The sequence below is a fragment of the Paenibacillus sp. FSL R5-0766 genome (assembly GCF_037971845.1).
In the GTDB taxonomy this organism is placed as follows: domain Bacteria; phylum Bacillota; class Bacilli; order Paenibacillales; family Paenibacillaceae; genus Paenibacillus.
The window spans coordinates 288,357-403,699 of the sequence record NZ_CP150227.1 but is presented as its reverse complement, the minus strand read 5'-3'; the positions used below and the strand labels follow the sequence as shown (position 1 = coordinate 403,699).

Annotated in this window: 84 protein-coding genes, 34 tRNA genes, 6 rRNA genes and 1 riboswitch (2 of these 125 cut by a window edge); of the genes, 28 read left to right on the top strand and 96 right to left on the bottom strand. The window is 47.9% G+C overall.

All coding sequences use genetic code 11. The annotated features are described in order from the left end of the window. The 5 genes from MKY66_RS01915 to MKY66_RS01895 all read right to left on the bottom strand — a co-directional run. On the bottom strand, nucleotides 1-1,333 hold the 5' portion of the coding sequence (locus MKY66_RS01915) for a glycosyl hydrolase (RefSeq protein ID WP_076216563.1). The gene continues 620 nt to the left of window position 1, outside the view; only the first 1,333 of its 1,953 coding nucleotides appear in the window; its start codon is at nucleotides 1,331-1,333; its stop codon lies off the left edge, out of view. Next, nucleotides 1,326-3,227 carry a heparinase II/III family protein gene (locus MKY66_RS01910; protein WP_339806747.1) on the bottom strand — a complete coding sequence of 634 codons (1,902 nt, stop codon included), beginning with the start codon at nucleotides 3,225-3,227 and terminating at the stop codon, nucleotides 1,326-1,328. Before MKY66_RS01910 ends, MKY66_RS01915 begins: the two co-directional genes overlap by 8 nt. A gap of 393 nt (nucleotides 3,228-3,620) precedes the next feature. Next, nucleotides 3,621-4,277, bottom strand: a complete 657-nt coding sequence (locus MKY66_RS01905) for an SGNH/GDSL hydrolase family protein (RefSeq protein ID WP_076216567.1) — start codon at nucleotides 4,275-4,277, stop codon at nucleotides 3,621-3,623. Nucleotides 4,278-4,410: 133 nt separating this feature from the next. After that, nucleotides 4,411-4,740: an AzlD domain-containing protein gene (locus MKY66_RS01900; RefSeq protein WP_047840428.1), complete on the bottom strand. Its 330-nt coding sequence runs from the start codon at nucleotides 4,738-4,740 to the stop codon at nucleotides 4,411-4,413. Next, nucleotides 4,731-5,435, bottom strand: coding sequence for an AzlC family ABC transporter permease (locus tag MKY66_RS01895; protein WP_076216614.1), 705 nt, complete (start codon nucleotides 5,433-5,435; stop codon nucleotides 4,731-4,733). The genes MKY66_RS01900 and MKY66_RS01895 overlap by 10 nt, the downstream gene beginning before the upstream one ends. A gap of 446 nt (nucleotides 5,436-5,881) precedes the next feature. Between MKY66_RS01895 and MKY66_RS01890 the strand changes: the two genes are divergently transcribed. Continuing rightward, nucleotides 5,882-7,882, top strand: coding sequence for a methyl-accepting chemotaxis protein (locus MKY66_RS01890; RefSeq protein ID WP_076216569.1), 2,001 nt, complete (start codon nucleotides 5,882-5,884; stop codon nucleotides 7,880-7,882). A gap of 108 nt (nucleotides 7,883-7,990) precedes the next feature. Here the strand turns inward: MKY66_RS01890 and MKY66_RS01885 are convergent, their stop codons facing one another. Together MKY66_RS01885 and MKY66_RS01880 are read right to left on the bottom strand one after the other, a co-directional pair. Continuing rightward, nucleotides 7,991-9,187, bottom strand: a complete 1,197-nt coding sequence (locus MKY66_RS01885; protein ID WP_076216571.1) for a DUF2087 domain-containing protein — start codon at nucleotides 9,185-9,187, stop codon at nucleotides 7,991-7,993. Between the two features lie 277 nt (nucleotides 9,188-9,464). Beyond that, the gene (locus MKY66_RS01880) at nucleotides 9,465-11,438 is read right to left on the bottom strand and encodes a methyl-accepting chemotaxis protein (RefSeq protein ID WP_076216573.1); all 1,974 of its coding nucleotides are present in this window, start codon (nucleotides 11,436-11,438) and stop codon (nucleotides 9,465-9,467) included. Nucleotides 11,439-11,706: 268 nt separating this feature from the next. Here MKY66_RS01880 and MKY66_RS01875 point away from each other — a divergent pair, with 268 nt between their 5' ends. Beyond that, nucleotides 11,707-13,107, top strand: coding sequence for a serine hydrolase (locus MKY66_RS01875; RefSeq protein WP_076216575.1), 1,401 nt, complete (start codon nucleotides 11,707-11,709; stop codon nucleotides 13,105-13,107). Between the two features lie 168 nt (nucleotides 13,108-13,275). Here MKY66_RS01875 and nagZ read toward each other — a convergent pair whose 3' ends face one another. The 7 genes from nagZ to MKY66_RS01840 all read right to left on the bottom strand — a co-directional run bounded on the left by nagZ (nucleotide 13,276) and on the right by MKY66_RS01840 (nucleotide 21,459). Next, nucleotides 13,276-14,994 (bottom strand): beta-N-acetylhexosaminidase, encoded by a 1,719-nt coding sequence (gene nagZ, locus MKY66_RS01870; RefSeq protein ID WP_076216577.1) that lies wholly within the window; start codon nucleotides 14,992-14,994, stop codon nucleotides 13,276-13,278. 31 nt (nucleotides 14,995-15,025) lie between these two features. Further along, a complete protein-coding gene (locus MKY66_RS01865) occupies nucleotides 15,026-16,222 on the bottom strand; it encodes a DUF1343 domain-containing protein (RefSeq protein WP_076216579.1) in 1,197 nt (398 codons plus the stop codon). Then, nucleotides 16,222-16,932, bottom strand: coding sequence for a hypothetical protein (locus MKY66_RS01860; RefSeq protein ID WP_076216581.1), 711 nt, complete (start codon nucleotides 16,930-16,932; stop codon nucleotides 16,222-16,224). Before MKY66_RS01860 ends, MKY66_RS01865 begins: the two co-directional genes overlap by 1 nt. 48 nt (nucleotides 16,933-16,980) lie before the next feature. Then, nucleotides 16,981-18,090: a sn-glycerol-3-phosphate ABC transporter ATP-binding protein UgpC gene (gene ugpC, locus MKY66_RS01855; protein WP_047840436.1), complete on the bottom strand. Its 1,110-nt coding sequence runs from the start codon at nucleotides 18,088-18,090 to the stop codon at nucleotides 16,981-16,983. Nucleotides 18,091-18,229: 139 nt separating this feature from the next. Further along, a complete protein-coding gene (locus MKY66_RS01850; RefSeq protein WP_017691096.1) occupies nucleotides 18,230-19,063 on the bottom strand; it encodes a carbohydrate ABC transporter permease in 834 nt (277 codons plus the stop codon). Nucleotides 19,064-19,127: 64 nt separating this feature from the next. Beyond that, complete coding sequence (locus MKY66_RS01845; RefSeq protein ID WP_076216583.1) at nucleotides 19,128-20,051, bottom strand: sugar ABC transporter permease; 924 nt, start codon at nucleotides 20,049-20,051, stop codon at nucleotides 19,128-19,130. A 55-nt stretch (nucleotides 20,052-20,106) separates the two neighbouring features. Continuing rightward, nucleotides 20,107-21,459 (bottom strand): extracellular solute-binding protein, encoded by a 1,353-nt coding sequence (locus MKY66_RS01840; protein ID WP_076216585.1) that lies wholly within the window; start codon nucleotides 21,457-21,459, stop codon nucleotides 20,107-20,109. A 356-nt stretch (nucleotides 21,460-21,815) separates the two neighbouring features. Here MKY66_RS01840 and MKY66_RS01835 point away from each other — a divergent pair, with 356 nt between their 5' ends. Both MKY66_RS01835 and murQ read left to right on the top strand, forming a co-directional pair. Then, on the top strand, nucleotides 21,816-22,778 hold the full coding sequence (locus tag MKY66_RS01835; protein WP_076216587.1) for a BadF/BadG/BcrA/BcrD ATPase family protein: 963 nt from the start codon (nucleotides 21,816-21,818) through the stop codon (nucleotides 22,776-22,778). 22 nt (nucleotides 22,779-22,800) lie between these two features. Beyond that, nucleotides 22,801-23,706 (top strand): N-acetylmuramic acid 6-phosphate etherase, encoded by a 906-nt coding sequence (gene murQ / locus MKY66_RS01830; protein ID WP_076216589.1) that lies wholly within the window; start codon nucleotides 22,801-22,803, stop codon nucleotides 23,704-23,706. A 155-nt stretch (nucleotides 23,707-23,861) separates the two neighbouring features. Here murQ and MKY66_RS01825 read toward each other — a convergent pair whose 3' ends face one another. Continuing rightward, nucleotides 23,862-24,701, bottom strand: coding sequence for a MurR/RpiR family transcriptional regulator (locus tag MKY66_RS01825; RefSeq protein ID WP_036616797.1), 840 nt, complete (start codon nucleotides 24,699-24,701; stop codon nucleotides 23,862-23,864). Nucleotides 24,702-24,826: 125 nt separating this feature from the next. Next, entirely contained in the window at nucleotides 24,827-26,056 is a 1,230-nt protein-coding gene (locus MKY66_RS01820; protein WP_076216591.1) for an anhydro-N-acetylmuramic acid kinase, read from the bottom strand. A gap of 283 nt (nucleotides 26,057-26,339) precedes the next feature. Between MKY66_RS01820 and MKY66_RS01815 the strand changes: the two genes are divergently transcribed. Both MKY66_RS01815 and MKY66_RS01810 read left to right on the top strand, forming a co-directional pair. Next, a complete protein-coding gene (locus tag MKY66_RS01815; protein WP_076216593.1) occupies nucleotides 26,340-27,752 on the top strand; it encodes an N-acetylmuramoyl-L-alanine amidase family protein in 1,413 nt (470 codons plus the stop codon). Between the two features lie 34 nt (nucleotides 27,753-27,786). Beyond that, entirely contained in the window at nucleotides 27,787-28,347 is a 561-nt protein-coding gene (locus MKY66_RS01810; RefSeq protein ID WP_076216594.1) for a GerMN domain-containing protein, read from the top strand. A gap of 76 nt (nucleotides 28,348-28,423) precedes the next feature. On the opposite strand, the gene MKY66_RS01805 is transcribed toward MKY66_RS01810, so the two are convergent. From MKY66_RS01805 to MKY66_RS01790, 4 genes are all read right to left on the bottom strand, one after another. Continuing rightward, nucleotides 28,424-30,013 (bottom strand): MBL fold metallo-hydrolase, encoded by a 1,590-nt coding sequence (locus MKY66_RS01805; protein ID WP_256704354.1) that lies wholly within the window; start codon nucleotides 30,011-30,013, stop codon nucleotides 28,424-28,426. Continuing rightward, entirely contained in the window at nucleotides 30,010-31,608 is a 1,599-nt protein-coding gene (locus MKY66_RS01800; protein ID WP_256704357.1) for an iron ABC transporter permease, read from the bottom strand. Before MKY66_RS01800 ends, MKY66_RS01805 begins: the two co-directional genes overlap by 4 nt. 160 nt (nucleotides 31,609-31,768) lie before the next feature. Beyond that, entirely contained in the window at nucleotides 31,769-32,842 is a 1,074-nt protein-coding gene (locus MKY66_RS01795) for an ABC transporter substrate-binding protein (protein WP_076216598.1), read from the bottom strand. A gap of 70 nt (nucleotides 32,843-32,912) precedes the next feature. Then, the gene (locus MKY66_RS01790; RefSeq protein WP_076216616.1) at nucleotides 32,913-33,929 is read right to left on the bottom strand and encodes an ABC transporter ATP-binding protein; all 1,017 of its coding nucleotides are present in this window, start codon (nucleotides 33,927-33,929) and stop codon (nucleotides 32,913-32,915) included. 393 nt (nucleotides 33,930-34,322) lie between these two features. Between MKY66_RS01790 and MKY66_RS01785 the strand changes: the two genes are divergently transcribed. Beyond that, complete coding sequence (locus tag MKY66_RS01785; RefSeq protein ID WP_076216600.1) at nucleotides 34,323-35,231, top strand: LysR family transcriptional regulator; 909 nt, start codon at nucleotides 34,323-34,325, stop codon at nucleotides 35,229-35,231. A 147-nt stretch (nucleotides 35,232-35,378) separates the two neighbouring features. After that, the gene (locus MKY66_RS01780) at nucleotides 35,379-36,239 is read left to right on the top strand and encodes a hypothetical protein (protein ID WP_076216602.1); all 861 of its coding nucleotides are present in this window, start codon (nucleotides 35,379-35,381) and stop codon (nucleotides 36,237-36,239) included. A gap of 234 nt (nucleotides 36,240-36,473) precedes the next feature. Here the strand turns inward: MKY66_RS01780 and MKY66_RS01775 are convergent. The 24 genes from MKY66_RS01775 to MKY66_RS01660 all read right to left on the bottom strand — a co-directional run bounded on the left by MKY66_RS01775 (nucleotide 36,474) and on the right by MKY66_RS01660 (nucleotide 47,543). Further along, nucleotides 36,474-36,544 (bottom strand) — tRNA-Gly (locus MKY66_RS01775). A gap of 12 nt (nucleotides 36,545-36,556) precedes the next feature. Next, nucleotides 36,557-36,630 (bottom strand) — tRNA-Pro (locus MKY66_RS01770). Nucleotides 36,631-36,646: 16 nt separating this feature from the next. Continuing rightward, nucleotides 36,647-36,723, bottom strand: a tRNA-Arg gene (locus MKY66_RS01765). Nucleotides 36,724-36,729: 6 nt separating this feature from the next. Further along, nucleotides 36,730-36,804: transfer RNA gene (locus MKY66_RS01760), tRNA-Gly, on the bottom strand. Between the two features lie 8 nt (nucleotides 36,805-36,812). After that, nucleotides 36,813-36,900: transfer RNA gene (locus MKY66_RS01755), tRNA-Leu, on the bottom strand. A gap of 9 nt (nucleotides 36,901-36,909) precedes the next feature. After that, nucleotides 36,910-36,985 (bottom strand) — tRNA-Lys (locus MKY66_RS01750). A gap of 9 nt (nucleotides 36,986-36,994) precedes the next feature. Beyond that, nucleotides 36,995-37,069 (bottom strand) — tRNA-Gln (locus MKY66_RS01745). Between the two features lie 11 nt (nucleotides 37,070-37,080). Beyond that, nucleotides 37,081-37,156 (bottom strand) — tRNA-His (locus MKY66_RS01740). A gap of 97 nt (nucleotides 37,157-37,253) precedes the next feature. Further along, a tRNA-Thr gene (locus MKY66_RS01735) sits at nucleotides 37,254-37,329 on the bottom strand. Nucleotides 37,330-37,351: 22 nt separating this feature from the next. Further along, nucleotides 37,352-37,429: transfer RNA gene (locus tag MKY66_RS01730), tRNA-Asp, on the bottom strand. A 25-nt stretch (nucleotides 37,430-37,454) separates the two neighbouring features. Next, nucleotides 37,455-37,528, bottom strand: a tRNA-Met gene (locus MKY66_RS01725). Between the two features lie 17 nt (nucleotides 37,529-37,545). Continuing rightward, nucleotides 37,546-37,621: transfer RNA gene (locus MKY66_RS01720), tRNA-Val, on the bottom strand. Nucleotides 37,622-37,627: 6 nt separating this feature from the next. Next, nucleotides 37,628-37,699: transfer RNA gene (locus tag MKY66_RS01715), tRNA-Glu, on the bottom strand. Between the two features lie 17 nt (nucleotides 37,700-37,716). Continuing rightward, a tRNA-Ser gene (locus tag MKY66_RS01710) sits at nucleotides 37,717-37,808 on the bottom strand. Between the two features lie 3 nt (nucleotides 37,809-37,811). Continuing rightward, nucleotides 37,812-37,887: transfer RNA gene (locus tag MKY66_RS01705), tRNA-Asn, on the bottom strand. 1 nt (nucleotide 37,888) lies between these two features. Continuing rightward, a tRNA-Ala gene (locus MKY66_RS01700) sits at nucleotides 37,889-37,964 on the bottom strand. A gap of 34 nt (nucleotides 37,965-37,998) precedes the next feature. Next, nucleotides 37,999-38,072: transfer RNA gene (locus tag MKY66_RS01695), tRNA-Ile, on the bottom strand. Between the two features lie 59 nt (nucleotides 38,073-38,131). Further along, nucleotides 38,132-38,248 (bottom strand): 5S ribosomal RNA (gene rrf, locus MKY66_RS01690). Nucleotides 38,249-38,329: 81 nt separating this feature from the next. Further along, nucleotides 38,330-41,255, bottom strand: a 23S ribosomal RNA gene (locus MKY66_RS01685). A 306-nt stretch (nucleotides 41,256-41,561) separates the two neighbouring features. Then, a 16S ribosomal RNA gene (locus MKY66_RS01680) occupies nucleotides 41,562-43,114 on the bottom strand. Together the 16S, 23S and 5S rRNA genes with 17 tRNA genes alongside form the textbook arrangement of a ribosomal RNA operon. Before the next feature lie 613 nt (nucleotides 43,115-43,727). Further along, entirely contained in the window at nucleotides 43,728-44,690 is a 963-nt protein-coding gene (gene rocF / locus MKY66_RS01675) for an arginase (RefSeq protein ID WP_076217212.1), read from the bottom strand. Then, complete coding sequence (locus tag MKY66_RS01670; protein WP_076217211.1) at nucleotides 44,680-45,900, bottom strand: ornithine--oxo-acid transaminase; 1,221 nt, start codon at nucleotides 45,898-45,900, stop codon at nucleotides 44,680-44,682. The genes rocF and MKY66_RS01670 overlap by 11 nt, the downstream gene beginning before the upstream one ends. A gap of 141 nt (nucleotides 45,901-46,041) precedes the next feature. Beyond that, on the bottom strand, nucleotides 46,042-46,698 hold the full coding sequence (locus tag MKY66_RS01665; RefSeq protein WP_076217210.1) for an amino acid ABC transporter permease: 657 nt from the start codon (nucleotides 46,696-46,698) through the stop codon (nucleotides 46,042-46,044). A gap of 23 nt (nucleotides 46,699-46,721) precedes the next feature. Continuing rightward, the gene (locus tag MKY66_RS01660) at nucleotides 46,722-47,543 is read right to left on the bottom strand and encodes a transporter substrate-binding domain-containing protein (RefSeq protein ID WP_076217209.1); all 822 of its coding nucleotides are present in this window, start codon (nucleotides 47,541-47,543) and stop codon (nucleotides 46,722-46,724) included. Between the two features lie 321 nt (nucleotides 47,544-47,864). Between MKY66_RS01660 and MKY66_RS01655 the strand changes: the two genes are divergently transcribed. Further along, nucleotides 47,865-48,509 (top strand): GntR family transcriptional regulator, encoded by a 645-nt coding sequence (locus MKY66_RS01655; RefSeq protein ID WP_036671927.1) that lies wholly within the window; start codon nucleotides 47,865-47,867, stop codon nucleotides 48,507-48,509. Nucleotides 48,510-48,567: 58 nt separating this feature from the next. On the opposite strand, the gene MKY66_RS01650 is transcribed toward MKY66_RS01655, so the two are convergent. Then, nucleotides 48,568-49,302: a class I SAM-dependent methyltransferase gene (locus MKY66_RS01650; RefSeq protein WP_076217208.1), complete on the bottom strand. Its 735-nt coding sequence runs from the start codon at nucleotides 49,300-49,302 to the stop codon at nucleotides 48,568-48,570. Nucleotides 49,303-49,466: 164 nt separating this feature from the next. Between MKY66_RS01650 and MKY66_RS01645 the strand changes: the two genes are divergently transcribed. Then, nucleotides 49,467-49,805 (top strand): hypothetical protein, encoded by a 339-nt coding sequence (locus tag MKY66_RS01645; protein WP_076217207.1) that lies wholly within the window; start codon nucleotides 49,467-49,469, stop codon nucleotides 49,803-49,805. Nucleotides 49,806-50,050: 245 nt separating this feature from the next. Here the strand turns inward: MKY66_RS01645 and MKY66_RS01640 are convergent, their stop codons facing one another. From MKY66_RS01640 to MKY66_RS01625, 4 genes are all read right to left on the bottom strand, one after another. Then, nucleotides 50,051-50,278 carry a cold-shock protein gene (locus MKY66_RS01640; protein ID WP_017691121.1) on the bottom strand — a complete coding sequence of 76 codons (228 nt, stop codon included), beginning with the start codon at nucleotides 50,276-50,278 and terminating at the stop codon, nucleotides 50,051-50,053. A gap of 188 nt (nucleotides 50,279-50,466) precedes the next feature. Next, nucleotides 50,467-50,667, bottom strand: coding sequence for a cold-shock protein (locus MKY66_RS01635; RefSeq protein WP_024633772.1), 201 nt, complete (start codon nucleotides 50,665-50,667; stop codon nucleotides 50,467-50,469). 394 nt (nucleotides 50,668-51,061) lie between these two features. Beyond that, the gene (locus MKY66_RS01630; protein ID WP_036607962.1) at nucleotides 51,062-51,298 is read right to left on the bottom strand and encodes a hypothetical protein; all 237 of its coding nucleotides are present in this window, start codon (nucleotides 51,296-51,298) and stop codon (nucleotides 51,062-51,064) included. Nucleotides 51,299-51,448: 150 nt separating this feature from the next. Then, the gene (locus tag MKY66_RS01625) at nucleotides 51,449-52,237 is read right to left on the bottom strand and encodes a CPBP family intramembrane glutamic endopeptidase (RefSeq protein ID WP_076217206.1); all 789 of its coding nucleotides are present in this window, start codon (nucleotides 52,235-52,237) and stop codon (nucleotides 51,449-51,451) included. Between the two features lie 305 nt (nucleotides 52,238-52,542). On the opposite strand from MKY66_RS01625, the gene MKY66_RS01620 reads away from it, so the two are divergent. After that, nucleotides 52,543-53,214: a phosphatase PAP2 family protein gene (locus MKY66_RS01620; protein WP_076217205.1), complete on the top strand. Its 672-nt coding sequence runs from the start codon at nucleotides 52,543-52,545 to the stop codon at nucleotides 53,212-53,214. A 134-nt stretch (nucleotides 53,215-53,348) separates the two neighbouring features. On the opposite strand, the gene MKY66_RS01615 is transcribed toward MKY66_RS01620, so the two are convergent. Beyond that, on the bottom strand, nucleotides 53,349-54,128 hold the full coding sequence (locus tag MKY66_RS01615) for an AraC family transcriptional regulator (protein ID WP_076217204.1): 780 nt from the start codon (nucleotides 54,126-54,128) through the stop codon (nucleotides 53,349-53,351). Nucleotides 54,129-54,240: 112 nt separating this feature from the next. Here MKY66_RS01615 and pyk point away from each other — a divergent pair, with 112 nt between their 5' ends. Beyond that, nucleotides 54,241-55,656 (top strand): pyruvate kinase, encoded by a 1,416-nt coding sequence (pyk, locus tag MKY66_RS01610; RefSeq protein ID WP_036607968.1) that lies wholly within the window; start codon nucleotides 54,241-54,243, stop codon nucleotides 55,654-55,656. Nucleotides 55,657-55,795: 139 nt separating this feature from the next. On the opposite strand, the gene MKY66_RS01605 is transcribed toward pyk, so the two are convergent. Together MKY66_RS01605 and MKY66_RS01600 are read right to left on the bottom strand one after the other, a co-directional pair. Beyond that, a complete protein-coding gene (locus tag MKY66_RS01605; protein WP_076217203.1) occupies nucleotides 55,796-57,325 on the bottom strand; it encodes a PAS domain-containing protein in 1,530 nt (509 codons plus the stop codon). Between the two features lie 176 nt (nucleotides 57,326-57,501). Continuing rightward, nucleotides 57,502-57,951, bottom strand: coding sequence for an SRPBCC family protein (locus MKY66_RS01600; protein WP_076217202.1), 450 nt, complete (start codon nucleotides 57,949-57,951; stop codon nucleotides 57,502-57,504). A gap of 257 nt (nucleotides 57,952-58,208) precedes the next feature. Between MKY66_RS01600 and MKY66_RS01595 the strand changes: the two genes are divergently transcribed. Beyond that, nucleotides 58,209-58,946 (top strand): WecB/TagA/CpsF family glycosyltransferase, encoded by a 738-nt coding sequence (locus MKY66_RS01595; RefSeq protein ID WP_076217201.1) that lies wholly within the window; start codon nucleotides 58,209-58,211, stop codon nucleotides 58,944-58,946. Nucleotides 58,947-58,974: 28 nt separating this feature from the next. Next, nucleotides 58,975-59,814, top strand: coding sequence for a helix-turn-helix transcriptional regulator (locus MKY66_RS01590; RefSeq protein WP_076217200.1), 840 nt, complete (start codon nucleotides 58,975-58,977; stop codon nucleotides 59,812-59,814). A 13-nt stretch (nucleotides 59,815-59,827) separates the two neighbouring features. Here the strand turns inward: MKY66_RS01590 and MKY66_RS01585 are convergent, their stop codons facing one another. Next, nucleotides 59,828-60,361, bottom strand: a complete 534-nt coding sequence (locus MKY66_RS01585) for an MOSC domain-containing protein (protein ID WP_076217199.1) — start codon at nucleotides 60,359-60,361, stop codon at nucleotides 59,828-59,830. A 265-nt stretch (nucleotides 60,362-60,626) separates the two neighbouring features. Between MKY66_RS01585 and MKY66_RS01580 the strand changes: the two genes are divergently transcribed. The 3 genes from MKY66_RS01580 (at nucleotide 60,627) to MKY66_RS01570 (ending at nucleotide 62,522) form a co-directional block, all read left to right on the top strand. Next, nucleotides 60,627-60,983, top strand: coding sequence for a DUF1304 domain-containing protein (locus MKY66_RS01580; RefSeq protein WP_036608019.1), 357 nt, complete (start codon nucleotides 60,627-60,629; stop codon nucleotides 60,981-60,983). 78 nt (nucleotides 60,984-61,061) lie between these two features. Further along, nucleotides 61,062-61,901, top strand: coding sequence for a DUF4261 domain-containing protein (locus tag MKY66_RS01575; RefSeq protein ID WP_083657446.1), 840 nt, complete (start codon nucleotides 61,062-61,064; stop codon nucleotides 61,899-61,901). Nucleotides 61,902-62,162: 261 nt separating this feature from the next. Next, complete coding sequence (locus MKY66_RS01570; protein WP_076217197.1) at nucleotides 62,163-62,522, top strand: hypothetical protein; 360 nt, start codon at nucleotides 62,163-62,165, stop codon at nucleotides 62,520-62,522. A gap of 148 nt (nucleotides 62,523-62,670) precedes the next feature. Here MKY66_RS01570 and MKY66_RS01565 read toward each other — a convergent pair whose 3' ends face one another. The 36 genes from MKY66_RS01565 to MKY66_RS01390 all read right to left on the bottom strand — a co-directional run bounded on the left by MKY66_RS01565 (nucleotide 62,671) and on the right by MKY66_RS01390 (nucleotide 90,209). Then, complete coding sequence (locus tag MKY66_RS01565) at nucleotides 62,671-63,180, bottom strand: GNAT family N-acetyltransferase (protein ID WP_083657445.1); 510 nt, start codon at nucleotides 63,178-63,180, stop codon at nucleotides 62,671-62,673. Continuing rightward, entirely contained in the window at nucleotides 63,177-63,704 is a 528-nt protein-coding gene (locus MKY66_RS01560; RefSeq protein ID WP_076217196.1) for a hypothetical protein, read from the bottom strand. Before MKY66_RS01560 ends, MKY66_RS01565 begins: the two co-directional genes overlap by 4 nt. A 328-nt stretch (nucleotides 63,705-64,032) precedes the next feature. Continuing rightward, nucleotides 64,033-65,040: a LacI family DNA-binding transcriptional regulator gene (locus MKY66_RS01555; protein ID WP_076217195.1), complete on the bottom strand. Its 1,008-nt coding sequence runs from the start codon at nucleotides 65,038-65,040 to the stop codon at nucleotides 64,033-64,035. Nucleotides 65,041-65,168: 128 nt separating this feature from the next. Further along, complete coding sequence (gene iolB, locus MKY66_RS01550; RefSeq protein ID WP_074093115.1) at nucleotides 65,169-65,975, bottom strand: 5-deoxy-glucuronate isomerase; 807 nt, start codon at nucleotides 65,973-65,975, stop codon at nucleotides 65,169-65,171. 109 nt (nucleotides 65,976-66,084) lie between these two features. Then, complete coding sequence (gene iolG, locus MKY66_RS01545) at nucleotides 66,085-67,137, bottom strand: inositol 2-dehydrogenase (RefSeq protein ID WP_076217194.1); 1,053 nt, start codon at nucleotides 67,135-67,137, stop codon at nucleotides 66,085-66,087. Nucleotides 67,138-67,205: 68 nt separating this feature from the next. After that, the gene (locus MKY66_RS01540) at nucleotides 67,206-68,681 is read right to left on the bottom strand and encodes a CoA-acylating methylmalonate-semialdehyde dehydrogenase (RefSeq protein WP_256704413.1); all 1,476 of its coding nucleotides are present in this window, start codon (nucleotides 68,679-68,681) and stop codon (nucleotides 67,206-67,208) included. A 100-nt stretch (nucleotides 68,682-68,781) separates the two neighbouring features. Continuing rightward, nucleotides 68,782-69,792, bottom strand: a complete 1,011-nt coding sequence (iolC, locus tag MKY66_RS01535; protein WP_047841171.1) for a 5-dehydro-2-deoxygluconokinase — start codon at nucleotides 69,790-69,792, stop codon at nucleotides 68,782-68,784. A gap of 199 nt (nucleotides 69,793-69,991) precedes the next feature. Beyond that, nucleotides 69,992-70,894 carry a myo-inosose-2 dehydratase gene (gene iolE / locus MKY66_RS01530; RefSeq protein WP_076217193.1) on the bottom strand — a complete coding sequence of 301 codons (903 nt, stop codon included), beginning with the start codon at nucleotides 70,892-70,894 and terminating at the stop codon, nucleotides 69,992-69,994. A 53-nt stretch (nucleotides 70,895-70,947) separates the two neighbouring features. Next, entirely contained in the window at nucleotides 70,948-72,813 is a 1,866-nt protein-coding gene (gene iolD, locus MKY66_RS01525; protein WP_076217192.1) for a 3D-(3,5/4)-trihydroxycyclohexane-1,2-dione acylhydrolase (decyclizing), read from the bottom strand. Nucleotides 72,814-73,204: 391 nt separating this feature from the next. Then, nucleotides 73,205-73,275, bottom strand: a tRNA-Gly gene (locus MKY66_RS01520). Nucleotides 73,276-73,287: 12 nt separating this feature from the next. Next, nucleotides 73,288-73,361: transfer RNA gene (locus MKY66_RS01515), tRNA-Pro, on the bottom strand. 7 nt (nucleotides 73,362-73,368) lie between these two features. Then, nucleotides 73,369-73,447: transfer RNA gene (locus tag MKY66_RS01510), tRNA-Leu, on the bottom strand. Between the two features lie 17 nt (nucleotides 73,448-73,464). Further along, a tRNA-Arg gene (locus MKY66_RS01505) sits at nucleotides 73,465-73,541 on the bottom strand. 7 nt (nucleotides 73,542-73,548) lie between these two features. After that, nucleotides 73,549-73,623, bottom strand: a tRNA-Gly gene (locus MKY66_RS01500). 10 nt (nucleotides 73,624-73,633) lie between these two features. Further along, nucleotides 73,634-73,714 (bottom strand) — tRNA-Leu (locus MKY66_RS01495). A 6-nt stretch (nucleotides 73,715-73,720) separates the two neighbouring features. Further along, nucleotides 73,721-73,796, bottom strand: a tRNA-Lys gene (locus MKY66_RS01490). Nucleotides 73,797-73,806: 10 nt separating this feature from the next. After that, nucleotides 73,807-73,892, bottom strand: a tRNA-Tyr gene (locus MKY66_RS01485). A gap of 9 nt (nucleotides 73,893-73,901) precedes the next feature. Further along, nucleotides 73,902-73,977 (bottom strand) — tRNA-Thr (locus MKY66_RS01480). Nucleotides 73,978-73,997: 20 nt separating this feature from the next. After that, a tRNA-Phe gene (locus MKY66_RS01475) sits at nucleotides 73,998-74,073 on the bottom strand. A 16-nt stretch (nucleotides 74,074-74,089) separates the two neighbouring features. Beyond that, a tRNA-Asp gene (locus MKY66_RS01470) sits at nucleotides 74,090-74,167 on the bottom strand. 27 nt (nucleotides 74,168-74,194) lie between these two features. Then, nucleotides 74,195-74,268: transfer RNA gene (locus MKY66_RS01465), tRNA-Met, on the bottom strand. Nucleotides 74,269-74,285: 17 nt separating this feature from the next. Beyond that, a tRNA-Val gene (locus MKY66_RS01460) sits at nucleotides 74,286-74,361 on the bottom strand. 6 nt (nucleotides 74,362-74,367) lie between these two features. Continuing rightward, nucleotides 74,368-74,439, bottom strand: a tRNA-Glu gene (locus MKY66_RS01455). 4 nt (nucleotides 74,440-74,443) lie between these two features. Beyond that, a tRNA-Asn gene (locus MKY66_RS01450) sits at nucleotides 74,444-74,519 on the bottom strand. A gap of 1 nt (nucleotide 74,520) precedes the next feature. After that, nucleotides 74,521-74,596, bottom strand: a tRNA-Ala gene (locus MKY66_RS01445). A 35-nt stretch (nucleotides 74,597-74,631) separates the two neighbouring features. Beyond that, nucleotides 74,632-74,705 (bottom strand) — tRNA-Ile (locus MKY66_RS01440). Nucleotides 74,706-74,743: 38 nt separating this feature from the next. Continuing rightward, nucleotides 74,744-74,860: ribosomal RNA gene (gene rrf, locus MKY66_RS01435) — 5S ribosomal RNA — on the bottom strand. Nucleotides 74,861-74,935: 75 nt separating this feature from the next. Next, nucleotides 74,936-77,863, bottom strand: a 23S ribosomal RNA gene (locus MKY66_RS01430). 310 nt (nucleotides 77,864-78,173) lie between these two features. After that, nucleotides 78,174-79,726, bottom strand: a 16S ribosomal RNA gene (locus tag MKY66_RS01425). A 628-nt stretch (nucleotides 79,727-80,354) separates the two neighbouring features. Further along, nucleotides 80,355-80,900: a GNAT family N-acetyltransferase gene (locus MKY66_RS01420; protein WP_076210315.1), complete on the bottom strand. Its 546-nt coding sequence runs from the start codon at nucleotides 80,898-80,900 to the stop codon at nucleotides 80,355-80,357. A gap of 51 nt (nucleotides 80,901-80,951) precedes the next feature. After that, nucleotides 80,952-82,556 carry a response regulator gene (locus MKY66_RS01415; protein ID WP_076210313.1) on the bottom strand — a complete coding sequence of 535 codons (1,605 nt, stop codon included), beginning with the start codon at nucleotides 82,554-82,556 and terminating at the stop codon, nucleotides 80,952-80,954. Beyond that, nucleotides 82,553-84,421: a histidine kinase gene (locus tag MKY66_RS01410; protein WP_076210311.1), complete on the bottom strand. Its 1,869-nt coding sequence runs from the start codon at nucleotides 84,419-84,421 to the stop codon at nucleotides 82,553-82,555. The genes MKY66_RS01415 and MKY66_RS01410 overlap by 4 nt, the downstream gene beginning before the upstream one ends. A gap of 28 nt (nucleotides 84,422-84,449) precedes the next feature. Then, entirely contained in the window at nucleotides 84,450-85,298 is an 849-nt protein-coding gene (locus tag MKY66_RS01405; protein WP_076210309.1) for a carbohydrate ABC transporter permease, read from the bottom strand. Continuing rightward, nucleotides 85,295-86,245: a sugar ABC transporter permease gene (locus MKY66_RS01400; protein WP_036616398.1), complete on the bottom strand. Its 951-nt coding sequence runs from the start codon at nucleotides 86,243-86,245 to the stop codon at nucleotides 85,295-85,297. The genes MKY66_RS01405 and MKY66_RS01400 overlap by 4 nt, the downstream gene beginning before the upstream one ends. 47 nt (nucleotides 86,246-86,292) lie before the next feature. Continuing rightward, nucleotides 86,293-87,633, bottom strand: coding sequence for an ABC transporter substrate-binding protein (locus MKY66_RS01395; RefSeq protein ID WP_076210307.1), 1,341 nt, complete (start codon nucleotides 87,631-87,633; stop codon nucleotides 86,293-86,295). A gap of 332 nt (nucleotides 87,634-87,965) precedes the next feature. Beyond that, the gene (locus MKY66_RS01390; protein ID WP_076210305.1) at nucleotides 87,966-90,209 is read right to left on the bottom strand and encodes a glycoside hydrolase family 88 protein; all 2,244 of its coding nucleotides are present in this window, start codon (nucleotides 90,207-90,209) and stop codon (nucleotides 87,966-87,968) included. A 563-nt stretch (nucleotides 90,210-90,772) separates the two neighbouring features. Here MKY66_RS01390 and MKY66_RS01385 point away from each other — a divergent pair. After that, entirely contained in the window at nucleotides 90,773-91,600 is an 828-nt protein-coding gene (locus tag MKY66_RS01385; protein ID WP_083657004.1) for a methyl-accepting chemotaxis protein, read from the top strand. A 171-nt stretch (nucleotides 91,601-91,771) separates the two neighbouring features. On the opposite strand, the gene MKY66_RS01380 is transcribed toward MKY66_RS01385, so the two are convergent. Continuing rightward, a complete protein-coding gene (locus MKY66_RS01380) occupies nucleotides 91,772-92,590 on the bottom strand; it encodes an endonuclease/exonuclease/phosphatase family protein (RefSeq protein WP_076210303.1) in 819 nt (272 codons plus the stop codon). A 280-nt stretch (nucleotides 92,591-92,870) separates the two neighbouring features. Between MKY66_RS01380 and MKY66_RS01375 the strand changes: the two genes are divergently transcribed. Both MKY66_RS01375 and MKY66_RS01370 read left to right on the top strand, forming a co-directional pair. Further along, nucleotides 92,871-94,649: a hypothetical protein gene (locus MKY66_RS01375; protein ID WP_076210301.1), complete on the top strand. Its 1,779-nt coding sequence runs from the start codon at nucleotides 92,871-92,873 to the stop codon at nucleotides 94,647-94,649. A 5-nt stretch (nucleotides 94,650-94,654) separates the two neighbouring features. Continuing rightward, entirely contained in the window at nucleotides 94,655-97,675 is a 3,021-nt protein-coding gene (locus tag MKY66_RS01370; protein ID WP_143760303.1) for a DEAD/DEAH box helicase, read from the top strand. Between the two features lie 112 nt (nucleotides 97,676-97,787). Here MKY66_RS01370 and MKY66_RS01365 read toward each other — a convergent pair whose 3' ends face one another. Next, nucleotides 97,788-98,252, bottom strand: a complete 465-nt coding sequence (locus MKY66_RS01365) for a hypothetical protein (RefSeq protein ID WP_076210297.1) — start codon at nucleotides 98,250-98,252, stop codon at nucleotides 97,788-97,790. A 382-nt stretch (nucleotides 98,253-98,634) separates the two neighbouring features. Here MKY66_RS01365 and MKY66_RS01360 point away from each other — a divergent pair, with 382 nt between their 5' ends. Next, nucleotides 98,635-99,318 carry a type 1 glutamine amidotransferase domain-containing protein gene (locus tag MKY66_RS01360; protein ID WP_076210294.1) on the top strand — a complete coding sequence of 228 codons (684 nt, stop codon included), beginning with the start codon at nucleotides 98,635-98,637 and terminating at the stop codon, nucleotides 99,316-99,318. Nucleotides 99,319-99,421: 103 nt separating this feature from the next. Here MKY66_RS01360 and MKY66_RS01355 read toward each other — a convergent pair whose 3' ends face one another. The 4 genes from MKY66_RS01355 to MKY66_RS01340 all read right to left on the bottom strand — a co-directional run bounded on the left by MKY66_RS01355 (nucleotide 99,422) and on the right by MKY66_RS01340 (nucleotide 104,807). Further along, the gene (locus MKY66_RS01355) at nucleotides 99,422-100,381 is read right to left on the bottom strand and encodes a 2-keto-3-deoxygluconate permease (RefSeq protein WP_076210291.1); all 960 of its coding nucleotides are present in this window, start codon (nucleotides 100,379-100,381) and stop codon (nucleotides 99,422-99,424) included. Between the two features lie 6 nt (nucleotides 100,382-100,387). Further along, complete coding sequence (locus tag MKY66_RS01350; protein ID WP_076210289.1) at nucleotides 100,388-101,845, bottom strand: family 1 glycosylhydrolase; 1,458 nt, start codon at nucleotides 101,843-101,845, stop codon at nucleotides 100,388-100,390. A 48-nt stretch (nucleotides 101,846-101,893) separates the two neighbouring features. Further along, nucleotides 101,894-103,822, bottom strand: a complete 1,929-nt coding sequence (locus MKY66_RS01345) for a beta-glucoside-specific PTS transporter subunit IIABC (protein ID WP_076210287.1) — start codon at nucleotides 103,820-103,822, stop codon at nucleotides 101,894-101,896. Nucleotides 103,823-103,961: 139 nt separating this feature from the next. Further along, on the bottom strand, nucleotides 103,962-104,807 hold the full coding sequence (locus MKY66_RS01340) for a PRD domain-containing protein (protein WP_235200849.1): 846 nt from the start codon (nucleotides 104,805-104,807) through the stop codon (nucleotides 103,962-103,964). Nucleotides 104,808-105,137: 330 nt separating this feature from the next. Between MKY66_RS01340 and MKY66_RS01335 the strand changes: the two genes are divergently transcribed. The 7 genes from MKY66_RS01335 (at nucleotide 105,138) to MKY66_RS01305 (ending at nucleotide 113,665) form a co-directional block, all read left to right on the top strand. Further along, nucleotides 105,138-105,674 (top strand): sigma-70 family RNA polymerase sigma factor, encoded by a 537-nt coding sequence (locus MKY66_RS01335; RefSeq protein WP_076210285.1) that lies wholly within the window; start codon nucleotides 105,138-105,140, stop codon nucleotides 105,672-105,674. After that, nucleotides 105,658-106,782: a DUF4179 domain-containing protein gene (locus MKY66_RS01330; RefSeq protein ID WP_076210283.1), complete on the top strand. Its 1,125-nt coding sequence runs from the start codon at nucleotides 105,658-105,660 to the stop codon at nucleotides 106,780-106,782. The genes MKY66_RS01335 and MKY66_RS01330 overlap by 17 nt, the downstream gene beginning before the upstream one ends. A 33-nt stretch (nucleotides 106,783-106,815) precedes the next feature. Then, the gene (locus MKY66_RS01325; RefSeq protein WP_076210281.1) at nucleotides 106,816-107,397 is read left to right on the top strand and encodes a VanZ family protein; all 582 of its coding nucleotides are present in this window, start codon (nucleotides 106,816-106,818) and stop codon (nucleotides 107,395-107,397) included. Between the two features lie 201 nt (nucleotides 107,398-107,598). Then, complete coding sequence (udk, locus tag MKY66_RS01320) at nucleotides 107,599-108,231, top strand: uridine kinase (protein WP_036616377.1); 633 nt, start codon at nucleotides 107,599-107,601, stop codon at nucleotides 108,229-108,231. A 112-nt stretch (nucleotides 108,232-108,343) separates the two neighbouring features. Further along, a complete protein-coding gene (csaA, locus tag MKY66_RS01315; RefSeq protein ID WP_076210279.1) occupies nucleotides 108,344-108,673 on the top strand; it encodes a chaperone CsaA in 330 nt (109 codons plus the stop codon). 334 nt (nucleotides 108,674-109,007) lie between these two features. Beyond that, complete coding sequence (locus MKY66_RS01310) at nucleotides 109,008-110,279, top strand: S-layer homology domain-containing protein (protein WP_076210277.1); 1,272 nt, start codon at nucleotides 109,008-109,010, stop codon at nucleotides 110,277-110,279. A gap of 443 nt (nucleotides 110,280-110,722) precedes the next feature. After that, nucleotides 110,723-113,665, top strand: coding sequence for a DUF5704 domain-containing protein (locus tag MKY66_RS01305; RefSeq protein WP_339806716.1), 2,943 nt, complete (start codon nucleotides 110,723-110,725; stop codon nucleotides 113,663-113,665). A gap of 708 nt (nucleotides 113,666-114,373) precedes the next feature. After that, a riboswitch (cobalamin riboswitch) is annotated at nucleotides 114,374-114,566 on the bottom strand. 77 nt (nucleotides 114,567-114,643) lie between these two features. Here the strand turns inward: MKY66_RS01305 and MKY66_RS01300 are convergent. Next, nucleotides 114,644-115,343, bottom strand: partial view of an AraC family transcriptional regulator gene (locus MKY66_RS01300; RefSeq protein WP_076210275.1) — the 3' portion only. Its footprint extends 128 nt past the window's final position; only the last 700 of its 828 coding nucleotides appear in the window; its start codon lies off the right edge, out of view; it ends in the stop codon at nucleotides 114,644-114,646.

The window sequence follows — 115,343 nt, the reverse complement described above, 5'->3', positions numbered from 1 at the left end:
CGGCCTGCACATGGCTGGCGGCGGACGGACCAATCAGACCAGGTAACCCCGTCTGCTGAATCCGTACCAAACCAGGGATCGTATACGGGTCATTCATCGCCGTGTGTAATACCAGTTGCTGATCAGGTACGGAGGCAATCACGGTTTCGAACCACCCATCCGTCTGCAAAACCCTGCTGCCCACCTCGGAAGGAAGGTACACTTCGCCCACATCGTCTCCCGGATCACTGAGACAAGCGTGGGCCAGCGCTGCTGCCGTCCACAGGTTGTAACAGGTATGGTTGGTATAGATTTCATACCCGTGCCGATCTTCTGGCTTGTATTCATTGCGCACAATTTTCAAGCGTCCATCATCCATCTTCCAGCGCTCAACAGCAGCAAAACACCGATTGGCCGCACGTGCAAAAGCACCCGCCATCACCGGATCTCCCACCTCCAGAGCCTGCGTTGCATGTGTAGAACATACATAAGCCGCCGCCGCTTCATTCCACTGATGCTGGGAGCTGCGACCACGCGGCGGAATCTCACCTAGCGGCGAGAGTGTCAGTAACGAGCTGAAGGCACCATGGCGCAACTGCTCACGTAACGTATCGGCAGTGGTTCCCTCGTAACCAGCTTCAAGCATCACCCCAAGGTGATAACGGGTGGCAATATCATAGGAAAATGGACAATTTGGACGGTCCAGCGGTCCATCCTGATACAACCCAAGTGCCGTAAACCGGGGTAGATGATAGGCTTCCAGATAACGATCCATCCACGTTGTATCCTCACTTGCCAGCTGTTCACGCCACCGCAGGTATTCGCCAGAGATCATGATGGCGTTCCAGTTAATCATGCGATTGGGATTGTTCATCTTGCTCATCGTAAATACATAATCTTGTTCAGGATCGATCGTCTTGAGCGCCTCAGCCCAAATCTTCGCTTGTTCAGGCAGGTGTGACTTTAACACCATGTAAGCTCTCATCATGAGCACTGGATAAAAATCAGGATGATTGTCAGGTACGCTACCTTTCACCACGGCATCAATGCTCTGTGACAGAGCTGCCGCTGCGGAATCAAGCAGACCTGTACGCCCCGAGTCAACCAGAACTGCTGCAGCCATCGCATAGGCCGGTGTAGAATAATATCTTTCCACACCCGAGAACGGGTCGATAATTGCACCCTGGCTGTCCTGATATGGTGTGTAAGCGCGAACAACACTTTCAACAAGTGCCAACTTGCGCTCCCTATTCCAGCCGTCTGCCGGAGCAGGGCCCGCTTGTTCTGCCAATGTACGGTAACGTTCGAGTTCATCTTTCCATGGATACGTGGACGCAGATGTATATTTACTCACGCATGCTCACCTCGGTTTCTCCCATTTTCGGTTCAATAATGAAGCGCACCTCACATACCGTTTCAAGCGGATCAGAGCGTTCTATCCGAACATCCGTCTCATCAATCACACCTGTCCATGATAGTGACGTCCGATAGAATGTGACTGGAACATTGTCATGATCAACTGTGTCCACTGCCTCCGTAAAGACTTGCCACTGGTTCGCATCATACGTCATATGGACGGTTCCATGTACACCTTGCCAGCGAAGATTACCGCTCTTCACCACTTCAGGTTGTACTCTGCTCATCCAGCGCTCCACTACGCTCGAACATCCTGCATCTGAATCATCCACCGAAGAGAATCTTTCTGCCGAAGACACCATGCTGCTCTTCCATTGAAACCGATCAATCAGACGCAATTCCGATCCCTTCCTGCTACCACCAGAAGCCATCTTCCAATGAAGTTGGCGCGTATAACGAGCCAGTGAAGCTGCCCCAGAGTATGCGGATGTCAGATCCAATGTTGTATTCAGCTCACCGCCACCCTCTGCCAGCTTTGCCTCTAACACATGGGCTTGCGCTTGTCGGCCCGAACTTTGCTCCTGGCCTTCAATGAGCGGAACGTTATGCCCGGATGACGAGATGTGTAACAACTGCTCTCTACCTGGTGCAAAATACGCTTGGGTATACAACCCTGCTCCTGGATCACACAGAATATTCTCACCACCGCAATGGATAATGAACTGCCCCAGATCATTATGGTTGTGAGGTTCATCGTTATGTCCGCCTTTAACGGAAATAGCCACATGAAGGGGTGCGCCGTTCGCATGTTTTGTATCCGGAGAATCGAACGGTCCTTTTGCAATCATCCAGCCCAGATTTTGAAAAATAAATCCTCGTTCAGCCTGCCCAGGGGCACCTTCATCACCGTACACTGCCGGATCGCTCCACATCACGTTCCGCAGCATATGAGCCCAACGATGACAGGGATCATCGGTAAACAGTGGAATATGAAGCGGAAGATCTATCTGCAACCCAACCCGGGATGCAAGCAGGGAGATTAATCCGGAAGGGATCTCTTCCTGTTCGGAACTGTCCGAATAATTCACATATGTGCCGCCAGACAGATGAACTCGCAGCGGGAAGGCTGAGATAGCTGTTATTTTGGAACCCGTCAGCAGATCTAGTTCGCCCTCACTGTACTCACGAAGCATCTCGGCATAATAGGTGAAATAACCAAATCCATATACCCAATATCCAATGCCTTCGGCACAGCCGCCATCCTCTCCATAACCGCTCAGGAATGCGTTCATACAGCTGACCGTATGGGAGATCGATTCCTGTAGTGTGGACTCATCCTCGAGCAGCAACAATGCGGCCATGCCACAGCACCCACCACAGACCGCCGACCAGTTGTGATCCGCTGTCTGCCAGTGGAACTTCCGTTGCTCCCGGTAAAGCAGAGTGAAGATTCGCCGTTCTGCTTCAGAGCTGATCCGTTCTATGACAAGGCGATCCAGCCGCTCGGCGTGAATGGTCACAATCTCGGCCAGCATATGTACCGTCTCTGCAGCGAACAGATCGATGTTCCCATTCACCTGGTTGACCTCTCCCGTACCCAAATGCGCGGGCAAACACCACGTATACTCACCACACACGTCCCACAACATTTCTTCCAGCGCTTGCAGTGCATCCGGCCTAGCCTTGTCCAAGGCGAGCATCGCCGTAGCAGCAAGTCTGCCCCTTCGATCGAAATAAGCCTCTTCATAGGCTTTTCGCTCACCCCTATCGCTGAACTGTCGATATAGACGGAACGACAAGGAAGGCATGGGTGGTTCATTCAAGGCACGTTCACCGTAAGCCTTCAAGTCTGTGTATAACGTAGCCAATTCAGGCCGGGATAACTTCTCCAAGAGTCTGTCGGCACTTAAGGATCTCAATGCTCTGCTCTCAGTTCTCCGTTGGTTTATATTTTCATTTTCGACTTCGTGAATGGAATCTTCCACTGGATTCACCACTCTTCGTTAATGGATTGTCATACTCACATTATAATGTAATCGATTTCATTTTACCGGATATAATAGCACTTTTGAAGAATTATCCATTAGAATCCTTTCCACGACGTTACGTCTTCTCCTTCCTAACCAAAAAAAACGAAGAACCTTCGTCAGGTCCTCCGTTGTATTCGGCCTGTCACCACAGGCTTTTTATGGCTATCTCATCTTCTTAACTATCTTATGTCCTCAACTAATCCTGAATATCTTTAATGCTGCTGCCCATACCGCAACTGTCCGCTGTTGTTGTCGTTACACAATCGCAAGCGAAGAATTCTGTACAACAGACAACCATTGGCGTGCAATCAGCTCATGACCTGCTGCGGTTGGATGTACGCCATCCCACAACCAGTAGGCTGCATCCGCCTGCTTCAGAGCATCATTGAACGTTTGCTGCAATGGCACCCACACCGCTCCGAATTCTTCAGCAAGACCTTGGGCCAGTTTCTGATATTGACCGATATACTCTTCCCAGGCTTCCCATTTCTCCGCAGTCGCTCCAGTTCTCAGAATAAACGGCTCCATCAAAATCAGCCCCGTATCCGGCATTACTTCCCGAGTTTCTTCGAGCAAATGGCGATACGCCCGTCCGAAACGATCCGTTACCCCGCTAGGTTCACCATTCATCGTGCGCCAGGCATCATTAACCCCAATCAGGATGCTGATCAGGTCCGGTTTTAGACTAATGGTATCCTCATTCCAGCGTGCGTACAGGTCCGATGCCCGATCCCCGCTGATGCCTCTGTTATAGAAGGTCTTTTGCTTGCCCGCCAGTTCCATACCCAGTTTGCTGGAGATCAGATACGCATACCCGTGTCCGAGAAAATGATTTGGATCATCATTACGTGATCTTCCCCCATCTGTAATCGAGTCTCCCTGAAACAATATAACGGATGGACTTGTACTCATGATTGAAATCGTTCCTTCCTCTTGTGCAAAATGGAAACACTGAACACCTCAGTCTCCATTTTATCCCTTTCGGTCACAATAGAAAATAGCGTTTTCATCACTGAGTTTCGCCATCTTATGACTCTCCTAGCAATTATCCGATCCAATATCGCAGTATCATCATAGCCACAATACCGACCAATACGGTTCCAAGCAGACTGCGTGTCCAGATAGCTACTGCAATCGTAGGCAGGGAGGCCCACAGAGCTGCATTGTGCGTAATTGGAACTAACTGGTTGCCCGACATGAACAGTTCCTGACCAATCAGCGCTGCCATGACTGCTACGGGTACATACTCCAGCCAGCGTAATAACCACATCGGAATCTGTATCTTGCTGAACAGCATCAGTGGCAGTACACGCGGGATAAAAGTTAACAGCGCCGAACCCATAATAATCCAGAATACATCCCATCTTACTTCCATCGTTCCATGAACACTCCCATCGTTGCCGCAATGACCGCAGCCACAATGACACTCATGCTGCCAAGTGAAGCCATGCTGGCGAAGATTACACAGACCACGGCGATAATAGCCACATTAATGTGTTTTTTTTTGTTTTTGCGATGCACCAACTGGAGTACAACCAGTCCAATAAACATCGCTGGCAGGGCATAATCCAGACCCAGTCGTTCCGGGTTGGTGATCCAGCGTCCAAAGTACGCTCCCGCCATATTGGCTACGAACCAGTTCAGGTACGCGGTAATATTCAGACCGTGCATCCAGCGTTCACTAAGCCTTTCCCTGCCAATCGCACGTGTCATCGCCACGCCGAAAGACTCATCGGTAAGCAGTGAACCAATCCACATATTTTTAAGCGGGGTCAGATGCCGAAAATACGGTGATACAGCCGCACTGAGCAGCAAATGGCGAAGATTCACAAAAAATATGGTGAACATGATGGCTACTGCTGATCCATTCGATGCGAGCATGCCTGCTGCAATGAACTGAGCCGATCCTGCATATAAAATCAGGCTGAGCAGTGCTGTTTCCGCCAGACTCAGACCTGCGGTCATTTCAATGACACCCGCCGCAAAGCCAATACTTAAATAACCAAGCAGGGTTGGGATACAATCTTTGACCCCCTGCATGAATGTAGCCTGATCCTGGACCTCTTCCATGTTCTCCTGTCCAGATATCTGTAGTGTACTTTGGTCCAACTTCCTTACAACCCCTCTCCAATTTCAGTCCCCATAAACCGATATATATGGATGTAGATCCATCCAGGTCCACTCTTCATGAAAACAACTTCTTTGTGTATTCAACATGACCAGGTACATGCCTTATGGATTTCACATTTTGCAAAATTCACTTCACATTAATTCAGAAATATACCACAAGATGTGCACTAAGGGAGAGACAGATTACTTTTTATAGAACAGATCTAATCCTAAATACCTACAAAATCGAAAAATATTTTCGCGAAACTCATAAATTATGTTGAATAAACGCGAAATTTGTCATACGATAGCACCAGAAACTTCTGGAAAGGATGGAATGAAATATCTTTTACCAGATGGACTTGTCCACTAGACATGGGGATGGGTTACACAGAGGGGGAATGTGTATGAAAAAAATTCGTAAACAAGGGGCCAAAAGAACGATGCAGATGAGAGAGAAACTGATTTTGTCATTTGCCATCGTGCTACTCATTCCAACAATCAGTCTGGGCATTATCTCGTTCCAAACAGCCGATGCCAAGGTTGAAGAGAAAATGTATGAGAACGCGATCAGCAGTGTTACTGTACTCAACCAGACCATTGACCAGATTATTGGTGCAACACGCAAAAATGTTGATTTCCTGGCAAGTCAGCTGGATGCAGGCAATGTCGGACCCAATCAGGGTGATGAAACGGAGACCATCCGTACCTTGCTCGACGCGTATAAGGAAACCCATGATGACGTGGAACTTGCCTCCATCGGTACCGATCAGGGCGTGTATATTAACTCCCCTGTAACTGCGGTGAACAAAGAAGGATATGACCCGCGCGAACGCCCGTGGTATCAGGCTGCTACACAGAACAAAGATGTCCCTACCGTAATCACCCCCTACATATCAAGCAATACCGGCAATGTTGTTGCTTCGGTAGCTCAGACCTCAGCGGATGGCCATGGTGTCGTCTCTGTCAGCCTGTCGCTTGAAGCCCTTTCCCAGACCGTTAATTCCACGAAGATCGGCGAGAAGGGTTATGTCTATATCATTGATAATGCCAACAAAATCATTGTACATCCTACCGAGAAACCGGGGACCGAAGGAACCATGGCACCCTATAAAGATATTTTTGCACAGAAAAATGGAAGTCTGACCTATACACTAAATGGAAACCAGGAACACGCCTTTTTCTCCACCAATGAAACGACGGGCTGGACCGTGGTTGGTGTCATCGACAGTGGGGAAGTGACGGCATCTGTCCGTCCGATCCTATACACCACACTTATCGTTGTAGCGATTGCAATTGCGGTAAGCTCCGTCATTATTTTCTGGATTGTGCAATCAATCACCAAACCACTGAATCGCTTAGTGAAGGCATCTGACGAAATTAGTAATGGTAATCTGACCATCGAGGTTGCTGTATTAGGACAGGATGAATTCGGCAAGCTGAGCACCAGCTTCAATAAGATGAGCGAATCCCTGCGAACCGTTATTCAGGACGTGCGACACACGGCTGACGAGTTAACCGCCTCATCCACACAATTGGCAGTCAACTCATCGGAGACAACCAAAGCAACTGAGCAAGTCGCCCTGATCACGGAAGAGTCCGCAGCTGGACTTGAGAAACAAACAAGCAGCCTGAAACATACGGCACTACAGATGAATGAGCTTGCTGGAGGTGTGGGACAGGTAACGAACAGCACACAGCAAGTATCCGAAGCTGCCATGCAAGCAAGTGAGCTCGCGGATAAAGGGAATGCGACCATGCAGACGGCCGTATCCGAGATGAGTTGCGTCAGTCGCTTTGTGCAAGGTATGGCAGATACTGCCGGACGACTTGAACAGCATTCCACATCCATTGGTGAGATGGTATCTGTCATTACAGATATCGCTGCACAGACCAATTTGCTTGCTCTCAATGCTTCTATAGAAGCAGCACGTGCAGGTGAGCATGGACGCGGCTTCTCCGTTGTTGCCAGCGAAGTCCGCAAGCTGGCGGAACAATCGAGCCTGTCCGGCCAGAAGATTGTAGAGATGGTTGGAGCGATTCAACAGGAGATTTCAATGGCCAATCACAATGTACAGATCGGGCAACAGGATGTAAGCAACGGCATTCGTGCCGTTCAGTTTGCAGATGAAGCTTTTGCCCAGATTAGTGAGGCTGTTGGGGTCGTCAATCATCAGCTTGAGAACATTGCAGCTGCCTCACAACAGATGTCTGCCAGTACAGCTGAAGTGGTGCAATCCATTGATCAGATCCATGCCATATCGGAAACCAATGCAGATGGAACGGAGAACATCTCTGCTGCTACGGAGGAGCAAGTGGCTTCCATGCAGGAGATATCATCCTCTGCTGATTCCCTTGCCCATCTGGCTCACAAGCTGCAGAAGCTGGTGGAACAATTCAAGCTGTAATCTTATATAACAAGTAATCTGTACACACCAAAAGCCCCTTTGCCATCATATTGGCAAAGGGGCTTTGGGTTATAAAAGGTCAGGCATTTTAGAAGGGAAATGACTCTCCTATTCAGCAGATTGCTTTTTATCTCCGTGGTACCCTTGATCTCCGTAGGGCTCTAACTGTTCAAACCAGCGATTCAGACATTTGGCGAGTGCATCTTTGGAATCGTAATACGGGTTATCGTCTTGTTTCAATGTCTCCAACACCTCGATCACAAACGCATTCTCTCCATATTCATTCCATTCAGCCTGCAATCTTCGATTCAGATGGCTACCCATCTGTAACATAAACCGTTGTCCGTTAATGGTTTTCAGGTTAAGTGTGCTGTCGATATAAACTTTGCCGTTACGTTCATTCCGAATCTGGTAGACGCCCGCTTCCGTTTTAACTTCTTTGGCCTGTTCCTGCAATTCTTTGCGACGATTCATCTTCTCCTGCTCCCCCTTTTCTTTGCGCTCCGGTTTTCCAACTTCGGTGCTCTGTTGATCTCCGCGGCTTCCCAGCCAATACTGACTGCCGTCTGGCTCACGTTCCAGCAAACCATAGTCGACGAGATACCTCCGTATTTCTACGTAATCATCATGAACTTCCTTCAGCAGCTCATTGACCTGTTTCTCGGAATATTTGCGCACTGTCTCGAATCGTTTGGCAATTTCGATGAGCACAATATATTTATGCTTTTGCTGCATATGAAACGTCGTCAGCCGACCACCGGTACCCTCTGGAAAATACTTGTTTAGCACCTTCTCCCGATCCTGTTCTGTAATATCAAATGAGTTCGGATGGATCGTATGTTCATGCCTTGTCACCGGCGACACCCATTCGGCTGGAGCCTGTGTATCCTTACTTTTGAGAAGTTCCATTAATGCCAGGAATATCTTGGCCTGCCGTTCCTTCTCCTTCAATACAAATCGATGATTCCGGATCGTGGAAGCACTCCCGATACCAAGGGCCTTCTGTACTTCAGCATCCTTCTTTCCTTCATGAAACTGGGCCAGTAATCCACGCTGGACATCGGACAATCCGGTTACGCTTTTATCCAGCTCCAGCAAATATTCAAATACCGATCCATGAACCTTCTCAATGTGCACTCGCATATAACGGGCTGCCTCATAGAGCACTCCTTCTTCAGGGTAGATAATCCCCGCTTCCGTCCTGTATCCGCAGCAGACACATATATAGGCGGGACCCTCCTCCATATAACCACGCTTGATCTCTTCCAATGAAGCTGTTTGCAACCAGGATTCCGATGATTTCATGTAAAAGCTCCTTTTTATCATTGTCATGGTCATTCCAATTGTATATTAATAAAACAAATAATATTTTTGTTTGTTAATTTATAGATATAATATAGTTTTGTTTGTTATATGTCAATATAACGGAAAAGAATGCTGTGTTTAAAGACATAAAGGATGCCCCTTGTTCAACAGAAAAAAGACCGCAGGGTCGCAACCCTGCAGTCTCATCGCAGAAAGGGCATTTCAGCACCTTCCATAAGCATTTATCCTCAATCATTGTCTCTCATTTCAATCTCTGTTACAACTTAAACCGTTCAATCATGCTTTGCAGATCTTCAGCCATACGTGACAATGCTGCCGAAGAAGCTGCAACCTCTTCCATTGTAGCCAACTGCTCTTGAGCCGCCGCTGATCCATCTTCCGTTCCAGAGGCAATTCTGTCCGACAGAACCATTGTATCACTTACTGCCTTGTTGACATGACTCATGCCACCATCAATTTGACGGGAAGCCGTGGATACTTCTCCAGCTTGTGCAGCCACCAACTGTACCGCAGTCCGAATGTTGTGGAATGCTTCGCCCGCTTCTGTAACCATCTGCGAACTCTTCACCATACCTTCTCCCGTACGGGCAAAGGTGGATTGCACCGCATTGGTTTTCTCCTGCATCTCATGCATAAGCTCATTAATCCGCTCAGCTGAGGCGCCTGAACTGTGAGCCAGTGTCTTCACTTCGTTGGCTACAACCGCGAATCCGCGCCCTTGCTCTCCAGCTCTTGAAGCTTCAATGGATGCATTCAAAGCAAGAATGTTCGTCTGCTTGGCAATGGCCGTAATCTCGGCCACAATCACAAGAATCTCTTCATTTTTCGCGCGCAAATCCTCAATGACCACAGACATGGCTTTGCTCTCATCATTCACCTGTTGAATATGGGTAACCGCTTCTTCCACGGTAACCATACCCGCTTCCGACTTGGTGGAAGCATCCAGAGCGATACGAGCGGTGTCTTCAGCACTTGATGAGATCTCTTTAACTCCAATGGACATTTCGCCCACGAGTTGACCTGTAGCAGCAAGACTATTGTTCTGCAAAGTTGTTCCCGCAGCTGCATCCTGCATCAGTTCGGCCACCTGTTCTGTGGCTTTGGATGTCTGCTCGGAACTTGCCATCAGTTCTTCAGAAGATGCCGCCAGCTGGCTGGACGTATCATGTACTTCTCCAAGCACACTACGTAGTGAAGTCGTCATCATATCGAAGCTTTCTCCAAGCTGTCCGAACTCATCCTTACGCTGCAAACCTACACGTACTGTTAGATCCCCTGCGCTAACTTGGGATGCTGCCTGCGTTAATTGCAGCAATGGACGGTGAATGCTGCGGATAATGAATACAAGCAAAATCAACCCAATAACCAATGCAGATGCCACAATCGTAATTGAACGGATCAAAATTGGCATTACAGCTTCCGTTGCTTCCGAAGGAACCATCTCACCAACAATTTTCCAACCCGTCACCGGATTAGTGAAATACACAGCTTCCACTTCGCGACCATCATATGTATACTTCACCGTTCCACTTTCCTTCGTATACATCTCATTAATGTAGCTTTCATCCGACTGTGTGCCGGAATCAATATTGTAGTGGAACAGGAATTTACCCCCGTTATCCAGCATGTACAGTTTTCCCTCTTTACCGATGCGAATCTGATCAACGGATTCTTTCAGATGATTGAGACTGACATTGGCTCCGAATACCCCTTTGCCGTCAGCCAGCTTGACCGCTGCGGTCACAACCCATTCGCCCGTCGAAGCCGACTGGAACGTATCCGAGATTACCGGTTCATCCTGGGACATGCCCATCTTATACCATGAACGTTCTCGAGGATCATAATTCTGTTCCTCGGATTCAGGGGACTTCATCCAGCTACCATCTTCGGAACCTGCGGTAAGTACACCCAGTTCCTTATGATTCTGAGACATCCGATCCATCTGCCTTTGCAGTGCAGGGGATTTAGTAATAATATCGTTTGAAGTAATACCCGCAGCCATCTGCGCTGCGTTATCCTTCTCCATATCGAGCATTTGATTTATCTGCAGACTAAGCATTTCTGTTTTGGCCTGTGCGGAACGAATAATTTCCATTTTAACCTGGTCAGCAGCTTTTTGATAAGACAACCATCCCACGGTAATGCTCGGTACTATCAGGAACAGGAGCAATGCAGCAATCAGGCGTTTTTTTACGGTTAAAGAAAACCAATTTCGAATCCTTTTCTTCATTTTAACTATCCCCCATCATAATCTTCACCCATCCTTTTATCGGACAATCGCTGTAAAAATATTATGTATAGATACTAAATTAGTACAAATTTAATTTAAATGATCTGATCAGATGATATGGATTATATCCGCTTCATCGTTTTGACCCTCTACGCGAGATCGTTTACAATGCTCATAAGCTGGCTATTCATGAAACGATTGGAAGGAGAGGATTCAAATCTTACGCAAGTCACATGAAAGACAACGTATTTCCACGGTATATTCATCCATGTTCCGCATTCTGTTAGCGCTCATCCTGTGCGCAGGCCCGATTCTGGGACAAACCGGTATCACGGCATCCGCAGCACAGGCGACGCAAGCAGTTCACATTGAAGTGAATGGTGAGCAACAATCCTGGAAGAACGCACCACTTATCATCAAAGGTTCAACCTTTGTTCCACTGCGGGATGTGGTCACATCGGTTAAAGGCACGTTGAAATGGGATAATCGCACCAAGACGGCTACCATTACCGTTGGCAGAGACAAGCTGGTCCATCAGGCTGGCAGCAATTCCATTAAAGTAAACAAGGTCGATCTAGCTACAGGTGTGAATTCACGTACCGTTAACGGTACGTTGATGGTACCTGTCCGGGCCATGGCTAATGCAATCAAGGCAGACATCAAGGTCCAGCGCACAGCTACAGGTCAGATGAGCGTAAATATGGTAACCGATCAAGTCAGCCTACTGAACAGCGAGGTTGCCAGCGTGGATACGTATCTGCGCGAGATCAACTATCCAGGTATGGCTCTGATCGCCCGCGATGGTGAAGTACTTCTAAAGCAAGGCTACGGACTTGCCGATGAACAGACGCTGAATCGCCCGGATCAGAAGACCCGAATCGCATCGCTGAGCAAATCCTTCACGGCCGCGTCCATTCTGAGCCTGGTTGAGGATGGTAAGATTAATGTGCAAGATCCAATCTCCAAGTATATCTCCGGTATACCGAAAGGAGATCAGATCACGCTGCATATGCTGTTATCCCAGACTTCAGGTCTGCCATCCGCATTTGGTCGGGGTGAAGGAACTTCTATGGAAGAGACTGTAGAAGAGATTCGTCACAAAACGCTGAAGTTTGAACCGGGGAGTGCCTATCTGTACAGCAACAGCGGTTATGTTTTGCTTGCATACGTCGTTGAACAGGTATCTGGCATGAGTTATGCCGACTACGTGCAGCAGACGATACTGAAGCCACTTGGTATGAAGAATTCGGGAGAGGCTTCCCGTAAAGTACACACGATTAGTGGTTTTGTTCAAGAAGATAACGCATGGGTAACTGCGCCTTACTATGTGTCTCAATCCGGATCAGGAACCATCTATTCCACGGTGGACGATATGCTGAAATGGGATCGTGCGCTCTATACAGACCAGATTCTAAGCCAGGATACGATTGAACAGATGTATGAGCCTTATTCTGATAAAAACTATGGCTACGCCTGGATTCTCAAAGAGAATGGCGCAAAGCGTACCGTCTTTCATAACGGTAGTGGCGGCGGGTTTGCCACAGCCTTTTCACGTAATCTGTCCGATGATATCACGATTATCCTGCTCGGCAACCACGCAGGTATGGACATGACTTCACTTTTGGATGAAGTTGAGGCACAGACAGCCAAAGCCCTGCAATTGCAATAATCTATAATTAATAGCTTATAATGAGCAAAGAGACGGTCCTTTAAAGGATCGTCTCTTTGCTCTATATATGTTTTCATTTTAACGACTCACACTTCCGTTTCGCTCAACCCACAATCCATCTCTTCTCCATCCTGCAAAAGGCAGATTTACTCATATTCTTATCACTGCCTAGGAGACATCCGCTCTTTCATCATCTGTCTGCTTTAATGTTACAGGAAGTTTCCCCGCAAAAGGAATGCGCCCCATCAGCGCCTGAGCGACGCTATCCATGGCAAGTGGCCGGCTCTCGTAAGCCGCTACATAGACCTCGGCATCCGGGAGCGCCAGCAGATCATAGGGGCTTCGCAATGCCACAACAGCCAGTGGTTTACCCAATTGCTGTATCCAACCAATCAGCCTGCACTGCGGATCGCCGGAGGGACTTCCCGCATTGTAGGTTCCCACCACAATCTGCCGAATGTCATCTGCTTCCGCTGCCTGAAGCAGACGGGCGGAACGAATGGCAACTTCCTCGGGCGTGACCGTCAGATCGACAACATCCAGACCATAGTCGGATAAAGCTGAGCCCAAGGTGAACGTCTGAGTCAGCTGTTCGTCAGCAATTGTTGTCACGGACGTGGCAACCGTTATGACCAGCGTGCGTTCCGGCTTCAATGGCAGCATATTCAGCTGATCGCGCACCAGTGTGATACTGTTCTCGCTAATACGGCGGGCAACCTCTTGGTGTAATGAACTGTTGCGCTCCAACCCATTGGATAGAGCAGGAGCGTTTGATGCCTTTGGCAATGATGCATTCAATACTACACCATACACTTCATCCTCATCTGCACCGCCCATTCCACTCTCCAACAAACCACGCTTCGCCTTGTACATCAGCAAGCGATTCACCGACTCATCGATACGTCTCTCGCTAATCCGCCCACTCCTCACAGCTGCTAACAATGCTTCAAATGCTTCTGCTTGAAGCTTAGCCGTATGGCTAATTAACACCAGATCTGCCCCGGCCTCTACCGCCATTACGGCAGCATCGACAGTGCCATAGTTCACGGCAATAGCATCCATCTCCATGCAATCTGTCACGATCATGCCCTGATAACCCAGTTCCTGGCGAAGCAGACCGCTTAATACGGTTTGTGATAGCGTTACGGGCAGACGCTCTGGCTCCAGTGCAGGAAAATAAATATGCGCCGACATCATGGCATCGACACCTTCGGCGATAGCGGCTCGGAATGGAATCAACTCCAGGCGCTCTACCCGTTCACGATCATGAGTGATGATTGGGAGGTCCAGATGGGAATCGGTATCCGTATCCCCATGCCCCGGGAAGTGCTTGGCTGTCGCTGCAATCCCAGCGTCCTGTATTCCCGCAATGGTTCTGGCTCCATATTCTGCAACGGATTGTGGAGATTCGCCGAATGAGCGTACACCGATGACCGGATTGGCCGCGTTATTGTTCACATCCAATACCGGAGCAAAGTTCATGTTAATGCCCATGGACTTCAGCTCCAACCCACTGATATATGCCGCCTGATATGCATCGTCAATGGAACCGGCAGCGGCAATTGCCATTGGTCCAGGCATCAAGGTTATCCCTTCGGTAATTCGAGCAACCATGCCGCCCTCCTGATCAATGGATATCCAGAGCGGCACATTACCGCTGCTTTTGGCAATCTGCTGTAGCCCTGACGATAACCGCTCTACCTGCTCTGGCGACTCAACGTTGCGCGCAAAATAGATCACGCCACCGATTGGATACTTTCGGAGAAAGGGTTCCACATCGCCAGCAGCTTCGGTGCCATGAAAGCCACAAAGCAGCATTTGCCCGATTTTCTCACGCAAGGTCATCTTTTTCAGCTTCGACTGGTATAACTCTTTTGGCCCACTCATTTCTTACCTCCCTCCGATAACAAACATCCATTCATTGATATAACAAAAACGGCTTTCGCCGCTCCTTCCATTCCGCTGCCTGTACATTCCACGATTCGATTAAACGAATGAATTCAACACGGTCATGAATGGTTTCCCTGACTACCTTCCCCCCTGCCAGCAGGTCGATAAAGTACCTCGAACCTGGCTCTGGCGGCTCCAGCCAGCAGAATTGCTCGGGATAGAGTGACACCAGTTCATGCAAAAGCACCAACCCTGTCTCTACCGCCCGAAATTTCCTGCTGTCCGTTACAAAAATCCTTACACCACCACACAGCTCACCTGCATGTTTGGAGAATGTTGGCGACATGTACACTGGATGCACATGCACACCTTCCAGCTTGTATTCCCGAAATCGTTCCGCCAAACGCTCACCCTCAATCCAGGGGGCTCCAATCCACTCGAATGGGCGAGTCGTGCCCCTGCCCTCCGATACATTAGTGCCTTCGAACAGGCACGTACCCGCATATACCCGCACACTGTCCAGCGTGGGCATATTGGGAGAGGGTAACATCCAGGGAAGACCACAATCCGCAAACTCCATGGAGCGCTGCCATCCTTCCATGGTAACCACGTCCAATTCGCAAGGTACATCCATCTCGCTGTTGACCATCAGGGCGAGTTCACCTATCGTCAATCCGGTACGTACAGGTACACGCCAAGCGCCAACGAGTGATTCATACCCCGCGTTCAGCACACCGCCTTCCACAACGTTTCCACCCAGCGGATTGGGACGGTCCAGAATCAGCATCCGTTTGCCTGCTCCAGCACAGGCATCCATCATATGAAACAAGGTTGAGGCATACGTGTAATAACGGATACCCACATCCTGAATGTCGAACAGCACCGTATCCACTCCAGCCAGCATTGCAGGCGTAGGTTTCTTGTAATCTCCATACAGGCTGAACACCGGAATGTCCAGACGTGGATGAAGCATGTCTCCGAATCTGACACCCGCCTGAAGCTCTCCACTCAGTCCGTGCTCACAGGCATAGAGCGCTGTAAACTCGGTATTAGCCAGTCCGACGCACACATCTATTGTCGATACAAAATCCGCTGTAATACCAGTCGGGTTTGTAATTAGACCGATTCGATTACCCGTTATCCACGGATGCGATAGCCCTCCGGACAGAAGATCAACTCCCGTTTTTACAGCCGGGATCTGCTCAGTCCCATTCAACTGACCCATCACACATTCCCCTGGCTGACCCAGCCTGTATGCTGGTGATCATTACCGCCTGTTACGACAGGCTCTTCTTCAGGCTCCAGCACATTAAGAGCAACCTTATGCTGATAGATGGCAAACATACCTCCAAACAGCGCTCCGAAACCAACGACAGTCAGCATTAGCAAAGCAGTTAAGCACATGGCCTGAAAATAAGCGCCCATCGTGTACCCCGGGTGACGGAAGAACAGCTTTACACTTTCCCCCATCGCCTGAACGATGCCCATGTTTTTTTGTAAAACAAGCTGCCAAGTATAGAACTGTGACATCAGCGCCATGAGAACAAAGAAAGTCTGGAATACACCCACTGCTGTACCTGTAATTCCACCCTGTCCACCGTAATACCACCAGGTTGACCATAGAATGAAGCCAAGCACCGCGAAAAGCACACCCACCGAGCCTCCCGGGATTATCCCCTTCAATGTTCCGACCCAAACATCCTTAAGTCCATTGCGTCGTTCCTTACGTTCCAATCTGTGATGTATGGCATAACAGACCCCGAACAGGATGGGCATATATATCAAGGCAAGAAGCAGCACCGCGATCGGCAGCGGAGCAAACATCAGAATGGGAACCAATACGGTAGAGCTAACGAAACTGTACAAGGCCACCGAAATAATATCCCTATAGATTTCCGCGCCCGACTTGATCAATACTTCACTCAGCTTACGCATTTTTATTCTCCCCTTTCTCACCGTTCCTTCTTCACCAGGCCTCGTCTTTTACTCCCGTCCAATCGCAAGCTCCGTCTCTGGATCGAAAAAGTGTGCCTTACGCAGGTCCAGTACAAAATTTTTGTCCATACCTACATAAGCATGTGTTTCCGGGTGAACCTTGGCCGTAACAGTACGAGCACCGGAATGGAAATACACCAAATTTTCGGAGCCCAGATGTTCTACAACCTGAACTCGCGCCTGCAGCATGTGGTCTGTCGGGATATTCGGAGCAACATCGTCACCAAAAATATGCTCTGGACGCAGACCCATAATCACCGGCTTACCTTGATGACTCTGAAGACGAGCGAGTACATCTGCTGGCAAGGTGAATGATGCACCGTCCACGACAACCTGCGTGCCTTCAATCCGGGCATCAATGAAGTTCATCGCCGGAGAACCGATAAATCCGGCAACAAACATATTCCGCGGACTCGCATACAGTTCTTTCGGTGAAGCCACCTGCTGAATATCTCCATGATTCATGACCACGATGCGTTCCCCAAGTGTCATGGCTTCTACCTGATCATGCGTCACGTACACAATCGTGGCACCGAGACGTTTATGCAGCTCACCCAACTCCACCCGCATCTGTACCCGCAACTTGGCATCCAGATTGGACAGTGGTTCGTCGAATAAAAACACCTGCGGATCACGGACGATCGCCCGTCCCACTGCAACACGCTGGCGCTGACCACCAGACAGCTCGCGTGGTTTGCGCTCCAGCATCGCTTCCAGTCCAAGAATGGAGGCCGCATTCTGCACCTGTTCATCAATATAGGACTTTGGCTTTTTCAGGTTTTTCAGGCCAAAGGAAAGATTCTCACGGATGGTCATATGCGGATAGAGTGCATAATCCTGAAACACCATCGCGATATCCCGATCCTTCGGATGCAGATCGTTAACTAGCCGGTCACCGATCACAATATCACCGCTTGTTTGCTTTTCAAGTCCGGCAATCATCCGCAGTGACGTTGTCTTGCCACAGCCCGAAGGACCCACAAACACTACGAATTCCTTATCTTCTATAACAAAGTCCGAGCCGGCCACAGCCGTGAACGTTCCTTTATGATCGTCTTTGAATTCTTTGCGCACTTGGCGAAACTCCACGCGTGCCATAGGTAGATCCCCCTTTACGTTGTCGCTTGTCCTGAACTATATAAGTTCAACTAACGAATCCTTACACTGGCACTCCGATGACAGAACAACCTTCCGATCGCTGTTATGGTGTAAATGTTTAGTTGAACATATATTGGAATTAACCTTTTACTGCACCGATCGTAATGCCCTGTAGGAAATAACGCTGAAGTGAGAAAAACAGAATGATCATGGGCAGCGCACCTATTGTTGCCCCCGCCATCATTGCGCCGAAGTCGGTTGATTCGGCAAATACAAACGAGGCCAACCCCACCTGAATGGTACGCATCTCGTTGGAATTGGTAATGAGGAACGGCCAGAAGAATTCGTTCCACGAAGCCACAAACGTGAATATCGCCAGCACCGCGATTCCCGGCTTTGCCATCGGCAGAATGACTTTCCAGAAGATGCCGAACTCACTGCATGCATCAATACGAGCCGCATGGATCAGCGATGTGGGCAGCGTAGACATGAACTGCTTCATCAGGAATATATTCCCTACGCTTACGGCAGCAGGCAGAATAATGGCCGTATACGTATCTCCCAGGTCAAACACGTTGACCATCAGAATGTACAAAGGAATCAGCGTCACCTGCGCCGGAATCATCATGGTCCCAAGCAACGTCCAGAATACCGCCTGACTACCCGGAAACTTCAGTTTGGCGAACGCATATCCCGCCAGGGAGGCGAAGAATACATTTGTTACGGTCAGAATGATCGAGATGAGCAGCGAATTGTACAGCCAGCGCCAGGCATCGGTTTTGGCAAAAAAGCGCTCATATGGTGATAACGACAACTGCTCCGGAATCATCTGTGGTTTAAACGAAGCCGACATCGCACTATCCTGCACCGAACCAACGAGCATCCAATACATCGGAATGACCGTCACCAGCGCCCAGACCACCAGCAGAATGGATGCAACAACGAGCAGTATCTTTTTCTGTGTTGATTTCATGGATTTCATTCACCCCCGGATGCTTAATGCAACGTGCCCTAATAGTCCGTGTTTTGAACTACCTCTAATACTCAATATCGCTGGAGAAATATTTGAACTGTATGACGGAGATGACAATGATGATAATCGCCAGTACAAACGACTGAGCCGAAGCCAATCCGAACTCATAGAACTTGAATGCCGTCTCATAGATCAGATAAGCGATTGTAGTTGTCGCAAAGTTTGGTCCACCCTGTGTCATCAGATATACCGAGATAAACACCTGGAAGGATGTAATGACACCCGTGACGAGCAGATACAGCGTCGTTGGTTTGAGCAGCGGCCATGTAATCTTGCTGAACTGGGTCCAGCCGCTGGCATGATCAATATCCGCCGCTTCGTACAGCGATTTCGGAATACCACCCATGGCTGCCAGATACAGAATAATGCCCGCTCCGTGCGATCCAAGCCAGTTCATCAGAATGAGAGAAAAGAGTGCCGTTCCCGACTGGCCCAGCCAGATCACCGGATCCAAGCCGAACAAGCCGATGAAGCGGTTAAGCAGTCCTGAATCCGTCGGGTCAAAGATCGCCAGCCATACAATGGAGATGGTCACCCCGGAGGCTACCGCAGGCAGATACATGGTAGCTTTGAAAAATGTCTGCCATTTACTTTTCATCTGATAGATGAAATAGGACAGTACAAATGTAATGAGAATATTGACCGGGACTGTGCCTACGGTGAAGATGACTGTATTTTTAATCGACTTCCAGAACGTCTCATCCTTCACCAGTCGCTCGTAGTTATCCAACCCTACCCACGTTGAGTTCATAATGTTGTATTTCTGGAAGCTCATCACAAGAGCCGTCAGAACAGGATACAGTGTAAAAATGAGAAACAGCAGGACAGGCGCCAAAATAAACAAATACGCCCACCCGTAGTCTCGCCAAAACCGGGCAACCCGGGAAGTCCGGGGCACTGACGGTTTTGGCGCAAGGGCGGTCTGCATGGCGAATCCTCCTCTCCTAATCAGTGTGGTTTTGCGTTATGTTTGATTGTCCGAGTTATTGTCCAAACATCTGCTGGCCTTTGCTCTTGAAGTCTTCTGCGATCTGCTCTGGTGATTTTTCTCCCGAGAACAGCGCCTGGATGTTTGGCTTCACAACCTGTTCCTTGAATTGTTTTTGCTGGGATGCTTTGTCGATATCCAGTTCCAGTACAACCGGCATCGCAATATTCTCTGCCATGACTTTTGCAGCAGCCAGATTATCCGGTTGACCAAGTTCTTTTCCTTTAAACAGTTCGACCTGGGACTGTCTTACGAATGGAAGCGCCAGTTCATTGGCCGAGTTCCCTGCTTTGGCACCACTAAGCGCCTCCATCACCAGGAACGTATTTTTGGCATGCTGTTCGCCCTTGTCCTTTTTCTGTTTGAAGGCTACATACCCTTCGCCGCCCATCGTTGTTGCTGCAGGTTGATCATCATTATGCGGTACAGGCAACAGGACAAAATCAATCTTCTCTCCCTGCACCTTGCCATCATCGATGTCCTTGTTGCGGTTCTGAATCATCACATCATAATAAGGAATCGCTTTGGAGATAATCGCCGTTTCCCCCGCGTAGAACATATCCGTCCGTTTCGCTGGAGCGAGAGCCGCCGTTTCCTTCGGCATATACCCTTGATCCATCAGGTTTTTGATAAAAGAGAGAGTATCCAGAATGCGCCCATCATTCCATTGGAACGTGCCGTCTTTATCAAGAACATCAATCATCCCATTGTTCCGGGACAGCATTTCAATGAAGTCAAGCGAGGTTCCGTCGGTAACCAGTGCATATTGCTTGGCCCCGCCATCCAGCGTTTTGGTTAGCTTGGCAGCAGCATCGTTGAATTCGGACCAGGTCCAGCCATTTTGCTGAATGGACTTCCAATCAATGCCTGCTTCCTCCAGAATGCGTTTGTTACCACCCCATGCCCATTGGAATTGATACAACGGCAGTCCGTACTGTTTCCCCTGAATCTGGCCTAAATCAAGCGTACCCGGCAGGTAGTCGTCCTTGATCTCAGGTGTCAGGTAGTTGTCCAGCTCAAGTGCCAATCCCGTATTCACATATGTGCCGTCTACACTATGAAAGTAAAGATCCGGCGGGTTGCCCGCGTTCAAAGCGACATCGAATTTTTTGGGCCCTTCCGCCCAGGAGAGCATTTCCGTCTTCACGGTAATGTTCGGGTGTTCTTTATTGAAATCAGAGATTAGATCCTTCAGTTCATCTTCATATGTGCCATGTACAGGATAGGTCCATACCGTTACCGTATCATCGGCATTCGGGTCATCCGAAGCAGCACCTCCGCTATTCCCACAAGCTGTAACCCAGACCATCATCAACAACATTGCCCATACCAGACCCTTCTTTTTCATCCCTTCATCTCCTTAGCATGTCATCATCCGATTCTTTCATTGCCTAACCATGCTACCCCTTTGTGATCATTCGGCCTTCAAACGCAATCCACCTATACACGCGGCAGTAAGGAAAAGCACCTCCCCTGTAGATTGGGCCTGCCAGTCGCAGGCTAAATCTCTTAAATGCAATATTAACGTCAACTTAATTGACATTAACAGTATTAATTCCTTCCAAAATTGTAGATTGAATTCATTATATGAGTTGTAAAATAAAAATTCAACATTATTTTTTATTATAAAATTTAATTTTACTTTTTCTTTTCATGCCACTATACTATGTAAAAAGAAAACCCAAGCAAGCGAGGTGAGCCACTTTGCGAGTATATGTAGGCGTAGATGGAGGCGGTACCAATACTGATGCAGCAATCATTTCTGAATCTGGTGAAATTCTTGCCCGACTCAGCGGCGGTCCCACGAATCCTCACAGCGTATCAACTGAACAAGCCCTTTCCGAACTGCAACGAGTGCTGGAACAGCTATTTAATCTAATAAGTGATTTATCGACAAATTGTGAGGGTATATGCCTTGGGATGTCAGGTGTAGATACGATCCAAGAACGGCAACTTATAGCCAAAGCAGTAAGTAACTATATGAAGAGCCGCAATCAACAGGCATCAGAAGCTTGTCCCGTCTGGGTTGTATCCGAAGGAGAGATTGCTCTGATGGCCTCTCTCGGACATACTCACGGTGTATTGTGTATCTCTGGAACAGGGTCCATCGTGTACGGATTTACGCGGGAAGGCGAGCGATACCGTGCAGGAGGCTGGGGTCATCTGCTCGGAGATGAGGGGAGCGGCTATCGTATTGGGCAGCGTGCACTCCAAGTGGTTATGCAGAGTTATGACGGTATTCTTCCTCCCACCCGTTTAACCCCGCTTCTTCTAAAGAATCTGAACCTTCGGGATATATCAGAGCTAAAGACGCGGGTGTATCAGACGGATTGGGGCAAAACCGAGACCGCATCCATCGCCCGCTTAGCTATAGAAGCAGCTGAACTCGGAGATGAGGCCGCCCGGGCACTGATCATCGACGAAGCCTCACAATTGGCGGATACCGCTAAGGCGCTGGTTGCCCGTCATCCCGAATTTGCATCCACTCCGGTTGTCCTGTCCGGATCACTGTTTCGATACGCTGCACTTTTCCGAAATACATTTATTCAGAAGTTATCAGGATATTATGGAGAGTTGGACTTTGTATATCGTGAAGATGCCCCCGCTCCAGCGGTTGGCGCAGCACAACTGGCAAGAAAACGCCGTTCCTTGAATGAATCATTTTAAAATAGAGAAGGAGGCCATACGGATGAATCACATGCTGAATTCACTACTAACAGAACAACCCAATCCACTATCGGATCATATAGATGAATTGCCTTCGGTAGAAATTATGGAGCTCATTAATAAGGAAGATCAACGGATTGCGGAGCTCATTCAGCCCCTCATTCCGGTCATTGCCCAAGCTGCGGATCGGATCTTGAAGGCGTTTCAGTCTGGTGGGAGGCTATTTTATGTAGGCGCAGGTACCAGTGGACGATTAGGAATACTTGACGCTTCGGAATGCCCGCCTACCTACGGAACCCCGCCATCCATGGTGCAGGGTATAATTGCAGGGGGATTCCGGGCAGTGAAGGACCCGGTTGAAGGTGCTGAAGATAATGAGGAGTTGGGAGCTGCGGACCTTGATGAACATGGCTTAGACAAAAACGATGTTGTGGTTGGCATTGCAGCCAGTGGACGAACGCCGTATGTGCTGGGTGCGATGAGGCACGCCAAGGAGATCGGGGCTACGGTGATCAGCCTGAGCAATAATGCAGGCACGCCGATGACCCTGTTGGCTGATGTGAGCATTGAGGCTGTTGTCGGCCCAGAGGTTGTCATGGGTTCAACACGTATGAAGGCAGGCAGCGCACAGAAAATGATTTTGAACATGCTCACCACTACCGCCATGATTCGTCTGGGCAAGGTTTACCGTAATTTCATGGTTGATCTGAACCCTTCGAATGAGAAGCTTGTCCATCGGGCCAAACGCATGATCCATCTGGCAACCGGAGCAAATGAAGCGGATATTGAAGAGGCTTTTACCGGTGCAGACGGTCATGTAAAAACGGCAATCGTCATGCTGATGGCAGGTGTGGACGCAACGGAAGCCCAACACAGGCTTGATCTGGCTGACGGATTTGTCCGCAGCGCCATTGCGGGGCCTTCCTGAGCCGTACAGGGGTATTATTAGAGGTTGAAAGGGAGGAGCCCGACATTAGTCCATTAGTCTGGGCTCTTTTTTTTATTTTTTTATACTAAAAGCGGATATAATCCGTCAAAAAATCCCCTCCTGCATAAACAGAAAGGGATTCATATGGTTCTACTTCACTTGTGCTCCAGAATAGCCTGTCGGCTCTTCTCCAAATACTCCACCGACTGGTTGTAATCCCGACTGGCAATCGCCAGATACAAAATATCGATCACGTTCAGTTGTGCAATCCGTGACGAAGTTGCTCCGCTTCGAATATCACTTTCGGTGGAAGTAATCATCAGGGGCACATCTGCCATACTACTGAGTGTATTGCTGCCCCACTTGGTAATGCTGATTGTCGCTGCACCACCATCATGAGCATGCTTGAGACAGGAGATTACGTTCGACGTCTCCCCTGAATACGAGATACATACCACCGCATCATCTTCACGAAGCGTCGTTGCGGACGAAATCTGCATATGCGGATCGGCGAACGAAAAGCTTGTGCGATTGATTCGCATGAACTTGTAATGTGCATCCAGCGCAATCAGATTGGAGGCCCCTACTCCATAGAAAAAGATCCGGTTTGCCTGATGAAGCACGTCCACGGCTTTTTCCACCAGACGTGGGTCCAGAATATGAACCGTATCCTTCACCGACTGAATATTGTTTGCGGACACATGCTGAATAATGCTCTCCATGGAGTCCTGGGGACGAATCTCCGTATATTGATATGGCTCACTCGTCTGCAAATCTCCGGCAATCTTCAGCTTCAGCTCCTGAAAACCCGTTACACCCAGTGATTTGCAGAGACGGATAATGGCAGCTGGGCTGCCTCCACTCCGTTCAGACAACTGGGCCACCGAGGATTGAACAGTTTCTTGCGGGTGATCGAGAATATAAGCTCCGATCTTCCGTTCGGACGGGGTCAAGTCATCCATTAATGCGCGTAAACGTACAAGTCCACCTTTCATGCCTTCCATTCGCTCCTCCTTTCCGTACTGCATTCATGTACAAGCATTTTATCTTATAATTCCACTCGCGTCTAATCGAATTCCTCGCCCTTCCATAACTGAACTCCAATTAAAGTCATAACTCACTAGAGTGTGAGATTGCCTGAGATTACGGCGTGTTTCGCGCCGGTTACTGCCGGGAGTGTATTGGTTCTTCCCATAAGTGCCTCATGGCCAAGTAGAGCAAATCCAATGGCTTCCCGAGCATCATCGGGTATGCCATAATCTGCTGTTCGTTCTAAACGGATATCCTCAGGTAGTCTCTGACGGATCATCTCCATTAACGTGGCATTGGAAGTGCCACCACCGCACGCGAGCATGGCCGATATTTGCACCTTGGGCAGGATAAAATCCTTCACTGCACGCACGATAGTTTCCGCGGTCAGACAGGTGGCAGTAGCCAGCGTATCTTCAAGAGATAAGGAACGCTTTGCGGCCATCTCCATCAGTCTCACTGCATACGCGGCTCCATATACTTCTCGCCCGGTACTTTTCGGTGGAAGTCTTTTGAAATACTCATCCTCCAAACACAGGTCTACCAGACCCTGATCGACCTTCCCCTGTGCGGCAATACTTCCATTCGGATCATAATGCTGCCGCCCATCCGTTGCCTGACGCACAATGGCGTCCATCACCATATTACCCGGTCCCGTATCAAATGCCGAAATACCTTCGGTAGATGACTCGGAGGGAAGCACCGTCACATTGCCAATGCCACCGATATTCTGCACCAGCCGCCCTTCCGTCGGGCTTCGGAACATCAGAGCATCCGCATAAGGCGTAAGCGGGGCACCTTCCCCACCAGCCGCCATATCCCTTGCTCGCAAGTTTCCAATCACTGGCAGTCCAGTCCGTTCTCGAACGACAGCACATTCACCGATCTGCAATGTCGATACCACATCAATACTTGCTCCCGTTGGCCCTGGAAATGCAGATGCTACAGGAGCATGCCATACCGTCTGTCCATGCATGCTGATCACATCCACCTGCTGCGTTGAAATACCGGCAGACTGCATCAGTTCCGTAACACTATGCGCATACCACTCCGATATACCAAAATGCGCGGCTGTCAGCTCGTCGACACGCGCCGTCCCCGGTGAACATAACCGGATCAGTACGTCTCTCAATCCATTCGAATAAGGCACACAGACAAAATCAACCAGCTCGATCTGCTGTAATGCCCCGCTCATATCGGTTTGAATACGCACTAGTGCCGCATCTGTTCCATCAAGTGACGTTCCTGACATTAGTCCGATGACCAGATGCTCCTGCTTCAAACGATACTTCTCCCACATCGGATAGCTGCCTGTATTCATCCACTTCCAACCTCCTGCAAGACTCGATGAACACGTCATCCTGCCATAATTTCACCCAGTATATGATATTAAATTTCACAAGTCAAACATTATATGAAATTTAATTACATCATTAAAAATAAAAAGAGAGAGATTCACCCCATTTGCGATCACACATCATGTTTTCATCCATCAATTGATAATTAGATATCAGAAGAGAAACATTTTTACATTTTTACCGTTTATATTATGTAGGGATATTTTGGAAAGTTAGATATAGATCTAATACTAGTCGAGGTGGATAATGAAGAAAACCATTTTACTACTGTTTTTGAGTCTATTCTTACTCGTTTTGCTCCCTAATCAGGGAAATGCCGCTGCAAGCACGTCGAAAATCTTTATGGATGGAGAGGAATTAGTCCTCCCAAGTGATGTACAGGTGACGATTATCAATAAAAACGTGATGATCCCGATTCGTGTCGTTGCCGAAAATTTGAAATTCAAAGTCGATTGGAACCAACAAGCACGCACTGTAAAAATTCAGCAAGATCAACAGACGATCTCCCTAACCGTCGATCAAAAGCAAGCCATGGTTGCTGACAAACAAGTCACTTTGAACACAGCACCGCAGATTTTGAATAAAACGCTGGTGGTTCCCATTCGATTTGTCAGTGAACAAATGGGGCTTAAGGTAAGATGGAACAATCAAGACAAGATCGTATACTTAACAAACACCAGCAAGGGACCTGCTATCGAACCAGGCAACAGTTCTGGAAAAGGGGATTCAAGCTCTACCGCTCAGGTTACCGATATCCAATTTGCCAACAATCAGCTCGTTTTATCCACCGATGGGGCCGTTCAGCCGGTAGTAACAACCCTCAAATACCCTGATCGTTTGGTTGTGGACTTGCCCGGAGCCACCTTTGGTGATATCTCCCAACCGCTGGATCAAGGGTTCAATGGCAAGCTGGATGTGAGTGGTTATCCCAATGTAACGGAAGTGAGATATTCGCTTTTCAAACGAGATCCGGCGCAAGTTCGAATTGTTGTAGAATTGAATAATGTGAAGGATGTCCAGTACAGCCACAATGTGATTGCCGACAAACTGATTATTGATCTGAATGTTGCGGGTGACAATGTCACACCTGCTCCAGTCACTCCAGTAGGCGACTCAGGACGCAAGGTTGTGGTCATCGATCCAGGACACGGTGGCAGTGATCCAGGGACGATTAGCATCACGAACAAACCCGAGAAGGAATACAATCTGGCATTAGCTCACAAAGTACAAGCCCTGTTGCTCAATGAACCCAATATCGAATTGGTGATGACTCGTGAAGGTGATACTTATCCAACTCGCCCTGAGCGTGTTCAACTCGCCAATCAATTAAATGCGGATGTATTCGTATCTATCCACGGCAATAGTGTGAAGTCTGCCCCCCAAGCCACAGGTACGGAGACATACTACTATCAACGCAGTAATAGCAAAGAATTAGCCACTATCATTCATCAACGTTTGGTGGAAGCCATGGGTCTCAGAGATCGTGGTGTGAAAAATGGCAACTTGGAAGTAATCCGAGACACGACCATGCCTGCAGTGCTTTTGGAAGTGGGATTCTTGAGTAATGTACTCGACGAAGAACTGATGTCGTCCGAAGTTGTTCAGACGAAAGCCGCTCAAGCGATAGCCGATGGAATCAAGGAGTATTTGGGCCTGTAAATCATCAAATAAATCAGATAAAGGAAGTGTTTCTTTGAATAAGAAGCTAGGTTGGGCACTTATATTATCATGCTTGATCCTTATCGGAGTTGGATGTGCCCAGAAGCCAGTGAGCCAATCCGGTTCGAATGAACCTGCTGTTCAGGGAGGACAGGTGCAGGCACCAAACCCATCCGAAACGGAGTTGGATCTGGGCACAATGAATACACAAGTTGTCGATGTATATTTGGCAGACTCTCAGGTACTTGAGCTAGAGAAAACAGAGCAGGAAATTGAGTACAAGGATGACTCCGAAAAATATGAAAAAACATTTGTAGCGTTGCAAACGAACAACGATTCAAAGCTTGTTTCCCTCTGGGAGCAGGTGGAATTGCTCTCTATCCAATATGCTGAGGGTACAGTGACTTTGGATGTTCATATCCCCGCTGAAGCCAATCTCGGTACCAGCGGAGAATTGCTCGCATTGGAAGCTTTAACAACAACGATGTTTCAATTTGATGAAGTGAACAGCCTGGATATACTGGTGGATGGTGAAGCCGTTGATAGTTTGATGGGTCATGCCGAACTGGAGCACCCCATTCATCGCGAACCCTAAATGATCAGACAACAATGGAAAAAGAACGTCCTCAGGGACGTTCCAATCTGACGCATCAATTCGATTCATGCACAATTCACACATATAGCTCGTCACCAGCAGACAGTGAATGTATAACTGTTCCCGGTGACGGGCTATTTCTGAGCAAACCTTCTCTTAATCGGTCCGTCTCTGCCCGGCCAGCATGCACAAGAACCGTATGCCTTGCTGGAACCTGATGCAGCATCCGTTCAACATCCTTCCAGCCCTGATGAACTTTATAACGTATTTTCCGCACCTCACATGCTCCATACTTGTCAGGAACCCGTAGCAGCTTATCAGCAAATGTACCATGAGCAACATGCCCGGTGAGCAGAATCAGATTCTCCTCCTTGTCCGATAATTGACTATAGTACCAACGGGCAAGCGAGGACTGCATCATACCGTCCGGAATAAACCATAGCGAAGCAGCATGATGTTCCAACAGTTGTTCCCGCTCTTGGGTGGTTGTAGGCAGCTCCCATCCTCGTCCGGTCAGAAAGCCATCAATTTTGTCTTTCAACGAACTTCCAATGACATGCTCTCCCTTCTCCCTCAACCAATACGGAACATGCATAAGCTGCTTCATCCCTTCCACCAGCCCTTGTTCCACTACGATTGGGATAGCCGGGAATTGTTGCTGTGCCCACAGTATGATCTCCTGTCCACGCCCTACGACAGGCATAGGTAAGAGCACCTTTCCACCTTGAGCAATCGTCTGGCGAATGGCTCGTTCAAGCTGTTCCAGTTTGTCAGCCTGTGCATCTTGGTCCGTACCGTAGGCCGCATCAATGATCGCCAGATCTACCAGCCCGACGGAAGATATTGGCGCAGCGTCTGCTACGTTTGCTCTGCCTGCTCTGACTGCTCCAGCTGCTACGTTGGATGTGAAATTCCCCTGCTTCATGGGTATCTCCATGGATACAAGTGTTCTTGACGACGCTTCTGATGCAACAGATGTCTGATCTTGTGACGTTATGAATTCTCCAGCCTTTTGCCCACTGTTTATAACGATTAGTTGCTCCGTACCCCACCGCTCGCTGCTCGGAGCATCGGACACAGGATTCTCACGAAGCATGCTTTTCTGCCAGAACGCCTCCGCTGGACAATCCTCCTGTAAAAGCATCGACTCGGACGTGTAGTCCCCGGAATAGAAAATCCGCTTAGCTTCCACTTCAAGCCCAAACCACACGGATCCAGCCAGATGTCCACTCCGGCCCCACATCACTTTTACTTCGGGAATGGGTTCGAACCAGTTTTGGGATACAACCTCATCTTCCAGATACCGATAACGAATAGCTTGCTCATCTGCTTCATCGTAAGGGAGTTTCTCTCCGACACGTTCTGCAAACCTTCGCCAGTTGGCAAAATATGTACGCAGCTGCGCCCTCGTCTCTCTCGTCGTCCACACTTCACCCTGGTAGCCCATCTTATACAGCAAAGGGATGGCGACCGAATGATCCTCATGGGCGTGGGACAACAGGACTGCGTCCAGTTGCGGGACAATCTCCGGTTCAATCAGCGGATACTCGCCCGTACCTTCTTTTTTCACACCGCAATCCAGCAAAAGACGAACATTGCTCCCACTCAGGAGATAGGCGGAACGTCCATGTTCCCCTGCACCGCCCCATATGTTCAGTTTGATCATGATGCATTCCACTTTCTCTTTGAATTCAGCAGTTCGATTCCAAGCAGCATCAGCACCGTCATACCTACAGTCACCACGGCCATCGCCATTCCCAGTGATACCTGACCTTGTTCAAACTGGGCAAAAATATACGTAGCCGACGTCTGCATCGACGGCGGAAGAATCAATAACGAACCTACCAGCTCCCGGGTAGCAATCGTAAAGGTCATCATCCAACCCGCCAGCATGCCGGGCAGGATCAGCGGGATCAGGATTCGCCGCAGAATATACAGCGGCTTCCCGCCAAATACTTGCCCAGCCTGGAACAACGTTCCGTCAATCTGGGTAAAGCTCGATTTTACATACTGCACGGTGTAAGGCAAGAAGAGCACAACGTACGTGAGCACAACCATGCCGTAGGTGTTATACAACGTGACTGGCATCCAGGGTGAGTTCCAGAACAGAATCAGACCCACGACCATCACGATACCCGGCACCGTATTAGGCAATAGACTGAACAAGTCAATCACACGCTGCATGAATGAAGATGATCGGCCGATCGCCAGTGCAAACCCCGTACCGATAATAACAGCGACCGTTGAAGCCGCGAGGGATAATCCCAGACTGTTCCCGATGGCCTTCATACTCACCGATCCCCAAGATAACAGCTCTTTGTAATGATCCAAAGTCAGATTATCAAAAGCAATTCCCGATCCCCGTAACTTCATGGTCGAAGCGGCGATGATGGAGAAATACGGGATACCTATCGACAGGATCAACAGGATTGCAAGATACACCCCGCACAACCATCCTGCTCCGCCACGAAGAGAATATCGCTTCGAACGTTGCCCTTTGCCACCCACCAGACGATACGTGAACTTCCGGCTCATGGCAGACTGCATGTACCACATCACCAGACAGACGGACAACAGCACCGATGCCAGCGAAGTCGCCTTGCCGAAGTCAATCGGCCAACTGGAGATGTACTTATGAATTTCGGAGGTCATGACATAATAGCCAATCTTGCGCCCGAAGGTTGCCGGTGTTCCGAATTCCGCAATCGTTTTGACAAAGACCAGCATGATTCCCATGCCGTAAGACGACAACAACAGGGGTAAAATAATACGTCTGAAACGATACCCCGCACGTGCACCGTGCACAGCTCCCGCTTCTTCCAGATTGCCACCGATTCGGATCAATGCATCCCGAAGCAGCAGATACAGGAATGGGAACAGGTGCAAGCTCATAATGAGCACCATGCCCCAGAAGCTGAAGAACAGCTCACTCCAGCCCGCAGATGATGGCACCCATTGCTGAAGGTATCCCCCTTTTTGCATAAACAGAATCCAGCCCATCGAGCCGATATACGGCGGGGTCATGAACGGAATCATCAGGATCACATCCACCCAGCGATGCTCGCCCATTCGGGTCTTCGCCATCATCCAGGCCAGCGGTAGCGCCAGCAGCGTGGTTACCGCTACAACGCAGATACCAAGCCAGACGGAGTTCAGCAATACACCTGATAGATGATGACCTGTAATCGTGCGAATCGGAGCCATCCAATCCCACTGCCCGTCCGGATACACACTTTGCCAGAAGATCAGCAAGAGCGGCATGCCAATACTTATGGTCAGCAGAAAGAGGGCCAGAATCACGCCCACTCTCCGAAAAATTCGGTTGTTGTCTATTACAACAGGTTTCACTACGTTCACCTCACATGACTTTCCACAGACAGCAGGTATTCCTTTTGCCTAATTGTCTCTATACTTGTTCTTCTTACTTAAAAGTCTCTGAAAAACGCGCTGCTGTCTCTTCGCCATGTTCGCTCATCCAGTTCCAATCCACTTTAAGCTGTGGAATATCCTTCACATTGGCACGGTTAGTCGCTTCAATGTCTTCGCGGCCTGGGATCAAATAGGCATCTGCAACGAGCTTCTGTGCTTCATCGGACAACAAGTAGTCAATGAACGCTTTGGCATTCTCTACATTTGGGCTGGATTTCAGAATCGCTGCCGGTCTTGGGCTGATTACCGTGCCTTCCTCAGGATATACGATATCCAGTGGTTCGCCTTTTGCCTTGGAGGAATACGCCATGTAGTCCACACCTGCCGCTACGATGCTTTTAGCACCCGTAATGACCGGATCCAATGCTTCCTGATTGGCGCCTGCCATCGCTACACCATTGGCTTTATAGGCACTCAGCAGATTCCATCCTTTTTCACCATTCGCACTCAGGTACCCTGTGATGAAGTCGAGTGCTGAACCTGATAATGTAGGGTCGGGAATGTTTACTGCATCTTTCCATGCAGGCGTAGCAAGCTCTGCCCAACTTGTTGGTGGTGTAGATACCAGTTTGGTGTTATACACAATACCCAGTGCGGAAGCACTGCTACTGAAATAGTTGCCCTCTGCATCCGACCAATCCTTGTTCAGCTTGTCTGCATTGGCTGCGTCCGGGTAAGGCATAGTCAGTCCATCGGCTTTCAGAGCCTGTGCAGAAGGTAAAGAGGCCAGGATCACAACGTCTGCAACCGGATTGGATTTCTCTGCTTCCATACGAGCCAGAATTTTGCCTGTTGTTCCCTGGAACATCTCAACTTCGATCCCTGTTTTGTCTGTAAATCCGCTCACGATATTATCCGCCAGCTTCTGTGGGCCAGCACTGTACAATACCAACTTGCCGCCAGCCGGTTTCGTTGTTTCCGCCGCCGCTGCTGTGTTTCCTTCACCTGCAGGTTGTGCCGCGTTACCTGTAGTTGAGTTCCCTGTGCTACATCCGAACAAACTGATACTCATTACCGCTGTTAATAACAGCATTGCGCTCTTTTTCCGTGTTTTCATACCCAACATATTCGTCCATCTCCCCTGGTTTCTTATAAAATGTGTACTTCTGCTTCCAACTGCGTGCTCGTTCAACAATTTAATATGCCACTGCGATCGCTTCGTTCTGCTTCATACTCGGGTGGTCATAACCGTCCATTCGACATATCCGCTCAGGGGTTACATAGAGCTGCACCCGCTCCCCTACGCGCACTCTTTGGTTCATATAGGCTGTCCATACGCCCAGCCCTTCCATCTGCACTCGTACTTCATAACGCTCACCTACATAGCTGACACTAAGTACCGTCCCCGGATAACACAGATCGTCATGGCCTGTTTTGTTCCAGGTGACATGCTCTGGACGCACCATCGATTGATTAGGCGTGAGCCAGTTGGACTTTCCGATAAACGAAGCGACATACGGATTACTTGGCGCCGAGTAAATCGTTTCCGGGCTTCCTTTTTGCAATATCCGCCCCTTCTGCATCACCACAATCTCATCCGACATCGACATCGCTTCGATCTGATCATGTGTGACGTACAGCGCAGTCAATCCCATGTCCCGAACCAGTGACATCATCTCAATCCGCATCTCTTCCCGGAGTACAGCATCCAGTGCACTCAGTGGCTCATCGAACAGGATCACACCAGGTCTAACCGCTACGGCTCTGGCAAAAGCAACCCGTTGCTGCTGTCCACCAGACAGCTGATGAGGATATCGGTCTTCCATGCCTTGCAGGCGAACCATGCCAAGCGCTTCGTTCACCTTTTGCCGCAGATCAGATTTCTGTTTTCCGGCCTTCAGGCCAAACGCTACATTTTCGTATACGGTCATATGCGGCCATAATGCAAAATCTTGAAACACCATGCCCAGATTACGCTTGTGTGTTGGTATATCAATCCGCTTCGCCGAAGAGTAGATACACTGACCATCTGCACGAATCTCCCCCGCGTCAGGCTGTTCCAGCCCGGCCAACATGCGCAGCAGTGTTGTTTTGCCACAGCCCGATGGGCCGAGTAGGGTCGTGAACTTTCCATGTTCAAGCGTTAGATCTGTTGGCAGCAGTGCGGGTGTTTGATTAAATGATTTTTGAATTCCAGTTATCTCTAATTTCATAAGCATCCCTGCCTGTCTTCTGTTACTTGTCTCTTGCACTGTTCTCAGTCTAACGTCCGCTTTCGCGAGTTGTATGTCTTGTATGTAAAATTGGAATTAACTTTTTAGATGAATTCTGTTGATGTTCATAGATTAAATCTATAGTAGGTGAACTAATCATTTGCACGATAACGGAGAGGACAGAAAAAACCTGAAAAAGCGGAGCGTTCGCCTAAAAGCTTTCTGAAAGAAAGCTACATCGGAAGCATACGCTATCTCCGGATTTTCCCTTGAGAAAGGGAATCAAAAAATCTGGGGATAACAGCGATTGGAAGGTTGTTCTGTCATCGTAGTGTCTGTGTAAATAATCTTTAGTTCAATTTATATAGTAGAAGTGAGAGGAGTGTTGGAACATTGAATCTGATCAAATTGCAAATTGTTGAGCTGATCGACAAGCATCATCACATGACAAGCGTGGCCGAGTTACTGGGGATCAAACAACCTACCGTTACATTTCATATGAAGTCATTGGAGGAAGAGATGGGTGTGCGATTGTTCGAATCGCGCAGCGGGAAGACTTTTTTAACCGAGGCCGGACAAGCTCTGCTCCACTATTCCGTCAAAATCAATGCTCTTACCCAAGAGGCACGGCGGGTTGTGAAGGAATATGACAGTCTCTATCGGGGCACCCTGCACATTGGAGCAAGCTATGTACCGGCTACATATTTGCTGCCTACCATACTCAACACCTTTTCTCAGGAATTCCCGGGCATTCGTATTGTCTTATCCGTCAAACCATCACCTGTTATTCGCGAGATGTTGATTCGGCATCAGATTGATCTGGGGGTGATCTCTTCCGAGCCATTTGTTGGCCCTGCCCTGCAAGCAGAGACGCTGTGTGAAGACGACTTAGTATTGATCTGTTCTCCACAACATGGGTTGGCCCAGAAGGATGCATTAACACCTGATCATATCGCGCAGATTCCCTTTGCCCTACATGGTGATGAATCCAGTACTAGACGGTTAACCAACCAATGGCTCACACAACATGACATTCGTTTGCGGAGCACCGTTGAGATGGATTCCCTGGAAGCGATCAAACAGCTCGTGTTAATCGGGGGGCATGTCTCATTCATGTCTCGGATGGCGGTACAGTGGGAGGAACAGCACGGGCTCATTCAAGTTCTTCCCATTCCGGGAGAGCAGGCACCGCGCCATATCTATACGGTACATAACAAGGACCGCCACCCTTCAGTTCAGGTAAACCGCTTCAAAGAAGTGCTACGAGAGGTGAGTCACGGCTTCCCCATTTTCCATGGCTGATTGCCCTGATCCGCTATAAACTATCGTTTGCCATTCATCAAATCTATGCAGGGTTAACGCAATGTGCACTTCCCTTTAATCGCTTTCATATATTCAGGCGATAAAGTGAGATCTGTACGTTAATCCAGATTAGGAGAGTGATTGGTTTTGAAAAAGTGGAAAAAGGTAACCGCCTCATTGATGCTGAGCATCGTAACATTGGGAAGTGGAATGACATTTCTGGGAGCACCCCAGGCTTCAGCTGCTGCCAATGCCGTTCCTGCTTATGAAGTAAAGTTTCTGGCCAAGCCGGAACTTGTATTGAATACAGATGGGACACCACGCAGTGAAGTGATTCAGACACTCGGCCTGAGTTCCACGCCAAAAAACATTAACGTAGAGTACTTTGACACCAATGCTCTCGGATTGGATCAACAAGGATGGAACGTTCGTTTTCGCAAAAAGGATGACAAGAATAACTACGAATTGACTTATAAAAAACGCTACCCTGTGATCAATGGCGACATTAATGCAGCACTGACTCTTGCTAATCAAGAGGGATTTGATAAATCAGATGATAATTACGAGGCTGAGATTGATTGGGGATATGGCAAACAAACCTTAAGCTTCTCCAACACCAAAAAAGTCGATACCAAAGCAACAGGAGTCCAACTTCCTTCTGAGCAAGAAGCCTTGAACATGTTACTGGACAAGCTTCCAGGCAAATTGAAAAACTGGAGTTCCTCCAACTGGGGCAAGCAGCAATTGACTCAATCCCGTGCATATGGTCCAATCACATTCCAACGTTATGAAGGTACATGGAATGGTCAAGAGCTTACGCTCGAAGTATGGCCAATTCGTGATGCAGCAGGTACAGGTATTGAGAATATCGTAGAGGTTTCTTTCAAAACCGATGATGCTGTAGCCGTATCCGGACTGCGTACCCAACTGCTGCAATTGCTGGAGAACAACAACTGGCTAATTCCTGCCGATGGCTTGAAAACACAAACCATTCTGGAAAGATACTAATCACGAGCTCTTGCTAAAAACAAGCTCCTCTTCCTACGTACATTGCAGGAGAGGAGCTTGTCTTTTTTGCGTAGTGAACGAAATGGATTCCGTTATTTAAGTAATTCTACGTTTATCATCAGTTGAGATTTCTACTGATTATTCGCGACCCTACTTTAAATAGAATACACTTATTCTTTTTAACACAAAAAAAGCCCTTGCTATAAGCAAAGGCTTTTCTGTATGTTACTCGGAAGCGGGTGATGGGAATCGAACCCACGCTATTAGCTTGGAAGGCTAAAGTTCTACCATTGAACTACACCCGCAAATAAAAAAAATCGGGATGACACGATTTGAACATGCGACCCCCTGGTCCCAAACCAGGTGCTCTACCAAGCTGAGCTACATCCCGATACTTATGAGAATAATGGCGCGCCCTGAGAGATTCGAACTCCCGGCCTTTTGATTCGTAGTCAAACGCTCTATCCAGCTGAGCTAAGGGCGCAAATATTGGAGCGGAAGACGGGAATCGAACCCGCGACCCTCGCCTTGGCAAGGCGATGCTCTACCGCTGAGCCACTTCCGCAAAACATATGGTGCGGTCGAGAGGACTCGAACCTCCACGGGGGGTTAGCCCACACGGACCTGAACCGTGCGCGTCTGCCAATTCCGCCACGACCGCAAAATATAATGGTGAGTCATGAAGGGCTCGAACCTTCGACACCCTGATTAAAAGTCAGGTGCTCTACCAACTGAGCTAATGACTCGTAATGAAATGGCTGGGGATATAGGATTTGAACCTATGCATGACGGAGTCAAAGTCCGTTGCCTTACCGCTTGGCTAATCCCCATTAAAAAATCATGGGGCGATCGAGGGGAATTGAACCCCCGAATGCCGGATCCACAAACCGGTGCGTTAACCACTTCGCCACGATCGCCATAGAGTAAGCCATTCATCCACTAAGAGTATCTTAGTATTAGCAACTGCATCTATAATATACATTCTATCACAAATTCAGATGTAAATACTAAAATTGGTGCCGGCGAGAGGACTTGAACCCCCAACCTACTGATTACAAGTCAGTTGCTCTACCAGTTGAGCTACACCGGCACGGTGTATATTTAATTAAAAATGGCGGAACCGACGGGATTCGAACCCGCGATCTCCTGCGTGACAGGCAGGCATGTTAGGCCAACTACACCACGGTTCCATAGTACTTTCTCAAGGAAAGTTAATTGCGGGGGCAGGATTTGAACCTGCGGCCTTCGGGTTATGAGCCCGACGAGCTACCGGGCTGCTCCACCCCGCGTCGTTATAAAAGTATTATGGTGGAGGCTGAGGGGATCGAACCCCCGACCCTCTGCTTGTAAGGCAGATGCTCTCCCAGCTGAGCTAAGCCTCCATAATATGACCCGTAGGGGATTCGAACCCCTGTTACCTCCGTGAAAGGGAGGTGTCTTAACCCCTTGACCAACGGGCCGTGCTAAAAAAATTATCTGGCGGAGAGAGAGGGATTCGAACCCTCGAGACGCTTGTGACGCCTACACGATTTCCAATCGTGCTCCTTCGGCCAGCTCGGACACCTCTCCATATGGCTCCCCGAACAGGGCTCGAACCTGTGACAACTCGATTAACAGTCGAGTGCTCTACCAACTGAGCTATCAGGGAATGGTGGAGCCAAGCGGGATCGAACCGCTGACCTCCTGCTTGCAAGGCAGGCGCTCTCCCAGCTGAGCTATGGCCCCATACACTGTGTATTTCTTTGTTGTGGTCTTGCTATGGGCCCTGGTGGACTCGAACCACCGGCCTCACCCTTATCAGAGGTGCGCTCTAACCAACTGAGCTAAGGGCCCTAATATATATCCCTTATTCCTTTGCAAGGGGGGCAAAAAAAATACCCCAAAGGGAAATCGCTTGGCGGCGTCCTACTCTCCCAGGACCCTGCGGTCCAAGTACCATCGGCGCTAGAGGGCTTAACGGTCGTGTTCGGGATGGGTACGTGTGGAACCCCTCCGCCATCGCCACCAAACGCATAGCTTAGCTTACATTTCAGAGTGGTTGTTCTCTGAAAACTAGATTCGAAACGAAACATGCGATTTATCACTTGCTATTGGATAAGCCCTCGACCGATTAGTACTGGTCAGCTCCATGCATTGCTGCACTTCCACCCCCAGCCTATCTACCTCGTCGTCTTCAAGGGGTCTTACATACTGGGAAATCTCATCTTGAGGGGGGCTTCACGCTTAGATGCTTTCAGCGTTTATCCCGTCCGTACATAGCTACCCAGCGGTGCTCCTGGCGGAACAACTGGTACACCAGCGGTACGTCCATCCCGGTCCTCTCGTACTAAGGACAGCTCCTCTCAAATTTCCTACGCCCACGACAGATAGGGACCGAACTGTCTCACGACGTTCTGAACCCAGCTCGCGTACCGCTTTAATGGGCGAACAGCCCAACCCTTGGGACCTACTTCAGCCCCAGGATGCGATGAGCCGACATCGAGGTGCCAAACCTCCCCGTCGATGTGGACTCTTGGGGGAGATAAGCCTGTTATCCCCAGGGTAGCTTTTATCCGTTGAGCGATGGCCCTTCCATGCGGTACCACCGGATCACTAAGCCCGACTTTCGTCCCTGCTCGACTTGTAGGTCTCGCAGTCAAGCTCCCTTATGCCTTTGCACTCTTCGAATGATTTCCAACCATTCTGAGGGAACCTTTGGGCGCCTCCGTTACTCTTTAGGAGGCGACCGCCCCAGTCAAACTGCCCACCTGACACTGTCCCCGCACCGGATTACGGTACCAGGTTAGAACCTAGATACGATCAGGGTGGTATCCCAACGTTGCCTCCATGCAAGCTGGCGCTCACACTTCAAAGGCTCCCACCTATCCTGTACAGATCGTACCCAAATTCAATATCAAGCTGCAGTAAAGCTCCATGGGGTCTTTCCGTCTTGTCGCGGGTAACCTGCATCTTCACAGGTATTAAAATTTCACCGGATCTCTCGTTGAGACAGCGCCCAAGTCGTTACGCCATTCGTGCGGGTCAGAATTTACCTGACAAGGAATTTCGCTACCTTAGGACCGTTATAGTTACGGCCGCCGTTTACTGGGGCTTCGGTTCACAGCTTCGGATTGCTCCTAACCACTCCCCTTAACCTTCCAGCACCGGGCAGGCGTCAGCCCGTATACTTCGCCTTACGGCTTCGCACAGACCTGTGTTTTTGCTAAACAGTCGCTTGGGCCTTTTCACTGCGGCCCCCTCGTGCTATTCACACTACCGGGGCACCCCTTCTCCCGAAGTTACGGGGTCATTTTGCCGAGTTCCTTAACGAGAGTTCTTCCGCGCGCCTTAGAATACTCTTCTCGCCTACCTGTGTCGGTTTGCGGTACGGGCACCATCACCTGGCTAGAGGCTTTTCTTGGCAGTGTGAGATCATGACCTTCGCTACTATAATTTTCGCTCCCCATCACAGCTCAGCCTTACAATGTGCGGATTTGCCTACACATCAGCCTTACTGCTTAGACGGACATCCATCAGTCCGCGTCACTACCCTACTGCGTCCCCCCATTGCTCATAACGGCTTACGGTGGTACAGGAATTTCGACCTGTTGTCCTTCGACTACGCCTTTCGGCCTCGCCTTAGGTCCCGACTTACCCTGAGCGGACGAGCCTTCCTCAGGAACCCTTAGGCTTTCGGCGGATCAGATTCTCACTGATCTTTTCGTTACTCATACCGGCATTCTCACTTGTATAATGTCCAGCGCTCCTTACGGTACACCTTCAACCCTTATACAACGCTCCCCTACCCCTGATGCAAAGCATCAAGCCATAGCTTCGGTGGTGTGTTTAGCCCCGTTACATTTTCGGCGCAGAGTCACTCGACCAGTGAGCTATTACGCACTCTTTAAATGATGGCTGCTTCTAAGCCAACATCCTGGTTGTCTGTGCAACTCCACATCCTTTCCCACTTAACACACACTTGGGGACCTTAGCTGATGGTCTGGGCTGTTTCCCTTTTGACAATGGATCTTAGCACTCACTGTCTGACTCCCGGAAGTAAGTCTATGGCATTCGGAGTTTGACTGAGCTTGGTAACCCTTGCGGGCCCCGCACCCAATCAGTGCTCTACCTCCACGACTCTGTTTTCCGAGGCTAGCCCTAAAGCTATTTCGGGGAGAACCAGCTATCTCCGAGTTCGATTGGAATTTCTCCGCTACCCCCACCTCATCCCCGCATTTTTCAACATGCGTGGGTTCGGGCCTCCAGTGCGTGTTACCGCACCTTCACCCTGGACAGGGGTAGATCACCCGGTTTCGGGTCTACGTCCACGTACTATGTCGCCCTATTCAGACTCGCTTTCGCTGCGGCTCCGGCTCTTCACCTTAACCTTGCACGGGAACGTAACTCGCCGGTTCATTCTACAAAAGGCACGCCATCACCCCTAAAACGGGCTCTGACTTTTTGTAAGCACACGGTTTCAGGTTCTATTTCACTCCCCTTCCGGGGTGCTTTTCACCTTTCCCTCACGGTACTGCTTCACTATCGGTCGCTAGGAAGTATTTAGCCTTGGCAGATGGTCCTGCCGGATTCATACGGGGTTTCACGTGCCCCGCACTACTCGGGATCCGTCTCGGAGGGAACAGACTTTCAACTACAGGGCTTTTACCTTCTTTGGCGGGCCTTTCCAGACCTCTTCGCTTAACCGGTTCCTTTGTAACTCCATGTGAGACGTCCCACAACCCCAAAGAGCAAGCTCTTTGGTTTGGGCTTCTCCGCGTTCGCTCGCCGCTACTGACGGAATCACTATTGTTTTCTCTTCCTCAGGGTACTTAGATGTTTCAGTTCCCCTGGTATGCCTCTACACAACCTATGTATTCAGTTGTGAGTAACTGGAAATTACCCCAGCTGGGTTTCCCCATTCGGACACCCCCGGATCAAAGCTTGCTTACAGCTCCCCGAGGCAGTTTCGTTGTTCGCCACGTCCTTCATCGGCTCCTAGCGCCTAGGCATCCTCCGTGTGCTCTTAGTAGCTTAACCTCGTGCTCCGGTTTCGACTGTTCGCTTCCCTTGTTTTGCTTGCGCAAAGCCAAAAGTCGCTCCCATTCGATACCATCGTACGTGCAATCTACCGTTTTTATTGAAACTTGTTTAACACAAGTTCAGCTAAAAAGGAATGTTCTAATTCGCGTTTGTTTCGTTTCGATATCTAGTTTTCAAAGAACAAGCTCCATGCAAAAGCAAGCTGTTTGAGAGTTTGAGCTCTCAAAACTGAGCAACGAGTGAGTGTTTTGCAGCTGAGCTGCATATTTGAATGTTTCCGTTGCAGGAAACGATTCTCCATAGAAAGGAGGTGATCCAGCCGCACCTTCCGATACGGCTACCTTGTTACGACTTCACCCCAATCATCTATCCCACCTTCGGCGGCTGGCTCCTTGCGGTTACCCCACCGACTTCGGGTGTTATAAACTCTCGTGGTGTGACGGGCGGTGTGTACAAGACCCGGGAACGTATTCACCGCGGCATGCTGATCCGCGATTACTAGCAATTCCGACTTCATGCAGGCGAGTTGCAGCCTGCAATCCGAACTGAGACCGGCTTTGTTGGGATTGGCTCCATCTCGCGATTTCGCAGCCCGTTGTACCGGCCATTGTAGTACGTGTGTAGCCCAGGTCATAAGGGGCATGATGATTTGACGTCATCCCCACCTTCCTCCGGTTTGTCACCGGCAGTCTATCTAGAGTGCCCACCCGAAGTGCTGGCAACTAAATATAAGGGTTGCGCTCGTTGCGGGACTTAACCCAACATCTCACGACACGAGCTGACGACAACCATGCACCACCTGTCTCCTCTGTCCCGAAGGAAAGGTACATCTCTGTACCGGTCAGAGGGATGTCAAGACCTGGTAAGGTTCTTCGCGTTGCTTCGAATTAAACCACATACTCCACTGCTTGTGCGGGTCCCCGTCAATTCCTTTGAGTTTCAGTCTTGCGACCGTACTCCCCAGGCGGAGTGCTTAATGTGTTAACTTCGGCACCAAGGGTATCGAAACCCCTAACACCTAGCACTCATCGTTTACGGCGTGGACTACCAGGGTATCTAATCCTGTTTGCTCCCCACGCTTTCGCGCCTCAGCGTCAGTTACAGCCCAGAGAGTCGCCTTCGCCACTGGTGTTCCTCCACATATCTACGCATTTCACCGCTACACGTGGAATTCCACTCTCCTCTTCTGCACTCAAGTCACCCAGTTTCCAGTGCGATCCGGGGTTGAGCCCCGGGATTAAACACCAGACTTAAATGACCGCCTGCGCGCGCTTTACGCCCAATAATTCCGGACAACGCTTGCCCCCTACGTATTACCGCGGCTGCTGGCACGTAGTTAGCCGGGGCTTTCTTCTCAGGTACCGTCACCTTGAGAGCAGTTACTCTCCCAAGCGTTCTTCCCTGGCAACAGAGCTTTACGATCCGAAAACCTTCATCACTCACGCGGCATTGCTCCGTCAGGCTTTCGCCCATTGCGGAAGATTCCCTACTGCTGCCTCCCGTAGGAGTCTGGGCCGTGTCTCAGTCCCAGTGTGGCCGATCACCCTCTCAGGTCGGCTACGCATCGTCGCCTTGGTGAGCCGTTACCCCACCAACTAGCTAATGCACCGCAGGCCCATCCCCAAGTGACAGATTGCTCCGTCTTTCCAGTTTTCTTCAGGCGAAGAAAACAACTATTCGGTATTAGCTACCGTTTCCGGTAGTTGTCCCAAACTTGAGGGCAGGTTGCCTACGTGTTACTCACCCGTCCGCCGCTAAGTATCAAGGAAGCAAGCTTCCTATCAACTCCGCTCGACTTGCATGTATTAGGCATGCCGCCAGCGTTCGTCCTGAGCCAGGATCAAACTCTCCAATAAAGTATTGAAAAGAGCGATAAGCTCATTTTGAATCTGACGAGATTAAAAATCTCATTTGTGCTCCAGTCGATCCAAGCCAAGGCTTGTCTCCAACTTTCGCGTTCATTCTGCAAGCAGAATGTTCACTCACTCGTTGTTCAGTTTTCAAAGATCAAACTTGTTTCGTTACCGAATGTTGTTCTCTTCAGCAACTCTTATATAATATCATGTCCGAACCAACTTTGCAAGCTCTTTTTTAAGTTTCTTTCGAAGCTTATTTCATTTGCTTGCCGCACCGTGTAAACCGTGTTTTCTTGGCCGGAATTAGAATATATCATGTACAGATTTCAATTGCAAGTCTTTTTTCAAAAATGATAATCACCCCACATCATCAGCACGATATGTAATCTGACGCTCCTGTACTATAGAAATAACTCTCAGCATCCTCATTACGGCACTTCTAATATACTTATCCATTAAACATAACCAGGGAAGCCACTTCCACTGCGATTGCAGTGAACAATTGATTGTGTACTAGCCCCGGTTTTCAGAGATCACATTTTTCTTTCCTTCTATAATAAATAAAGTACATTCCTCAGGCACAGCTTACACACTCCGCTTCACTTCTCAGTGCTTACAATATGCGCTTACCAAGTAACGAAGCAATCAGTTCCACACCAAGTCGTGCCGTGTGTCTATTGCGATCCAACAACGGATTCACCTCAACCAGTTCCATGGACGTAACTTGATTTGTGGAAGCAAGCATCTCCAATGCATAATGTGCTTCTCGGTAATTCAAACCACCCGGTACTGGTGTGCCTACACCCGGAGCTTCACGTGGATCCAGACAATCCAGGTCAAAGCTGACATGAATACCATCTGTCCCTTTCCCAGCTATAGCTATTGCCTGCTCAATAACTTGCTGTATTCCCATCCGGTCAATATCATGCATCGTAAATGCTCGAATTCCCAGTCCCTTAATCTGCTCTCTCTCATACTCATCCAGATCACGCAGACCAATATAGACCAAGTTGGACGGATCAATAAACGCGCCTGCTCCAGCAATGTGTGACAGATTGAATGCAGTATGCCCCAAGGATGCAGCCACACTCATCCCATGCATATTACCGGTCAAGCTGCGTTCTTCCGTATTCAAGTCTGCATGCGCATCAAACCAGATCACACCCAAATTCGAATAGTGCGCTGTTAGCCCGGCAAAAGTACCAATCGCTACACTATGATCTCCCCCAAGCACAAGTGGAAAAGCTCCCTCCTCTACTGCACATGATACTTCACTACACACCTTCTCACTGACCTGACGTACCTCATTTAAGTGTTTTACACGATTCCGCTCAGTAGGGGCAGCAGCTTCAGAAGGACAATCTACCCGCACTTCTTTGGAGAGCACTAGCCCAAGACTCGCAATCTCCCGCTTCAGTCCAGCTGTAATCAATTCATCCGGCCCCAACTCCGCTCCACCTCTCGCTCCACCGAGTCCAAAAGGAACCTTAATGATAGCAATACGCCGTACAGATGTTTGACTTGTATCAATAGAAGTCTTAATTATTCCACCATGGATATCATCTTCATTTTTCATGTAGGTCAGCTCCCTCATTGATGATCAATACCTGCTCAATTCTCTCCAGTGCCCAGTCAATCTCAGACTCTTTAATTGTCAGTGGTGGAGCAAATCGAATGGTTGTCTCATGGGTTTCTTTACACAGCAGTCCAGTAGACATCAAACGCTCACAATAAGGACGGGCTGGCTCATGCAATTCAACACCTATAAATAAGCCTTTCCCCCGAATATCCCGTATGGCTGAACTACGAATATCTCGAAGTCTTTTCATAAAATAGTTCCCCAGACGCTCCGATCGCTCGGCAAGCTTCTCATCTTCAAGAACTTTAAGAGCTGCTATAGCCACGGCGCAAGCGAGTGGGTTACCCCCAAACGTAGAACCATGAGACCCCGGCTCAAACAAATCAAGTATCTCCGCATCAGCAGCGATAGCCGAGATGGGCATGACTCCTCCCCCCAGCGCTTTGCCCATAATCCAGATGTCTGGTTCAACCCCTTCCCAGTCGGAGGCAAAACGGCGACCTGTTCTTCCAAATCCGGTCTGGATCTCATCAGATACAGTCAAAACCTGCTGGCTCTTACACAGAGCAAAAGCTTCAGCCAAATATCCAGCAGGCGGGATAACGATTCCAGCTTCGCCCTGAATAGGCTCTACAAGAAAACCAGCCGTATTTGGCGTAATGGCCTTTTTCAGCGCTTCAATATCTCCATAGGGAATAATCCGGAATCCAGGTGTGAACGGTCCAAAATCTTTTTTATACTCCGCTGAAGAAGAAAAGGACGTAACCGTCAGAGTTCTTCCGTGAAAGTTACCAGAGCATACGATAATCTCGGCTTGATTTTCCGGTACACCTTTGCAACGATAAGCCCATCTGCGTACCGCCTTCACCGCTGTCTCCACCGCTTCCGCTCCTGTATTCATGGCGAGAATCTTCGATTTCCCCGTGAATTGTGAGAGTTTCTGATAAAAAAGAGAAGCTGAGCTGCTGTGGAATGCCCGTGATGTCAGCGTAACCTGATCTGCCTGATCCTTAAGCGCCTGTATGATCACAGGATGTCTATGACCATGATTCAATGCAGAGTATGCACTTAACATATCCATATAACGGCGGCCTTCAGGGTCTTCCACCCATACCCCTTCCGCCTGTTCAATAACAATAGGGAGCGGATGATAATTAGGTGCAGCATAACGCTCCGACCAATCAATTAACATTTTGGAATCTGACATACACACCCAACACCTTTCCAAAATATTGTATACAAAATACAATAACAATGTATGCGATGCTATCCCCATTTACGACTACATCTCTCTTTTTCCACTCCAGCCTACTCCAAGCCTTTCTCGAATCCAATCCTTTATCAATAGTTAGCGAGAAGTAGACAGTCTACGTTCCAACCAAGAGAGTAAATTAGCCAGTGTAAATGTGATGATAAAGTAGAGGCCGGCGGCAACAAGCAGCGGAGCAAGCGGCTGGAACGTAACACCCTGAATCGTTCTGGCCGTGTATATAATCTCGGCTATGCCGATCATGGAGACAAGCGAAGAATCTTTAATGATAATAATGAATTCATTGCCGATAGCTGGAAGCATGTTACGAAAAGCCTGAGGCAGTATAATATAGCGAAGTGTCATACCATGTGTCATACCAAGGGAGCGCGAAGCCTCGGTCTGTCCTTTATCAATCGCTTGAATCCCGGCCCTGAACACCTCCGCCATATAAGCCGAGCTATTCATCGTCAGAGCCACCACCCCTGACATAAATGCCGGCAAGTTCACACCTACAACCGTCAGACCATAATGAATAATAAGAATCTGTACGAGCATCGGTGTTCCTCGAATGAGTTCAATATACGCCGATGCCACAAATTTAATTGGCCATATTCGGGATAATCGCATTAATGCCATGATCACACCAAGTAACGTACCAAACAATACACCGAAGAAGGAAAGTTCAAGCGTAACCCACGCACTTCGTGCATAGTCCTGCCAATGTTCTAATAGAAAGGAAAAATCTAAATTCACGGCATATCCCTCACTCGTCCGGTTTATTCGCCGAGCATCTCATTCGCTTCAACGACGAACCGTTCAATATCTCCGTTCGTTTTGAGCTTTTCCAATGTAGTGTTGATCTGATCCAGCAGCTTCTGATTACCTTTCTTCACCGCGATGGCCGAACCACCCTCGTCTTCAGACTGTTTAATCTCCACACCTGCAACAACAAGCCCCTCTTGGTTCTTCACATACTGTTCAGCCACCGGCTTCTCCAGGATGAGTGCGTCTACACGTCCTGTCTGCAACTCCAGAATCAGTTCAGGTATTTTGGCCAGAGAAGTGAGCTTTGCTCCCTCTATTTCCTGAGCAATCCCTTCCTGAATGGAACTCTTTTGCACACCAACCTGCTTGCCTGATAGATCATCTATGGACTTTAATTCCGAACCTTCCCCTCCTCTAACAAGTACAGCCTGCTCTGCATAATAGTAGATATCCGTAAAATCAACATTCTTCTTTCTTTCTTCGGTAGGGGTTAAGCCTGATATTACAAAATCAACCTTATCTGTACCAAGGGCCATAAGAAGGCCATCAAAGTCCATGTCCTCAATCTTCAGCTCGGCTCCCAGATCAGCCGCAATTGCTTTGGCAATCTCGATGTCAAAACCTACAATGGTATCTTTACCATCGATTTTCTTATGAAATTCATAGGGTGCATAGTCTGCACTGGTTCCAAGTACAATGACTTCCTTTTCTGTCGAGCTATTTCCCGAGGATGAATCTGGCTCCGATCCGGTTCCTGTCGTTTTTTCCTGCCCACATGCGGACATGATCACAACCACTAACAACAGCATCATTGGCAACAGCACTTTTTTCACACATCATACCCCTATTCTTTTTTGAATGAGAAACATAATGATTTGTATACAATATACACAAGACAATATATGGACTTATATGTAAGTAATACTAACAAACATTCTGGTTTATCACAATCATTATTTAAACATTTATACGCTTTAATTCCATAAAATGTGCTATATATAACACGGCATTTACATCGGCTGAAACATGAAGTTTGCTTGCCCAACTTCCCCCTCGGTGTTAAGATGATAAAAACTTGAAACTCCTGAACGGCGCGTACAGTACGGCCTCACACCCATCTATTTATTCACTATACATAGAAAGGAGGATTCGGTATGGAGGTACCCAAATACCGGTCCTTGAAAGATCACGTATATGATTACATTGCCCAGAAGATTCAAGACGGGACGTTACTTCCCAACCAGAAGATCAACGAGGCAGAAATATGCAAAAAGCTGGACATCAGTCGCACGCCTACTCGGGAGGCGCTTTTCCAGCTGGCTTCAGACAATCTGCTGCAATACATCCCACGCAGGGGATTTATTGTCACTCCTTTTGATGCAGGCAAAAAACTGGAGTTCTCCCAAGCGATCGGTGTGCTGGAGGCACTTGCTGCCACACTTGCAGCAGACCATCTCAGACCATCCGAACTACTGGAGATGGAAACTCTGGTTGTTCGAATGGACGAAGATATCAGCCAGCTTGATCTTGCTGCTTACAACAAGAACCAATATCAGTTCCATAATCTGTACATTCAGCGATGTGGTAACGCCACAGTCATTGAGATGTTAAACACATTGAAGAACAGTTTCATCCGGCAGTCGTATGTTAGTGATAATAAACCAAAGCTATCTGAGGTACTGCTCGAAGTTAATGAAGAGCACCGGCAAATTTTAAGTGCTTTTCGAGCCAAAGATAAGAACCAACTGGAAGCCCTGCTCAAACACCACTGGCGGATTATCGACAACGATATGCTGTAGTACGTACTGTCAGAACAAAACAAAGGCAACCCACACGATTGTGTGAGTTGTCTTTTTCCTATTTTTCGTTTTTTACCTCCAACGGTGCCCTAGCCGCAAAAACAGCATATCCCAACTTTTTGCCGTATTTCGCGAGCAAACGATCATTGGTAAGACTCATACGCTGCATACGTTCATCCTCAAACCAATTCATATCGATCTCGCGATGTGGATCATGATCAACGCCCCATTTTCCCATGGATCGCGAATGTTCTTTGACCTCTACCTTGGTGAAACCACACTGCTTGAGGCGTTTTCTCCATGCTGTGGCCGTTACCAGGGTTCGTATACCGTAAAATTGCTTTAACCTGCGACACATCAATTCGGTCTTCTGGCCTGATAGAACCATCTCCCGATCCACTAAAAGTCCTCCGGGCTTCAACACTCTTCTATACTCAGCAAGTGCACTCCGCCATGGGGTGAAGATCGTGACCGACTCCACAAATACCACATCAAAATGATTTTCCGGAAAAGGTAACGATGTTACATCCGCCTGAACAAATCGAACATCCACCCGTTCTCGTCTCGCTCGCCGAACTGCCTTATCCAGCATATTTCGATGAAGATCAATCGCCGTTACCCGATATCCACTTTTAGCCAGGTAACACGCAGTCCTCCCAGTGCCGCACCCTATCTCAAGAATCTGATTACTCACAGGCAGAGATAAGCCATCCAGCAACTTCAATGTTGCCAAAAATCCTCCAGGATGGGCACTTCCCTCCCCTAACCGAGCCAGCATGTCATGATAATCCACGCGACATCCCCTCCTCACTTCTCCCAGTGTATGGAGCAGACTCAAAAACGGCTCCTCCCCATTCGTTTTTCCGGGTACTCGTCCATACCAATTGCTCTTCTTTTTACTATGATATACAAACCGTTGAATTCAAGCGGCAACCGCATCTAATGAGGAGGATTTGCATGTACAGAATTAATCGGGTATGTGAAGAAACGGTTTCTCCGCACGTTGGACGTTCCGTTTGTCTCGTTATGAACGACGGTAAGCATATGTATGGTACGCTTAGTCAATGTCGTGATGGCAAAATTTATTTGAACGGGTGTTTCGAGGGACCACGGCTGTGTTCAGTCAAATCCAAACAGCAGCTGGTAAAAAGCAGCAAGAAAAAGGCTGTTGCAACAAAGAAAGTTAATTCTTCGGCCTACGGTCCATATGGATACGGTCGGGGTTACGGCTATGGAGCAGGGATCGAACTGGCTCTGGTAGCAACACTTTTCCTGCTGCCATTCCTATTCATCTAAATTCCAATCTGATCGTGGTAAAATTGTAGTCATAACAAAGACCCTTTTTGCTTATAGCGAAAAGGGTCTTTATCTTTTTCATATGATTCACATCGATCACACTATATTTCCTGTTAAAAAATGATACAAAAAAAGGCATTCGCTAAAACGAATGCCGGGAACTTCATATTTAATACCCTTACCTTCGCACAGGGTGTCTATTTAATCTTAAAAAAAAACACCTCGTTAGAGGCGGGTAAGCTATGTTAAATCCGATTTCCTTTAGGCATCGTTTTCAGATTACTATTCGAATTCTCAAGCAATGGTAGCATCCTAGTCGTGCTGACCATCTCAGAAGCACATATCGGACAAGTAGGTACGTTATCAAACGCAAAATTGTCCCGCATCCATCCTTTGCACGTATCACTCGTACATTCCCAGATTGCCGCATCAGCTTGTGGAATCTCTTCCAACGGTTTTTTGCGATTATACATGACTTCTACCCCCTTTGTTATGGAAAAACATCTAACCGACGTTATTTCACAGAAGCCTACACTTAGCGGAAGTTTCACGTCCCACCGAACTCCTGCCTCGACAACTAATGGGCCGAATTTTATATAACTGATCAAAAAAAAGAAGCTGCCTTTACCATTATAACATGTTAAAGGCAGCTATGCTTTAATTACAGTTTTACAACTTCTTCTGCTTGAGGACCACGGTTTCCTTGTACAATTTTAAATTGCACGCGTTGACCTTCGTCCAGCGTTTTGAAGCCTTCGCCTGTAATAGCGCTGAAGTGTACGAATACATCTTCTCCGCCTTCAACTTCGATGAAACCGAAGCCTTTATCAGCGTTGAACCATTTTACTGTTCCGTTTTGCATGTGAATTACACCTCCAAATAAAGATTAACATGTTCCTTTGTTCTTTGCAGCAAGCAAATAAAAATTCACACATTGAAAAAGGTACCAGTCATAAACCTATAAGTGATCGCCCTTTACAATATATGAATTAGGTTTTCCACTCTCTACAACTTGTTTTTATTATAACTCCATTTGAGCCAAAAAGCAAATCTTTGTATTTTCTTTTCAAACAGCTTTGGAAATACATGTTATTAACACGCGTGGGGCCAGGGTTTATCACGCTTATGTGCCTGGTCGCTTGTGTACGGTCTTATGAAAGGATATGCAGATCTAATCCATCTTATACATTTTTTATATAATATTTGACATGCATATCCAACACAACCAATGAATCATCTTACTCCAGTATAACACACTATGTCCATGCCCACATAAATGCATCCCGATCCCAGGCGATCTGCCCACGATGAAGCTTTCGGAAAGCCTTCTTCACTTCCTTGGACAATGATGTATTGCCGTTCTCGTTCACAAAAACAAACTCTTCACCAAAATGGGTCTTCACATATTCTATGGCAGCTTCCTGATGAAGTGTTCCTGTGAATTTAATCTCCTGTACCATCCATTCTGCTACACCTTGTGCTGTCTTCTCCACTATATCACCTACTGTCTAAACCTAATGTACGGATAGGCAGACCTCGTATCATGAACATATCTGTCTTCCCGCCAGACTGAAGTATACCATGATCCAACTGCTGACGGGAAACTGTATGATAACTACCTTCAAGCAATACCCGCAATACCATTAATGAACAACCGTATTCGCTTGCTCACTCCCTTTGGAAGGAATGGACGAATGTGTGCGATTGCTCCACACTAACCATGCACAGTGAGCAATCAGTACTGTCAGTATAAACAGATCGTAAGAAAGTGTCCCTGTGTCCTCCAAATCATTCCCTAGAAATTGAATCAGATTATGTATGAAATGAAACAATATAAGCGGTACGATATTTCCGTTCTTCAGCATCAATAACGCCAGTACAGCTCCCAGGAGCAGCGCATAGATCAATTGCATGATCGTATCCGTTATATCCTGACCAGACAATGCGTTCAGCAGATGTGTAATCGAAAACAAGATGCTGGAGGTCACAACTGCGGCCACTGCACTTTTTTGAAGCAAGGTCTTGAAAATAAGCCCACGATAGATCGTTTCCTCAACAAAAGCTACGAGCAAGGTAAAAAAGATGAAAAAGGCTACCCGTGACAAGCTCAACTCCCCAAATCCTTTCAGGGCAATTGTACCCAGTACAAGGAGTAGTGGAATATAATACTTTGCGTGGCCAGCCGGGATACTTCGCAAAGATCGGAAGCCAGTCTCTCCCCACTTGCGTCTTAACGTCAGATAGATCATCAGAACAATGGCGATGGGTGTAAAGGAAATGAGTACAGGGGAAGTGTAGTCCAGTTGTTTTATCGTTGCAATGGCCCCTGCAGCAAATACGGCTAACAGGAGAAGCAGCTCAATAATTACAACGGTGAGCACAGGTTTGCGCTCGGAAAAGGAATGTTTTGGCTTGGATTGCAGATTAATCATACATTTGCCTACCTCGTTTCATTTATGTTCTCCGTTGTCATAAGAACTTATATGCCAATATAGTTGTATCACATCATCCGTATATTGAATATTCCTATTATGGATAAAACTATAAAAGTAACAAAAAAGAGACTTATCCTAACCTCTTTTCCCCTAAAATCAGGTATGGCTTATACCTTTATCTGTCCATTATAGTATTACAAGAGTTCAAAGTTGCAGGGGTGTCGCGACTCTTCAGCGTCATATATCTATGAAGTACCCATTAACGATAGATTCACAATGCATAATGAAATCAGGGGGATACTATGAAAGCATTCTTTCAGCGCTGGGGGCATTTACTGGCTATTCTGTGCATACCGCTCCAAGGCTCCATTTACGTATTTCTAGGCAGCAACACCGGAAGTGATGTCTTCTACAATTATGCTTGGATTGACACACAGATTCCTTTTCTCAAAGAATTTATTTATCCGTACATTAGCTGGATGCCTATTCTGTATCTTGGATTTCTCTATTTGGGTCTGACGAACAAGTCGCTATTCTGGCGTACGTTGATTACCTATAATGTTGGTGTCATGGCTGCCAATGTCTGTTTTGCGGTGTTCCCTACCCATGTCCCGCGCCCGGAGATCGGCGGAACTGATCTGAGCAGCGTGTTAGTACAGTTCATCTATACCAATGATGCGCCATTCAACTGTTTTCCAAGTGTTCACGTTCTGACCAGCTACTTGCTGTTTATTGTTATCAACAGACACTTGAATTTTAAGCCTTTGGCAAGGATTTCTTGGTCGGTATGGCTGTGGTTGATTATTGCTTCAACGGTGTTTGTTAAACAGCATTCCTTGCTGGACATCGCTGGAGGCATTTTGTTTGCTGAGGCCGCGTATTGGGCTGTACATGTCTTTGCTCTTCGTCTTGGGCAAGCACGAAAAAAAAGCAAGCAGCCACTCACAGCTTCTAACCCAAGCAGTCATGTATAACGACATTTATTGATGTAACAGGTGGGATGATGATCATGCTATACAGCAAAAGAGGGCCTAAGCCCTCTTTTTTTGTACTCATTGAATTAAACCTAATTATATAGAAGAACTTTATTTGGGTTGGACTACGCGTTTCATGCTATAGGTGGCCGTTCATGAAGAAGGTCAGACGGTGGACTTCCGGTTATACGTTTGAATATGCGGTAAAAATAAGACAGATCCCGGTAGCCGAGAAATTCGGCAATTTCCTGGATGGAGAGTTGTGACTCGGTGAGCAGATATATGGCTCGTTTCATCCGTTGATCATGGACATATTGACTGATGGTCTGATTTGTCATGCTTTTGAATAATGCGGCAGCATAATTGGGAGTTTTATTGATCTCGTCCCCGAGTTCTTCCTTCGTTACTTTCTCCCGATAATGCCGCTCAATATATCGCTTCATCCGTTCAACATGATTATGCCTCTCCGGCGGGATAACTCCACGATCAAGCTCCCTGTTCATATAAATCAACACTTCCATCAATAAGGCTTGGCTCATCATGACATAATAAGACGGACGCTCCTGCCATTGTTGATAAATAGCGCTCATGCGTTGATGGATCAGCTCATAACATCCAGGTTTATGCCGCAAAGCCTCATACCGTTCCAGTGCAGGCAGAGTTTCCGTATGGTCGCGTTGCAGTTGAATTACAATCTGTGTGTGCGTTACTGTAGGAATACTCTTGCCGTAATATGGGGTACCACCTGGAATGAGGAGCAATTCACCCTTTTCCATGATCTGTTTATCACCGTTCACCCAATATACACATTTTCCATAAGTAACCAAGCTAAGCCGCCAAGTTTCTTGAGATTGCACAGCTTCTTCGTACCAACCGACACCATTAATATGTCGTACTTCAAGTGGAGTGATCATAACACACCTCATTATCGGACTATACTCTAATCATTGTACTATAGTTCATACCCTGATTCGACAGAAAACGCTACAATACACATATAAGCTTAAATATGAGGAGGAAATTAGCATGTTAAAAACAAAAATTATTTGTACCATGGGACCTGCTTGTGACTCAATCGAATTGTTAAAAGTAATGATTCAGGAAGGTATGACCGTTGCCCGTCTGAACATGGCTCATGGCGAACTGGAAGATCACGTTACACGGATTAATAATATCCGCAAAGCAGCTTCCGAACTGAACACCTATATACCGATCATGATGGACATCAAAGGGCCGGAAGTGCGTATCGGTAAACTGAAAGAAGCATCCTGCCATCTGCAAGCTGGTAAAGAGCTGATCCTGACTACCGAAGAAATTCTCGGTGACGCTGAGCGCATCTCTGTAAACTATCCAGAACTGAACCTCGTTGTGAAACCTGGCGATCGTATCCTCATCGATGATGGCCTTGTAGATCTGACTGTACTGTCTGTGGAAGGATCCGATATCCATTGTAAAATCATCAGTGGCGGCATTCTGAAACCACGCAAAGGGGTTAACTTGCCAGGAATCAAAACGACATTGCCAGGTGTAACCGAGCGTGACGTTATGCACATCGGATTTGGGATCGAAAACGATATCGAAATTATCGCAGCATCCTTTGTTCGTAAAGGCGATGACATCCGTGAAATCCGCAGCATTTTGAAAGAACGCGGTGTAGACCACGTACAGATCATCTCCAAAATCGAAAACCAGGAAGGTATGACGAACCTGGACGATATTATTGAAGCATCTGACGGCATCATGGTAGCTCGTGGAGATCTCGGGGTTGAAGTGCCGATCGAAGACGTACCTATGATGCAAAAAGAAATGATCGATAAATGTAACCGCGCTGGTAAACCGGTTATCGTAGCTACACACATGCTGGAGTCCATGCAAGTGAACCCACGCCCTACTCGTTCCGAAGTTAGTGACGTGGCAAACGCTGTACTTCAAGGTGCTGACGTTGTGATGTTGTCCGGTGAATCAGCTGCGGGTAAATATCCGGTACAATCCGTGCGCACGATGGCTGCTGTTGCTCGCCGTGCTGAAACAATGATCGATTACAAAGAGCAATTCGCACAAAAATCGGCTCAACAGATCGCTGATATTACTGAAGTTATCAGTCAGGGCGCTGTAAGTTCTTCCCTCGTACTGAATGCAAAAGCAATCATCACTTCGACTGAGAGTGGATTCACAGCACGCATGATCTCCAAATATCGTCCAAAAGCGCCAATCATCGCAGTTACACAACATGAAGAAGTATTGGCGAAAATCTGCCTGCTCTCCGGTGTTATTCCGGTTATGGGCGACAAAGTAACGACAACGGATGAAATGTTCGAATCGGCTACGCGTAACGCAATCAAAACAGGTTATATCGAAAAAGGTGACATCATTGTATTGTCCGCTGGTGTTCCAATCGGTCAATCCGGTAATACAAACCTGATCAAAGTTCAACAAGTTTAATTCAAGCTAAAACTGAAGCTACACATCTTAGCTATATATAGAAAATACAAAAAAACCACCGGGAGCAGCAATGCCTCCCGGTGGTTTTTGTTGATGATGTGTGCCAATGATTCTGATGTTACAACAGACGGCTTTGAGATTATAGATTCCGCGAGTAATCAACCAGATCCTGTGACATGGTGTTAATCTCATCCATTGAAGCATTCACCTGCTGTGTCAGGGCAGCTTGATTTTGCGTTAACGTGGACATATTACCGATGTGCTCAAGAATCTGATCAATCAGTGTTTTCATTTTCTGCATGCTATCTTCGATATTTACTGTGGCCTCCGAACTGTGATCAGCCAGTTTCCGCACTTCACCTGCAACGACGCCAAATCCCAGTCCCAGCTCTCCCGCTCGTGCAGCTTCAATGGCTGCATTCAACCCGAGCAGATTGGTCTGACTCGCAATCTCTCGAATAAACACAGTGATATTCTTCGTATCATCTGCACTGCTTTTCACTTGAATGGCTGCATCGGCAGATAATTCCTGCGCAGTCACCAGATCCTGTGCCTGATCGGTAATCGAGTTGATTCCACGTACCATCTCGCCAATGGACTCCGACAGTTGTTTTGTTTTCAGATTCATGGCTTCCACGATCTGTTCCTTATTCTTCTCATGGGTAACATCTCGAATGGTTCCAGCTACACGGAGTGGTACTCCATCCTGATCCCTAATGGTCTCCCCACCCGCGTGATACCAACGGTACTCCCCGTCTTTGCGCTGCAGACGATAATCCAGATCGTACGGTGTACGACCACTGTAATCGTTCATATGTCTGGCAAATTCGTTGATCGTCCGATCATGGTCTTCCGGATGAAGTCGGCTGCTCCAGCTGCTGAACACATTCGGGAAATCCTGCTCGTCTTTAAACCCTAATTCTTTACGGAACTGGGGTGACCACCAAAATTCATTGTTCGGATTAACTACATCTCCAGCCACAACGGTCATATCCCACGGAGCCTCCACCAAGGCGCGGTTAACCAGATCATATCGGGTGACGAGTGCTTCCAGCTCATCAGACTTGCTCTTCTCCTCATGAATATCAAACATGATGCCCAGGAGTTTGACTGGAACTCCAGCCTGATTTCGGATGACTTGTCCAAGGCATCGGAACCAGCGAATTTCTCCACTTTTTGTAATCATACGGCTGATGACGTTATAGGCAGTTGTTGCTTTTGTGTCATTCACATGTTTCATAATCTCCTGCACCAGGTGGGGTCTGTCATCCGGATATATCGATTTGGCCCAGCTTGCAAATGAATTGGGATAATCCTTGGCATTATGGAAGCCTAACATTTGGCGGAATTCATTCGAAAATGTGACGATATTATTGTTATCCAGTGGATCACCAGCAACAATTTCAGATTCCCATAATCCCACATTCATCGCCTGATTCAGCATTCTAAGGCGCATTTCCGCGTCTTCGTTTTGAGCTTTCATCATATGTACTGCTTTTTTGATATTACTAGCTATTTCATCGGTATCCTGAAACTCAATACCATCTTCGATCCATGCGTCATAGTCGCCCTTTTCTGCGTTTGCTACCAGTTTACGACTATACTCCAATAATTTCTGATGCGCATCTGTACGAAGGTGTTTGGTCGATTCAGTACGTTTACGAAACATGCTCATTTCTCCTCTTAGCTCATATGATATATATTTCGACATTATCAGACATTAAGTGTAGAGCAATGGTCTTAATTTTGTATAAAAACAAGAACCAGCGCTGAAACAGCACTGGTTCTTATATTATTTGCCTTATTTTTTATGAAAATAAATCTTAAATGACTACCTCTTACCAGCTACCAGCCAAAATTCAGTGTTTTCCCCGTCTCCACCCAAGTTTTGATGCTGCTTAGAATCATCCACCAGCTGCTCTGTGCATTCGCAATGGAAGGATGGTTATCTTTAAATTGATCATTGATCAGCGTCAGCTTCGTACACTCACCTACCGTTTCCAACTGGAAGACCACTCTGGATTGAAGCTCGGCATGATTCGCATGGTACGACGGTCCAGGATGCTCCTGATAACTAAGTCTGGACAGCGGTTCAAATTCCAATATATCTCCATACACATGGACAGTCTCTGCACCATCATTACCTGGGCCTACATAAGCAAATGGCTGGCCTGGTTGGAAATTGGTGCGAAGTTCACTGCCGAAAAAGCTGTTCCGAGTGCCGTCTGGTGATATTAGAGCATTCCACACCTCTTCCAGTCCTGCATTGATAAAGAATTCATATTTCAGTTCCATGGACTCACTCCCTTTATATATTGGATAAGCGATCTGCCAACCTCGCACTCCTATCCTATCGTTATACCCCAAAGGCCGTATTGTAAAAACGCGACAACAGGTAAAATATAAGCTCTTTATGTTTTCGGGAATGTTATACCATGATCCTAACGGATTGCGCCCATATAGTGCTTTCCCAGAAGATCAGATATACTAAACTGGAATGAAATAACAGGTCCGTTCAAGGTAATGCGACTAATTTAGAAAGGAAATGAGATATGAGCCAATCAACCAATATTATGGGCATCCCTTTCCCCAATGTCACGATGGATCAAACGGTTGCGATCCTTGATAAAGTCGTAGATCAGGAAAGTACTGAACTATTCCATGTCATCACAGGTAATCCCGAGATTGTTATGTCCTGTCAAAAGAATGCCTCTCTTCGCAAAGTCGTTGATCAAGCCGGGTTGGTCACAGCTGACGGTGCCGGCATTGTGATGGTATCCCGTTTTCGGGGCGGACAATTGACTGAACGGGTAACCGGTTGTGATCTGCTGTTTCGTTTATTAGAGGAAGGCGATCAAAAACACTGGTCATTCTACCTGCTGGGAGCAGAGGAAAGCGTAAGTGAACAGGCAGTAAAAGTCATAGCACAGCGTTACCCCGGAGTTATCTTAAAAGGTAGACACCATGGTTATTTCCAGGCAGATGAGGAACAACAGATTGTGGAAGAGATTTGTACTGCTCAACCAGACTTTCTTATCGTGGCTCTTGGCGCCCCCCATGCGGAACACTGGATTAACAAGTATCGCCACCAGTTGAACGCTCGTGTAGCCATAGGTGTTGGAGGCAGTCTCGATATCGTGGCCGGCAAAACCAAACGTGCCCCTGCGATATGGCAGAAGCTTAACCTGGAATGGCTCTATCGCCTCCTCAGTCAACCTTCGAGATGGCGCAGGCAACTCGTTTTACCCCGTTTTGCTGTCCGGGCAATGTTGTTCAGAGAACCTAAATAAAGTGAGATGAGCAGGAGGGTCGATTCGGATGAAACAGGTAGAACAAGGAGACAGACCAAGTATGGGCCTGTTGAATCTGAATGAAGGTGACCATAAATATCAACTGACACGCCATGCTCCTTCCGAAGCACTTCGGCCTTTTGTTAAACATTACTGGATCGTATCGTGGGACCTGACCGGACTTGAACCGTATCCCCAACATGTCGTGCCTAACCCCTGTGTTAATCTGGTCGTGGAACGAAACAATACGTTTTTCTTCGGACCATCGGGACGTAAATTCTCCTATCTTGTGAGCGGGAAAGGTCGTGTATTTGGCGTGAAGTTCAACCCAGGAGGGTTTTATCCCTTCCTCCGCGCTCCTGTCTCTTCATTGTACGGACAACCGATGGATGTCTCCAGTATTCTGGACGTCACAGCGGAATCCTTGGAAGACCGGCTTCTTGGGGCAGGGGATGATGCGGATAAAACCAGTTACATCGATCAACTATTATGTGCACACCTTCCTGCTGAAGATGCTCAAGCGAGAATGGTTTACGATATTGTACAACAGATTGAACAGAACCGGGAGATGCTGAGAGTGGATGATCTGTCTTCTTATTGGAATATGCATACCCGAAAGCTTCAACGCCTGTTCAATCAGTATGTGGGCATCGGACCCAAAACCGTAATCAAGTTGTATCGTCTGCAAAATGCTGCAGAATGGATGGACCGCGGTCTTCACTGTGACCTGATTAAGCTATCTCAGGATCTTGGATATCATGATCAATCCCATTTTATCCGAGATTTCAAGTCCATTATTGGCAGTACACCAGAGGAGTACTTACACTCTAGACATCTGAATGGTGAGCGCCGAGGGCTAATAAATTAACCTGTCCTGAGAATCAGGACAGGCGAATGACTTCTATGGTATCCCCCGTATGGATTACACCTTCCCTTTCAACCGAGCACACAATCCCACGTTTTTTGCGAGCCGCAGGCACGAATTTTTTGCGCAAACCGTCCTGTTCGTAGAATTGTCCAATCATTTTTCCCGGATGTATACAGGGAAGGTTCTCCCCTTCACATATTAACCCTGTCCCGTTTGGAAATAGGAGCCGCGTTCCAGCAGGCAGTTCCGTCAATCGATCAATGCCACGAACCAGTATATTGGCACCAAGCCACTCTGGACGCACTTCAGGAATGTTCATTTTCTCAGCAATAAGAGCACATTCTTCCTCAGACACAATACTGATCTGGCGGCGATTCGCAATCGGTGTACCACGCTTGTAGATTTTCTGACGTGAGTCCGCCGGACGAAGCAGACCATAATGACGGTCACCCGGAATTCCTGCAAGCTCAATGTCGATAAAAGGTACAACTCGGGTCACAAATGTGGATGGATCATCAGCCAACATGACGAATTGAACTGTTCCCATAGTAATCTCCGCCCTTTCCTGAGCAATATTACTTCTTTATTGTTCATTATTACCCAATGAATGGATTGTCGACAATCGGCGTATGCTTACCTTTATAACCATTTTTTAATTTCAACATCATAACTCAACTGGAAAACGATAAATATTTTAATAATACGCAATTAAATTGTTACAAATTAAATTTGCTCTTTCCGTTCTTGTTGCAAACATTTATACTAGGATGGACAAGTAAATAAATTACATATCAGAAAGCAAGGTGTTTCCTTTGATTAGTATCATTTTTGTAGCTCTTGTAGCTGTCGAACACTTCTATATCATGGTGATGGAGATGTTTATGTGGACTCGTCCACGCACAATGAAAACCTTTAATCTCACGCCGGAATTCGCCAAATCCACCAAATCTCTCGCGGCCAATCAAGGTCTTTACAATGGATTTCTTGCGGCAGGTCTGATCTGGGGACTCGTATATCCGGATGCTGCCGTTGGACAGCATATTCAGATTTTCTTCCTGGCGTGTGTGATTATCGCGGCTCTTTATGGAGGAGCAACTTCTTCACGGTCGATCATTATTAAACAAGGTTTGCCTGCGATCATTGCATTGTTGCTGGTCCTGTTCCTCTAATTTCCTGTCGATAGGTGCATTGCTTCGATTCATGTTTAAATCCTTTATGGTAAGGTAGTGAATAGATAGCAGTGTACAATGACCAGAATCGTTCTGGAATTGGAAGGAGAACATGTCATGGGATTGTTTGACAAGCTTCGGCGGCGCAAAAAGGAGAAAGTACCTGCAGGTGGTGCTGTCGAATCGACGAATTACAGTGAAACCATCGTGGGTTTTGTCCTGCTGGAGCGTGACGATTGTAATTTTGACCTTTTCATCAGGAACATGAAGAACGAATGGGGTATCGAGATTGAAGAACGCCCGGAGGAGGGCAATCTCTTTTTTGAGGTGAATGGGATGCAGGTGGTATGTGCCCACATTGCCGCGCCTGTACCCGACCGTGAAGTTGAGGAGAATGCCAAGCTAAACATCCTTTGGCGAGAAGCGGAGCAAGTTACCTCACGGCACCAGTCTCAGATTATTGTCTCTGTTCTGAATGCAACAAATGCTATTGATGGACATGTTCTGTTCACTCAAACAGCGAGTGCTTTGTTACAATTGGATCACGCGCTGGCCATATACATGGCCCCACTTGTTGTTGAAGCCAGTCAATATGTCGAAACCAGCCGTGGGATCAAACATGATGAGTTGCCCGTCTCGCTCTGGATTTTCATCGGATTATTCCAAAATGCCGAAGGCGCTTCAGCTTACACTTACGGACTACGTAACTTTGGAAAAGAAGAGATGGAGATTATGCAATCGTCTGAGTCTTTAAGCGATGTATTTGAGATGATGTTCATGACCACAACGTATGTGGTTGAGAACGACGTCACACTGCATGACGGGGAAACACTTGGTTTCTCGGCAGAGCAAAAGCTGAGCATTTCCCTTTCCAAAGGTGTAGCAACGGAAGGTAACAGTTTGAAGATTGGCTTCTAATTTAAGTAGTTATCTTAACTTTATCATGTCACAGTTGTAGAAGCCGTCTGGAGTTCATACTCTGGGCGGCTTTTAGCTATTTAACCTTCCTCACAATGACGATATGATAACAATCCCTGAATTTAACTTCCCTAGGAAAAAATAGTCCATAAGAACCACTATATTGTGAATTCAGTTTTCATTCTCGCTATAAAAAGGTATAATTAATAGGCTTATAGTCTCATATATTACATATTATTTTATTATCGAGGAGTTGCCTACATGTCTGTTAGACGTTTGGATTCAACTAAACCTATTATTGAAATTATCTGGGAAGGTATTGTTTCTCCTGAAAATGTCGAACAAGCGAATACAGAAATCCAGAGAATAGCTGAACAATTGGGAAATTCGTTTGATGTGCTAGTAGATATGCGGAACATGAAGGCTTTCCCTCAGGACACCAAAGAAAAAATTGTGGAACACCAGAAACTACTGACACACTGGGGTATGCAGCGAGCTAGTGTAGCCGTAGGTGGTGCGATCGCCAAAATGCAATTGAATCGGATCTCCAAAGAGTCGGTGCACCAGACTGAATTCCAATGGGAAACGTATGACGAGGCTTTGGCATTTTTGTTGAAATAATATTGAAGTGATACGGACTAAGTATAATAAGAGAGGTACCGATGCTGTACATGGCACACAGAAAGAGGCGTTCCCATGAGGAAACGCCTCTTCTTTTGCAGTTCCACTTGGTTTACTCAGTTTTGCCAGTGATTCGAACGCTCATCATTTAAGATTCAAGTTTACTTACACGCACCATCGTTACCGATGTACCATTTAGGGACTCCTCCACGAATCCTAACCGCTTATATAAGCGAATCGCTTGGTTATCCGGGTCAACGCTGAGCGAGACTGCTTCAATTCCCCGCCGTTCAACCTCATCTAATGCGAACTGAAGCAGCAAGGTACCTATTCCTTTTCCACGTGCATCTTCCGTTACAGCCATCCCCATCTCTGGCGTAGCTGCATTCACATAACCGTATCCCGCATTCTGATCCGTATAGAATCGTAATGTTATTGAACCTAGTCTCTTGCCCTGCTGGTCAACTGCAACATACCCGAAATCCCCTTCTCTTCCCCAGTCTTCAACGTATTTGGACAGTCCGGGAGTATGAATACTTTCGATTGGAAAAGGTTCATCACCTTCTCTTCTATGCAGGGATGCATATAACATCTCCCACAGGAAAGGGATATCCTGTTCTTCAATAGGGCGTACATAATAGTTGGATATGATGGTCATGTTTGCTCCTCCTTCAGCTTTTCAAAAAGGCGGTCCATCTCATTCAGATTAAACTCATTGGTAATCTCGTAGTCTTCAAGTTCGTCTCTCGTTTTCGCCTCATTGTAAATGGAGATAGACTTTTCATTATAGAACGTCAGTTCAAATCCATTGGTAAAGCGGCCTTCTTTATTAATGATGAGTCGCCACTCATAGTAATGTGGATTCCTTTCGGAAACGTCGAATTCCCGTACTCTTTTAAGATCAACATCCTTTAATAGCTTCAGCATGTCTCTAATCTCTTTGGGATCTGTAATCGTTATTTCATCATCTTCATTATACGGTTCATTGTCGGAAATTTTCCTAATCGTCAGTCGATCCAATGTATCCAGCATCGTCATATTATCGGTAACCTCTGCTCGAAACGTCGTATGTTTGCTGGGGATATACATAGTATATTGACCAGAGGTATACATACGCACTGCAATAGCTAAAAAAACAATAATCATGGCGATACCCATAATCATCTTGATTCGTTTAATCATCCCAATCCCCTCTCTAGATCTACATAAAACATATAAATTGGTAATTATTGATATATTCCAGTATAACATCTCACTCCTTCTGTTCCAATGTCATTTCTTATCTCTGGTCTCTCAATTACGATGACGTTTTGGGCTACACTAAAAATGGAACATTTAAATGAACAAGCCGCGTTCTCCCATAGGGTGAACGCGGCTTGTTTGTTACTTGGTTATATTGTTTTATTAGCTATTCAGAACGGGTAAGACGATAACCCTTATCCCGAGCATGAATATACACACGTAGACTTGGCCTCACGTCTGTTCAGCGTACACCGAAAACTATTTGTTTTCAGCCCAATACACGGCCTGCTGATTCTCGGATAACCAGCTCGGGCTTCAGCACAATCTTCTGTGGCTCTTTTTGTTCATCCTTTAACTCTTCAATCAACAGATCTACAGCGCGATGTCCCAGTTCTTCAATTGGCTGGGCAACGGTCGTAAGCGGTGGACTGGTCACCGAAGCCAGAATGGTATTATCAAATCCGATAATCGACACATCCTCTGGCACGCGTAGGCCCAGCTCTTTGGCTGCCTGAAGTGCACCAATGGCCTGAATGTCATTACAACAGAACAAACCTGTCGGGTGATCCTTCTCACCGAGCAACAGTAACGCCTCTTTTTTGGCCGAGCTCAGATCAGCTGCCGATTCTCGGATCTGATTCGGTTCCAGCGTATGACCTACCTTAATCAGTGTTTCACGGAATCCACGTACACGTTCCTGACTGCTACTGACTTTGGACGGTTCCGACAGAACCGCTACACGGGTGTGCCCAAGTTCAAGCAGATGCTCCGCTGCGAGTGCTCCACCAAGTATGTCGTCAATGGTGACTGTATGAACCGACAGGGATGGCATATGACGTGCAATCAAAGCGACAGGGATAGACTGCTGCAAGAGGGGTGACAAAATTTCGGCATTATCGATCCCGGTTCCGATCATCATGCCATCGACCCTTTTTTGCTGAAGCAGATTCAGGTAACGCTCTACCCGCTCGTCCTTATTATCCGTACTGCATATGACCACGCTGTAACCCAATTGACGGCTTCGATCCTCCACGGCTCTTGCGAGTTCTGCGAAATACGGGTTTGAGATGTCCGGTACGAGCAGTCCCAATGTATACGTCTGCTTACCTGTAAGTGCAGCTGCGATCGCGCTGGGTTGATAGTGAAGGCGTTCCATGATCTCCATAATCTCGGCTCGCCGCTTCTCACTGATCTTGCCTTTGCCATTAATGACCTGCGAGACGGTTGCAATGGATACACCCGCCTCGCGTGCGATATCGTATATGGTTGCTTTCATTGTCTTTTTCCCCATTTGTGCTATATATAAATTTCGTTATACATAGATAATTGTTCTCTTCTCATTATGCAGGGGGAAGTCTGCATACGCAACTTGAAGCCAGCACAATGTGCGTAGTATGAACTGTTTTACTTTTTCATCAACCACTCATGGTCAGGATCGTTATGGAATTTCCAGGTCCGGGTTGGTCCAGCCATCACGTTCAGATAGTAGACTTCATACCCCGGAGGAGCGCCTACCGGATGATATCCGTCCGGAACAAGCACCACTTCACCGTTTTTCACTGCTAGCGTCTCGTCCACAGAACGATCGTCCGTGTATATGCGCTGAATGGCAAACCCCTGCTCAGGCTGCACACGGAAATAATACGTTTCTTCCAGCAAAGATTCATCCGGGAGTGCGTCCCGATCATGCTTATGTGGCGGGTAACTGGACCAATGCCCATCTGGTGTGAATACCTCAACAACGAGCAAACTGTCCGCTTCTTTTTGTTCCGGCAAAATATTGTGAATCTGGCGTTCCAGATTGCCATATCCTCGTGCCTCTACCCCTACATCTTCCGGTGCAATGAGACGAGCCGGGTACGTGCCTTTACCGGGTGCAACACATATAGCGATTTCCAGTTCGGTACGTGCTGTGATCTGCACTTGATCGGAAGTTGAGACGTAGACCGAGTACGGAGGTATTTTCTCGAAAACACTCATTCTTTTTCCGATATTATCCCATGTGTGCTCCCGGGTACTTACATTGGCGAAACCGCTGAGAAGCACCACACAGAGTTCCTGATCACCGCTCTCACGGGTTAGCGTCTCCCCCTCCGCCAGCTTCGCTACCTGAAAGCCAACATATTCCCACCCCGCCGACTCCGGTGTTACGTTTATAAGTGTACCGTCTCCCTCCGGGTTGACCACGGGTTTCACAATACGTTCTGACATCTTGTCATCCACTCCTTTCTGTAATCGTCCACAACAACTTGATACTTATAAAAACAAAAACCTGGACTATTCATGCCCTCTATTAGAAAAAGTGACTTTAATCATCCACCTATGGCGTTGCCGTTTGCGATTCCAGTGACACCCCAGGGACTTCACTCAGCTTCACAGGTCTTCCCCGCTCCATGGACATTTTTGCTGCCAGTGCAATTCGTTCTGCCTGTACTGCATCGTGGCCATTAACGATAACCGGTGTATCATGAATGATTGCATCGATAAAGAGGGCTGTCTCCTGTACATATGCTTCATTGTAGCGTTCCAGGAAAAAGTGTAACGGTTTGTCGCGCATAAGCCCGGCCGCTGTACTGATCTCAGCCGTATTTGGATGATCATTCGCCGCTGCGGCGCTGCCCATCGAGCCAAACACTTCAACACGCTGGTCATACCCATATACAGCCTGACGACTGTTATCAATGACACCAATCGCTCCATTGGCAAACGTCATCGTTACAATCGCTGTATCCACGTCACCATGTTCCGCAAAAACCGGATTGATCAGCACGTTGCCCTGAGCGTATACTTCTTCCACTTCACTCCCGGACAGATACCGTGCCATGTCAAAATCGTGGATCATCATGTCCATGAAGATTCCGCCAGATACCCGGATATACTCCGCAGGCGGTGGACTCGGGTCGCGAGAAGTAATTTTGATAATATGCGGATCACCAATCGTACCATCCTGCACATGCGCACGTATCCGTCTGAAGTTGTGATCGAAGCGGCGGTTAAATCCAATTTGCAGCTTTACACCGGCCTTCTGAACTGCCGCTACTGCCGCTTGGGTCTGTGCCAGATCCATGCTGACCGGCTTCTCGCAGAAGATATGTTTGCCCGCCTGAGCGGCCTGTTCGATTAGCGGCACATGTGTATCAGTTGAAGAACAGATCAGCACCGCGTCTACATTAGGCATCGAGATCAACTGGCTGCTATCCGTTGTTACAACAGGGATGCCACGACTGGAGGCCCAAGCCTCCAATTCAGGACCTGCAAACAAGTCACTGATTCCCACAATCTCGGCATGCGGGTTGCGCAGGAGATTGTCTGCATGAATTTTGCCGATCCGTCCAGCCCCGATGATGCCAATTCTCACTTTGTCCTTGCCCATTCCGTTATCCTCCCTATGTGCGTCCATATGGGCTAGGCGTTCCCTTAGCCCGAGTGATGCTCTGGTTGTTACCAGCGCGCCGTTACCATCTTCTTGCGAGTGTAGAATTCAACACCATCCGTGCCATTGGCGTGAAGATCACCATAGAAGGACTTCTTCCAGCCCGAAAACGGGAAGAATGCCATTGGTGCAGGTACGCCTAGGTTAATACCCAACATGCCCGCATCAATCGTTTCACGGAATTGACGCATACTCGCTCCGCTGCGGGTGAACAGACACGCCCCGTTGGCAAAGTCGGAACGGTTCGCCAGCTCAACGGCTTCCTCCAGCGTAGACACTCTTGCCACCGAGAGTACCGGAGCAAAGATCTCATCCTGCCAAATTTTCATATTGCTATCAACTTGGTCGAATACCGTAGGCCCTACAAAATAACCGGATTCACCTGTCGCCTGATCCTTACGTCCATCCCGAATCAATGCCGCGCCTTCCTGCTCTCCGGCTTCAATGTAACTGAGTGTACGCTCTTTATGTGGTCCACGGATGACAGGACCGAGGAACACGCCCTCATCCATGCCGTTACCAATGCTAATGCGGTCTGCAGCTTCCACCAGCTTTTGTACCAGTTCGTCAGCCACATCACCCACAGCCACAACAACCGCACATGCCATGCAACGTTCCCCTGCTGAGCCAAAGGCTGCACTGGTAATCTCTTTCACGGTTAAATCCAGATCGGCGTCCGGCATAACGATGGAGTGGTTTTTGGCACCAGCCAGTGCCTGTACCCGTTTGCCATGCTTGGATGCAGTAGTGTAGACGTATTCAGCTACAGGTTGTGATCCGACAAAGGAGATCGCTTGAACATCCTTATGTTCCAGCAACCCGTTCACGACATCATGCGCACCGTGAACGATGTTGAGCACACCGTCCGGAAGCCCCGCTTCCTTGAACAGCTCTGCCAAGCGGCCTGCCAGCAGCGGTGTACGCTCGGACGGCTTCAAGACAAAGGTGTTACCACACGCAATAGCCAGCGGGAACATCCAGCACGGCACCATCATCGGGAAGTTGAATGGGGTAATCCCCCCAATTACGCCGATTGGGTAGCGGTACATGCCCGACTCCAGTCCTGTCGCGATATCAGGCAGTTGTTTGCCCATCATCAGATTCGGAGCACCAGCCGCGAACTCGACGCATTCAATGCCACGCAATACCTCGCCGTACGCTTCGGCATAACTTTTACCGTTCTCCAGCGTCACCAGGCGAGCTAGCTCTTCCCAATGTTCAACCAGCAACTGCTGGTAGCGGAATAGAATACGTGCACGGCGTGGAACCGGTGTGCTGCTCCAGGATTTGAACGCTTCTCGTGCTGTCTGAACCGCCAGATCCACGTCCGCTTGTTCGGACAGTGGCACATGTGCAATAACCTCTTCTGTAGCCGGATTCACCACTGGCTCCGTGCGAGTTGACGCTGGGGTTACCCAGGCACCTCCGATCCAGTTTTGTACCATTGTCGCTGTTGCAGACGCTTCAGAAATTCCTTTTCCCATAGCCCTGTCTCCCTTCGCTTATGTGTGATCCCTTATGTTGAACTTATATCATTGATGTTTGATCTGTATGAGTGTGTTATTCAAAGTATTGCAACGAGCTTCAAGACACGGTAATCTCGCCCCGATTGCAACGTTCGATGTAATCATTCACCTGTTCTACTGTTGGCATCGCATCCGAACAGCTGTGGCTTGAAATGACGATACTTGCTGCGCCACTGCCATAGGCCATACTGCGCTCAATTGTCCAGCCCTGCATCAATCCATACAGGAACCCGGCTGCGTAGGAATCGCCTGCCCCAAAAGTTTTGACCACTTTTGCCGGATAGCTGTCCGCACGGTGGGAAAGTCCTTCACGCGTATAAGCAATGGACCCTTCCTTGCCGTGTTTGATTACTACAATATTCGCTGAGAAATCAAACCATTTCTGTGCAGTCACCTGATCGCTATGATCCGGATTGTGGTCGAATGTCTCCATCATGTCGAACTCTTCACGTGTGCCAAGGATGATATCGCATTTCTCGGCTGCGAGGTTATAATACACCGCTGTCTCTTCGTCCGATGTCCATGTGTATGGGCGATAATCCAGATCAAACACAATAACTGTGCCATGTTTTTTCGCATACGTTAGTGCCTGTAATACGGCTTCACGGGATGGGCTCTGCGCGAGGGCTGTGCCTGAGATTAGCAGCACTTTAGAGTCAGCAATCAACTGCTCTTGCACCTCTTGCGCCTGTAATAACAGATCAGCTACATTGTCCCGGTACATCAGGATACTGCAATCCGTTGGGCTTTTGATTTCGGTAAAAGCAAGCCCTGTCACTGCTCCGGTGTCATCTGTAACTACATTTGATGTGTCGATGCCGTTCTTCTCCAAATAACTCTGGATGAATCTGCCCATCTGGTCACCCGCGATCTTACCGATAAAAGCCGTCTCCATACCCAGTCTGGACATGCCAATCGTAATATTGGCCGGAGAGCCGCCAACATACTTCGTGAACGTCATCGTCTCTTCCATCGGGCGATTGATCTCATTGGCGTTCAAGTCGATGCACAAGCGACCAATCGCGGTGAAATCCTTCTTCCTGGATACCGGAAAGGATACGTAAGTCATTGCATGTGAGCCCCTTTCTGTAGTGGGATTTTCCATGTTGTATATCGATATCTAGACTAGTTACTCATTCCATCGTAAGGACTCGTAAACGGCTAGAGTAAGTCAGTTTTATTTTCCAATCGTAACGTTATACTCTTGCTAGCCTTCTTCCTTTTTCACTTCATAGGTGTGGCCTCTGACCGCTGCAATGCTAAACGAATCAGCTGTGTTGGTATAACGACTCCATATAGTTCAAAGATCGCTTCGCATACTCATATGGGTTATGAATCGCAGGGTCCTGCTCTCCTTCAAGCATCGCCCAGCCATCGTACCCTCGTGTGATCAGTTCTTGTAGAATTGGTGCAAAATCAATGCATCCATCGCCTGGTACAGTGAACACTCCTCTACGAATACAGCCGACAAAGTCAGACTGCTCCGCGCGTGCTTCATCCAGCACATGCGGGCGGATATCTTTCAGATGGATATAGGCGATCCGATCATAATGTTTGCGCAGCAGTTCAAGTGGATCGGCTCCGCCATAGTAGGCATGACCAGTATCATAGAGCAGATACACGAGAGAAGGGTCTGTCAGCTCCATCAGTCGATCAATCTCATCCGGTTGCTCTACCACCGTGCCTCCATGATGATGATACGTAAGCTTCAACCCATGTTCGCGGGCAATAGCTCCTGCTTCGTTCAACCCTTCAACGAGGATATGCCATTCAGATTCGCTGAGTCTGAGCACTTCTTTTTCATTCGGTGTCCGTCTTGGATCAAAATGAAGTGACCCGCCTACCTCTGCCGTACTGATTACCTTACTGCCCATGGATTGCAGAAATTCCGCATGTTTGCGATAGCTGTCCAGCTCCGACTGACGATACGCCGGGTCGGAGAAAAGTACGGATTTCCACTGGGAGACCAGATTGATATTCCTTTTACTCAATTCCTCACGCAATATAGCAGGATCGGTAGGATATTTACGTCCCATCTCTGTACCTGTCAGCCCAAGACGCTGAATGTCATCCAGAATCTGTGCACACGTTGTCGCGTCACCATGCTCCTTCACATCTTCACCGACCCAATTGATCGGATGAATCCCAAGCTGGAATGGCAGCTTGCTCATTGCCCCACGTCTCCTTTGTCGTTCAACATTGTGGTTCACTATATTAAACTAGATTAAATCGGTCTTGCTTTGGCACGGTTGGCTTGCATGGTGTGATGAGCATGAACTACCTTTTCTTCGGCAGATACCTCAGGTACACCCACATTCCACCATGACTCGTATCCACCTGCGTTGGTTCCAGGCACGACCGGAATCTCAATCAACGTACTCACTGTTTCGTTCTTCGCATCTCGGAGTGCTTGTTCCAGCTGTTCTGCTGTCTCCGCTCTATAGGATTTGGCTCCCATGCTTCGGGCGTGAGCTGCAAAGTCCATTGGCATGTAATCCCCGGTCAGTCGTCCACTCTCGGATTCCCGATAACGGAACTCATTGCCGAACCCGTCACTACCATGTTCCCGCTGTAAGTTATGAATACATTGGAATCCATTGTTGTTGAATAATAGAACGGTCATCTTCTTCTGTTCCTGCAAACTAGTCACAAACTCCGAATGCAGCATCAAATAACTGCCATCACCAACCATCGCGTACACTTCACGATCCGGCTCGGCAAGTGCTGCTCCGAACGCTCCACTTACCTCGTACCCCATACAGGAGAACCCATACTCCATATGATACGTCTTTGGTTCAGCCGCACGCCACAGACGATGCAGATCGCCTGGCAGACTGCCCGCCGCACACACAATAACGGAAGATGGATCAATGGTCCGGTTAACGATGCCAACTGCTGTAGTCTGTGCCAGCCCTGCTTCATGTTGAGCTGCATACAGCCGATCCACTTCTGCATTCCATTCAGCGCGGAGATCAGCGATTTCGGATGCGCCATATGCACATCGGTATTGTCTTTCCTGCAATTCCTTCTGCAAAGCCTGCAATCCTTCGCGTGCATCTGCCAGAATGGCTTCCCCGCCTAACTTGGCGGCATCCATGCCGTTCAGGTTAATGTTGATGAATGAAGCCTCCGGATGTTGAAAAGCAGAGCGGGACGCCGTCGTAAAATCCGAGAACCGCGTACCGACGCCGATCACAACGTCTGCTTCTCTCGCCAGCCTATTGGCTGCCAGAGAGCCCGTAACCCCGATTGCCCCCACATTTAGTGGGTGGTCCCAAGAAACTGCGCTCTTGCCCGCCTGCGTCTCGGCGATCGGAATACCAAATGCCTCGGCGAACTCCACGAGCTGGGCGGACGCCTCAGAGTACAACACACCGCCGCCTGCAACGAGCAGCGGCTTACTGCCTCGGGCAATCTGCTCCGTTGCCCGTTCAATGGCTGCCTGTACCGGAGGGCGACGATCCAGATAATGTACTTTGCGAGCAAAGAACGATTCTGGATAATCGTATGCCTCTGCCTGCACATCCTGCGGCAGTGCGAGCGTTACTGCTCCCGTCTCTGCTGGATCGGTTAGCACACGCATGGCCTGTGTAACAGCAATCATCAACTGTTCGGGACGAACAATGCGATCCCAGTACTTGCTAACAGCTTTGAATGGATCAGTGGCTGAGATTGTATAATCACTGCTCACTTCCAACTGCTGAAGTACCGGGTCCGGTTCCCGTGTAGCAAAGTTATCTCCAGGAAGCAATAAAACCGGAATTCGGTTCACCGTTGCAGTAGCTGCTGCTGTAATCATATTCAAAGCACCAGGTCCAATGGATGTTGTACATGCATAGATCTGTCTACGGTTCTTCTGCTTGGCATAAGCCGCTGCCGTATGCACCATGCCTTGTTCGTTCTTGCCTTGCATATACGTCAGGCTTCCCGGACTGCGCTCCAGCGCTTCTCCAATGCCTGTTACATTGCCATGTCCAAAAATACCGATGATTCCCTTCACAAACTTGGTTTCCACCCCGTCAACCGAGATATATTGCTGATCCAAGTATCGAAGCAGTGCCTGAGCCATCGTTAATCGAATTGTTTTCATGAGTTTGATCGCCGTCCTTTCCTTTACGGGTTAAGCGCTTAATCTAAGTTAAGTTTAAGCGCCTTACCCCTAAAGGTTAAGCGCTTAATTGATATGGTATTACAGGTTAATGATTTACGCAAGCTATTTTTGTAAGCGTTTTTATAAATTGTGATAAAGAAAAGATATTCTTGTGTTCGAACATGTGTTAGACCTTCTCTATTTGAACACTTCCACAATGACTAAGAACAGACTTAAAAGGGGGGAAATATATCATGAGGATGGGATACATGCTGGTACATGCTAATCAGCCATATAATCCGTGATCTTTGTATACAATTATGATCAATATGCCTGTGAATGCAAAAAAAGAAAGAAACGGTGAATACCATCTCTTTCTTATCAATATTTAAGCGGGTGATGGGAATCGAACCCACGCTATTAGCTTGGAAGGCTAAAGTTCTACCATTGAACTACACCCGCAAATAAAAAAAATCGGGATGACACGATTTGAACATGCGACCCCCTGGTCCCAAACCAGGTGCTCTACCAAGCTGAGCTACATCCCGTTATATATACCGGCGAGAGGACTCGAACCTCCACGGTTTCCCACTCGATTTTGAGTCGAGCGCGTCTGCCATTCCGCCACGCCGGCAAAATATAAAGTTATAATGGCGCGCCCTGAGAGATTCGAACTCCCGGCCTTTTGATTCGTAGTCAAACGCTCTATCCAGCTGAGCTAAGGGCGCAAAATATTGGAGCGGAAGACGGGAATCGAACCCGCGACCCTCGCCTTGGCAAGGCGATGCTCTACCGCTGAGCCACTTCCGCAAATAAAGGATGCGCGTGGAGGGACTTGAACCCCCACGTCAAAGACGCTAGATCCTAAGTCTAGTGCGTCTGCCAATTCCGCCACACGCGCATATAATGGTGAGTCATGAAGGGCTCGAACCTTCGACACCCTGATTAAAAGTCAGGTGCTCTACCAACTGAGCTAATGACTCATAGAAAAACTGGTGGAGGATGATGGATTCGAACCACCGAACCCGTACGGGAGCAGATTTACAGTCTGATGCGTTTGGCCGCTTCGCTAATCCTCCAGGATTACATGGTGCCGGCGAGAGGACTTGAACCCCCAACCTACTGATTACAAGTCAGTTGCTCTACCAGTTGAGCTACACCGGCGTATTACATAGTGTTATAAATGGTGGCTCGGGACGGAATCGAACCGCCGACACGAGGATTTTCAGTCCTCTGCTCTACCGACTGAGCTACCGAGCCTTACTAAAATAAAAAATGGCGGAACCGACGGGATTCGAACCCGCGATCTCCTGCGTGACAGGCAGGCATGTTAGGCCAACTACACCACGGTTCCAGATCACTTTCTCAAAGGAAAGTATAATTGCGGGGGCAGGATTTGAACCTGCGGCCTTCGGGTTATGAGCCCGACGAGCTACCGGGCTGCTCCACCCCGCGTCGTTATAAAGTTTATATGGTGGAGGCTGAGGGGATCGAACCCCCGACCCTCTGCTTGTAAGGCAGATGCTCTCCCAGCTGAGCTAAGCCTCCATATTATGACCCGTAGGGGATTCGAACCCCTGTTACCTCCGTGAAAGGGAGGTGTCTTAACCCCTTGACCAACGGGCCTTACTGGCTCCCCGAACAGGGCTCGAACCTGTGACAACTCGATTAACAGTCGAGTGCTCTACCAACTGAGCTATCAGGGAATGGTGGAGCCAAGCGGGATCGAACCGCTGACCTCCTGCTTGCAAGGCAGGCGCTCTCCCAGCTGAGCTATGGCCCCATAACTCTGGTGTATTTCTTGTTGTGGTCTTGCTATGGGCCCTGGTGGACTCGAACCACCGGCCTCACCCTTATCAGAGGTGCGCTCTAACCAACTGAGCTAAGGGCCCTTATCAATTTTCGAAAAAAAATACCCCAATGGGGTTTCGCTTGGCGGCGTCCTACTCTCCCAGGACCCTGCGGTCCAAGTACCATCGGCGCTAGAGGGCTTAACGGTCGTGTTCGGGATGGGTACGTGTGGAACCCCTCCGCCATCGCCACCAAACGCGTAGCTTACATTTCAGAGTGTTGTTCTCTGAAAACTAGATTCGAAACGAAACACGCGAATTACAACTTGCTATTGGATAAGCCCTCGACCGATTAGTACTGGTCAGCTCCATGCATTGCTGCACTTCCACCCCCAGCCTATCTACCTCGTCGTCTTCAAGGGGTCTTACATACTGGGAAATCTCATCTTGAGGGGGGCTTCACGCTTAGATGCTTTCAGCGTTTATCCCGTCCGTACATAGCTACCCAGCGGTGCTCCTGGCGGAACAACTGGTACACCAGCGGTACGTCCATCCCGGTCCTCTCGTACTAAGGACAGCTCCTCTCAAATTTCCTACGCCCACGACAGATAGGGACCGAACTGTCTCACGACGTTCTGAACCCAGCTCGCGTACCGCTTTAATGGGCGAACAGCCCAACCCTTGGGACCTACTTCAGCCCCAGGATGCGATGAGCCGACATCGAGGTGCCAAACCTCCCCGTCGATGTGGACTCTTGGGGGAGATAAGCCTGTTATCCCCAGGGTAGCTTTTATCCGTTGAGCGATGGCCCTTCCATGCGGTACCACCGGATCACTAAGCCCGACTTTCGTCCCTGCTCGACTTGTAGGTCTCGCAGTCAAGCTCCCTTATGCCTTTGCACTCTTCGAATGATTTCCAACCATTCTGAGGGAACCTTTGGGCGCCTCCGTTACTCTTTAGGAGGCGACCGCCCCAGTCAAACTGCCCACCTGACACTGTCCCCGCACCGGATTACGGTACCAGGTTAGAACCTAGATACGATCAGGGTGGTATCCCAACGTTGCCTCCACAGAAGCTGGCGCTCCTGCTTCAAAGGCTCCCACCTATCCTGTACAGATCGTACCCAAATTCAATATCAAGCTGCAGTAAAGCTCCATGGGGTCTTTCCGTCTTGTCGCGGGTAACCTGCATCTTCACAGGTATTAAAATTTCACCGGATCTCTCGTTGAGACAGCGCCCAAGTCGTTACGCCATTCGTGCGGGTCAGAATTTACCTGACAAGGAATTTCGCTACCTTAGGACCGTTATAGTTACGGCCGCCGTTTACTGGGGCTTCGGTTCACAGCTTCGGGATGACTCCCTAACCACTCCCCTTAACCTTCCAGCACCGGGCAGGCGTCAGCCCGTATACTTCGCCTTACGGCTTCGCACAGACCTGTGTTTTTGCTAAACAGTCGCTTGGGCCTTTTCACTGCGGCCCCCTCGTGCTATTCACACTACCGGGGCACCCCTTCTCCCGAAGTTACGGGGTCATTTTGCCGAGTTCCTTAACGAGAGTTCTTCCGCGCGCCTTAGAATACTCTTCTCGCCTACCTGTGTCGGTTTGCGGTACGGGCACCATCACCTGGCTAGAGGCTTTTCTTGGCAGTGTGAGATCATGACCTTCGCTACTATAATTTTCGCTCCCCATCACAGCTCAGCCTTACAATGTGCGGATTTGCCTACACATCAGCCTTACTGCTTAGACGGACATCCATCAGTCCGCGTCACTACCCTACTGCGTCCCCCCATTGCTCATAACGGCTTACGGTGGTACAGGAATTTCGACCTGTTGTCCTTCGACTACGCCTTTCGGCCTCGCCTTAGGTCCCGACTTACCCTGAGCGGACGAGCCTTCCTCAGGAACCCTTAGGCTTTCGGCGGATCAGATTCTCACTGATCTTTTCGTTACTCATACCGGCATTCTCACTTGTATAATGTCCAGCGCTCCTTACGGTACACCTTCAACCCTTATACAACGCTCCCCTACCCCTGATGCAAAGCATCAAGCCATAGCTTCGGTGGTGTGTTTAGCCCCGTTACATTTTCGGCGCAGAGTCACTCGACCAGTGAGCTATTACGCACTCTTTAAATGATGGCTGCTTCTAAGCCAACATCCTGGTTGTCTGTGCAACTCCACATCCTTTCCCACTTAACACACACTTGGGGACCTTAGCTGATGGTCTGGGCTGTTTCCCTTTTGACAATGGATCTTAGCACTCACTGTCTGACTCCCGGAAGTAAGTCTATGGCATTCGGAGTTTGACTGAGCTTGGTAACCCTTGCGGGCCCCGCACCCAATCAGTGCTCTACCTCCACGACTCTGTTTTCCGAGGCTAGCCCTAAAGCTATTTCGGGGAGAACCAGCTATCTCCGAGTTCGATTGGAATTTCTCCGCTACCCCCACCTCATCCCCGCATTTTTCAACATGCGTGGGTTCGGGCCTCCAGTGCGTGTTACCGCACCTTCACCCTGGACAGGGGTAGATCACCCGGTTTCGGGTCTACGTCCACGTACTATGTCGCCCTATTCAGACTCGCTTTCGCTGCGGCTCCGGCTCTTCACCTTAACCTTGCACGGGAACGTAACTCGCCGGTTCATTCTACAAAAGGCACGCCATCACCCCTAAAACGGGCTCTGACTTTTTGTAAGCACACGGTTTCAGGTTCTATTTCACTCCCCTTCCGGGGTGCTTTTCACCTTTCCCTCACGGTACTGCTTCACTATCGGTCGCTAGGAAGTATTTAGCCTTGGCAGATGGTCCTGCCGGATTCATACGGGGTTTCACGTGCCCCGCACTACTCGGGATCCGTCTCGGAGGGAACAGACTTTCAACTACAGGGCTTTTACCTTCTTTGGCGGGCCTTTCCAGACCTCTTCGCTTAACCGGTTCCTTTGTAACTCCATGTGAGACGTCCCACAACCCCAAAGAGCAAGCTCTTTGGTTTGGGCTTCTCCGCGTTCGCTCGCCGCTACTGACGGAATCACTATTGTTTTCTCTTCCTCAGGGTACTTAGATGTTTCAGTTCCCCTGGTATGCCTCTACACAACCTATGTATTCAGTTGTGAGTAACTGGAAATTACCCCAGCTGGGTTTCCCCATTCGGACACCCCCGGATCAAAGCTTGCTTACAGCTCCCCGAGGCAGTTTCGTTGTTCGCCACGTCCTTCATCGGCTCCTAGCGCCTAGGCATCCTCCGTGTGCTCTTAGTAGCTTAACCAATTTGCTCCGGTTTTGACTGCTCGCTTCCCTTGTTTTGCTTACGCAAAGCCAAAAGTCACTCCCATTCAATACCATCACAAAAGCAATTTAACTACCGTTTTTATTGAAACTTGTTTGCACAAGTTCAGCTAAAAAGGAATGTTCTAATTCGCGTTTGTTTCGTTTCGATATCTAGTTTTCAAAGAACAAGCTCCATGCAAAAGCAAGCTGTTTGAGAGTTTGAGCTCTCAAAACTGAGCAACGAGTGAGTAGTTTTGCAGCTAAGCTGCGGTTTTGAATGTTTCCACTCGGGAAACGATTCTCCATAGAAAGGAGGTGATCCAGCCGCACCTTCCGATACGGCTACCTTGTTACGACTTCACCCCAATCATCTATCCCACCTTCGGCGGCTGGCTCCTTGCGGTTACCCCACCGACTTCGGGTGTTATAAACTCTCGTGGTGTGACGGGCGGTGTGTACAAGACCCGGGAACGTATTCACCGCGGCATGCTGATCCGCGATTACTAGCAATTCCGACTTCATGCAGGCGAGTTGCAGCCTGCAATCCGAACTGAGACCGGCTTTGTTGGGATTGGCTCCATCTCGCGATTTCGCAGCCCGTTGTACCGGCCATTGTAGTACGTGTGTAGCCCAGGTCATAAGGGGCATGATGATTTGACGTCATCCCCACCTTCCTCCGGTTTGTCACCGGCAGTCTATCTAGAGTGCCCACCCGAAGTGCTGGCAACTAAATATAAGGGTTGCGCTCGTTGCGGGACTTAACCCAACATCTCACGACACGAGCTGACGACAACCATGCACCACCTGTCTTGAATGTTCCGAAGAAAAGGTACATCTCTGCACCGGTCATTCAGATGTCAAGACCTGGTAAGGTTCTTCGCGTTGCTTCGAATTAAACCACATACTCCACTGCTTGTGCGGGTCCCCGTCAATTCCTTTGAGTTTCAGTCTTGCGACCGTACTCCCCAGGCGGAGTGCTTAATGTGTTAACTTCGGCACCAAGGGTATCGAAACCCCTAACACCTAGCACTCATCGTTTACGGCGTGGACTACCAGGGTATCTAATCCTGTTTGCTCCCCACGCTTTCGCGCCTCAGCGTCAGTTACAGCCCAGAGAGTCGCCTTCGCCACTGGTGTTCCTCCACATATCTACGCATTTCACCGCTACACGTGGAATTCCACTCTCCTCTTCTGCACTCAAGTCACCCAGTTTCCAGTGCGATCCGGGGTTGAGCCCCGGGATTAAACACCAGACTTAAATGACCGCCTGCGCGCGCTTTACGCCCAATAATTCCGGACAACGCTTGCCCCCTACGTATTACCGCGGCTGCTGGCACGTAGTTAGCCGGGGCTTTCTTCTCAGGTACCGTCACCTTGAGAGCAGTTACTCTCCCAAGCGTTCTTCCCTGGCAACAGAGCTTTACGATCCGAAAACCTTCATCACTCACGCGGCATTGCTCCGTCAGGCTTTCGCCCATTGCGGAAGATTCCCTACTGCTGCCTCCCGTAGGAGTCTGGGCCGTGTCTCAGTCCCAGTGTGGCCGATCACCCTCTCAGGTCGGCTACGCATCGTCGCCTTGGTGAGCCGTTACCCCACCAACTAGCTAATGCGCCGCAGGCCCATCCCCAAGTGACAGATTGCTCCGTCTTTCCAGTTTCCTTCAGGCGAAGAAAACAACTATTCGGTATTAGCTACCGTTTCCGGTAGTTGTCCCAAACTTGAGGGCAGGTTACCTACGTGTTACTCACCCGTCCGCCGCTAACCATCAGAGAAGCAAGCTTCTCTTCAAGTCCGCTCGACTTGCATGTATTAGGCATGCCGCCAGCGTTCGTCCTGAGCCAGGATCAAACTCTCCAATAAAGTATTGAAAAGAGCGATAAGCTCATTTTGAATCTGACGAGATTAAAAATCTCATTTGTGCTCCAGTCGATTCAAGCCAAGGCTTGTTTCAACTTTCGCGTTCATTCTGCAAGCAGAATGTTTACTCACTCGTTGTTCAGTTTTCAAAGATCAAACTTATTTTGTTACCGAGCGTTGTTCTCCTCAGCAACTTTTATATCTTAACACTTCCGAACCAACTTAGCAAGCTCTTTTTTTAAGTTTCTTTCGAAGCTTATTTGTTTCACCTGCAACACTTTGTTTCTCGTGTTTTTTGACCGGATATAGAATATATCATATGCACAATACAATTACCACTTGTAAAATATCCCATTACCAAGCAAACTATATATCTAGTTCAATTTCTTTATAATCTCTTTTTCCAATGGCAATATCCTTTTACTATACCCTATATACACTCACTGGTCTAATCTATCTCAATATAGGTTGTAAACAGTCTCCTTCAACATCATTACATTCGTTCTATAAGATAAGAAACATAATACTTCTACTCTATAACGCTGCTTTCTATTATGTCGTTATCAAATCTAACAATTGAACTCCATAACCTGTGGGCTTATATAGATTGTGCTTTTCACTTTTTATACTATTAGTCTTGGTACCTGCCCATCACTATCGTGTCGTGATATTGTCCATCCGTGTGTCGCCGATCCCTTTTCAAAATGCCTTCGATCCCGAAGCCTCTCTTCTGATATAACTCGATTGCCTTATCGTTGGATGCCAGCACGTTCAACGCAATCTTCTCTACACCAGTCTGGTCTGCCCATTCTATCGACTTCTCCAGCAGGTTCTTACCAATCCCATGTCCCCAGAACTCTCGGGCTACACACACGCCGAACTCAACTTTATGGCAAAAGCGCTTCAACTCTGTACCTTCACATCGGGAGTATCCCACAATCTCGCCCGCCGCCACAGCAACAAGGAACAGATTCCGTGACTTCTCAGTGTCCAAATGGATGATCCGCCTAAACCCGGCTGCGTCGATATACGCCTCACCCTCTTCACGATCCATGTTCTCGGTTTCCCCATCGATTTGTACACGTAGTAAAGACAAGGCCTCAGCATCCTTTTCCTCTGCTGATCTAATGGAGTAAGATAAGCCTTTAATGTTATATTCCTGCCGATCGATCATCATAAGAACCAGATCTCCTCTTCCGCTCTGTATAATTACTGTACCTGTATCGCCCTACCCCACCTCAGACGGACTCTTGCCCGTAAGCATTTTGAACACCTGGCTGAAATACGTCGCATTACGGAACCCCGTCATCTCGCTCACCTCATATACCATGTAATGTCCCGACTGCAACAGTTCCAACGCTCTCTGAATCCGGTACCCGTTCAAATAACTGACGAAATTCTCACCGGTCACCCTTTTGAAAAGTTGACTCAGATACTTCGGATGTACGAACAGCCCCTTGGCTATCGCTTCAAAACTGATCTCTTCGGCGTAATGCAGCTCCACATACTGTTTCACCTGCTCTATCAGTTTATTGCTTTTCTTCTCGCCCATCTCCTTGCGTATCTGTTCCAGCCAGTCGCAGATAATACGATCCATCCAGTTTACCAGATCATGCAAAGCATATTTCGATTGAATTTCACGCAGAAAGTCACTCATCGCCAGCGGCGGCGTTAACATAGGATGAAGTCGGTTCCAGCTATGCATCAATGTGTCAAACAGACTGACGGCCACAACCTGTACATCCTGTATCCCAACACATTTCCCCTCTTTCAGCAAAAGGCAAATATGATGCCATACCTCTTCCGCCAGGTCAGGTCGAATATCCGCCCAAGCCTCGTTCCATTGACGAAGCAATAATGAATAATCGGTCACACTTGGTTCTGTTTCCTCTGATGTTTCATAGTGGTAGATACGACTTCCTCCTTGAAACTCTGCTGTTTCCACCGCTTCCCTGCTCTCGAGATAAGAATCTATCACCTCACATGGGTGACTCTTGGATCTTCCGATTCCAGCACTCACTTCAATTTTCAGATACGTAAAGATCTGATCGATCATCCGCTCCACAAGTGGCAGACATTCCTCCAGATAATCTTTATCTCCTAATAGAAGCAACACAAATACCTGATCCGAATAATCAACAATCTCAACCTGACCATTCATGCGCGCCGCTTGCTCCTTCACCGTCTCCTGAATAATATCGGCCGCCCCATAGCGGAGAAGCTGCCAATCCCGTTCTTTCATTCGTGTCAAAAATACGGGGCGATTCAGTTGCAGACTAATGGCGCGTGTCTGTGAGGACATATGAATGCCTATATAGTCCATGCGTTCTTTAGGCAACTCGTCTGCCCGATATCGCGTAGTCAGCAGTTCGTGAAGAAATTGTTTGCGCAAATACGGAAGTACCCGTCCAACCTCCTGCTTGTATGTCCGCTCCAGCCGCTCATGCCGCTCTCGCACATCTTGTTCCAGTAGCACCTCACGCAGCACAGACTCAATCTCCTCAACCTCTGCCGGCTTCAGCAAAAAGTGATTCACCCCCCAACGCATGGCTGCCCGGGCGTTCTCGAATTCGTCATATCCACTAAGAATGATGATCGGCAAGTGGGGATGATCACGGCGCAACGTCTGTGTGATCTCAAGCCCGGTCATCCCCGGCAGGTAGACGTCAGTCATAACGACGTCTGGATGCATGCGGTGAAACAACTCCAGCGCATCCAAGCCATTGGAAGCAGTGCCTGCAATGCTGAGGCCCAGAGAAGGCCAATCGATATGATCTGTTAATGCCTTTACAATATGAGGATCGTCATCAACAAGCATAATGGTCTTCATCATTTTTCACCGTCCAGCCATAGATTTAATTGCTCGTCGGTCTCAATACGCGGCAGCGTAATGGTCACTTCCACGCCACCTGACTCTCTATCGCTCAGTTGAACGCCATACCTCTTCCCACAATAGAGCTGAATGCGCTGATGTACATTCCGTACACCGATGCCACACGTCTCTTCGAGTTTCCACCCCTCCGGCAAACCCCGCCCATTATCCGTGATACGAATGACGATATCCTCATGCGGGCCAACCTCTTCGTGCATATGCACCTGAATTCGAAGTGTGCCTTCTTCAGGGCGCCCGTGCATAACGGCATTTTCGATGAAGGGCTGCAAAATGATCTTGGGAATGTAACAACCGCGAATATGCGGATCGATCTGCTCCTGATATTGAATGGAGAACGGCAGCCGCTCTGACTGGATGTTAACGTAGCAACGGGCTTGTTCCAACTCATCACGAACCCGTATAAACAGTCTCCCTCCACTCAGTCCGATCCGTAACAGCTTACTTAGTTGTACAATCATGCGACTGATATCCTTGGCTTCGTAATCAAGTGCGCGCCAGTGGATCATGTCGAGGGTATTGTATAAAAAATGGGGTTTGATCTGGGCCTCAAGCAAGCCCGTCTGGGCTTCACGCTTGGCCCGGCTCTCATCCTTCACCTGTTCCATCAGCGTCGTGAGCTGTGAAGCCATGTGATTAAAGCCATAAGCCAAATGGGCATATTCCTCTGTAAACGAAAGTTGGACCCGGGTATCGAAGTCCCCTTTCTCCAGTTGTCTCATTCGCTTGATTAATTGTCGCAAAGGTCGGATGATCTGCCTTACAAACAGGTACGCCAGCACAGCCGAGCATAATAGTCCCAGCACGGCGATGCCGAGGATCTGCCAGCCCGCTTGTCTGAGCGGAGATAACAGTGTATATACCGGAATAGTCTGTACGAGACGCCACTGAAGCATGGCTGGCCTGGAGTACAGCACCAATTGAGCACCTCCGGGTTGGCCGGAAACTACTTCGTACCCGTCTGCACCATGCTGGACATGTTCCTGAATCCATGCACTATCTATAATAGAAGAAGATGAATTTACAGCTCCACCCGGTTCCTGTACTGTACTCGCTTCATTTCTTCTATCCGCTCGTTCCTTCTCCCCTGCTGGATCAACTCTCCCCATCTGCATTACGACATTACCAGCGGTATCTACCAACAGGACTTTTCCATCAAGCACCATGGGTACATCGGCAAACCTGCGTACGATGTCCGCTCTGCTCAGTCGAATGAGCACATAGGCAACCGTCCCTCCACGACTGTCGAAAATCCGTTGGGCGTATCCGACCAGGGATTGGCCCGATACGTTCTCACGCAGCGGAACCCAAGCGGCATCAGCCGTTTCCAGCGTAGCAAACCAAGAGTCGTGTGCGATGGTGTCCACTGGAAATATGCGATCAGCCATAGTCACTGTCACTTCATTAAAAACATCCGTATACAGTTCAATGGAAGTGATGCCTTCACTCACGACCATGGTATGATCCAGAATTCGAGAGACCTCTCTCCGCTGGTGAATCTGTGCAAGCCTGCCCGTATCAGCCGTTTCGAGCAGACTGGACAGTTCCCGATTGCTTGCCAAAGCATAGGCGGTTCCGGTTACCCCTGTGATGAAATCAAATCCCCGACGTGTGCTCTCGTTCAGAAGAGCCAGACGTGCTTTGCTAATCTCGGCAAATGTGACCGTGGAGAAAGACTGATATGCCAGCCAGACAACAACCGAGACAAGCAACAGGTTAAACGCAATAAAGCAAGTCACCATCAACGTGGAGAGCTTGCTTTGTTGCAGCTTTTGATTAATAAATGAAGACCATCTTCCTTTCCTCATGGAAAAATCAACTCGTTTCGTCTTGGAATTACCCTTTGAGCCCAGAGGTCGCGATTCCTTCCACGAAGTACTTTTGACACACAATAAATACAATGAAACATGGCACCAGCGACAACACCGACATGGCAAACATCGGACCCCAATCGGATTGAGAGCTGGAATCAAGGAACAAACGCAGACCCAGCGGCACGGTGTATTTGCTCACGTCACTCAGGTAGATCAACTGACTGAAGAAGTCGTCCCATGTCCACAAGAACGTAAAGATCATCGTGGTAACCAGCGCCGGAAAAGCAAGTGGAATGATGATTTTGGTGTATATTTTCACAGGACCGCATCCATCGATGGTGGCCGCCTCATCCAGCTCTTTGGGCAATCCCCGGAAGAACTGTACCATGAGAAAAATGAAGAAGGCGTCGGTCGCCAGCCATTTTGGCACTACAAGCGGCAGATACGTATTCACCCACTCTAGGTGGTTGAAGAGAATATACTGCGGGATCAGCGTCACATGATGGGGCAGCATGATCGTCATAAGCATCAGTCCGAAGCAGATGGCTTTGAAACGAAAATTTAGTCGGGCGAAGGCATATGCCGCCATAGAGCAGGAGATGACATTGCCCAGCACGGCGCCAAGCGACAGGATGACAGAGTTGGTCAGAAAGCGGGCGAACGGATTGCCCTGAATTCCCGACCAGCCATTCATGTAATTTTTCCAATTCCATTCCTGTGGCCAGAACCAGGTCTCTGTAAAGATCATATGTCCCGGTTTGAATGAGCTGCCCAGCATCCAGAGGATCGGGTAGAGCATGACAAAGGCGATGCCTGAGATCAACACATGTTTGCTGACGACCCATGCTGTAGAGTTCCGTTGTCCAATCATGATTTCCCACCATCCTCATAGTGCACCCACAGCTTGCTACTGCGGAATACGAGCAATGTAAATACGCCAATCAGGATGACCAGCACCCAGGCCATCGCAGAAGCATAGCCCATCTGAAAGAATGAAAATCCTTTTTTGTACAGATACAGAGAGTACATTAAGGTTGAATTCACTGGCCCTCCGCTACCGTTACTGATAACAAAAGCCTGTGTGAACGATTGAAACGATGTAATCAGCTGCATCACGAGATTGAAGAAGATGACAGGTGACAGAATCGGCAACGTTATATAGAAGAATCTCCGAAGAGGACCTGCACCATCTACCGCTGAGGCTTCATCATACTCGGGTGGAATCTGCTTCAGGCCAGCCAGAAAAATAATCATCGACGATCCAAACTGCCATACGGATAACAGGACGATGGAGTACAGGGCATACTTCGGATTCGCAACCCAATCGGGAGCTTTAATACCTACCATGGCAAGGACACTATTGAGCAGCCCATCCCCACCCAGCATTTTACGCCACAACATCGCAATCGCCACGCTACCCCCAAGCAATGTCGGGATGTAATACACCGTCCGGTAAATACCGAGTCCTCGAATCCCTTTGTTGAGCAACATGGCTACCAGCAGCGCAAAGATCAACTTGACCGGTACGGATACAGCGACATACGTGAAGGTGACTTTGAGCGACTGGGTAAACAGTTTATCCGATGTAAACATCGTGGTGTAGTTATCCAGACCGACCCAGGAAGGGGCGGCCAGGATACTGTAATCAGTGAACGAGATGTATAACGATACCAGCATGGGACCAAGGGTTAGAAATAACAATCCGACAAGCCATGGGGCGAGGAACAGAAGCGCTGCTCCATTGTGGGCATATCTCCGTTTCACCCGCCGGGTAGTTACACGCTCGATTCGGGCTTGACTGACCTGTGATGTCGTCATCTTCGCAACCTCCCCGCAGAATTAGAAGTCTGAGACAGTTTCAATTATTATTGACTCGATCCAAGCGTAGCCTTGGCTCCTTCAATAAACTGGGCAATGACATCTGGAGTACTGCCTTGACCGAAGGCGATCTGCTCGCTTGCGCTCTTGAAACTCGTGTCCACTTCAGCAAATCCTTGCGGGTATGGCGGGTCAATCTCGCTGGAGTTCTTCGATACCGTATCGATAAATTGGAAAATGACTTGCTCTGCTTCCGGCAGCGTAGGTTGCATCTGTTCACGAATACTGGAATTGACCGGTACCCCACGTTCAGAACCAAGAATAGCGGTTGCTTCTGGATCATTGACCATGAAATCAATGAACATGGCAACTTCCTTTGGATGTTTGGTTTTGCCATAACCGGAGAGGAACTGGCCTGGCTTCAGATATTCACCGATTTGCTTTTCACCTACACCATGTGGAAGAACCTGTATGCCAAGCTTATGATCCTGGTTTTTGTTCACCTGCTGGAATGTCAGCAATTGATTAGACCATGCAAAATCCATCGCAGCTGTACCCAGCGAAATCGGGCGTGTCTCCAGCGCATTGGTTGTGGATGCCGTTATCTCCGCTGTGGTCACTCCACCATTCTCGCGTAGTGCGCTCCACATATCGAACCATTGCTGAAGCTCCTCGCTGGTAGCTGTCATTGTGCCACCGTCGAACAATCCTTTTCCGGATTGCCGGATAAACAATTCAAACATGTTCGTTGTACCGGAAATGTCTGCAGATCCATAGAACCCCTCACCTTTGGCTGCGGCGATCTTGGTCGCAATATCCCCAAAATCCTTCCATGTCCAGCTCTCTTGTGGTTCTTCGATTCCTAATTCCTGAAATACGGTGGCATCATAGATGACACCCGGTGCGTTAACTCCGAGGGTAATCGCATATAATTTATCGTCAATTGATCCGGCTGTAATCATGCTCTGATCATGGTCCTCTGTCCGCAGCTCTTTGCTCTTTGCAAACGGGGTCAGGTCAAGCAAGGCCCCACGCCGGGCAAAGTCAGTCAGAAAGGCGTAATCCATCTGGATGATATCAGGTGCATTCGAACCAGCTACCTGTGTAGTCAACTTGTCAAAGTAACCGTCCCAACCGGAATATTCAGGTTTAATGGTGATTCCCGGATGTTTCTCTTCAAACAATTGGATGACTTTGGTCGTCAGATCATGTCTAGTCTGTGATCCCCACCAGGTCATGCGCAATTCAATCTTGCCTGATGAATCTCCTTCACTTCCACTTGCTTCTCCAGAAGAAGATGGTGTATCGGTGGCCCCTCCAGAACAGGCTGTAGCGAACAATAACAGGGACAGGCAGAACAGGGTTACCCACTTTTTTGTAATCATCATAAATGAATTTCCTCCCCTTCTTGCATTTATGGAATCGCTTACAAAACCTATTGTATCGGTCCATTGCTGCACATGACATAAACAAAAGTAAGCTTTCCTGTCAAAAAAGTAAGGAGTTACAGGAATCAAAAACCACCAGGAATGATATTCCCGGCGGTTCCGTTCCCGTATCGGTATGATTACGGGTATACATGCATGATACGTAAGAAGAAGATAGCGGGTTGATATGGAACGAAAGTATGAATTCAAATCACGGCATTTCTTTCTACGGGCCATTGAATGGTCGGAAAAGCTCGATGTTCAGCTATAAAAATGTGTTTCCTGCGAGTCTGTCAGGAATGTGAGACTGCAGGTGAAGACACTCTGTGCTCAGCCAGATGTTTCTTCATTTTTGCCACTTCAGTTCCTGCCAGCATCATAATGCCTATTCCGTGATTGTCATTGGTGACGGTACGCAAGTCCTGATCATAATACTCTGCCGTAAACGCATATCTCGAACCGCTGCACACACCATGCACATTCCCTTGACGATCGATTGCTTTGCAGATGAGTCCCTTCCAAGCCCGCTCGGCAGCTGCGACATAAACTTCAGGGTCTTTGAACCAGCCAAAACGCACACCTCTCGCAAAACCATAGGCAAACATCGCCGTGCAGGAGGCTTCTTCATACGTCTGCGGAACATTCAACACCTGATGCCACAACCCGCTTTCCCCTTGAAGCGCTGCGTACCCTTCACACAGCTCATTGAAGAAATCTATTAAGGCTGGACGCTCGGGATGCTCTGCCGGCAAAGCTTCCAATACCTCCGTCAAGGAAAACAGTGTCCAGCCATTTCCCCGTCCCCATGGAATCTGCGTTGCCTGTTCGTATTTGAAATCATACACATGGGACATGATCTTGAACTCAGGCATAAACAGATACTTCCGATACAGTGAAAATTGTCTGGCGGCTTCATCTAATGCGGCCGAGTTGCCTGTCACCCGTGCATAACGAACGAGAAACGGCGTACTCATGTAGAGATCATCTGCCCACATGGTATTCTCGGCATACTCCCCTACGCATGTGCGATAAAATGCCCCATCCTCCTGTCGTTCCAAACGGGAAAGCATGAAATCGGCGATCCGTTCAGCAATCGGAAGAAACGTTGGTTCATGACACTCGGAATACGCTTCCAGCATGGCTGAACCAAAAGAACCGCAGTTATCCAGCATTTTCAGCATGACCAATTGTTGATTGACTGCCGGGAAACCATACTGCTCCCGATCCCATAATGAGTACTCATACATCTGGGTACATGCCTGCACATGCTCAGCCGCATAACATGTAATGTCTGGTCTCTGCAAATAACGCCCAGTCCGTAATAGACCATATACAGTGACACCCAATGGATAATCCCAGCGACCATAATTAGTCACACTGCCCACTGTCCATTTGTTGCTTAACATCGCGTTCTCATAATAAGGTCTGATCCAAGCATCCGGTCGATCCAAGCGCCAATATGTCTGTCCTTGCCCCGTTTGATACACTCGGTCCGTTCGAGTCAGATCCGCCAAGTCCGGTTCAACCTCCGATTCAAAAGGTCCAACATATAACCAAGACTCTCCATTAGCACCGTGCACACGCTGAGGAAGTTCCAGTGAGAGCGGCTTGCCCGACACGGTTGCATTCATATTAAAATGCCATGGTTCAGCCGTATCGTTGCATTCACTTCGGACAATCAGGTTACTCCGTCCAAAGGAGACTGGTATATCCACTTCGAACGAACCCGGCTCCTTCACTTGCGCCACAGGCTTGCCGCCAATCCAAATACTCAGAGAACCCGAAGATTGTCCTGACAATCGCACCGGACTCCCGGTTGAATCATTATTGTTCAGATGGGTCCAGGCATAAGCATGCTTACCAGCAAGATTTCCGAATATTCGCTCGAAAGCTGGCTTGGTTTTATCTTCATCAGACCAGCCTGTCTCAGGCAGCCAGTTCAAGCTGTAGTCTGATTCTTTTCCAAGCAGGTCCGGTTGTTTACTCGTGGCTGGGTTCGGTTGGGAGAACACCCACCCCGCTTGCCCCTGTCTCTCCTGAAATGGAGCAAATACATTCAAAATGCGCACTTTTCCTTCATCTGACCCAAATTGGCAGCCAAATCCGGCAGGGGTGTTTTTCATTTCCAGCCAAATGGTGTTCCAACCAGGCTTGATATCGATGCTGAGCTTCACCGTTGCGTCTGGACTAATCTCATCCATTACGGTAGAGCGATAGACCAACTGCTCATTGAAATAGAAACGAATAGGTCCATAACAGCGGACCAACACGTCCAGATTCCGGTCCTCGTCCCCCCATACCAGTGCAGCTGCGTAAGATATATGGTCTTTAGGAACATCAGGAAAGCGTTTACCTAAATTCAGATCATAAAGCCCTTTTTCATTTTGCAAAATACCAGACTTCTGGAATACCCGATATACAAAATCAGCCTGCGCATTGGCTCCAATATACCTCTCGGCCAGTACCTTCAACACCTGATCCTGATCTTCTCCAAATCGGTAATACATGCTCTGCGGTTCACTGAAATAGGTCGTCATCGATGGCACACATCCCTCTCCCGTTGAAATAAAGTCTTATATCATTGCATTCATACCATCCACACTGGTGCACCAAACTGATATGTAGCAATGAAGTATAGCGCTTAACCTAGGTGGATAATCCCCTTACCGGGGAATAGGTATGTCCTTGGTTATCTTCTGAATAGCCGAATAATAATCCCAGTATAACTGACATGTTCGGTGGTGGCTACAGATTTTTGATTACGCTTACAAAAAATCAGAAGATTTGGTTTTTCCTTCGCCAATTACACCTTCATTTGGGACATTAATTCAAAAAAACGGAAATTGTTACCGATATAGAAACTATATATGTTGAACTAATCATTTACACAGAAACGTAGAGGACAGAAAAAAACTGAAAAAGCGAAGCGTTCGCCTTTATCACCGGATTTTTCCCTTGAGAAAAGGGAATCAAAAAAATCTGGGGATAACAGCGATTGGAAGGTTATTCTGTCATCGGAGTGTACGTGTGAATATATCTTTAGTTCAACTTATATAGATTGAAAAATTCCACTTTTTGTATCGGGAAGGAAAGATGCACATTGAATACTCTTGAATCTCTGGTAAATGCTATGCCTTTTGTTAGCCAAATGTTCCGTGACGACATATCCATATCCATTAATGATCATGAGAAAGTATTGTATTTTTCCGAAGCAAAAAGTCTGGAGATTGGCGTGAAGGTTGGGGATGAGCTGCATGATGATTATAAACATTTCAAAATGCTGACTAACAGAGATTCCCGTACCGTGGCACGTATGCCTGGTGATCTGCAGGGCAGACCTTTTGATGCCATTCTAATCCCTATTAAAGAGAACGATCAGGTCGTGGGTATATTGGGTGTGAACTACGCAATGGATAGTCACATGACACTGGAAACGCTGATCCGTGAAAATGAAACGACCATTAATGCGCTGGTCGGCGGCATTCAGCAGATTGCGGCACATTCCGAAGAACTCTCCGCGACATCGGAAGAGATTCTGCGGAATTCCAAAAAAGCTTCAGAGAACTCGGTCAGTGTAAGTAAAGTAACAAACGTCATTCGTGAAGTATCGGAACAAACCAACCTGCTTGGACTCAACGCCATGATAGAGGCAGCTCGTGTAGGCGATCAGGGAGCCGGCTTCGGTGTGGTTGCCAGTGAAGTACGCAAGCTGTCCGATCATACGAAACAGGCAGCGGCTGATATCGAAACATCCCTAGGTAGTGTACAAGATTCCATGAAACATATGGAGCAGGAGATCGGTCAGATTACAACAGCAACGGTGGATCAGGCCAAGCTTGTTACCGAGTTCATGGAAAGTATCGAACAGCTTAGTGAGACAAGCGCGAATCTGAAAAAGTTTGTACATCAGATGCTGGCGCTCGAGTAACAGTCCAGTTCCACAGCAGAAAGAAAGAATGAATGATATGAAATGTACATAGACACAGAAAATGATTTAGAATGTGAAAAGCCTCCCGCCACTTCCCTTTACAGGAAGTCAGCGGAGGCTTTGTTTCGTATTTGCGATGATATCCCTTTACGGTTTATGCTCACACGGCTGTTATATCTCTACAGCGACGCCAAAATGGTCAGACACGACCGGCCCGTTTTTACCGTTCAAGACCACGGTAGAAGATTTAGCCTGAATCGGACGATTGGAGAAAATATAGTCGATCCGAAGATCGCGTTTGTTATCTGCCCAGCCGGCAATGGCCTTCACCACGGTTGCTCCTTCATCCTTTTGCAATGCTGTGGTGTACAGGTCATTCCAGCCTTTGCTCATCATATAATCATAGCCTTCACCACGCACTTCCGCGACATTATTGAAATCACCCATTATATATAACGGCTGGTCCATGTAGGGGGCAAGCTTGCTCTCCGTCAACTCCCACTGTCCCTTGAAAGGTTCCTGCGCATCATCCCACCAGTTATAATGTCCGTTCACAAACCAGGTTGCTTCACCTTGGACGACCGTCTGAATTCCCACAATCTTGCGTGTACGATAGTTGTTATAATCCCGCATGTGGGACACGTATTCCCCAAAAGCCTGCTTAATCGGCGTCCGGCTAAGGATCGCCAGTCCTTCATCGTATTTTTGAAACCCGACATGCGCGGGAATCCACGTCCAGTAATATTGCTCTGTCAGCTGCTGAAGCAGGACGTAGGCATAGTTGTCTTTTTTAATCACTGCATCGGGTTCAGTAGCATAATACATCTTCAGTTCTTCTTCAGAAAGCGCGACTTCCTGCATCGATTGGTTGACCTCCTGCATGGAGATCACATCGAATTGATGTGTATTAATAAAATCAGCCAGTTGACTGATCTTGTTCAGTTGATCCTCTTCCGCCCAGGCGTGTGTGTTTAACGTAAGTATTTTCATATGCTCTCTCCTGTTGTGTGTAATATGGCCGTTTCCCCGGCCTGCATCGTTCCTGATAGGAATACATACCATAAGCATACACAATATGGTGCATTCTTGCATGTCGCCCGCCAGCAGAACCGACGTGTTCATCCTGATTCCAGTTGGTCTAAAATAACTTCAAATTCTTCATAACCCATGCACGGATTGGCTCATAACTGATATGATGGATACAACAAATTTACAACATCACGTCATAGACGTGGTGATAACTGAACCTATGTTTACCCCAGGAGATGGAATGATGAACATACCGAATAACATGAGGATGGATGATGCGCAGTGGCAACAGTTGATCAGGCAGGTTGCGGAGCATTTTAATAACCTGACGATCATGCGCGGATTCCAATATTATAAACAGAAACGTGTGGGACCATTAACCTATTCCGAACAACAAGGGATTGCGGCCGTTGTACAAGGATCGGAAGAGTACGAGGTCACCCTGAGCATGCAATCCCTGACTACAAGTCATTGTACCTGCCCGGTGAGTTCAGGATGCAAACATATGACGGCTGTATTGATGAGTTATGCCGAGCAACTGGAGCGACCTGTGCATGCGATTGTGAATGCGCACTCCAGTACTGCGCTCAAACAAACGACCAAACCTGTCGGGGCCATGTCCGCGGGACTATCCAGCTACGCAGATGCCGATGAACAACAGGATATGGACATTCCGGACAACCAATACAGCCAGATCAAGGAACGTGCAACAGAGCTTGCTGATCTCGAAATCTCGGAATGGCATGAGTTATTCCACTCCTGTCTGAGACGGCTGGGTACTGGCACAGCAAGCACGTCCTACGTACAGGAAGCAACAGACGAGCTATATGCTATTAAGCCAAGACTGAACGCTGCGATGGACCAACTTTTCGAACTACATGTACAGCTGCACCTCATCCGATTCTGCGTGCCACCGGCCCGTAACTCCATCACGCATACCCCCGTGTACTTGAGTTACCCTGCCCAGCTCGCGGTGGATGCACTTCTGAAAGACATTGAGCGGATCTTTAACCATCCGCTAGACCTGTCAGGTCTAAAGGGAAACAAGCTTGAACAACTTTGGAGCAGACTGGCCGAAACCTCAGCTTATTTACGTAAACAGATGATGCCTGAGACAGCCAGCATGATGTTCTTCACTCCGATCTATCGACAACTTTGGTTGAACTGGATCGCACCTGAGCTGCAAGGGTCGCGGGACATGTTAGTGTCGGAACAGGCCATCTTAGATGATATAGAACGCAATATAACCGCCGCTGCGCCACCTTCTCAGTCAGGTGGGAGTGTCTTGGGTAGCGCTCAGAGTAATGAAAGTGGTATTGATAGACCAAGCAAAGCAGTGACACTGCCTTTACCACTCGTACTCGCGCAGAGCTGGATGTACTTCCATGTAGGGCAAGATGATCAGGCATGGCAGCGACTCATCCATGGAAGCTCGGCCTACGGTTTCCCGCCAGAACATCTGTTGCATTTTCTCCATGTACTCGCAGATTCGGCTGAATGGAAGCGGCTTGCGGATTGGTTGGTACAACTTGGTCCCTTGCTGTCGAATCGGCGTAATACGCCTTTGAATGATTACATGCATCTGTGGGACACGGCCATTCAACATCTGCCCGATACAGAGAACCGCATGTGGGACACGCTTGTCAGTATGCTTCCCCACTCCCGCCCCGCCTACGAGGATGCTATGCATTCGCGTGGACAGTGGCGCAGGTGGATTGATTTTCAGCTGAGTACAGGGACGGAGCCTCTCGAATTTCGCGTAGCGGTGCTGCAACCGATTGAAAAAGATGCACCTGAACTACTGCTCCCCTTCTATCATCAGGCAGTGGAGCGTTATATCGGACACAAAAACAGAGACGGATACAAAGCGGCGGTGAAGCTACTGAAACGTCTGTCCAAAATCTATAAAAAGTTGAAGCAAGAAGCGCACTGGGAGCAATTCATCACCACACTTGCCGTTCGTAACAGTCGGCTGCGCGCCCTGCAGGAAGAGCTTCGGAAAGGTAAACTGATCTCATGAGCTTAATTCATCCTTACACTGAAACGATTGAGGTTCACGTCGCTTTAACCGGATATGGCGATGCATTGTTTTACGGAGCACTCAACACACACCACTTTGTATCAGGACAGTCGCTGAAGCAGCGATTGTTCGCTTGGCATGCGCCTTCCTTCTACGGTACCGAACTGGAAGTTCGGCAGATTGAGGAGATTGAGCTGGTTGTTCTGCCTGCGGAAGAAGTGATTCCCTTTTTTGCCGAGATGCATACGCTGCTTCATATTGAATGGAAGTGGGACGAACAAGCGGAACATCTGATTCGACTAGCTCCAGCACTGGCATCCTCCATAGAGAAACGAAAATACGTACCTAGCTTCGAGGCATACCGTGCAGGACAGCTTCAGTGGACCTGGGACCCGGATAGCTTGAAAAAGCAGGATCGGGCATCGCTTACCAAAGCGGTTCAGCAAACGGACGAGAGTTATGCCGAAGGACTTGGGGCGGCCTACTCCGCCTTTGTATTCCAGCGCTGGTACAGTTCGGAAGAAGCTGCAACGGATCTGCGGCGTGAATTCCCGCAGTTGTTCCCAGAGCGCGGCACTCTCCCCAAGACAGCCGGAATGGACGCCCAGTCCTGGCTCGTATCTATTGGCTGGAAAGCGGATGCCGCACCATTCAGACCCATGCTGCAATTGCAGGAGCCGGATGAGGATGAGCCATCATGGCGACTGCGACTGGTATTACAGAATAAGCTGGATGCCGCCGTATTGGTACCAGTCATGCTGGATTCACGGGGTAGGCTTGAAGGGGAATGGCCAGAGGTATGGACACCATTCATTCTGGATCGCTCCGCCGGATGGCTGGATCAGCTGCGTGCCCATCTGCCGCGTCTCGGAAGCTCCATTAGCGGTAGACGCGATGTGCTGAGTGATCCTTTGGGAGATCAGGAAGCCTGGCAGTTCCTGACGCAGGATAGCGGGCGGTTGCTCGCAGCGGGCTGGCAAGTTCTGCTACCTGGTTGGTGGGAAGCAGCCCGTAAGAAGAAACCAAAGCTGCGTGCCAAGGTGCAGCCGGAGGAAGGCAGTGAACGGGGACAGTCGTTCTTTGGACTGGACTCGATTATTCATTTTGACTGGCGAATTGCGATTGGTGACACCGATCTCAGCGAAGATGAGTTCGCCGACCTTGTTGCCCGTAATGAACGACTGGTTCGCTTCCGTGGAGAATGGGTTCCTCTCGACCCCGACCTGCTGGAACAGATACGTCGTGCCATGGGCGGTGTAGATCGGGAACAGGGACTCTCATTCCAGGATATTCTGCACCTGCATCTGCTGCACAATGAGCAACGGGAATATCGCAACCAGAAATGGAAGGAAGGACAACAAACCGAGGAAGAGCAGCAACCACAGGATGATCAAAACATTCGGCTGGAAGTAGAACTGAATGAGCACCTGAACCGGGTTATTGCACAACTCGGGGGCGGACAAGGCGGCGCACCTTCCCTACCCATTCCGACAGGGCTTCATGCCGAGCTGCGATCGTATCAGAAGGAAGGTTTTGCATGGCTTGGTTTCCTGCGCAGATTCGGACTTGGGGCATGTCTTGCTGATGATATGGGTCTCGGGAAAACCATTCAGTTCATCACGTATCTGTTACACATCAAGGATCATGAACCACGTAAGCCGGGACAAGCCCCGGTACTTCTGATCTGTCCAACCTCCGTACTGGGCAACTGGCAAAAGGAAATTAGCCGCTTCGCACCCTCCATTCATGTCAGTCTGCATTATGGCGCACGCCGATTAAGTGGAGAAGAATTCCGGGAGCAGACAGAGCAGGTGGATATTATTATCACGTCCTTTGCTACGGCTACACTGGATCAGGAGATGTTACAAACCTATACGTGGTCATGCATCTGTCTCGATGAAGCACAGAATATCAAGAATGCTCAGACCAAACAGTCGCTGGCTGTCCGCAGTTTCCCGGCGAAACACCGCATTGCCATGACAGGTACGCCGATCGAGAATCGGTTGTCCGAGCTGTGGTCGATCTATGACTTTATCAATCCAGGATATCTGGGCAACGCCCGGGCATTCCAGACTCGTTTCATCAGTGCCATAGAGAAAGACAAAGACGAGCAGCGCATGCAGGATCTACAGCAATTGGTGAAACCATTCATGTTGCGCCGCAAGAAAAAAGATCCCAATATCCAGCTTGATCTGCCGGACAAAAACGAGATGAAGACCTATATTCACCTTACGGGCGAACAAAGTGCATTGTATGACCAATCCGTGCAGGCCCTGATGGATAAAATGAAAGAATTGGAAGGTATCAAGCGCAAAGGTGCGATCCTCTCAGCCCTAACTCAGCTTAAGCAATTGTGTGACCACCCGCTGCTGTTGACCAAAGAGGCTTTACCGGAGGAACTACCCGAAGACGGCGCACTGACATCTGCTTATGACGTGTATAGCCCGCAGGATATGGCAATGCTGATCAGCCGCTCCGCAAAGCTGGAACGACTGATGGAGCTTGTCCGGGAATTACGGGACGAAGGCGAGCGATGCCTGATTTTCACCCAATACATTGGTATGGGACAGATGCTGCAACAGGTACTGCGTCAGGAGTTGCAGGAGCCTGTGCTGTATCTGCACGGGGGTACCTCCAAAACGGCACGGGATCGTATGATTGAGGAATTCCAATCCCGTACATTGCCTGAGGATAAGCAACCGTCCGTCTTCATTCTGTCCATCAAGGCAGGCGGTGTGGGATTGAATCTGACCGCAGCCAATCATGTCTTCCATTTTGACCGCTGGTGGAACCCGGCTGTTGAGAATCAAGCTACCGACCGGGCTTATCGGATGGGTCAGACCAAAGATGTTCAGGTGCATAAGTTCATCTCTCTTGGCACATTGGAGGAGCGGATCGACGAGATGTTGGAGAGCAAACAGCAGCTCAGCGATAACATCATCACAAGCTCTGAGAACTGGATTACCGAATTGTCGACGGACGAGTTGCAGGATCTGTTCACTCGGCGTCGTGACTGGTCGGGCTAACTTGGATTAGATGAGATATATCATAGAAAAAGAGAAATACAAAAAGAGCGAAGTTTCGGAATTTAAATTCCGGCTTCGCTCTTTTTGTGTTGTTGCAGTTAATCATCCGTTCTTAACGCATGTTACCGATGATGGATGATCTTGAATCCTGCATTTTTTTGACAAAGTTCGTCATGACATCAAACGCTTCATTGCGCTTGTTGGACATGGACTGCAGACGAAGCATGTCCATCTGTTGGGAATTGCCCGCTGCATCAATTTGGCCTTTCAGCTTTTGAATAGCTGCTTCATCCCCGTTTTGCTGGGCTATCTGCAATTGAGAGTTCAAATCCGCGATCAGTTGATTACGGTTCTGAACTTCCTGAATTTGCGTTTGCAATTGCGCATCCAGCAATTTGGTGCGTTCGCTCTGAACCATCATCAAAGCCGTTTCGATATCCATACTGCTGATGTTGACAGGTGTTACGCCAGAAATGTTGGAGACTGAAACTGTGCTCGCTGAAGCTGAAGAGACGATGGATACTGCAGCAACAGCAGCAACTACTGTTGAAGCGAAAAATTTGCCTGAACGTTTCATGAATGTTCCTCCAAGTATATATGTAATATGTACCAGTTTTTCGTTGGCATCTTCCGCCATTCTAAATCAAAAGAACTAGTTGTTCAATCAAATTAACTTCAAATTTGAATTAATTAAGATTCCCCTTACACACGCCTACCTCGGCTTACAATTTGAGTAAATTAAGCAGGGCATAATAAGTAAAACTATATTTTTACGGCATATTTACTACTACTAGTTTGTTCTTTACTCCTACGCATGAAAGTCACATTGGAGAACGACGATACGTTCATGATTTTACTTTAGAAAAAGGTTATGTTATATTTAATAATAGATTTTACACAATCTAATTTTGTGATATTTAATATAAATTGATGATATATATTTTACGGGAGGTTTTTATATGAAAAAGATTCTGGTTGTTCTAACAAATGTAGATAAGTACGCACCAAAGGACGAGCCTACTGGCTTGTGGCTGAGCGAAGCAACTCACTTTATTGAAGAGTTTGACCATAATGACAATGTTCAGATCGATCTGGTTAGCCCTAAAGGTGGGAACGTACCACTTGATCCGAAAAGTCTGGGCGACTCTCTGGATGAGAGCACCAAAGCCTATTTCGAGAACGAAACGTTCATGAACCAATTGAAAAATACGTTGAAACCTGGCGAAGTAAACGCGAGTGACTACGATGCAATCTACTTCACAGGGGGCCACGGTACGATGTGGGATTTCCCGGACAATGCCGAACTTCAAGAGCTTTCTCGTGATATCTATGAAAAGGGTGGCGTTGTATCCGGCGTGTGCCACGGGGTTACAGCCCTGCTGAATGTGAAGCTGTCCAACGGCCTGCTTCTAATCAACGATAAAACCGTTTCCGGCTTCACGAATGAGGAAGAAGCATTGGCTCAACAAACTGAGTATGTTCCTTTCCTGTTGGAAGATGCGTTGAGAGAACGCGCTGCACAATATGATAAAGCTGCTGCCTTCAGTTCCTATGTCACAACAGATGGCCGTGTGGTCACAGGACAGAATCCGCAATCCAGCAAAGCTGTAGCTGAAAGTGTTAAACAACTGCTGGGTCTGTAAAATAAACCGATCGATCCCTCTCCTCCCCTAGGAGATCATATAGATGTACAAAGCAAAACAGCACGTGATCCGTCATAATCTGACAGAACACATGCTGTTTTTTCTAGTGATTTGTTGAAGCAGAAGCTTCCGTCGCTGTTCCTCCAGCCAAACGCTTCACGATATAAGGCACGGTCACTGATGTCAGGATCACGGCAAACGCAATCTGGGCGATCGCTGTGTCAACATAAGGCGCATACACCGGATTGAACCCGGCAGCCATCGAAGGCACCACCATGGACAATCCAGCAACCGAACATGTCGCAGCCGCTGCGTAACCGGGCCGTCTTAATATCGTGCGATCGATTCCAATGAGCGGCAGCATGCAGATCAGCAAAAATAACACCGTGACCAGCAAACCGGACAGACTGGACTGAAATGCAATGCGCAGATCAATATTGGACCCAAAGCTTGTACCTAGGAAAGGCAGCAGAATCAGTGTTCCCGGAGCGAACATCTTCTGTATATTTCTGTCCAGGTTACCAAGCAGTATCCCGATCAAGAAAGGTACTAGCGTAGCAAGTACACTGAGGTAATCGATACCGACACCGCTTGCCGAATTCAATATCATAACCGGAATAATCGGTACGGCGATTAGATTCAGAATGCCAAACGCAGCACGATCCACATCATCTCCGTACGTGTTCATCAAGGCCAGATATAATCCCGGATTACAACTGGTCAGAACGGCAATGAAGGCTACCGCAGAAACACCCCCGAACCCACTTATGCCAAAAAAGTGTACAAACGCCCAGCCGAACAGGCAGCTGATGAGGATACGTGAAATACAGAGCACCCCTGCTCTCTTCAAAGTCACCAGAAGCTGTGACAAGTTAAGCTGTGTTCCTGATATCAGTAAAATCATACCGATCAGCACCATGGTACCTTTCGATGTGAACAGCGCTGTTGTTGGATCTCCGATCTGAAAAAACGATGGAAACACCGTGTTGATGACCGCGGCGGCCAGCATAGGAACAATCAGCAAGCCGCCGGGTATTTTTTTGATACGACCCATAATGTTCATGCTCTGTTACAGTTCTGCTCCGTTGGTACGGATCACATTCTGATACCAGAAGAAGGAATCCTTACGATATCTTTCGAGCGTACCATTGCCATAGTCGTCCTGATCCACATAGATAAATCCGTACCGTTTGCTCATCTCAGATGTCCCTGAACTGATCATGTCGATTGGTCCCCACATCGTGTATCCCAACACCTCGACCCCATCCGCAATGGCGAGTCCCATCTGTTCGATATGTTTGCTCAGGAAATCAATCCGGTATGGATCGTTGATCGTTCCGTCTTCGTTCAGCTTGTCGTAGAAGCCTGAGCTGTTCTCCAGAATAAAGACAGGCTTTTGATACCGATCATAGACGAGATTCAGCGTATAACGCAGGCCAATCGGATCAATCTGCCAACCCCACTCGTTAGCGGGCAGATGCGGGTTTTTATATACACTGTGTACATTGCCTGCCGTTAGTTCGAGCTGCTCTGTATCACTGCTGGAAATCATCGAGTTGTAATAAGACATCCCCACGAAATCAGCCGTATGTGCTTGAATGCTATCCAGATCGCCATCCTCGATGTGCAACTGGATCTCCTTGTTTTTGAAATACGTTTTACTATAGTAAGGGTACTCGCCTTTATTGAGCACATCGAGATAGAACTGATTTTTCATCTGATCATCCTGCTGCATCTGAAGTGCGTCCTCCGGCTTGCAAGTGTAAGGATACGTTGTAAAATAAGCCACCATACTTCCGATCTGGTTATTCGGATCAATCTCATGGGCCATCTTGGTTGCTCTGGACGCAGCTACAAATTGATGATGCAACCCCTGAAACAGCATTTCTTCATAATTTGGAGCATCATAATCAATAATTCCCAGTGTCTTGGCCGATGCTTTCACGCTCATATTGATTTCGTTGAACGTCACCCAATATTTCACTTTGCCCTTGTAGCGATTAAACAACACATCACAATAATTCACATACAGATCGATCAGCTTGCGGTTATACCATCCTCCGAACTTGTCCATCAGTACAATTGGCGTATCAAAGTGACTGATGGTGATCAAGGGCTCCATACCCTGTTTTAGACATTCATCAATCACCTGATCATAGAACTCTAATGCCTTTTCGTTCGGAGCGGCATCGTCGCCACCTGGAAATACTCTGGCCCATGAAATGGAATAACGGAATACTTTGAAGCCCATCTCGGCAAACAAGGCGATATCCTCACGGAAAGAATGATAAAAATCGATTCCCCGGCGCTTTGGATATTTCACGGTATCCGGGTCATTCCTGGCCTCTTCAATCATCTCCCAATTCACTCTGATCTGCTTGGTCACTTTGCGGTCGTTCTTCTCGTTAAACTTCATCACTTCTGGAATGGTCAGGCTCTTGCCATCCACATTATAAGCTCCCTCGGCCTGACAGGCAGATAGTGCACCGCCCCATAAAAAATCTTTTGGAAAATTGGAATTTGTCATTTTAGTTTCCTCCTGTTATTACGTATTATTAAGGTCTTATTTCAAGTTTTAAGGGATCAGCTTCATTAGCGCTTCGCTCTCCCGAATCGGGCCGTTGGTCGCTGTAGTCAGCACATCTCCATACTGTTGCATGTTGGTAACGACAATGGACGTAATGGTGTTATAACCTGCTGAGGTAATGCCTTCTGGATCAAATTCCACCAATAAATCACCGGCCTTGATTGTCTGCCCCTGTTCGATATGGGCGTTAAAATACTTCCCTTTCAGACTGACGGTATCCACCCCGATATGAATCAGGATCTCGACACCATTCGCAGCTTTCAATCCGATGGCATGTTTGGTGCGATAAAGTGCTTCGACTACTCCGTCAAATGGAGCGTATACCTTGCCATCTGTCGGAACAATCGCAATCCCTTTACCCATTAACTCTTGGGCAAACGCCTGATCTTCCACCTCAGAGATTGGTTTGATCTCCCCTGTCATTGGACTAACGATAAGCATGTCCGAAGATGTGGATGTCTGTGATGATACGGATGCTGGAGTCACCTCTGTGGCAACGGCTGGCTGATTGCTGTTTACTTTATCCGTAGCTTGCTGCTTCGATTTACTTCCTTCAGTATCTTCCTTGATGCCAGCCAACAGCGTGAACACAAACCCGAGTACAACTGCGGCAATACAACCAATAACGACATACATGTAACGATCCGATGAATACGTGCCAATGGCCAATACACCTGGCAGTGAAATTGCATTCGCTGTTGTATGCACCAAACTGTAGAATCCACCAACTAATCCGCCTGCCAGACAACCTGCGAAAAACGGACGTTTGTATTTGAGCGTTACACCATAGATCGCCGGCTCGGTAATCCCGAATAACGCGGTGAATCCACTCGAAGCAGCCGCTGACTTCATCGTTTTACTCTTCGTTAGGACAAACACACCGAAGGCTGCTCCAGCCTGAGCCAAATTTGCCGCCAGTGCCGTTGGTAACAACACGGTTGCACCCAGTGTAGCCACTTGTTGAACCTGAATCGGCATGATGGCATAGTGCATACCAAACATGACCATGATCGGTTTGAAAAATCCAAGAATCGCACCAGCAAGAACACCTGCGGTTGAGAACAATGAGTTGATACCATTGGTCAACCAGTCACCGATATATGATCCTACTGGGCCAAGCACGATCAGTTCCACTGGAATCATAATGAATAAAACAATCATTGGGGTAAGCAGGACCTGTAGAAACTTGGGAATCACTCGATTGACGATTGGATACACATAACTCATAATCCATACCGCCAGAATGATTGGAATGACGGAAGAGGAATATTTCATCAACAGAATCGGCATGCCGAGAAAATCAATACTGTTTACACCTGTCTCAGCAATCTGAGCCGCAGCGTTCAAAATGGTTGGATGCATTAATCCCGCAGCAAGAGCTACCGCCAAATAGGGATTGGTTTTGAAACGATTTGCTGCACTAACAGCCAGGAAGAATGGCATGAAGTAGAAAATACAGTCCCCGATCATGTTAATGATCGTGAGGAAACCGGAGCCTTCCAGGTAACCCATGGCAGTTATAACGGTAGCCAAACACTTGATCATCCCGCAACCAACAAGTGCTGGCAGAACAGGTGTGAATATACCTGCGATGGTTTCAAGCACTACGTTGATGGGGTTACGTCTCTTTTTCGTTCCACTGTCTGTAGACTCCGTAAGCTCGCCAATATGGTCAGAAGTTAAATTCTTCACTTCACTGTATACCGCGTCTACTTTGGCACCGATAACAACCTGAACCTGTCCACCGGAATTTTGTGCCTTGAGCACGCCCTCAAGCTGATCCAGCGCTTTGAGGTCTGCTTTGTTATCATCCTTCAATACGAATCTCAAACGGGTTGCACAGTGTGTTAGCCCGGATATATTTTGCTCGCCGCCAACGAGATCAAGTACGTTTTTAGCCAAGTCTTTGTTGTTCATGACCCTTCTCCTCTACATGAATAAATTGGATATATAAAAAATGACCAAGCCGGGGAATCGTCATTCCCTACGCTTGGTCATGCCTGATCGAATCAGTAACAGTCCAATATGGAGTATTTGGTTAGTTCCTTCATTAGGTTCATTCCGTTGGTTCATTCGAGATCAATCGTTGAATATGCAAGATCAGATATAATTTTTCATCATCCGAACAGGTCCAGCCGTAATTATTTTTCAGGAAGTCAGCAATCTTCTCCACACAAGCCAGTTCTTTCGGAAACTTCTCCTTCACCATCAGGAACAGCGATTCATTCTCATCCTTGAGCGATTTACCGCTCATCTGCCTCAGAATGAAATAACGGATATGTGTGGCAAAGCGCATGAAATGGATGGAATCCTCCTGAAAGTCAATTTTGAGAGCATATTTGATCACAGACAGAATCTCGCCCGTAACTGTGGTTACCTTCGTGGTATCCGTCATCTCTCCAGAGCCCACCTGTGCATTAACAAAATGCAGAGCAATCAGTGTTGTTTCGGCTGTTGGCAGAGCGATATCCGTTTTTTCCTGAATCAGTTTCAGGGCAGCCTCCCCCACCCGGGTCTCGTCCGGATAGAGTGTCCGCACTTCCCATTCCAGCGGATTTTTGATACGGATGCCTTCTCTGGTTCGGGTTAATGCAAAACTGATATGGTCGGACAGGGTGAGAAGCAGATTCGGGTTAAATGTTTTATTCAGAATCTGACTGCCCAACTTGATGACTTCCTCCGCGAGATAAATATCCTCAATCGGAATACTGTTCAGCAGATCATACATCCGGATGTTCTTCGGTGCCACGAAAATTTTCTCCACCAAGTCCGTCTCCGTCAGCTCATAGGGCGTTTTCAGAAATCCTACACCCTTGCCTACGACAAAAACCTCTTCGTTATGTTCATTAATAGCGATGGCCACGTTATTGTTTACTTTCTTGATAACCTTCAATGTTCTCACCCCCCAACAAAAATAAAAAAAGACCGAAAGCGATTACAGTAAAGCAATCGAATTCGGTCATGCCTGGTTTCCCCAGTAACAGTCCGTGTTATGAATATAAGTTTATTATAGTGCTGTTTTTGAAAAAGTCAATCATCCAATCTTAGGGAAAAATCAGCCACTCTTATCATTGAAGGGAACGTAGAGACCCGATACGTCAGATATAACAACGCCCCTTCTTTAAAACTATAAAAAGAAAATGTGACCATATGCCCTACCCGCCAGTCTAATTCATATAAAAACCAGCCAAGTGCTGGCTTCATCCCTCCAATACGAAAGGAGCTGTTATCCATGGGTTCAACCGATCTAGTTAACCAGGCCATCCAAGGAGATCGTGAAGCCTTTATCCGGCTTATTCGAGACATTGAAAACTCTTTGTACAATACGGCAAAATCCATGCTGCGAAAAGAGGAGGACGTGGCCGATGCCATTCAGGAGACAATTCTGAACGCATACAAATCGGTGCATACACTCCGGGAACCCCGGTATTTCAAAACCTGGCTGTTTCGCATCCTCATCAATGAATGTAACACGATGCTGTCCCGCCGCGCTCTCTCCACCGCTTATGCGGAAGTACCTTCAGAAAAGCGGGAGCATTCCAGTCCCTACGACGAGGTCGATATGCGAGAAGCGGTAGACCGTCTGGAGGAATCGAAACGAATTGTAGTCGTTTTGCATTATTTTGAAGACCTGTCCCTGCGTCAAGTCGCCGATGCGCTGAATATTTCCGAAAGTGCAGTGAAAATGAGACTTACTCGGGCAAGGCAGGAGTTATATCAGAAATTCAAAAATTTTCGGGAGGTAAACTTACATGTCAAACCCGTTTAATATCGATCAGGAATTAAAGAACCAAGCGAAGGAGCGTCCCCTGATGTCTGAACTCGTTCGTAACCGGATTGATGCCACTCTGGAATCTCTGCCGGTGTCGCCAGACACATTGAAAACGGAACAGACTTTGCGCTCCAGTCGCCGGAACAAGCGATGGCACAAGGCTGCAGCTGCGACGATCGCAGCCGGAGTGTTGGGCGTTACCGTATTTGCATCCGGCTTTGTATCACCGGCCATGGCTGCCTCCTTGCGCAATATTCCACTCGTGGGCAACCTCTTCAGCTCGATAGAAGCTGATATGGGTCTGCGAACGGCGGGCAACGAAGGCTTGACTACCCCTGTTAACAGCAAGGTTGCTTACCAGGATGTGAAGCTCGAAGTGCTTGAAGCGGTATATGATGGTACACGTGCTGCGTTTCTGGTTCATTTCACTGCGCCTAATCTGAATCAAGGCGAATATGACAATGGCAAGGACATCGTGAAACTGAGCAGCGGAATTGAGAATGTCTTTCTAAAAGTCGACGGGACCCGTCCGAATAGCGGACTGTTCTATAGTTCGGTAGGAGAAACGCAGCCAGATACACTGCTCTTTGAGCAGGTCATTTCCTCCGATCAGGGAACGGCACATTGGCCGGATCAGTTTGACGCCAAAGTTCAATTGACATTGCAGGGTATTGATCATGAGTTCGAGCTGACGGTTCCATTTACCAAATCAACAGATAACATTCATCGGGTTCTGCCTAACACAGCCATGACCAACGATCTGTATACGGCCGCTGTTACGGAAGCTGAGGTTACCCCTGTCACCACTCGCCTAACTACTGTTATCAGTTTGAATGATAAGAATACTCTTACGGCAAAGGAGCAGGAAAAGCTGAGTCACATCGGATTTGCCGTCTATGATGATCAGGGGCGGCAACTGACCTCACTTAGCGGCGAGGGCACCTATAAGGGAACCCAATTAACATCCGAACGCATATATGCCACAACTGCCAAGGATATAAAATATCTGATAGTGAAACCTTTTGAGATCAAGGATGACTTCGCTGAAGAGGTTAAAGATAATCAATTCATCAAGGGAATGGAAATGAAGATTCAGCTTCAATAGCCTGATCTCATTTCCTTGTGAAGGAGCCATTCCATGTCCATCCAATATTCAATCTCATCTCCCATCGTACTTGGCCCATTATTCGTTCTGGTCCTGCTCGCCCTGATGCTCCATGCCAGGGTGAGCAAAACCAGGTACACGGTCAGACAATATGTGTCGATGCTCGCATTTGCCATATATATGTTGGGCGTTATGCATTTTGTATTTTTCCCTATCGACGTGAACATCGGAATCTATGCCAATCAGACCCCATGGTATCAAAGCATTCAATGGATTCCGCTCCTGACCGCGGATGCACCAAGCTTTCTCCTCAACATTGTGCTGTTTATACCACTGGGGTTCATGCTTCCTTTCATAAAGTCTTGGATTCATTCGATACGAACAGCAGCATCAGCAGGATTAGCCCTAAGTTTCCTCATTGAAATTACACAGCTCCTGCTCCGAATAACCTTGGGCAACGGTCGCAGCACCGATCTGAACGATATAATAGCCAATACAACAGGAAGTGTACTTGGTTTCGTCATCCTGAATCTGTTCACCAAAAGTTCCATCGGCCAGCGACTATTGGCACTATGGGAGTCACCACAGGGAGTATCATCCAAAAATATGCAGTAAAATGAATATGAGCATGCATAACGCCCCTTGAAGGCAAAACATGGTCCATACACCAAGATGAAAAAAGTCGAGTGCTATGGTACAATGAAGGAATTGTGTATTCAGAGACAGACATGTGGATAAAGGCCATGAACGAAGGATTTCTGATGCGCTTTTATCCATTCATCATGCTGCCATTTTAGGGAGGCTTATGGAACAACCATGCTCATTATTGGTATCGCCGGAGGAACCGGCTCCGGTAAAACGACGGTAGCTCGCTCCGTCATAGACCGTCTGGGATCAGCTAAAGTTACGTTTATCTCCCAAGACAATTATTACAAAGACCAGTCGCAGCTCACACCTGAGCAACGCCGACTCACCAATTACGATCACCCGTTTGCATTCGATAATGATCTGTTGATTGAGCATCTCACCTTGTTGAAAAAAGGCCAAGCGGCGTATGCTCCCGTATATGACTTCACCATAGATAACCGTGCTGCCAATGAGACGGTTGAACTGGCACCGAACCATATTGTCATTGTAGAAGGATTGCATGTGCTGATTGATGAACATCTTCGCAGTCTGATGGACATCAAAGTATTTGTTGATACCGATTCCGATGTGCGGATTTTGCGGAGAGTACTGCGGGACATTGAAGAACGCGGACGCACGATCCAATCCGTGTACAAACAATATCTCGAAACGGTAAAACCAATGCACGATGCTTTTATCGAGCCATCCAAAAAGTATGCCGATATCATTATTCCAGAAGGCGGACATAATGAAGTAGGTATTCAGATGTTATCCATCCTAACCGAGAAATACCTCACCGGAGAGAATTGGAATGGCGCTTAATTTGTTTCAAAGCAACACAACAGAAATCCAGGTTACGATACAGCGTAATCTGGATTTTTTGATGATTTTTCATTTATAATAGTCCCCAATAGTTGAAAGGAGATCTACCCCTATGGCTACTTTTGAAGAGTTCATACAGCATGACATCCGGGTTGGTACCGTGGTGGAAGCCGAACCATTCCCCAAGGCTCGCATACCCGCTATTAAAATGACGATCGACTTCGGACCACTTGGTCTGAAACGCTCCAGTGCTCAGATTACCCAGCGATACACGCCTGACATGATCATCGGCAAACAGGTCGTTGCAGTAGTTAATTTTCCACCCCGGCGTATTGCCGGTTTTGTCTCTGAAGTACTTGTGCTTGGCGGCGTGCCTGGTGAAGGCGATGTTGTCTTGCTTACACCGGATAGCCCATTGCCTAATGGAACACCGATAGCCTGACTTTATTTAGAGTAAGAAGAATATGGGCTTTTCAAATGTTTGGAAATCGAGTATTCTTGATTTATTGATTATTGATGGAACTACATATGTTGGAGACCTTAAAGCATAAGGCTATGAATCTGCGGATTCGTGGCCTTTTTTTGTGTTTTTTGAGGAAATATAGGTCTTGAGCATTAGTAATAGTTGGGTGGAGAGGAGGAAATATATTGATAAATCATACCAACAGCCTAGTTATACATGGTAGAATATTGATTATTATTACAAATTTAGTATCTAGTAGCCTGAAAAGTACATATCTAAGGAGAGAAATTCACAATTGAGAGGAGTAAAATTCATGAAAAAAATGATGGTTTCCGGCGTAACGGCACTAGCTTTATTAACAGGGGGTATCGTAGGTTTTGGAGGCGTTGGGAGTTCTGTAGAAGCTGCACAAGCTACAACTACATTCAAGGACGTTCCTTCTACACACTGGGCATCTTCAGCAATTAATTCGGCCGTGGAACAAGGTTATTTCAAGGGGTATGCCGACGGGACATTTAAACCAAGCTCACCGGTCACCAAAGCTGAAATGGCAAGTATCCTGGGACGTTTATCCGACCAGCCTAATGCATCAACACAAGAACAAAACAATTTCACAGACATACCCGAGTGGGCAAAAAACGGCGTCTCTATTGCTATAGCAAAAGGTTTTATCAGCCCTTCTAATTATAAGGGGAAATTGGATGCACAAGGCGCTCTTCAACGAGGCGAAATGGCTACATGGCTGACGCAAGGACTAACCGTGGTTGATCCTGAGTACAAACAAGCACTCTCTGATGTGACCAACACCGTTGTGCCTGCAAAGGAATATTTCACAGGTAAACTCGCAAGCGCTCAAAAAAATGCACTAGCCGTTGCCCTGGGAACAGGACTGATGAGTGTGGCAAACGATAAAACATTTGGCGTTGATCGTACCACCACTCGAGCAGAAGTAGCAGTATTGATCGCCCGTTATGCAGCAGTTGCCAAGACAAAACCTGCCGATTTTCAGGGTTTAAATGAGCTGCGAGCAGTGGGTTTGACGGGGACGAATTTGAGTATTATTGCGCCTAAGTATCAGAAGACACCAAAAAATAAATTCTTTGATTCGTATGATTACAGTAAAGTCACTGATCAATTCTCTCAAGTCAGAAATAAAGAATTAGTTACAGTTACTAGTTATGCAGATGTTAAATTAAAAAATTGGATTATCATAAATCCGTATGTTACAGGATTGAAACGTAGTATCTATTATCCAGTTTTTGTTGATGAGAAAGACACCTTACTGCGTGGATCGTATTATTCTTTTGCTGAATTTGATTTAAATATTAAAAATTCCATGACTCAACTTCAGGCTGGTAGCCTTTTACAATCTCCAAGTATCAATGCTTTAAAATCACCAAATTCTGAATCTTTCTCTAAATACTCAGTACCACATGTTAATGATTTCCTTGGTAGTAAAGGGTTATTTCAGGTTAAGAATCCTACTTACTGGTCTATGGGATTGTTACACTTTGATAAAGAATTAACCACTCAAGTGAAACTCATTACCAAAGAGGGAATCGACTTCAATGTCACATCAAATTAATTTCAAAAGGGTGATTCGCATTGCGTTTCGATTCCGTACTTAAAAAATCATTCATTTCTTTACTCATAATAAGTATATTATCACCTATTCCTTCTATTCTTGCTGGAGGTGGCCCGGGGGTAAAACCCCCTTTGGAGGCTCCACGTTGGGAGCCTTCCACCCCAGCAAAATCTCAAAAGAAAGTTAGTCCTGTCGAAGGTAAAGGTACAAGTAATATCGGCATTTACATATATCAACTAGATAATATGAAGTGGCAAGTAGACGGAGAATGTAATGGACAAGAATTATCAAATAATTCTACGACAAATAAACCCAATTCATCCTTGGTGTGTATCAATCTTCCTTTAGACAAACCAGTCTACAAGCCAACTGCATATACAGATAAGCTTGGTGAACCACATCATAGCTCTGAATTCAAATCTGCTTCACTAAAACCAATGTATATGGACAATAAAGATTACTATACTTCGGGTGAACCTATTTTGGTGAGCGTAGATAGTTTCACAGGTGATGCAGTAAAATTTACGATGCAAATCGGAGGTGCTATTGAACCAACAGCCCACAGACCCTATAATCCACCTAAATTTTCTGCCGACTACATATTCAATACGGATATATATTGGCGGGCCGTTGCCGAAATAACAAAAGAGATCAACCTTACCGCTGGCGGGCAACTTAGCTTGAACCAGTCCAAACAATTGAATGCAACGATCAAAACGAAAACTGGAGATGGAAACTTTGGAGCGGAGACCAATGTAAACACTGGCAGCGGTGGTACAACCACATGGGAATCATCCAATCCCGGTGTCGCTACCGTTAGTAACTCCGGAGTAGTTCAAGCTGTCAGTAGGGGAACTACAACCATCACCGTACTGTGGAAGAAAGATGGATTTCAGTTAACTACCACAACAAACATTGGTGTTGACGAGAACCCAGGTACTGGCGAGGGCGACGGTAACGGGGGCGGTGGTGGAGGTTGCACGCCAACGATTGGACCACCTTCTGCTGGAACCATCATGAGCATGAATGATCTCGATCCAAATGCCAACGGTGTTATTAAGTCAGATAACAGAGATATTGAGACATTCAATGTGTTAAAAGGAATACCTACTTCCGAATCACTCTACACAAATGCCTTTGCTGACAATTATCTGTTTAAACAAGCTTGGGCGAAAATGAGCGGTAAAGTTACATACAACTGTAATGTCACAATCTCGTACGACAGAGAGTGGACAGTACCTGGACCAGAGGAATGTGATGATGATGGTTGTACACCAGGGCCACCTGTACCCGCGAACGACACGGTACCCAAGCCATACAACTTCCAGATCACAAGAGACTACTCCTACTGGAAAATTAACAATCTGGAAGTATACAAGATCGCTAAAGCAACCATGAACAATTATGCTTTGCCTGGAGAGACCGTTACGATGAGTCCTGCAGGATATACACCACCAACACTGGAGTCTAAAAATGATGAATCCGTAGAAAGCCATGTACAACCAGGGCAAACCACTTCAATCTCATATACTCCACCCAAATTAACAGGTGGTTTGAACCAACCTCCCAGTGTGCCTGATGATACATCACGTTTAAAAGGAATGGCTGAATCCAACACACCTCAAAGTAAAGTGAAGAATGATTTGGTGAAATTCAACAACACAACCATTATGAATGATGTGGAAGCAACCAAAGATGGGCCAACACCATCCAACATTCCTAATCCAACGACGATTGGGCGTGATGTGCTGTACAAACCGGGTAATATGATCAGCAATTCCCTGCTGAATAAAGCAAATACCACAAGCTCTGGTGAAATCTATTATGATTTGCTACCAGGTAACGTGAATGGCGGCGCCAATAAAATATTACCGATTAACGGCATCAACACGGTCACGGTACACACCCCTGTCGTCAACTACGCCTGGGTATCGGATGATCAGCCGCATAATCAGAAAACCGTACCGGACCCAACCAGCGCTGCACTCATTCTGGAACGACCGTTCATTGTGCGAATTCCCACATCGGGGCAGCACTTGGACGCAGCGAGTTATCCCGGTTATGGAAATCGGGACTATGCCAAATATTTTCGAATCAAACAGGTGCAATTCCCGTTTGATGTCTACAACGCTGACCGGAGTCAGTTTATCCCCGCCAAGACATGGGTTGATATTCCGGTTAACCAACTGGACACCACATTCTATCTGCCTGTATGGGTAGACGAAGGCAAATATCACATTGCATTCCGCAATATTGCAGAGAATGCACCTGCAAACTTTACCGAGCAACAGGATGCCAATACCAATCTGGCACATCATGTTGCAGCAGACACCGTGCCGGTAGATGTTATCGGAAGGTTATATGATTTTCACGTCACTGATATCACTGATTACAATTGGGAAAATGTATTTCGCAAGCGATTGGGTAGTCCCGAACCAACGGGCTATAGCTACTGGACCGGGATGAATAGCATTGATGGTGATCCGCGAGGTAACCTGGCTCCATTTGTATTGCCCATCCGACCAGGAAGCCATCCGGTGCAGGGATTCGCTAACGCAACTGTGAAGACAGGATATCATTTCAAGTTTGATCTAAAGACCAAGGGCAATATGTTTGGCAAGCAGGATGGTATTCGCATAACACCAACTTTTTCTTTTGTAAGCAAAGACGGGTCCTCCCGGCAAGAAGTTGATCTGTACTACCATCGAGGTCAGGAACGCCTGATCCGTATCGGATCGGCACAGGATCTGGAGAAACGATTTGTTGTCCTGAACTCCCGGCTTCGTAATGTACCCGGCACAGAGTTAGGCGATACAGCGCGTTATCAGTATAGTTATGAACTGTCAGCGGAAGAACGCAACCAGCGTACGTTGGCAGAACATATGGTTCGCCTGGTCGATCAGACCTCTCATCAAAAAACATGGGCAGGTCGTTATGACTGGATGATCCTGTCTGCTCCGATTCGGACACTCATTGGGCCCAAAACGGACATACCTTCCGGAGTCAACGTGGACCGGGCCAACGCAGCAATCCAACGCTGGTACGGGGAGTACAGCTTGCCGGCCGATGTATATGCCGTACCAAAAGGTACGGATCTCGAACCCCTCGCCCGACAAGATCAGCTGGATGAAAAATCAGATATTTTTCTAAAGAATGGTTATATCGTGGTCAACTTCAACATGGAGAGCCTGCGGAATGGAAATACAGAGGCGCCCCATCTGCAATACATTCATGCACCACTGATGAATCAATGGCAGATGGAAGGTTTCAACAAAACGCCAACAGACAGTCAAGACAGAACCTGGCCGCTGAAGGATGGCGACATTGTCTTTTATCATGCTGATCAGTCCAGCCGGAATGACTTCCAATCCCAAGTACCACACTAGTTTGAATCTCTCATGTCAGCACGACTGGCTAAGCATATGTAGCCAACCACATGTGGACAGAAGAGTCTATATGCGGAGTACCTCTCCAAAATAAAACTGACTGCCTTTATAGCGATATTCACCCATGAAGCAATCAATAAATATATGATGAAATAACCCTGAGGGGCCAGATAAAATACTATACAGCCTTCACAAAACTACGATGTACTGAATGACATAGGTGCACTGAACGACATACGATGAAGCATTCATAAGCTATTGCTTATCATGTTCCAACTACACACAACATGCCTGTTATACAACAAAAGGGTTACTCTGAAAGTCATCTATGGACTTCTGGCGTAACCCTTCTTGCATCATTCTCATTTTATAACCTTACTTAGACTATAAAGAAAACCCGCACATTAGTATTATCCTGACAGACTTTCTCCAGGAGACAGGTAGGTTAGCAGGAACGTGATGCCGAACAATACGACAACCAGTTGTAATAAACGCTTAACGATATATCTGCTCAAGTGCTCAAACGTCCTTCCCCAAAACTTTATGTATGTGCCATGATGTTCTCCGTCCACAGCTCCGCTGAAAACTTATAAATTCTATCAAAAAAAAGCGTCCCTCTCCGTGTTACTGGATGAGGACGCCTTAAATAAACAGAATTTCAGAAAAAGTCATGCTCTCTAAACACCTTCCTATCTCCCGTAGGGTACTACTGTGTTTGTTAAACCTGGCAGGTCTCCTGGCTCCAGAATCATCGACACTTGCAGCTCCTTCCCGGCTTTACCAGTGGATTATCGCTACCTGACTCCTCTGTTACAGTGGCGGGACCGCGCCGGTATTACACCGGACATCCCTATTAATTTTCCACCCTGACGGGCAAAGCACCAAGTTCCACATATTCAATTACACTTCTGTATCAGTATGGCGGGATGACGAATAATGATCAAAACTTTTCTTTTAAATTTGAAACACTAGATGCATCTAATCTCGATTTCTCGAACCCTTTGGAGACACCCCCGTCACTCGCTTGAACATCTTGGAAAACAGTAATGGGTCTGTATAACCAACCGAATGTGCCACTTCACTGACCGACAGCACTGGATTTTGAAGAAGTTCAGCAGCACGATTCATACGGTACTCCAGAAAAAATGACTGTAGCGACTTGCCGTATCGTTCCTTGAACAATCCTGACAGATATGTGCGATCCAGCCCCACAGCTTGGGAAATATCCAGAATGGAGGTCCGCTGGCTGTACCTGTTCTCCATAAACTGCACTGCCTGCCGGATGTACGTCTCTTTGTTCGAAAGGAGCTGCCCTATTTCTTCCTCTACAGGCGAAGAAGAGATTAATTCTGCCATCAGGCGGTACAAGAGACTCTGGTTCATCACATCCCCTCCCGAATACGTGGAGGCCTGAACCATCTCTGAGTACAGATGCTCCATTGTATTCGTATCACGGGCATCATATATCGGGCGCTCCGGGCTCAATTGGGCACGTTGCATGAATGCTTTGGCTTGTACGCCTTTAAAACCAAACCACGAATACGTCCAGGGCTCCTTCGGATCTGCCTCATAATGAATGAGTGTGTCCGGGAGAATGACAAAACCCTGTCCCTCGCTAAGCTTGTATTCCTGATCCCCCATGTACACGGTACCCCGTCCTTCATGGATGTAGTGCACA

Coding starts and splice junctions, on each gene's coding strand:
- MKY66_RS01890 (WP_076216569.1), top strand. CDS start 5,882: ATGAAAAAAATTCGTAAACAAGGGGCCAAAAGAACGATGCAGATGAGA.
- nagZ (WP_076216577.1), bottom strand. CDS start 14,994: ATGAGTGGGCCAAAAGAGTTATACCAGTCGAAGCTGAAAAAGATGACC.
- MKY66_RS01420 (WP_076210315.1), bottom strand. CDS start 80,900: ATGATGATCGATCGGCAGGAATATAACATTAAAGGCTTATCTTACTCC.
- MKY66_RS01380 (WP_076210303.1), bottom strand. CDS start 92,590: ATGAAAATACTTACGTTAAACACACACGCCTGGGCGGAAGAGGATCAA.
- MKY66_RS01820 (WP_076216591.1), bottom strand. CDS start 26,056: ATGAATACAGGCAGCTATCCGATGTGGGAGAAGTATCGTTTGAAGCAG.
- MKY66_RS01595 (WP_076217201.1), top strand. CDS start 58,209: ATGAGCCAATCAACCAATATTATGGGCATCCCTTTCCCCAATGTCACG.
- MKY66_RS01565 (WP_083657445.1), bottom strand. CDS start 63,180: ATGACCATCATATCCAACTATTATGTACGCCCTATTGAAGAACAGGAT.
- MKY66_RS01400 (WP_036616398.1), bottom strand. CDS start 86,245: ATGACGACATCACAGGTCAGTCAAGCCCGAATCGAGCGTGTAACTACC.
- MKY66_RS01640 (WP_017691121.1), bottom strand. CDS start 50,278: ATGTATAATCGCAAAAAACCGTTGGAAGAGATTCCACAAGCTGATGCG.
- MKY66_RS01635 (WP_024633772.1), bottom strand. CDS start 50,667: ATGCAAAACGGAACAGTAAAATGGTTCAACGCTGATAAAGGCTTCGGT.
- MKY66_RS01415 (WP_076210313.1), bottom strand. CDS start 82,556: ATGATGAAGACCATTATGCTTGTTGATGACGATCCTCATATTGTAAAG.
- MKY66_RS01325 (WP_076210281.1), top strand. CDS start 106,816: ATGTCCATCCAATATTCAATCTCATCTCCCATCGTACTTGGCCCATTA.
- MKY66_RS01845 (WP_076216583.1), bottom strand. CDS start 20,051: ATGCAGACCGCCCTTGCGCCAAAACCGTCAGTGCCCCGGACTTCCCGG.
- MKY66_RS01540 (WP_256704413.1), bottom strand. CDS start 68,681: ATGGGAAAAGGAATTTCTGAAGCGTCTGCAACAGCGACAATGGTACAA.
- MKY66_RS01335 (WP_076210285.1), top strand. CDS start 105,138: ATGGGTTCAACCGATCTAGTTAACCAGGCCATCCAAGGAGATCGTGAA.
- MKY66_RS01575 (WP_083657446.1), top strand. CDS start 61,062: ATGACCAGAATCGTTCTGGAATTGGAAGGAGAACATGTCATGGGATTG.
- MKY66_RS01585 (WP_076217199.1), bottom strand. CDS start 60,361: ATGGGAACAGTTCAATTCGTCATGTTGGCTGATGATCCATCCACATTT.
- rocF (WP_076217212.1), bottom strand. CDS start 44,690: ATGAAAAATGAAGATGATATCCATGGTGGAATAATTAAGACTTCTATT.
- MKY66_RS01625 (WP_076217206.1), bottom strand. CDS start 52,237: ATGATTAATCTGCAATCCAAGCCAAAACATTCCTTTTCCGAGCGCAAA.
- MKY66_RS01590 (WP_076217200.1), top strand. CDS start 58,975: ATGAAACAGGTAGAACAAGGAGACAGACCAAGTATGGGCCTGTTGAAT.
- MKY66_RS01605 (WP_076217203.1), bottom strand. CDS start 57,325: ATGTTTCGTAAACGTACTGAATCGACCAAACACCTTCGTACAGATGCG.
- MKY66_RS01670 (WP_076217211.1), bottom strand. CDS start 45,900: ATGTCAGATTCCAAAATGTTAATTGATTGGTCGGAGCGTTATGCTGCA.
- MKY66_RS01800 (WP_256704357.1), bottom strand. CDS start 31,608: ATGCCGCTCTTGCTGATCTTCTGGCAAAGTGTGTATCCGGACGGGCAG.
- MKY66_RS01405 (WP_076210309.1), bottom strand. CDS start 85,298: ATGATTGGACAACGGAACTCTACAGCATGGGTCGTCAGCAAACATGTG.
- MKY66_RS01655 (WP_036671927.1), top strand. CDS start 47,865: ATGGAGGTACCCAAATACCGGTCCTTGAAAGATCACGTATATGATTAC.
- MKY66_RS01875 (WP_076216575.1), top strand. CDS start 11,707: ATGTTCCGCATTCTGTTAGCGCTCATCCTGTGCGCAGGCCCGATTCTG.
- MKY66_RS01395 (WP_076210307.1), bottom strand. CDS start 87,633: ATGATGATTACAAAAAAGTGGGTAACCCTGTTCTGCCTGTCCCTGTTA.
- MKY66_RS01330 (WP_076210283.1), top strand. CDS start 105,658: ATGTCAAACCCGTTTAATATCGATCAGGAATTAAAGAACCAAGCGAAG.
- MKY66_RS01305 (WP_339806716.1), top strand. CDS start 110,723: ATGGACAATAAAGATTACTATACTTCGGGTGAACCTATTTTGGTGAGC.
- MKY66_RS01345 (WP_076210287.1), bottom strand. CDS start 103,822: ATGAACAACAAAGACTTGGCTAAAAACGTACTTGATCTCGTTGGCGGC.
- MKY66_RS01390 (WP_076210305.1), bottom strand. CDS start 90,209: ATGACGACCTATTTCAGTGAACCGCAGAGCATGTATTACCGATTTGGA.
- MKY66_RS01310 (WP_076210277.1), top strand. CDS start 109,008: ATGAAAAAAATGATGGTTTCCGGCGTAACGGCACTAGCTTTATTAACA.
- MKY66_RS01570 (WP_076217197.1), top strand. CDS start 62,163: ATGTCTGTTAGACGTTTGGATTCAACTAAACCTATTATTGAAATTATC.
- pyk (WP_036607968.1), top strand. CDS start 54,241: ATGTTAAAAACAAAAATTATTTGTACCATGGGACCTGCTTGTGACTCA.
- MKY66_RS01865 (WP_076216579.1), bottom strand. CDS start 16,222: ATGGGTCAGTTGAATGGGACTGAGCAGATCCCGGCTGTAAAAACGGGA.
- MKY66_RS01795 (WP_076216598.1), bottom strand. CDS start 32,842: ATGTTGGGTATGAAAACACGGAAAAAGAGCGCAATGCTGTTATTAACA.
- MKY66_RS01900 (WP_047840428.1), bottom strand. CDS start 4,740: ATGGAAGTAAGATGGGATGTATTCTGGATTATTATGGGTTCGGCGCTG.
- iolE (WP_076217193.1), bottom strand. CDS start 70,894: ATGAGCAAGCTGCCATTCCAGCTTGGGATTCATCCGATCAATTGGGTC.
- MKY66_RS01350 (WP_076210289.1), bottom strand. CDS start 101,845: ATGACAAATTCCAATTTTCCAAAAGATTTTTTATGGGGCGGTGCACTA.
- MKY66_RS01790 (WP_076216616.1), bottom strand. CDS start 33,929: ATGAAATTAGAGATAACTGGAATTCAAAAATCATTTAATCAAACACCC.
- MKY66_RS01620 (WP_076217205.1), top strand. CDS start 52,543: ATGAAAGCATTCTTTCAGCGCTGGGGGCATTTACTGGCTATTCTGTGC.
- ugpC (WP_047840436.1), bottom strand. CDS start 18,090: ATGGCACGCGTGGAGTTTCGCCAAGTGCGCAAAGAATTCAAAGACGAT.
- MKY66_RS01805 (WP_256704354.1), bottom strand. CDS start 30,013: ATGATCAAACTGAACATATGGGGCGGTGCAGGGGAACATGGACGTTCC.
- MKY66_RS01600 (WP_076217202.1), bottom strand. CDS start 57,951: ATGGAACTGAAATATGAATTCTTTATCAATGCAGGACTGGAAGAGGTG.
- MKY66_RS01645 (WP_076217207.1), top strand. CDS start 49,467: ATGTACAGAATTAATCGGGTATGTGAAGAAACGGTTTCTCCGCACGTT.
- MKY66_RS01555 (WP_076217195.1), bottom strand. CDS start 65,040: ATGAAAGCAACCATATACGATATCGCACGCGAGGCGGGTGTATCCATT.
- MKY66_RS01615 (WP_076217204.1), bottom strand. CDS start 54,128: ATGATCACTCCACTTGAAGTACGACATATTAATGGTGTCGGTTGGTAC.
- MKY66_RS01355 (WP_076210291.1), bottom strand. CDS start 100,381: ATGAACATTATGGGTCGTATCAAAAAAATACCCGGCGGCTTGCTGATT.
- MKY66_RS01860 (WP_076216581.1), bottom strand. CDS start 16,932: ATGCGTAAGCTGAGTGAAGTATTGATCAAGTCGGGCGCGGAAATCTAT.
- csaA (WP_076210279.1), top strand. CDS start 108,344: ATGGCTACTTTTGAAGAGTTCATACAGCATGACATCCGGGTTGGTACC.
- murQ (WP_076216589.1), top strand. CDS start 22,801: ATGAATCACATGCTGAATTCACTACTAACAGAACAACCCAATCCACTA.
- MKY66_RS01850 (WP_017691096.1), bottom strand. CDS start 19,063: ATGAAATCAACACAGAAAAAGATACTGCTCGTTGTTGCATCCATTCTG.
- MKY66_RS01840 (WP_076216585.1), bottom strand. CDS start 21,459: ATGAAAAAGAAGGGTCTGGTATGGGCAATGTTGTTGATGATGGTCTGG.
- MKY66_RS01410 (WP_076210311.1), bottom strand. CDS start 84,421: ATGAGGAAAGGAAGATGGTCTTCATTTATTAATCAAAAGCTGCAACAA.
- udk (WP_036616377.1), top strand. CDS start 107,599: ATGCTCATTATTGGTATCGCCGGAGGAACCGGCTCCGGTAAAACGACG.
- MKY66_RS01895 (WP_076216614.1), bottom strand. CDS start 5,435: ATGGAAGAGGTCCAGGATCAGGCTACATTCATGCAGGGGGTCAAAGAT.
- MKY66_RS01365 (WP_076210297.1), bottom strand. CDS start 98,252: ATGAAACGTTCAGGCAAATTTTTCGCTTCAACAGTAGTTGCTGCTGTT.
- MKY66_RS01880 (WP_076216573.1), bottom strand. CDS start 11,438: ATGAAGAAAAGGATTCGAAATTGGTTTTCTTTAACCGTAAAAAAACGC.
- MKY66_RS01375 (WP_076210301.1), top strand. CDS start 92,871: ATGATGAACATACCGAATAACATGAGGATGGATGATGCGCAGTGGCAA.
- iolG (WP_076217194.1), bottom strand. CDS start 67,137: ATGGGCAAGGACAAAGTGAGAATTGGCATCATCGGGGCTGGACGGATC.
- MKY66_RS01825 (WP_036616797.1), bottom strand. CDS start 24,701: ATGAAAGGTGGACTTGTACGTTTACGCGCATTAATGGATGACTTGACC.
- MKY66_RS01360 (WP_076210294.1), top strand. CDS start 98,635: ATGAAAAAGATTCTGGTTGTTCTAACAAATGTAGATAAGTACGCACCA.
- MKY66_RS01905 (WP_076216567.1), bottom strand. CDS start 4,277: ATGAGTACAAGTCCATCCGTTATATTGTTTCAGGGAGACTCGATTACA.
- MKY66_RS01815 (WP_076216593.1), top strand. CDS start 26,340: ATGAAGAAAACCATTTTACTACTGTTTTTGAGTCTATTCTTACTCGTT.
- MKY66_RS01885 (WP_076216571.1), bottom strand. CDS start 9,187: ATGAAATCATCGGAATCCTGGTTGCAAACAGCTTCATTGGAAGAGATC.
- iolD (WP_076217192.1), bottom strand. CDS start 72,813: ATGAAAACAATTCGATTAACGATGGCTCAGGCACTGCTTCGATACTTG.
- MKY66_RS01560 (WP_076217196.1), bottom strand. CDS start 63,704: ATGATTAAACGAATCAAGATGATTATGGGTATCGCCATGATTATTGTT.
- iolC (WP_047841171.1), bottom strand. CDS start 69,792: ATGACTTACGTATCCTTTCCGGTATCCAGGAAGAAGGATTTCACCGCG.
- iolB (WP_074093115.1), bottom strand. CDS start 65,975: ATGTCAGAACGTATTGTGAAACCCGTGGTCAACCCGGAGGGAGACGGT.